Source organism: Chitinophaga sp., assembly GCF_039596155.1.
GTDB lineage: Bacteria > Bacteroidota > Bacteroidia > Chitinophagales > Chitinophagaceae > Chitinophaga.
In genome coordinates this window covers 1-109,756 of sequence record NZ_JBCNKF010000030.1, presented here as the reverse complement: position 1 = coordinate 109,756, position 109,756 = coordinate 1, and the positions used below count along the sequence as shown (strand labels likewise).

The window sequence follows — 109,756 nt, the reverse complement described above, 5'->3', positions numbered from 1 at the left end:
ATTTAATGCGAAAATCAAAGCGTTTAGAAATGCGATGAGAGGAGTAAGAGATGTAGAATTTTTCCTGTTTAGGTTATCCAAAATTTATGCTTGACAGGATCAATCCCCCAAGAATTCAACTTGATCCCTCATTTCCGTTATCGAACACTTATTTAAAATTCACCACTTTATAAATCAATGAATTCCAACAATTCCCAAAATAAAAAAAGGCGAAGAATCACTTTAACCGTGATTTTTCGCCTAATGTGCGGAAGAGGAGATTCAATCGAACTCCCTTTTTTTATTTCCATGATTTGATAATCAGTAGATTATGTATTGTAAATTTATTTAAATAGGTGCAAAACGACCCCTTGCCGACCCCTGCTAGTCCTCAGCAGGAACCTCCTCATAGGGAGTATATGATTCATTTTCCTTCTTTTCTGCTCCCTTATGAAAACCATAAAAGTAACTGCCTACAGCTGATACAATTGCAGGTACGATTACCTTAAGTATCTCTAAGGCCATCTGTTCCTTATTGAGACATATAGTAACTCCCAGTAGAATTAGAAAGCATACGGTAATAGCGCCCCAGAAAATGTACTGCGTTTGAACTCGTTTATAACTGTTTTTCTCAGTTTGTTCACGATCAATGCTTTGATATTTCATTGATTCTTTGGCAAGCTCATGGCTTTGCTCCAACTGTTTTTCCTGTAGTCTTAATTGATGGACCTGGAATTCGAGTTGCTTGCCTTGGTTTTCCAAGAACTGTTTGATTAAGCCCTCGTCCATGGGTTGCGCATCTTGCTGCTGAGGCGGGGAAGAGTGTGGTAGTCGACGGTTTTTTGACATTACAAGGGAGAGCGTTTTTTACGATTACCTTGACGAGTCCAAACCCGGGTTTCCCAATTTTAGGTGGGATAAACTTAGCTGTAGATATTTCTGCCCTGTGCTTTGTGTAAAAGCTCAGGAAGGCACGGGGAGTTAAATATCTCACATTTGTGTCCTGAATAATCATACAGTTATTGTTTAGAGTTGTAGCAACAAAGGTAATACCAATTTAGTGATTTTTTTGTTAATTATCCAAACTTGTCAATTAAAGCTATTGACACATAATATGTTGTTATGTAAACATTTATGTTGTATCTGTAATTAACGCTTTCATTAATTATTTGTTTGGTTATAAGGATGTTCTAAATGACAAACCATTGCCCGGTAAACCAACAGGCAAGCCCGGTGCTAAGGACGGAAAGAAAGGGTGTGATATGAACTAAATATCAATTTGAATATATAACAGTATTAGGTCCTGTTTTTTCTGAGAATTTAATCATTTCTTCAAAAACATCTCTTAGCTCGTACATCTTTGAAGTGTATTTGACGTTAACATAGTTCTGCTCAGTTTTAAAATATCCCATTTGCATGCCAATAGAAGGAAGGACCATTCCAGTAATGGTAGCTGTGCTGTCTTTTACCGCAACTCTCATAATATAATTCACGTGCTTTATGGGTCTTCTCTCAGTAGTCATGAATAAAAGTTCAGAATCTTTCTTGTCAATTGAATATCCGAAATCAATCAACGTTTTTCCAAGCATATTGAATAGCTCATTACCAGCATTGTTATATTTGAGGATTATTTTTTCAGCCCCCTTAAATGGCTCTGTTGCCGTCTTGCGCTCATCTTTTTTATTATGTTTCCTGCCTAATGCTGATAATAATCCATCATCATCCTGCGCCAACGCAATCATAGGAATAAGGGTCAGTGCTAACAATAGTAAACGTTTCATCGTGGTAAGGTTTGTATTAAGTTAATTGGTTATAATTCACATGTTTGTGTGATCGTTGTCGCAACGCATATATACTGCGTAAACTCCTATGTCCTTTGTGGTACTTGCTGCCTATATCTAGTTACTCCAATTCGAGATTGTTATGAAGAAGAAAAAAAAGAAGACCATTAAAGGTCATCCAGATCGTCCAGCACTAGATTGGTACTTCGCTTTATTGCCTCCAGTGCCTTCTCAAAACTTATCCCCTCATCCTTAGCCTTCAGCCTGGCAACTTCATGCAACAAAACTTTTATTATAGCCCGTTCCCTGTTCAGCTTATCGCCTGCAGGAGCGGGCTTTTCAATCAGTTCGTTTTTAAATACTTCTTTTAGCTTCAATATATGCTCCTCCGTCACCTTACCGCTATTACCGGTCAGGGTGGCAAAATAATCGCTATTGTACCCAAGCAGAGGTGCTATATCTATGTTTTTATGAGTCTTCCCTTCCTCCTTTCTCTTTGCTTTTATGGTTTTAACTAATAAACGGTATTCCTCTTTAAGGTTCATTTAACAGGAGTTGTAATAATTGAAGTTTTTCTAAAACTTAGAAAAATATAATTTTTTAATTAAAAACTTAGAAAAATCTAAGTATGTTTGCATTAACAAATCAATTAACGCAATGATGAACGCAAATATAGTTAATAATCCGGCTGTCAGGATGATCCTGCTTGAATCAGGGGAAAAATCCGGTTTGCGTCGGAAGATCACCGGGCGCGGCAAGTTAAAAGCCGCTGTAGAAAAGACAGGGTTGGCTGAAGGAACCATCAAAAGGGCAATCATGGGATTCCCTGTAAAGGAACCAACAGCTATCAAACTTCGCAACTACCTCAACTCGCAGCCATGTACGTCTCCTTCAAACGCGGTGAGCAACCGGTAAAGCCGAAAAAGCCCACACGTAAGGAGCAGGTACAGGAAATGGCAAATCACCTTATAAAGAAGTGGAGATACCTCGACAGACAGGCGGCACTTAAAAAACATTCTCAAACCACTAACACTAACACCAAATGACTATCAATTTTTTCGAAACAGAATTATCTTTTCAGAAAGGCAATCCCATTAAAGTTTGCCCTGTTGTATCTGAATTTCCTGAGGGGTTTTCTTCATGGGGATTCTTCCCTGATGCAGATGGAAACGGGCATTATGACATTGGAATCCGTGTAAACATTGATGCCCCAAACGAGTATGTTGCCATTGATTGCTGTCATGAAATTAAACCAGAAAACTAACACCAAATGAAATTTAGAAAGAAACCTATCGAGATCGAAGCAATGCTGGTCACCTTCGAAAACATCTATGATGTGCAGGACTGGGCTAACAGCATAATGCCGGCAGACAAGCAGATCACCCTGTCCTTCTCAGATGATGAGGAATGGAGGGTAGACGGTCTGCTGATACCTACTAAGGAAGGGTTGATGCAGTGCTCTCTGGGAGACTACCTGATCAAGGAGCCATTCCCTACCGATGATCGCATGTTCTACCCATGCAAACCTGATATGTTTGACCTGACTTACGAACCTATAAACTAATAATACCATGAACCTCCAAAACTTCTACCAACACGAAACCTTTATCTGGTTTGCTGTATGTGTTCCGCTGATTGGATATGGCCTTTATAAGTTGATGCCTGGATTGATCCGAAACTTCATCAAGAGCTAACCATGTACGAACTCTGCTACGCTATTTGGATAGTTTACCTGAGCATAGCACTCCTTTCTTTAATCATTCAACTAATCTTTTATGAGCGTTACAACCAACGTCGCCGGTTACCGGCTGACAATAACATCTCATTGCCTACTCGGAACGATTGAGCGGTATATGGTGAATATTGAACTGGGGAAGAAGGAAGCTCATGGCATCATCACGGTAAGCAGTGACGGGAAGTATTACCTGTTGGATATCACATTCGATGTACCTACAGGATTGCAATCAATGTATCACTTCTGTAAGGGGTTGATTGCTTTAGGAGAGGATGTGCTGATCGAAGCAGTAAAGTACTACTGCGAGAATTTATACGCCGAATAAAAAAGGCCGGCATTCGCAGTGCCGACCGAAGAATTAATAACTAAAAACTTCACTACTAAATTATGAAAAATTACACACTCCCCGAAGGTAAAGTACTTGTGCTGCGCTCCTGCAAGCCAGACATGACTTCACGCAATGATTTTAAATGGCCTGAATCAGGTCCGGTTACCTGTCCTGACTGGAAGGATAATGCTGAATGCGGCTATGGACTGCATGGCTGGTTATGGGCAGACGGTGATTATGAACTTAAGTATAAGGACCATGACGCCAAGTGGCTGGTTGTAGAGGTGAATGCATCCGATGTGAGGCAGTTAAGTGGCAAGGTAAAGTTCCCTGCGGGAGAGGTGATCTTTACCGGTGCATTCAAGCCAGCATATGACCTGGTTAAAAAATGGTTTTGGATTCGTCATGCGGAAGAGTTGAAGACCATGGTAGTTGACGATCCAAATGCAACAATGAGTAATGAGAACGAGGTGAGCGTAACAACTACAAAAAACAAGTCTCACGCTTCAGCATCCGGTGACTCTGGTCACGCTTCAGCATCCGGTGACTATGGTCACGCTTCAGCATCCGGTGACTATGGTCACGCTTCAGCATCCGGTGACTATGGTCACGCTTCAGCATCCGGTACCGCTGGTCACGCTTCAGCATCCGGTTACTATGGTCACGCTTCAGCATCCGGTTACTATGGTCACGCTTCAGCATCCGGTACCGCTGGTCACGCTTCAGCATCCGGTGACTCTGGTCACGCTTCAGCATCCGGTAACTATGGTCACGCTTCAGCATCCGGTGACTATGGTCACGCTTCAGCATCCGGTTACTCTGGTCACGCTTCAGCATCCGGTAACTCTGGTCACGCTTCAGCATCCGGTAACTCTGGTCACGCTTCGGCATCCGGTGACTATGGTCACGCTTCAGCATCCGGTGACTCTGGTCACGCTTCAGCATCCGGTTACTATGGTCACGCTTCAGCATCCGGTTACTCTGGTCACGCTTCAGCATCCGGTTACTCTGGTCACGCTTCAGCATCCGGTTACTCTGGTCACGCTTCAGCATCCGGTGACTATGGTCACGCTTCAGCATCCGGTGACTATGGTCACGCTTCAGCATCCGGTACCGCTGGTCACGCTTCAGCATCCGGTTACTATGGTCACGCTGTTGTACTTGGACTCGTCGGGAAAGCGAAATGTGGTGTGAACGGTGCCCTTATCCTTACATATTATGACAAGGTCGCAAACCGACGCAGGCACGTGGTAGGATATGCTGGTGAGAACGGCATTGAGGCAGGTAAGTGGTATTGCCTGAACGATAAAAACGAATTCGAAGAGACTACAGTTGCGTAGTAACGTTTCATAGGGGTTATGTTAGTGTAATACGCCGGGGCTGCTCTCGGTTCCGGCTTTTAAATTAAGTATTTATGAAGGGTATTGTTAAGGTTATTGTTAATGGAAAAGAGGCCACTCTTCGTTACGATAATCCTGGTGATAGAAGACATAAAACTACGCTTTTACTTAACAGGCTTCAATCAACATTATTCAGTGATATCATCATTTGTTACATACCAAATTATGTTCATGACTACAAGGAAGCAGACAAAGGCGGGTATAGCCGGTGGAAGGCTAGTCAGGTATTCCTCCGGATCTACTATGAGATGCGAGATAAGGTCAGTAAAGACAAAAAGTGCCCTAAAAAGCGAGCTACTGTCAATAGCAGGACTGGTCGTTTTTATCTGTATGGTCTTGATAATGATTTGGCTGTTTAAACACATCAATTTATGAAAAGCATTTTTCACAATCCTGATAATCAGCAGATCAACTTTCTTGACAAGCGGTATTACACGAAAGATAATGTAAACTATTATCCATCTGTAACAACCGTATTGGAAGCACTGCCAAAAGGATGGGCGTTAGAGCAATGGAAGAAAGATCTCGGCCATAACGCTGACCTGGTATTGGAACGCGCAGCGAAGGAGGGATCAAATGTACATGATGCCATTGAGTCATATCTGGGAGGTGCTGAGGTACGCTGGCAGGATGAGAAGACAGGCAACTCTTACAACCTGACTGAATGGACATCTATTCTCCGCTTCGTTGATTTCTGGGAGACATATCAGCCTGAGTTGATTGCAAATGAAATGAATATCATTTCTGACACCTACAGGCTCGGAGGCACCATTGATATTGTCTGCCGGATTGCTGGCCAGTTGTGGTTGATAGACGCCAAAACAAGCAACTCTATTTATGACAGCATGGAGTTGCAGTTATCTGCTTACGCTACGATGTGGAATGAGGTCGCTCCTGAGAAAATTGAGCGTACTGGTATTCTTCACCTGAAGGCGCAAACAAGGGGCGCTGATAAGACAGGTAAGAAAATACAGGGTTTAGGGTGGCAATTAAAAGAGTTTGACCGTCACTACTCACAGGCATGGCAATCATTTCAGCTACTACGAGGGGTTTGGGATGAATGCAATCCAGACTACAAGCCTGCTAATCTCACCCTGCCAGACCGGGTAAAATTAAAACGCACTGCATAGCTATTATTTAATCTTCTAATATTTATAACATGGGTTTAGTTCAAAAAGCGCAAAAGACATTTCTTACTATCAATGGTAATGGTAAAATCGCGCAACGCCTCAAACAGCCTGTTGATGGCTGTATTACCCGTCAGATAAAAGAAGGGAAAACTATTTACGAAAATCAGTTTGACGGCATCGAAGGCCGAATTACCAACCTTTACTTCAACACTCATGAAGAGTACGGCCGGTTTTTCAATGTCGTTATCGACAATGAGTATGTGCTGCAACTCAATGCAGGTAACAGGTACTACTATTCTTTTGTATTTGCACTGCCAAATGTTGATTTCAGTAAGCCTGTTAAACTCACACCTTGGAGAAAGGAGGTTGAAGGTAAAGCAAAGATGTCTCTTTACGTGAATCAGGGAGGGGACAAATCAATTGAGTGGTTCTTCACCAGAGAGAATAACCATGGCATGCCAGACATGGTTAAAATCAAAGTAAAGGGCAAGGAGACGTGGGACGACTCAGCACGTCAGGAGTGGCTGGAAAAGTATCTGCAGGAGAATATCTTCCCTGCTCTCGTTAATGCTGGCGCATCCACAGTAGATACTGGCATAGAGGCGGCAGCGGATGATAAAGATGGACTACCGTTCTAACAATAAAAAGATCTGTAATGCAGCTTCGCGATTACCAATTACAGTTATCAGCACAAGGCCGTGACATATTGTTGCAGCACGGCCTTGTGTACTACAGCATGGAGGTAAGGACCGGGAAAAGTCTTACGGCCTTACATACCGCCAGCCTGCTACCTGCTATAAAAGATGTCCTGTTCGTGACAAAGAAGAAGGCTATTCAAAGTATCTGTGATGACTATGACAAGCTTGCACCGACTTATATGATCGATGTGATAAACTTTGAGGTGCTGCATCAGGTGCGAAAAGAATACCAGGTTATTATTATCGACGAGGCTCATACGTGTGGCGCCTTCCCCTCTGTACCTGAGAGAGTAAAGCAGTTGAAGGAACTCTGCCGCGGTAAATATGTGATCTTTTTGTCCGGTACCCCAACGCCAGAAAGCTATAGCCAGTTGTTCCACCAGTTGAGCATCAGCGATCGTGGGCCATGGAAAGACCACAAGACATTCTATGCATGGGCAAAGGCTGGTTATGTGACTGTGAAGAAGCGCTATGTGTACAACAGGGAGTTCAACGATTATAGTAATGCCAATGTGGAGCAGATCAGGCAGGATACAAGTCATCTGTTCGTATCATACTCACAGGAGCAGGCCGGTTTTGAGCAATTCGTCCAGGAAGAAGTTATCAGGGTGAAGATGTCTGATGCTACCTATAAGCTGGCAGAGAGAATAATTAAGGACAAGGTTTATATAGGTCGGTCCGGTGAGCAGGTGATCGCAGATACGGCTGTTAAGGTTATGCAGAAGTGCCACCAAATTTACTCAGGCACAGTTAAGCTGGAAGGTGGCGAAGCTATCACATTTGATGATACCAAAGTTAAATGTATCCAGCAGCGTTTTGCCGGGCAGAAGATTGCCATCTTCTACAAGTTCATCGCTGAGGGCATGATGCTTAAGCTGGCATTTGCTGGTAAATGGACTGATAGTCCGGAGGAGTTTAATGCGAGCGATGACCTGGTATTTATCAGCCAGGTGGTAAGCGGCAGGGAAGGCGTTAATCTAAGTACTGCTGATGCACTGGTGATGTTCAATATTGACTTTAGTGCGGTAAGCTACTGGCAGGTGCGGGCACGTATGCAGGCGAAGGACAGGCAGAAAGAAGCCATCGTTTACTGGTTATTCGCTGAAGGCGGCATTGAAGAAAAAATCTACAACGTGGTTTATGAAAAAAGAGACTACACGCTCAGCTACTTCAAAAAGGATTTCGGAATCCAAGGTACAATCGGACATAATAAAGTGGCTGAAGAAAAACGGGTGGTTCGTATTGAAGATAATACAACTATCAGCAAACGGGTATCCTGACATCTACACCTATAAAGCCGGGCGGACCATCTGGTTTGAGTGTAAGCGCCCGGGAGAAGAGTCTGACCCGTTACAGGTAGTAAGGCAGCAGGAATTGAGGGCGGTGGGGATGGAAGCATACGAAGTAGATAACCTTGACAAAGTAAAGAGTATATGTCTGAATTATTAAAAGCAGCAGCAAAATACAAGCAACTCGGAATATCCAGTATTGCCACAGATGCCAATAAACGCAGCGTTTTATCCTGGAAGAAGTTTCAGGAAGCGTTACCAGAAGATGCGGATCTGAACGAAATGTTTTCCAATAAGAAAACAGAAGGTATTGCCGTCATCTGTGGTGCTGTATCTGGCAGCCTGGAAGTGATTGATGTCGATTGTAAGTATGATCTCACCGGCTCTTTGTTTGAAGACTTCATGCAGCTGATTGTTGATGATTGCCCGGAGATCGCTGGTAAGCTGGTAATTGCTACCACCAAAGGCGGCGGGTATCATATCTACTACCGATGCGAAACCATTGCCGGAAACCTGAAGTTGGCCAGGAGGGAGACTACTGCGGAAGAGAGAGTAGACAACCCTCATGAGAAGGTAAAGGTGCTGATCGAAACGAGAGGGGAAGGTGGATATGTTATTGCCAGTCCTACTCCTGGTTACAAGTTTACTTCTGGCAATCCTACCACGATCCCAGCCATCTCCCCTGAGCAAAGAGAAGCCATCTTTGAGATAGCCCGCTCTTTTAATCAATACATTGAGCAGATAACTCACGCTCCCCATTATGTCGAGCAGAGGGCATATAGCAAAAGCCCCTTTCAGGACTTCAATGAACGCGGTGATATCATTGGCTTACTGCAAAAGCATGGATGGATAATAGTAGGCCAGAAGGGAGCAAAGACCATCTTCAAGCGTCCGGGCAATACCACATCAAGAACCAGCGGAGACTGGAACAGCGATCTTGGATTTTTCTCTGTATTCACCACTTCCAGCCAATTCGAACCAATGAAGGGCTATAGGCCGGCTGCAGTATATGCAATGCTGGAATGTAATAATGACTTCAAGGAGGCGGCTAAAAAGCTGATTGCCGAAGGGTTTGGTGAGCCTTATAAGAAGGTCAGCAAAGACGTTAAGAAGTTTATCCGGAAGGCCAAGGAGGACGGACTGGAGGGGGAGCAGTTACAGGCTAAGGTGTCGTCTAAGTTTAACCTTAGCCTGGATGATGCACGTACCAGTATTGCAGCCATGGACAGAGAGGAAGATGCAGAGGATAAGGAGTTTTGGCACTGGAACATGGAAGATGAGAAGTTGTCTATCATTTACACCAGATTCGTAAGGTTCCTTCAGGATAATGGATTCGGCCTATATTTCTACGACAAATCCTCTCCTATATTCAAGGTGGTACATAACGACTGTGGCCGGCTGGAAGAGGCAACTACCGAGCGCATAAAGAAGTTTACTCAGGAGTATGTTACCGGTTACGACCTGCGCGGGGTAGAGTTTACACAGGAACAGTTGCTGGAGATGATCTATAAGAATAATAACCTTTTTAGTGATGCCCTGTTTGAGTTCCTGCAGCCTGTAAATCTTGACTTCCTGCGTGATAGTAAGGACACCTGCTATTTCCCTTTCAGGAATGGCGTCATAGAGATAAATAAGGAAGGCTTTCAGCTGCGCACTTATGGCCAGGTGAATAAGGTGATCTGGCGTAATGACATTATAAACTTCAATGTAGACATCGATCTGTCTGACGACTTCGATTGCGAATACTCTGACTTCATCGGAAAGATCTGTAACAACGATGCCAACAGGATACTATCATGCTGCTCCATCATTGGATACATGCTGCATAAATATAAACACCCGGCAAAGGCATTTGCTGTCATCCTGGGGGAAGAGACAGAGGACGAGGCGAAAGGAGGTGGTACTGGTAAGGGCATATTTGTGAAGGCGCTGGAGAAAATGCTGAATGTGGAGACTATTGACGGTAAGAACTTTAAGCCGGATAAGTCGTTTGCCTACCAGCGCGTGAAGCTGGAAACGAAGTTGATCGTTATCCAGGATGCAGAGAAGTCCTTCGACTTCAAGAAGTTCTACTCCATCATCACTGAAGGGTTGACCATCGAGAAGAAGAACAAAGACGAGCTGTACATCTCCTATGCAGACAGCCCGAAGATAATGGTCACCACAAACTACACTATATCTGATGATGGGAATCACGCCAAGCGCCGTCAGAAGGTGGTGGAGTTTTCCAACTACTTCAGCCCGAACAATACCCCGCTGGATGAATACGGGCACCTGTTGTTTGAGGATTGGGAAGCGGACGAATGGAACCGCTTTTACAACTTCATGTTTTATTGTGTCCGCCTGTATCTGAAGCAGGGCATCATCGACCTTCAGCAGGGCGATAATTATCGGCGCAAGAAGATTAAGGTACAATTCGGAGAGGAGTTTATGGATTGGTTTGAAGAGTACTCTGGGAATGGGTGCGCTCAGTGGAAGGAGGTGACATCTATGTACTCTGAGTTTCTAGGAGTGAATGGTTTTGAACGAAAGGACTATAGTCAGAAGCGATTTAAGAAGGGGTTGCAGACTGCTGCGGAGAACTTTGGGTATACACTGGAGACGAAGAAGAATAGCCAGAACGCAGGAAAGTATGAATCTCGCTTACTCAAACCAGCCTAAATACCATATTCTATACCACAATACCACATTTTTTACCCATTTCTACTTTACTACCCCCCTATAAAAAATCGCGAAAAAGCAGGAGGGGGTTGTTTTGAAAAATGATATGGTATATATGGTATCTGAGCCACAGTATTGAGTTTGATATGGTATGTGGATATGGTATTAACTGGTATATATGGTACATGAAATAATTAGGTTAAAATGATATAATCATGGACTTACTCATCCGATTCACAGATCAGTCACCCAACTACACGTACGGGGTTGAGTTCGGGAGGATACTGGCAAAGATGGAATGTGGTATCCCTGTCATTTCAAATGCAGGATTCCCCGTTCGAGAAGAGAATAGGCAGGTATTGATTGATGCATGTACGGCCTACGGATACATACCTGCATTTCAAGAGTGCCAATGTGATGGCTGGCTGGAGTTCACAGCAACAAAATCAGAGGTAGCAAATTAAAACCACGCCGGCTCTGGTCACCGGTACAACATGACATACGAAGAACGTTTACAGCATTATGCGCAGATGCATGCTAATGATTTCAACGCTGCCGGTTATAGATTATACGCCGGGGCGATGCCAGAAACAAGGAATCCAACAGATGGTGATATGATGAGTCAAGCAGAAGTAACGATTGCCGCCGTGGCTGAAGGGATACGGAATTTTAACAAAATGCATATCCCTGACTATATGGAAGAAGGAGAACCTATTCCTGATTCATGTATAGAAGAGTATTTAATCGAAAACGGCTACGTGCCTAAACCTTAAATTATTAAATCATGGAATGGATAAAAGTTGAAAGTAGTGTTAATTGGAAGCGGATAAATTACTATATATCATATCTTTTGCTTCATGATGATGGTAGTATGAGTATAGGTTACCCATATGAGCACGAACATGTTGAAGGTGCTGGGTTAATGCTAGAGGGAATTGGACATCCCAAAATGTCAGTTACTCACTACATGGAGCTTCCTGCTTATCCTGATGGAGTTGATTTTATTTAAAAATTTAAACCGGCAACCGGGCCGTTATCGCGGAAAAGGAGGGGGGAAGATGATTAGGACAAAGGCAATTCTTAAAGCATTGTATTTCGGCATAATGCCATACTGGGTATATGAAGATGTGAGACACTATGATTGTTCATACTGGCAACACTTGGCGATAAATATTCAGTATGCCTGGCGCTGGGTTACATATTCTGAATACGAATCAGACAGACAATTTGAATTAAAAACAAATAACAACGGCAAGGAGGCCGGGAGTATGAAAGTTAAATTCATATTAGCATGGTATGACCTGTGGGTAGGCTGTTACTGGGATAAAAAACGGAAGTGGCTTTACATACTTCCACTGCCATGCATCGGTATAATTTTACAGTTTAAACAAGTTCATTGGGTAGATGATAATTACGGATGAACCATTTAAAGGTAAATCCTTGTTATTTCTGAAAAATTATTGTATATCTTTGTATCGGCTCCCGACTCTCTCCACCTGACTTTAAGCCGACTTAATCTCACTACTTTATGATCAAAGGAATTAACGTGACCGATAAGAACGGTCAGATCAACGTGGGCATTAACGTCAACGACTTCATTAACTCTTTAAAGGAATTGCCTGAGCGGAATGGTTGGGTAAATATATTACTCACCCCTCTTAAAAAGCAACATCCTAAGGGTTATACTCATCACATCAGGCCAGAAACGAAAAAGCCTATATGAGCCAGGAATTAAGAGATGCGCATGGTAGATTTTTACAGGGCAATCAGTTCAGCCGGAAGACACCGGAGGAAATGGATATCCTTGTGGAAAACTATTGTGCGCATCGTGCGTTAGGCCTTGACAAGGAATCATTCACGGAATGCGATTACCGGACCATTGAGAAAAACGCTACGGATTTGCAGACTGAAAAAATCCGGGAGGCCAATGCTAAGGGATGGGCGGTCTGGGAGAATATCCTACGTCTGGTTACACTGGGGCAGAATGTTAGGCTACCTGATGGAACGACGATTATTGCAGCTGACTGTAATCCTACACTTCTCATATTCACCATTAAGAGTAAGATGCGATCAGTATATGGGGAAAAGGTGGAACAGGCCATTAAGGTAGAAGAGCCAGATACTATAGACTATTCAAAACTGAGTGATGGAGCTTTACAGGAAATCATCAATGCCAGTGGTAAGGGCTGACCCTTATAAGGCTCTGGGGGAAGCGTGCAGGCGGCGATTTTATCGCTTCTTCATTGAATTCTGGGAGACAATTGAGGCCGTTGATCTTATACCTAATTGGCACATTGAATATATATGTGATCAGCTGCAGGAGATCTATGAAATATGGGAAAAAGGTCAGTCGCAGGATGATTGCCTTATCAACGTCCCCCCAGGTTCAAGTAAGAGCACTATGATAACTCAGTTATATCCTGCGTGGTTATGGGTTAGAAACAGGTCAGTTCGGATAATCAGCAGTAGCTATGCTGGCGACCTGGCCACTGCTCATGCTGTTAAGTCAAGAGACTGCCTGAAGTCAGATAAATTTAAGAAGTGCTTCCCTGATCATATCGAATTTAAGGACGATACTGATGGGAAAACACACTACAAGAATACTGAAAAAGGTGAACGTTTTGTAACCAGTGTAGGGGGAAGGGTAACCGGTATGCACGGTGATTTTATCATTATTGATGATCCAATAAATCCAGAAGAAGCGGCTAGTGAGGCGGAGTTGAAGAAAGCATCCCGTTTTGTTGGGCGTACCCTTTCCACCAGGAAGACGAATAAGAAGCGGTCCGTTACTATCATGGTTATGCAGCGTCTGCATGAGTCAGACCCTGCAGGAGAATGGCTAGCAAAGAAGAAGCTAAGACATATCTGTCTGCCTGGTGAATTAAGCAGTAATGTAAAGCCGGTAGAGCTAAAGGAGAAGTACATAGACGGTCTTATGGATATAAACCGTTTAGATCATACGGCTCTCAGTAAATTGAAGATTGATTTGGGTAGCTATGGTTATGCTGGACAGATACAACAGACACCAGCTCCTGAGGGTGGCGGAATCTGGCAAAAGTGGTTTATACCGATCAACGATGCTGTATTCCCTGAACCCGAGCAAATGCGGGACTATGGAACTGACTGGGATACAGCCTACACAGATAAGCAGAAGAATGACGCCAGCGCCTATTGCACATCTGGCAAGATTGGCCCCAGGATATTCATAGATAAACTGGGATTTGGTAGAATGGAATTCCCTGCATTGATCAGGTACATGAAGTTACGGCCAGCTCCTCACTATGTAGAGGCTAAAGCCAGTGGTAAGAGTGTGGCGCAGGTATTTAATGACAATGGGATACCTGCTATTGAGGTGCAGGTAGTAGGTGGTGATAAGGTTGCCCGTACTAAGATGGCAACACCACCTGTAGAGGCTGGGCTTGTATGCATTCGCAGGAGTTTATTGGACACGCTTTACAATGATTCAGAACAGGGGCTATTGTTCTTTCCGAATGGTAAGCATGATGATTTAAACGATGCTGTAGTTCAGGCAATACAAAGACATTCTCAACCACAAAAGGAGTGGTGGTAATATATAACAGATCGGCTTCCGACTATAAGCCATGACTTAAGCCGGTGCAAAATGCACCGAATGAATTTATTTAACCGATTGAAATACGCTGTTACCGGCCGGCTACCATACGGTAATCAAGGCATAGCCAACATTGGCGGGCAGCTTATAAATAACTTCCAGAATACAAGGGACTACGTACAGAATGGGTATTCAGGCAATGCTGTTGTCTACAGTATCATATCTTTCGCGGCCCGTAAGTTCGCCACTGTACCAGTTTATCTATATCAGGTACAGGACGAGGCCAGTTTTAAGCGGTATAAGGCGCTTTTGGGATCCGGCCAGCCAACTACAAAGGCAGCAATTGCAGAGGCCCTGAAGGTCCGGAAAAAGGCCTTAAAGGCAGTAGAGAGTCATCCACTCATTGATTTGTTGAAACGACCCAACCCCACCCAGGGGGGCGCTGCTTTCCTTGAAAATCTTTATGGATTTAAACTGATCACTGGTGCTGGCACTGCATGGGCGAACCGTGGCGGGCAAGAAGACGGCGAACCGTTGGAACTTTGGTGCCTTCCCAGTCAGGATATTACTATTAAGTGTCAGCGTCCAGATTTCCTTGTGCCCGTTGGCTATGTACTCAATGATGGCTATATAGCTAACCTACGTAAAGAAGATGTGCTTTACTGGAAGTACTGGAACCCCAACTGGTCCACTAACGGGGCTCACCTTTATGGCCTTGCTCCATTAAAGGCTGGTGCTATGGTGGCAAATGAAAGGGCAAAGGCCGACCGGACCAGTGCCACTATGATGCAGAATCAGGGTAGTAAAGGTGTCCTGTTTGGAAAAGGGGACAAAGGCATGAGCACTGAGCAGCGCGATAAACTACAGGACCGAATAGACGAAGAGGTGAATGGTGGAAAGAACGCAGGCAGGGTTGCGTTGGCAAATACTGACCTTGGATATATAGATCTTGGCAGGTCGTCAAGTGATCTCGGCTTAGAATCTGCTAAGAGATTAAGTAAAGAGGATTTGTGTAATGTGTTTGGTGTCCCTTTGGTTATACTGGATCCATCCAATAGCACATTGGCAAACCTCGAATCAAGCATGAAGTCTTTTGTCACCAATAAGATCATCCCTGAATGGTGTGGGTTACGTGATGACTTGAATGCATGGCTTATTCCAATGTATAAATCATCTGGCAAGTTATGGCTGGAGCCTGACTTCTCTGCATTACCAGAGATGCAGGAGGATCTGGAAAAGCAGGTGAACGCTCTATCTAAGTTGTGGCAGCTGACACCCAATCAGGTATTGGATCACCTTGGGTGGGAGACGAATAAGAACGACGAAAATATGAACAAGGTATACATCCCTGCCAGTATGATCCCACTTGACCAGCTGAATGCCATGGGGCAGGATATCAGTACCGACGTGGCAAAATTGACCGAAACTGGATTTATTGACTATAAATAACTTCATATGACATGGTTGTATTTCGTTAATTTCTTTTTTCTACAGTGGTTCTTTATCAGATTAACCAAAGAAATAGACGACAAAGGTGTTATACTTAGATGGGGGATTCATGGTTTTATTGTTCCCTTATCTGGTTGGCGGAGTAATTTTATTTACTGGGGTAAATGGTTTATATGGCTATGACAGACGCAGAAGCATGGCACCAGTTTAAGATATTCCAGCAGACCCATGAGACAAGGTATGCAAAGAAGTGGTACCAGTTAATTAGGAAGCAGGCTAAGGTTGTTGCAGATCATTTATTGCAGCATGGAGCTGATAAGACAGTGCTCATGATAAATCTGCTTATCCGCGAAGATGATACCTCTAAGCTACTACGTAGTCTGTACCGTAACGTAGGGTCTGCCTGGGCGCAGATTGAGTCAGGAAATATTGAACAGTATACAAAGTCATGGAACCAGCCGGTTAGAATGAAGTTCTTCGGCTTTGACAGCGTATGGGAAGGACTTTTGGATATATTCTTTGCTGCTAAAGGGGGTGAGAAAATTACCAGCATTACAGACACCACCAGGCGCTGGCTGATATCGTTGATCCAACGAGGCAGAGAGCAGGAGCTTGGGCCGGAACAAATAGCCCGGTCAATGACCAGTGATAAGGCAATACCACTTGCCCGTGCAAGGGTAATTTCCCGCACTGAGACGGTAGCGGCTGCAAATTTCGGGGGTGTCACAGCAGCTAGGCAGAGTAAGTTGAAGATGAACAAGCGCTGGGTGAATGCACGGGATAGTCGGGTAAGGGAATTACATAGAGATGGTGGAAGCGGAGTAGGAGGTGAAGTTGTGCCACTGGATCAGCCATTCAGTAATGGGTTAATGCACCCTGGCGATCCAAACGGATCAGCAAAACAAGTAATTCAGTGTCGTTGTGTTGCCAGTATGCGACCTGTAAGAGATGAAAATGGAATGCCGGTTCTTAATTAAGTGATTAATATAATCGTTAATGCTATGACACTTGATGACATTATTAAAAAGGCTATCCCTATTGCAAAGGATGAGTGTAAGATAAGGAAGGCTATGAAAGAAAACTTAAGACTTGAAGTGAAGAAAGACCTTATAGCCTTGATCACTGCTAACTTTGAGCCTAAGAAAAAAGCAGAATAATTATTTGGCGAATAGAAATAATTGCTACTTTTGTATCGTATGGCAGAAAAGCGCAGACTTACACCGCGCGACGAGAAAGCCAGAATCGACTTACCACCTGACTTATCTGACAAATCACTTCGCAAAGAGAAAATAACGACTAACGCACCTGTACCAACACAGGGAAAGATAAGCCATGCGCATTTACCTGCAGCGCATGAAAAAGATAATCCAGTACAAAACGATTAAAGACGGTCTGAAAGATCTCGATACGACATCTCGTACCGTTAAAATTGCTATTGCCAGTTTTGGTGATAAGAATCTGGACCGGGATAAAGATATCCTATTAAGCACTGCCGTTACTAAAACTATCAAAGAACGCGGCCCCCAAGGGACGAATGAAATATGGCATCTTGCCGACCACTGGTATGACCTGAATCATGCGTTATCTAAATTCTCCGAACTCTATGTTGAAGGAGAATACCTAATAGGTGTTTCAACAATCTCTAAAACTACCATGGGGAACAACGTGCTTGAATTGTATGGCGATGGTCATATCAATCAGCATTCTATTGGATTTTCAGTGTTAGTCGAAGAGTATCACAAAGAGGGGGAATACAATCTGCTGAAGGAGATCGCCCTGTGGGAAGGCTCTTCAGTACTATGGGGGGCAAACCCTAACACTCCTACTATGGGGGTGCAAAAATCAATGAACAAGGAAGAGGCATTTGGCATGCTCAATCGTCTGACCAAAAGCTTGCGTAACGGTACCTATACCGACGATATGTTCTCCTTGTTCGAACTACAATGCAAACAATTACAGCAATATATCAACGACCTCGAAGAAAAATCCACTGCGCCGGCACAGACCACGCAGCCGGATACGAAAGCATTTGATTACTCCGCTGTTTTGTCTGGAATCAAATCTATTTCACAAATCGTAAAAAACTAATTGCTATATGTTCAGAAGGTTATATGCCATGAACTTCTTTTACCGTGATCCAAAGGCTGAAGGAGCCGGTGGAGCCGAAGCTGTCACCAAATCTTTAGGTGAGCTTAAAACAGTCATTGAGGAAGGGCAGAAGAAAACCGGCACCGAAATCAAAGGAGTTCAGGACGCAGTAACAGAGGTGAAGACTTCTGTTGAATCTGTGAAGACAGAAGTTCAGGTAATCAAAGACGAACAAGATCGCCAGCGTGATGCACTCAAGGAAATGAAGGCAGCAAAAGGTCGTCAGGGTGGCGATCCAGAAAGAAAAAGTTTTGCCACCGTGCTGAAAGACGCTATGACAGAGCATACCGATGATCTGGAAAAAATGGCTCGTGGTGATAAGGGCCGCGCAAAATCTCTCACCATCGAATTGAAGGCTGTAGGTGATATTACCACTGGTAATGTAACTGGTGGCACTGCCTGGGGGCAGATTATCCGTCCTGGTATCATAGAACAACCTAAACGCAAGGTTCACGTTCGCCAATTGGTTCCGACCGGTACCATCGGAGCGGGGACTGAGTTTGTGTTCATGAGGGACAACGGCGGAGAAGGCGCACCAGCACCTGCGGCTGAAGGTGACCTGAAATCACAGCTGGATCTGGATCTGGTAGAAGACTCTGTGAAGATTGAAACAATCGCGGCATGGTGTGGCATTACCCGCAAGGCGATGAATAACATCCCTGGTATGATCTCCTTCATGCAATCCCGCCTGCCAGAATTGCTGTTACGTGAAGAAGACCGGCAATTTCTTACCGGAAACGGTGTATCTCCTAATTTGAAAGGTATCCTCACTGATGGCAACTACACCGCTGCTGACACTTCTGCTACTGTTCTGGTAGAACAGATCATTGACTCCATTGCACAGCTGGAAGACGAGGAAGAAAGGGAAGCAGATGGCATCCTGATTCGTCCTCGGGAGTATTACAGCTTCTTCAAACAGAAGGCTACCGGATCCGGTGAGTACGACCTGCCTAAGAATGTCACATTCGTTAACGGCGTACTGTACATCAGCGGAATCCCTGTTTATGCATCTACTGCAATGAACAAGGACTTTGCAGGTAACCAGATGAATAAGTTCATCGTAGGCGACTGGACAATGGGCGCACAACTGCTCTTCCAGGAAGACATGCGTATCGAGATCAGCGAGCATGATGTCGATAACTTCCGCCGCAACAAATACACCATTCGTATTGAAGAAACCGTCGCCCTCCCTGTGTATGGCGATAACTACTTCATTGCTGGTGATGTTGCTGCTGAACCTGCATAATCCATATCCTTCATTAGGGGCGGCCAGTAACCGCCCTGCATTCAACCTTTCTTCAGATGAAAAATTTACTCTTCATACTGGCCTTTATGATCGGCCTATCTTTTACTGCATCTGCTCAGACGGACCTGCTGTCTCAGTACAGTAAGACAATTGATACGGTGACTAACACTGGCACCAAGTATCTGACCATTCCTACACCTTACAATGTCTCTTACAAGACATGGGAGGTTGCAGTGAGTTACACCAAGATCAGTGGAACAGTCGGAGGTACCGCTACTGTTGAATACAGTATCGACGGCTCAAACTTTTACAGCCTTAAGCGGGACAGTGTTTACACTGCTACAGATGTAGCCGGCCAGACACTTGGATGGCGAATTGTTGATCCTGGTGCTAAATATATACGAGTGAAAGCTACCGGCACGGGTACCATGTCAGCGCAGATCAAGGCGAAAGTATACGGGAGACAATAAAACACTTCCTTATGAAAGTGACTGTAATAAAGCGGTTTCGTGATCGACTAAGCGATGACGTAAGGGAAAGAGGGCAAATACTGGAATTGAATGAAGACAGAGCAACTGAATTATCCAATAAGGGGTTTGTAAGCGTTTTGTCTGATGCTCAAAATCCGGTAGCTAATCCTCCAGTGCAAACCACTAAACCAGAAAAGTCTTCCAAGAAGAAAAAGTAAGTAATGCTACGGACAAGGACAAAGGATATTACCGTATTGACTGATGTTGCCAGCGAACCTGTAACACTTCAGGAGGCCAAAGACTTCCTGAAGGTTAGTTACAGTGACGATGACGATATTATTACTGGTATGATCACAGCGGCCAGGCAATTGCTGGAAAAGCAGCTGAATATATCCTTTGCTCCTAAATCATTACAAGCAACATTCTCCTTGGGAGATTGCTCAGAGTACGTTATCCCATACGGTCCTGTTACTGAGGTAACAGAGGTGAAGTTCAGGTATGAATGGGACGATACCATGAATATTACCACAACAAAATACACTGTTGAAGGGCAAACATTCAGAGGCCAGGAAGGATATTATACGATCAAATACGATGCTGGTTATGCTAACTGTCCTGATGCAATCAGGCAGGGGATATTGAAACAAGTAGCCTGGATGTATGAGAATCGTGGTGATTCTACCGGTGCAGGGCAGGTCAATCCTGATGTGCTTTATATGTTATCAGGGTACAATCAAAACTCCTGGATATGATAGGGCAGATGCGACAAAAGATCACGATTCAATCACCGGTTAGCACAGCTGTAGGTGGTGGCGGAGTTGAAACTACGTATACTGAAGTTCTAACTGACTGGGTAGAGGCAAGACCTCTGTCATCTTCCCGGGAGTTATCGGAGTATCAAACTGTCATTAAGAATGGATACAGGTTTACGATCAGATACCGTAATGGATTTACACCTGACAAAAGCATGCTGATTGTTTACAAGGGGAAAAATTATACCGTAAACAGCATAGAACAGGTTGAAGAAAGACAAAAATACTGGCGAATTGTAGGTGTAGAAAAGTCATAGCTATGGCAGATGGTTTTAGAGTCAATCTTCAAGGCATGAGGGAACTAAGGGGCCTGATAAATGAACTGAGATCAGTTATGCCACAGGCTAAGGCGTTGACAGAAGCTGCAGCATATGATATTAACGATGACGCTATCAGTAACATCCAGTCGAATGGCAGTATAGATCTCGGCGCCGGCGGTGGACTGTTATCTCATCAGTTTGTGAAGGTCCTGAACCCATACACATTTGAAGTGGGTAACTCGGCTAAATGGGCACCTTTTGTAGAGTGGGGTACAGGTAAGCAAGTAAAAGTGCCTGCAGAACTTCAATCATACGCCAATCAGTTCAAAGGTCCGTATCCGGGCACATGGGACGAATTTGAGGAGAATATAGAGGCTTGGTTGGGTAGACACGGCATTGACAAGAGTAAAAAGTACATGTTGATGAATGCCATATTAGAACGGGGCCTAAAAGCTAAGCCATTTCTCTGGCCGGCATACCAGAAAAATAAAGCGAAACTGATCGCTCAGATTAAATCACTACTGAGATAATGAAAGATCCATCATATGCAATACGAGATGCTTATTACCTATTACTAAATGGTAATCTGACCCATAAGGGTAATCCTGTGCCAGTGTATGATGCGTCAGCTGCAAGATATGCAATAGCACCTTATGTCATCCTTGGAGAGCAGACGATGGTGCAGAGGGAGAACAAATGTGATTTTAACAGCGAGTGCAGCATTATTCTGATTGTGGTTACTGCTTTTCCTGCAGGCGATCCCGGAAACAAGAAATACGCTGATGATATCGCCAATCAAGTGACGAGTATCATAATGCAGGCACCAAAAACAAACAACATTGACTTATCTCCCGACTTTATCTGCCAGAACACCCGATTGGATGGTTCAAACAGCAGCACAAGCCAGGACGAAACATATAAGTACGTAGAAAAAGCAATCCGTTTTACTCATATCATAAAAGAGCTATAAAATGGCAGAAAGGAATATAGTGGGCACATACGCCCTTTCCATTAAATCCGGGGCAACATTTGTCTTGCTTGTCTGTGAGACAGACGACACTTTTGATCGTAGCAGGGATAGCATCGATGCTGCATCAAAATGCGATCCCGGTAAAAAGGTGCCCAACCCAACCATTACATATGAAGTGACTGGATCCGCTCAGGTCTTATTGAGTGACGGTGAGGGCTTCACTACAAAAGCATCCGAAGCAGAAGTAGATGCCCTGTTCCGTAATATGACGGTGTTTGACTGGAAACTCGGTCCCCTCTCAGGTAATCCAGTTCCAGGTGATGTGACATACTCTGGTTCTGGCTTCTTCTCAAAACTTAGCACGTCATACCCTACCGCGGAGGTGGCAAAATTTGATTTTACCATCACTGGTACAGGAAGCTACACCCAAACCATAGAACCTGAAGCATGAGCAGCGGAATAATTGAATTGGAATTAGGCGGGAAGGCGCGTACACTCCGCTTCAATAACTGGCAGAAGGAAGCCTTGGGTAAGATTGTAGGCACTGATCCATTGGAAGCAGGTCAGCTGATCTCGTCTAAACTTAATGAAAGCCCCTTACTGGTTGTATGTGATCTGGTGTACACTGGCCTTATTGGCAATTACCGGGTGCAGATGAAGGACCTGGATTTTACCCGGCAGGATGTAGCGGAGTGGATAGGTGATGCAGATAACGCCATACTGGGTAAGGTGTTTGATGCATGGCTGGATGCTTCAGGCTTGAGACAAATCTTGCCAGAGCAGCCAGATACAGAAGATTCCAAAAAAAAACGAGTTGGGAGGAAGTTAAAGACTTCGCGATAGGAGAGATGGGGTTGTTGCCTGATCAGTTTTATGCAATGACGTGGACTGATTATTCCCGGGCAGCACAGGGATACTGGCTACGCAATGCCAGGTATATGGAGGGTGTACGGCGAGGCGCATATTTTACTGTGTTGATGAATTCGGACCCGAAAAAGGCAAAGCAGGTAAAGGAAAATTCCCTGTTCCGTATAGCCACTGATCCTGTAGTCCATCGTCAGCCTCTCCAACCATTATCTAAAGAGGAATACGACGCTATTATAAAACGATATAAACTTAATTAGCATGGCGGATAATGTCGGTTTAAGTCTTGTGCTTCAGGCAAATGTGCAGCAGTTCAATGCTGCCATAAATGCCATGGAAGCGGGCAGCAACCGGGCTAATAACACCATGCAAAATCTTTCCAGTACTGCTAATTCATTCACTGGTAGTATAAGGAACGTCCCCTCTGTTGCTGCAGCTGCAAGTGCTGGTGTTAACCGGCTGGGTTCAGCAGCTGGCGGTGGACAGGGCGCCCTTTCAAGATTGTTCTCTGCTGCTCAACAGGCCATCTCTTCACTGGGAGGTGTAGGGTCTGCCGCACAAGCTGCAGGACGCCAGATGGCCCAATCTGCAAGTGGTGCAAATTCTTTTTCCGGAGCCATTGATAAGGTAGGCGGATTGATAGCGGGTGTGTTCGCTGTTGATAAGCTACTTGATTTCGGCAAAGAGGTGTTGGACGTTACTAAAAAGTACCAGGCATTTCAGGCGGTACTGACCAATACACAAGGATCCTTTCAGGCAGAGAAGTCTTTTGAACTCATTCAGGAGTATGCCAGCAAGACTCCATATCAGGTAGATGAGATCACCGGTGCATTTATCAAATTGGTAAACCGTGGGTTCACGCCTACTAAGACACAGCTTACCCAGATAGGTGACCTTGCAGCGAGCCAGGGTAAATCTTTTGACCAGCTTACTGAGGCGATTCTTGATGCACAGACAGGAGAGTTCGAACGTCTGAAGGAATTCGGCATCAAGGCCAGCCAATCTAACGACAAAGTTACTTTATCATTCCGCGATCAGACGGTTTCTGTTGAGAAGAACAGTAAGGCTGTGCGTGATGCTGTTTTATCTTTCGGGTCATTGGAGGGTGTAGCCAACTCCACGGCCGCGGTGTCTGAAACACTGGGAGGCCAAATAAGCAATCTTGGTGATAGCTGGGATCACTTCCTTAATGTTATCGGCACACGGACTGCACCGGCTCTGGCAAAGGCATTGGAACACCTGTCAAACTTTGTTACCAAGGCAGACGAGCTATTGAGCGGCGTGGAGGCAAAAACATTGGAGCAGAAGGTTAAGGAGAACGAAAATGTAAAAAACACCTTAGATAATTTTGCAAAACTCACTGCACAACAACGGCAGGAGGTATTAAATAGCCTGGAAAGATCAGCAGACCAACAGGCAACTACGATTGTTAAAGAGCTTGACCCAAGGCTGGCACGTAAAAAGGAGCTGGAGCAGTTGTTGAAAGACTCCTTTGCCGGAGATAAGGCCGCTACAGAGGAACTGGCACGAATAAATGCAGCTTTACCATCCCTGTTAAAAACAAGAGCGGCATATGATGCAAATCAGGAACTGATAAAGCTACTCAGATCACAGGATGCATCCCTAAAAAAGGCATTGCCAGATGTGGGCACCTCTTTTGGGAAAAGTGCTGAGAAGAACGGCAAAACCGTTGCCGATGTAATGAAGGCATTGAGCGCTGATTTGGCGACAATCAATGCACAGAACAGCCAGTTTGGCCTGGCACCTGATGCTTTCAAGTCTGATCAGGTAAAGGCATATCAGAAAGCCTTTGAGGATTTGATAAAGCTGGGATTAAAGCCTACGTCTCCTGAGATACAGAAAATAGCAAAGCAGATTACCTCACTGGATGATAGTATTCTGGGTGGTAAAGCTATTGGCACAAAGGTACTTCAGAACCTCGGCAAATCTGTTCAGACTACTACTGTGAAGACGCTTACAACGGATGAGCTTTATAAGCTGCTTGGTATTCCCAATGAGAGCCAGCTACAACTGGATGTAAAGATTAAGCCGAAAATAATATTTGAAAAGTCTCCTGAGCTGAATAAATCATTTGAGGATGCGCAGAAGGAGTTTAATGATAAATCAGCAAAGTTTGCCAAAGGAATAACCGATGAATCAGCAAAAACTCTCCAGGATATTGTTAATGCATTACTGCAAGATGCGGCACTCAGTACAATTGAAGGCTTAGGGGCTTCAATTGGAGAAGCACTTGTTGTTGGTGGCAATCTGATTCAAAACGCAATGAGGAGTTTTGCGTCAGTACTGGGAGGATTCTTCCAAAATCTAGGCAAGCAATTAATCATATACGCTGGAGTCCTAAAAGGATTAGAGATCGCCATTAGCAATCTTAATCCTACTGCAGCAGCTATCGCAGGTGTAGCCGCCTTCGTCGCAGGCGGCGCACTAAAAGCCTATGCATCTAAGATCCCATCCTTCGCTACAGGCGGTATCGTAACAGAACCTACCCTTGCCATGATCGGTGATAACCCTGGTCGTAAAGAAGCTGTGATCCCGTCTGAATTATGGCCCTATCTCGGAGGTGGTAATAATGTTACTGTTGGTGGCGAGTTTATTCTTCAGGGTAACAATCTTGTAGCGGTCGTTAAACGTGCAAGCCGTGAGGAGGGGCGTGTCAGATAATGGCATACGAGGTAGTGAAATATCAGATCTCCTTCCAGGATGAGCACTATGCAACACCTGCAAACTGGCGAATAGATATCCGTCCGTTTGGTGGCGTATTACCCGCAGAACCTATTGTTCTGACGCCTGCTGGTGCTCCTTTGGTATTGGAATATACCAATAGCGACGAGAGTAAACGCAGCTGGATAGTAGGTCGTAAGGCTACCATCAAGTATGTGTACACCGGGGGTGAGAATATCCCGTTGCCTACTGAGTTTTTTGATACCGATGAACGTTATCACCGGGTAGAAATATTCAAAAATGACGTGCTGGACGGTGTATATTTCATCAAACCGGATTCCGGGCAGTATGATTTCCGGTTCCCTCCGTTCGAGGTAACTCTGACAGCTGTTGATGGCCTTGCTTTTGGCAAGACCGTAAACTTCAATATGTACCAGGACGGACAATTGAAGTACGACCGCGTAACGCTATATGAAGCCATCGTGCAACGAGGTTTATATCAGACCATAGATAGTACTGTTCCGGTGAATGTCATCAATTCCCTGTACCCTTCAAATATTGAGGCTGCTCAGAAGCTATTACTCGGCAGCTATGTGCATACTGATATGTTCTATGACTTCGTGAAAGGGCCTATCAGTACATATGACATGCTGGAGTACTTCTGCATCAATTTCTATTCCCGGGTATTTATAGCAAACAATCAGGTATGGATTGTCCGGTCCTCTGACCTATACCAGGACGAGGTAGGTATTGATCAATACGTGGACAGCGCTGTTAACGCGATAACAGTTCCCAGCTTTATAAATGTTCTCGGTCCGGGAGTGGGATTGTTCGACGGTGTACCTGTTGACTTCAATGGAAATATTCGCCTGGTTCCAGCTGTGAAGAAAGCTACGTTTAAGGTGGAGTATAAATCGATCAACCGGCTGGTAAATTTTACATGGCTTGGATGGACTGGTACCGACTTCCCCGGATGGACACGCTTCGGCAATCCTCCCATTGATCGCGTAGGCACCGCAACCATTGACGACCCTTACAGGTTAGTGGTTTATAGAGATCCTGTAAACCCCAGTACTATTGAATATTTATATCAAAGTGTGGATTCTATCATGGGTAAACATGACCTATTGGAGTTCAGCTTCAAGTATAAGTTTAATGGTACGACCAATCTTACTGTATCCATAATGGCCGACGACCCTACTATAACAGGGTTCTTCCGACTGGATTCATCCGGTAGTTGGGTGTATGACTTCGGTTCCGATCCAACATATATACAGATCCAACGGTCAGGGAAGAAGCGTGATGGCTCCTTCAGCATTAAAGCAAATCCGCTATCTGCGACAAAAGAGAGCAGCCATTTCCCTAATGCGATGAGAATTCGCATATCAATCTATCTGCCTACTGGGCAGTACAACCCCGCCGGTCCAGACTATAACCCACTATTAGGCCCCCCGGAAGACGGTGTCGCTAATCCTAATGTGGAATTCTGGCCTATGAAAATTGGGGTTATCTCTACCGGCGCTACTGGTAGGGATCTTACAATAACAAATAATGCAAACTATTCACTGGAACAGGACGAAACATCTTTCCAGTTCATTGATACCGGTGAAGTAGGGCTATCAAATACATTATTTGTGTCTGCCGGCGTACCTGCGGCAACCTGGAATAGTGCTAAGGCAGGCGTTACCGCGCGTGATATCGAGGAACATATGGCCCGTGCCAACGTGGACCAATACGCTAAGAGTATAACCACGTTCGAAAGTAGCGTGTACAGTAATACCATTCAGATGTACAATGTATTCAAGGTAGACACGATACCAGGCAAACGATATATGATGCTCTCTGACTCATACAAGGTTAAAAAATGCATTCATAATGTTTTACTGGAAGAGGTGCTGCCGGAGGGCGGTGCATCAGTGACATACGTCGAAACAGATATTGAGAACGACAACTAAACAAGATGATATTAGGGCAGGATCTTATAATCAGCATAAATACTGATCAGAATAATCTGATCCCGGTGTGTCATTCAAAGACATGCTCGTTATCCCGTGACAGGGATATGCTGACTATTACCAATCCTACCACAGCAGATGAATCCTATATCCCGTCTACCAAAAGAGGGACTATCTCAGGTGATGGGTTAATGATCTACCAGGACGTTATCAATGGTGTCTCTGTGTTGGAATGGCTTGAATCTGGCGCCTTAGTGGCGTTCAAGTTCAGTACGTCTTTATCTGGCGGGTTGATTTACTCCGGCAGCATGTATATCGATCACTGGGAGATATCAGGTGAGATATCAGACATGGTTACATACTCCTTTACAGCAAAGATCAACGGAGCGCTCAAAATTGAGAAGAATGATTTTGTTAAGACGGTTTATCTATCCGATCTGTTTGGGGTACGGCTTGCCGGTTGCCCGAATCCATACCCTGTTGCGGTATTGTGGTATGACGGCTCTTTGATCGGTCTGGCTAATAATCCGGATGATGTTGTTTCACAATTCAACGGTTATGCACCTAATCTATATTACCGCCTGAGCAGCCCTGATAACAGCTGCAACTATACGATGAATATTGTATGGAATGCACCTGAGCAGCCCAACTGGGTACCGGCAGAAGCAGGAGGATTAACAGGACTTTGGACAGGGTCCGGCGACGGAGGTATTAGTCCTTCAGAGAATGGACAAGATTTAATAACACCAATTGAAGTAGAACCATGAGGCCAGATGTAACAGAAGTTGATCTCTATAGCGTCAGGGAATTACCTGATGCGGCGCCATTAACCCCTGATGGTGATTGGTATGGTGTTTTGTGTGATCCTGCCACGGGGTTGTCATATAGAGCCACTCAGGAGCTTATTGGCTCAATCATATCAAATTATCTGGGTAGTGGTGTAGTTATACCCGACCGGGTGTATAGGATTGGTGTCAGCCTGCCATCTGGTGTTACCGTGTCTGGCAATACAATCAATGACCCATACCTCGACGGAAAAGTGTTCGGCATACATCGTCGCGGCGTGGAGTTGATGGTGAAAGGAGTTGAGTGGCAAAACGATGTACCCGGTGGAGGTATTGAGTTGCTGCAGGAAGGAGATGAATTTATAGATGGTGATATTATCACGGCACAATTTCAACCACAAATCACACCGTATATCAGTACACCTGATGCTATTTCAAGGTACTCTAACGGAGTGCAGTTGATCTCAAATAACACAACACTTACCGCATCCACTTACAGGAAGCTGCTGGTAATCACGACAGGCTCCGAAATTATACTGGGATCAGACTATCCAGAGAATGTGCTATGTGCTATCCTGCAAAATAGTGTGGGTAATAAGCAGTCAACTATTACCGCTCCTACTGGACAGAGCATTGCCTTTAACGGAGGCGCGGTCCAGTCCATCTGGCTGGGTAAAAACGAGCGGATCGAACTGATACGTGCCGGCGCTACCTGGTATATCGTGAATGATTCAATGGGATATGATAGAGTGGGGCACATAGTACCTGGCCGACTTGCCGGGGCAAATCAGATCATCGCTCAGGGGCAAACTATTCTCAGGGCAGACTACCCCCGCTTAGTAGATTATTTGACCAGGTTAAATACTGCCTATGCAGGTACTGTGTTGAACGCAGCTGATTGGGCCAGCAATAAAACTCAATGGGGCTGGGGCGATGGCTCTACCACGATACAGGTACCAGATCTGCGTGGATATTTCCCCCGCTGGATTGATCTAGGGGCAAATGTAGATGTGGACAGGTACACTGCTGGCACGGGATCTAAGCCAGGGAGCAAGCAGGGCATGCAAATTCAAAGTCACAGCCATGCTGCAGGAGCCAACAGCAACCAAAAGTTTATTAAACGAGATTCCGTAAACCGTAACCAGGGTATTGGTGTAAACAACGTGTCCGGCAACAGCCGGGAATACCTGGAAGATACAACACAGACTACAGGGGGGAATGAAACACGACCTATCAACGCAGGCGAGTTGCCATTAATATATGTATAAGATGAAGAAGGTATTATTTATAGCGCTGATCTTGATATCAGCATTGGCAAAAGGGCAGATTTATCAGACTGATCCATCTTTCGGTAAAACTTTTAACAGGGCCAACGCCGAAAAGATCCTGACGATTCCTGGAGACACCATACTTGACGGATCAATCAATCCCTGCAGGCAGATAGCACGTAGGGGAGATACACTGTACATGTATAGCTGTGAATTGTCTCATTGGATTTCAATTCTGTCTACAAATAACACTGCCGTATCACTGGATTCAGCTGTTCGCTCAAACGACACTCTATATTTCAGGAGAACAAATGGAGGTGTTATTGCCGTCTCAATGAACGGTATTCAGAACCAATACGCCGGGCCGCAAAATGCGCGTGCCTGGATAGACGGACACCTTCGGGCAGATAGTGGAATAGTGGTGAAACGGAAATTTACCGGGCTGGGGGATAAGGTAGGTGTCAATGTTGAGGACAGTACTACCGGTGGGAATTTGGAGCTTGGAAATTCAACATTCATTTCAACTCAATTCATGCCTTATATAGCAGGAACCATCAGGTATGACAGCACAAACCTTGGACTCTCTTTCAATAGAGCCTTATACTTATTGGGCCGGTATTACGCAGTAGATACCACTGGCAGATCAAATAGTGATAAAAATTTTATCCTGTCTGCAGGCGGTGTGAACATTGCGTCAAGAAACTTGAATGATGCAACTAATGGTCGTATAAGCAAGCAAAGCAATCTATTCTCCGTCACGAAGACACTCAGCCCGACCGCTCTCAAATACTCAATGAGGATAGGAGGTGATGATAACACGCAGTTCGCTGGCAAACTGGCGGTTGGATATCCGTTCGCTTTTAATGATACCACGGCTGATGACTTAATGACTTATATGCAACGATTTAAGTCTGGACAGGCATTGAAAGTGAATGGACGTGCAACAGCATCAGCTGCAGTAGACACAAACGATCTGGTTATTAAACGCCAGCTTGATGACTGGCAGAATTTCCAAATCACTAGTCTTTTGTCTGAAGCGGCGGTACCCATTCAACCAAGTGACAGTGTTGTAACGGCCTTGGGTAAGCTGCAGGCGCAAATAAATAACGGAGGTGGCGCCTCCTTACAGTCTGCAACTGCTGCCGGAAATACTACTACTTTAAGTGCAAGCTTTGGTTCATCTATTGTTCCTTTCAAAAGCGTTCATGCATGGACCGGCATCGCATTTTCTGATAGTAGTTATTTAACTGGCAGCGGCGGTATAATTAAAGCATTCACTAAAACCAATTCCGCCGGCGCAGTTCAAACTGGTAGCCTTGCAGCTTCATCAACATACGCTATAACGCAGCCGGCAGCTGGTAGTGCTTACATTCAGAATCAATTGATGGTTGGCAATACAGTGCCGCTGCGTGGTGCGCATATTAATAACGGCGTGGCGCTGGATGACAGTAGTTATTTGCGAGGAAACAGCGGCCCCAATCCGTATACATCTTTCCTTACCAATTCAAATGCGGCACAGACTGTTAAAATGGGCGGTCTTGTTGTAGCGTCTTCTTTTGCTACTGTGCCCCCAACGAATGGTGCTTACATACAAGGTAATGTGGGGATTAATGTTACTGGATCTACCCGGCAATTGCACGTGAGCGGTACCACACGGTTGGACCTTGGTAGTGATGCCAAATGGGATATGGCTTATAGAGATAGCGCAACTGGGAATTTAGCTCGTTTGGCGGCTGGTACTACTGGACAGATTCTTCAATCCGGATTTGGAGGTAAGCCACAGTGGAGTAATGCATCAAGTGTTGCAATATTGAACCAAAACACATCCGCGCAGTCTGGAAATTTCTGGATTACAGGTACGGGAAGAGCAGACTCAATGTATGCGAGCACATTTAGGGGTAATGCTTTCCTAACAGGGAACGACAGCACGGGTCTTTTGTCCTCTTCAACAGGTATCGTACAGTTAAGGGCGTATAATAAAGCGCTTGCGGTTTTGGGATATAATGGTAAAAGCTATATGGGTATTAATACATTTAGCCCCAATAGTGCATTGCATATTATGGGATCCATGGCTATAACACCTCGGGGGTTTGACTCGTCTATAACATTTTCAGATCAGTATTACTCTGTGTATGCTAATAATGATACCAACATTGTATATACTCTGCCACTGGCAAGTACTTGTCCAGGTAGAATATATGAGATTAAGAAAACAAAGCTCAATAGCGCATTGGTTATAATATCACCGTTTGCCAGCACAGATAGTATCGACCATAGATGGAGGGATACATTATTTGCACCGGGTGAATCTGTGAGGTTACAAGCTTATGGAAATTATTGGCAGGTACTTTCACGAACCAATCGTAATCAAAATATATCTGCTGTGACATTTTCGCCTGTTGCTTCCACAAACGACATATTGGGGACTGGGTACAGCGTTAGTATAACGGGGGTAGCCAATCGAATGAACGTATCAATAACAACCGGTACCGGTATAACTTCCAGCGGGACAATAGGTAACTTAGTGATGAGTTTACCTTTTGCCAGTACTCCAGTTACTGTATATAGTGCATCAGACGTAAATACCATAGGCGCACCTGTGGGATTCAACGCAACTAGTTCTAACACTATAATTATCTTTTCAACCTCAACCTTATTATCACCTTCAAGAACTTACTCCTTTAATTTAATATCAACTTTATGATTAAGAGCTATATATCATATTGGACGGCCGCAAATAAAAGAAAGGATTGCGCTGATTTATTGGTTCGAAGTGATGGCAGTTATTTCGTCGCTCTCAGTCAATACGGACCTGTAGATACTGATTCAAGCTCAGGACAAACAATGTATACCGTTTCAACAAACGGAGGGGTAACCTGGTCAGCACCTGCAGTATTTCAGGTAACATTGTCAGGCGCAATCAATACGGTGAGTCCAATGTTTTTTACCTATCCGGATGGAAGTGGCATAGGTTGCGTTTTTTATTCCAAGAAAACAGCAACTACCTCAATCGAACACTACGTAAAGAAGTCAACAGATGGTGGTGTTACATGGGGCGCAGCAACACTTATCTTATCAGGCACAGCATATTTCGGTCAGCTCAACGCTACTGCTCGTGTTTACTCAGGACGAATCATGTACCCTGTGTGGTGGGCAAATGACTATGCCGCATACCAGGCGGGAACGGAAGACTTAAAAGTATTCGTCTATTACAGTGATGATAATGGGGCAACGTGGTCCAGATCAGCAGATATATATTTACATAATATAAATCTCACTGAGGCATCATTGGTGCAGATGGGCAACGGACAGCTTATAATGACAATCAGGTGTAATCAGGGTGTACAGTATTTTGCATACTCTTCAGATAACGGCTCTACATGGTCCGGGGCTGGAGCATCTACTTTAATAAGTCCCGATGCACCTGCCCTATTGTTTTGGGGTAACAATGCATTACATGCCATTCACAATTACCAATCTGCAGTATTATTCAGGAACAGGGGATACCGTACTCCATTGGTGATCAGCAGGTCAACTGACTATGGTGCGACGTGGAATAAGTTGTTGGATATCGAGAGTAGTAGTACACATGAATTCAGTTACCCTTCGGTCGTAATTGATGGAAGTAATAATCTGCTTCTAACTTACTACGATAGAGTTCTCATTCCCGACAATAACAATCAAACTCAATCTCTGAAGTTCTGCAAAATTGCAGCTTCTGAATGGATAATTTAAAACTTAGTATTATGTCAGAAAATACAGAAACAAAGTTTGGTTTCGACCAACTCAATACCAGAACCCCTTTGTGGGCCAAACGCACATTTTACATTGTATCAGTATTAACTACTGTTGCAGTATTTATCGTATCCGGTGATCCTGCGATTAAGCCTGATACTGCAGTTAGAATAATGCTTTATTTAAAAGGACTGGACATGCTGACGCTAGCCTTATCAAAAATGTTCGGGCTTCAAACTAAAGATGAACAGTCATGACACCGGAACAAAACATAGAACGGATGGAAGAGAACTTGGAAAGAGTTACAGAGGATCTGGGCGAGATGAAAGGCGAACTCGGGGAGATGAAAGGCGTGATGCATCAGATCAAAGAGGCAATCATGGGGAACCCTATGTCTGGTGATGGCGGCCTGGCTGGTAGAATCAAGAAACTGGAAGATCGTGTGTCGGAATATGATCGTATGAAATGGTGGATTATTGGCGTTGCGACATCTGCCGGGTTTAGTATCAGTTCGTTGATTGATAAGTTCTTAAACCATTGACAATGAGATATTCAATTTTTATACTGTTTTTTTTGCTTGTTATTGGCTGCCGGTCTCCTGAGAATATTGCAGCCCGTAAAGCAGCCAAAGATGCAGCGGCCAGGCAAAAGGAAATGGTGCAGCTGCAGAAGGTTCGGGAGGCACTACCATGTGTGCCAGTACAACCCTTGAAGCAAGGGATCACACAATACTTGCCTGGTGAAAAGATCCCCTGCAATGGCAGGGATAGTGTCAAATGCCCTGATCAAAAGGTTAGGGTTGATACTTTACAGGTTGAGGACCAAGCAGCACTGAAAGCTGTAAGGGATAGTCTTGCCGAGGCCAATTTAAAGTGTGATAAACTACTCGACAAATACACTGAAGAAGCAGCCAAGAACGATAAGTTACAGGCCAATCTTAAAGATGTAACATTCGACAAGAATGCTTGGAAGAAACGCGCCTGGTTGACATGGGTCGGTATCAGTCTGGTAGTTGGTGGTGGTATTTTTTCAAAGATTAAAGGATTTATATGAAGAACGCATATCCAGAAAAGCCAATGGTGCCATACCAAAAGACAACGGTTGAAATGGCAAAAGTGATCGCTGCAATAAAAAAATTACAGGCGCCTGTAGAAGTAAAGAGATCTACTTACATTGTCTTCCGTAACGAATCTGCAAACGGGAAGTCAGGAGTGAATAATAACTTCGGTGGCATCCAGGTTGACAGCACCCGGTGGCCGGCTAAATATGATCGCCTGATCACTGGTGTTGTATCTAAGACTGAGAATGGAACTGGGAATGTAAGATTGTTTGCGGCATTCGCCAGCCCAGAATCATTCCTTGAAATGCTGTCCGATCGGCTGAAAGATCGCGGTATTTATGTGGGTGGTGATACATACAGAGTTGTTAAGGCTCACGTGGATACCCCTGCGGAACTTGCATTGATCTATAAACGCGAGTGGGTTACCGGCGATAAGGATGCTATTCTCACAGAGGCAGAGCAGAAGAATTTCGTATCTATGTACAACCAGGCAGAGGCGCTGTTCAAATAAATAACTACAATTCAGATTTTGGTTGATATGATAAAAAGATGAGTGTATACCCAGCTTTTTATTGTTTATATCTCCCTACTGCCTTCAATAGCCCCGCGTTCAATAAGTACGCCCAAATCTCTTAGATAGATCTCGGTCTCTGAGGGAGACTTATGCCGCAGCAATACCATTATTTGAAGGATTGTCTTTCCCGCCATCGCTAAATGGATCGCCCTGGTGTGTTTAAAAGAATAAAGCGTATATCTATCTTCCAGTCCAACCTGATCTCTATATGGCCTGAAAATTCGCGAATAGTGATTTGCAGACGCAGGGGTAGGACCAGGCTTGCCACAATTGCCGAATATATGCCAGTCTGCCGGTAGCTTGTCATAGCCCTGAGCAATGAAATGAGCTTTTAATATCGGGTCAAGTGGTATGTAGTCGTCCCGCCTGGACTTTGCATCTTCCGCCTCTATTTTAATGAGATTACGATCATATATAACCCAGCCTGCTTTTAAAGCAATCATCTCTGATTTCGCCCTGATACACGCATAGTAACTCGTTAATATCAATCCCTCCATATACCGATCCTTCGCATTTCGAACCGCAGAGAGAATCAGGGATAATTGCTGATCATCATATGCGGCATGCTTACGGGCAAGTGTGTCGCGTGTTGGGGCACCTTGGATTGGGTTCTTCTCAATTATCCCGTGGATATTCAATGATAAAAGATTAAGGAAGGCGTGCAGTGAAGTCAGATAATTATTGTAGGTTTTACCTACCCATCCTCTTTTGAGTTCGCTATCACGCAGGAACGACAGCAGCAGGTCGGCAGTAAGATCCCGGGCCTTTGTAAGAAGCAGATTACGTTCGTTCATCCATTCCAGCAACAGTCCGATGTTATCTTTATACCTGGTTATCGTGGCCTTTGATTTTTTCTCCTGCTTTTTTTGATCAATGAAGAATTTATATGCCTGCACTACTGTATAGTTATGTCGCAACGACACAGAATTCATTAACGCCTGTTGAGCAGCTTCCTGCTGTTGCTGTTCTTCTATCAATAACTCTTCCTCGCCATAAGGTGAGTAGCCGGCAGCAAGCGCCAGGTTAACAGCATCACGTAGCATGATGGCATAGGCAATCTTTTCGTTACCCGACTTCCTGTTAATGTCTTCGTAAACCCGAAATGGTTCTTTTCTAAAAGTAAAAGGGTTGGTATACCTGTAGATGACATACCATTTGCTTACACTTAGGTCGAGTGAGCTGGGATAAATTACCGCTGGGGAATAGTTTACACTAGTCATTTTCAAAAATTTATGTTTTTTTGAATTGACCCCCGAACGGCCCCCGTTACTTCTGTGAAACAACGAAACCCGCTCTGGGAGCGGGTTAGTTAGTGTAATGTGCGGAAGAGGAGATTCGAACTCCCAAGCCCTTTCAGGCACTACCACCTCAAAGTAGCGCGTCTACCAATTTCGCCACCTCCGCATCTTTGAAGGAGTGCAAATATATAATCTTTTTAAAAACCAACAAATTTAATTGCAAATTTTTCTGCTTCCCCCACCCATTTATTTCCTCAACCAAATCCTAAACGTCGTCCCTTTCCCAATCTCCGAAGACTTTACCATCAATCTCCCCTTATGATACTCATCAATAATCCGCTTGGCCAACGACAGCCCTAACCCCCAACCCCGTTTCTTTGTACTAAACCCCGGCTTAAACACCTTCTCGAAATTTGCCTTCGGAATCCCTTTCCCCGTATCAGTAATATCAATAATAATATGCGCCGGATGGCTCTCAATGAAAATATCAATACTACCCTTCCCCTCCATCGCATCCAACGCATTCTTCAATAAATTCTCGATCACCCAGTCAAACAACGAAGGCGAAATCATCGCCGGCATCTCATGCTCCTGCGTATGCATCGTAAATACCACCTTCTGTGGCGCCCTCTTTTTAATATACTGCATCATACTGCTCACCTGCTGAATCACATCCCGCTCTTCCAGCTGCGGTACACTACCAATCTTCGAGAATCGCTCCGTGATCAGTTTCAACCTGTCTACATCCTTCGTCAGTTCTGCCGCCATCAGTTCATTGCCTTCCGTTTCCTTGAGCAACTCAATCCACGCTTCAATAGATGATAGGGGAGTGCCCAGCTGGTGCGCCGTCTCTTTGGCCATCCCGACCCATACCAGGTTCTGGACTGCACGGTTGGAAGATGACAAGGCGATCAGCATGATACTTACAAACAACGCCACCACCATTAATTGTATATATGGATAGTAACGAACCTGTTTGAGAATAAGGGAGTCACCATAATAAATATAATTGTAAAGATTATTCCGGGTATCGATCTCCATGATAAATGGCCGGTGTTGCTTCCGGAAGGTAGTCAACTCATCTTCAATGTATTGTGGATTATGTGCCATCCGTACTGTATCCAGGTTACGGGAGTCGATAATATGCCCTTCCCGGTCTGTGATGATCACAGGAATAGTGGTATTGTTAGTGATGATCTCTACTGCAAGGTTGAGATTCGCTTCGTCGGGAGCCTGTAATAGCTCTTTGTTAGCCGCCACCCAGGTCGCCACTTTGCGGGTTTCTTCGTCTTCGATCTTGCGGGCCAGGCTGCTTACATACCAGATTGTCCCCACTATAATGAGTACTGCCGCACTAACCAGCAGGAATTTCCAGCCTATGAACTGTTTGAACATATGAGGATCGAATTTAAGCAATAAGCACAAAATGCTCCTTACACACTTCCGTATTTTTCGCATATTTGCAACGCTAAATATATTACTCACGTATAATACTGAATCTATTGTCTGGAACACCATCGGTAGCAGTTGTCATCCTGAATTGGAACGGGCGTAAGTTTCTGGAAGATTTTCTGCCTTCCGTATGTAGGTCTACCTATGAGAACCTGCAGTTGTACGTGGCAGACAATGCTTCCACGGATGATAGCGTGGCTTTTGTACGCGAGCATTTCCCCGCGGTGAAAATTATTCAGAATAGCACCAATAACGGGTTTGCCGGGGGATATAATGAAGCCTTGCAACATGTGCAGGCAGATATTTATGTATTGCTGAATCAGGACGTAGAGGTAGTACCTGACTGGATTGAGCCTGTCGTCGCATTAATGAAAAGGGATCACCATATTGCAGCCTGTCAGCCAAAGCTGAGGGCTTATTACAATAAGCCGGAATTTGAGTATGCCGGTGCTGCAGGCGGATGGATGGATATTCTGGGGTATACCTTTTGCCGGGGACGTATCCTCTATACAACCGAAAGGGATGAAGGTCAGTATGATGATGAGCAGGATATTTTCTGGGCTACCGGTGCGGCATTATTTATCCGGTCTTCCTGTTTTCATGAGGTAGGCGGGTTTGACGCAGACTTCTTTGCACACATGGAAGAGGTAGATCTGTGCTGGCGATTGAAAAGAGCGGGTTACAGGATCTGTTATTGCCCCGAATCCATTGTTTACCATGTAGGAGGGGGCAGTCTGCCACAGGGGAACCCAAGGAAAGTATACCTGAATTTCCGGAATAACCTGATGATGTTGTGGAAGAACCTGCATCCCCAGGACAGATGGATAGTACTCTTCCAACGTTTCTTCCTGGATGTACTGGCCGGCGTGAAGAGCCTGGTGGCTGGAAAACCCAAAGACATGAAAGCCATCTATAAAGCCTATATCGATTACAGGCGCTGGCGCAGAAAGTATAAAGGTGAGAAACATGCCTTGCCCCGGAAGAAGTTGCTGGATATGACAGGAGTGTTTCACGGCATCATGATCTGGCGGTATTATTTCCTGAACAGGAAGACTTTCAGAACTTTGGAAAAAGAGTAAAGGAATTGTAAAAATTTACTTTGATTTTCATTTGACATGATGTAAGTTTGCAATGCGAAATACATAGATATGGAAAATAATACTGTTGAAAACAAGAATGACTTTACCAATAACTGGGTGTCGTCTTCCAGATTTTTATTTTATATAAGCATTTTCTGCTTTTTATCTTTTGTGCTGGGAGGTTGCTACCAATTGTATAAACACCGTTATCCTGGTAAGCCTGAGGTAAATGTTCCAGAAAACACGCTTTATAATCCTAAATACAAATAAGGATTTTATCATATTAAAAGAGCCTTTCGGTGATGCCGGAAGGCTCTTTTCGTTTTAGCTTAAAACAATAAAAAAACCGCATTTGCCATAGACGAATGCGGTTTTTTATTAAAGAGCCTGGTGAAAATAAAAAAGCCTGATAAGTTATCTTATCAGGCTTTTTTCTCTGAGCGGAAGACCGGGCTCGAACCGGCCACCCCGACCTTGGCAAGGTCGTGCTCTACCAAATGAGCTACTTCCGCTTGTGTATGTAAGAACTTTTTTCCCGTTTTCGCCTCACTGTGGTTGCGATTGGGATTGCAAATGTACAATTTGTTTTTAATCTGCCAAATATTTTTTTAAATTATTTCTTTAATTCACTCGGCGCTATCCCAAATTTCTTCCTGCATGCCGAGCTGAAATGCTGTGGAGACGAGTATCCCAGCTCATAAGCAATTCCCATCTTCTAATAAACTTCTGGCAATGCCTAAACGATAATCCGCCAGGTATCCAAACACCGTCATATTGAACACTTCCTTAAACTTCTTCTTTAATTTAAATTCATTTATCCCAACGATCCGGGACAACTCCGACAAACTCGGAGGCATTTTCATATTATCGATCAGGTACAGTAACCAGGTCACTGTTGTACATGTATTGTTTTACAAATGCAGGTTCCGTAAGCAGTGGCCAGACCCTTTCCGATGTTGCTGCCAATGTAAGCGTATTTGAGATGATCTTTTCCATATAAACAAATGTAGTATCACCCCGTCCATGACATGTATATTTAACGGAGTATGAATACTTATATAAAAAGGATAAAAATAGTTGTACAATTGACAGTTAATTTTTCTATCTTAGCCATCGTTCCACGTCTTCGCAATTAAGCTAATGAAAACTATATGAAAAAAAATCTCACTTTCCTGGTGCTTTTAGTGGTCATGCACGTTGCAAAAGCACAAACTACTGCCAGCCTGACGGTATCTGGTAAATCAGATCACCAGATCAGCCGCCACATCTACGGTCACTTCTCCGAGCACCTCGGCCATTGTATTTATGATGGTTTCTGGGTAGACTCCTCCCTGAACGTACCGAAAAAAGATCGTATCCGCCTCGATGTCGTGGATGCACTCAAAAAGATCCATATCCCGAACCTACGCTGGCCCGGTGGCTGCTTTGCAGATGAATACCACTGGCGGGATGGTATCGGTAAAAGATCTGATCGCCCTAAAATGGTAAATACCAACTGGGGCGGTGTTACTGAAGACAACTCTTTCGGTACCCATGAATTCATGGAACTTTGCGAACTGCTGCACACAGAACCTTATATCTCTGCAAACGTGGGTAGCGGAACCGTAGAAGAAATGTCTAAATGGGTGGAATACTTCAACTTTGACGGCGTAAGCCCTATGAGTAAACTCCGTGCTGAAAACGGTCACCCTGCTCCCTGGAAAGTGGGCTTCTGGGGCGTCGGTAACGAAAGCTGGGGATGCGGTGGTAATATGACCCCCGAGTTCTATGCGAACCAGTTCCGTCGCTATGCAACCTATGCGCGCGATTATCCGGGCGCAAGACTGAAGAAAATGGCCAGCGGTGCCAGCGACTTTGACTACCACTGGACGGAAGTATGTATGAGAGATATTCCGCTGCATATGATGTGGGGACTGTCTTTGCACTATTATACCCTGCCGGGCGACTGGGGCCACAAAGGTTCTGCTACTAACTTCGACGAAAAAGAATACTTCACCACCATGCGGAAATGCCTGCTCATGGACACACTCGTGACCAAGCACTCCGCTGTAATGGATAAATATGATCCTAAAAAGAGCGTTGCCCTCGCGGTGGATGAATGGGGCATCTGGACTGATGTAGAACCAGGTACGAACCCTGGCTTCCTGTATCAGCAAAACAGCCTCAGAGATGCACTGATCGCAGCTTCTACACTCAATATCTTTAACAACCACAGCGACCGTGTCAGACTGGCAAACCTGGCGCAGACTGTCAACGTATTACAGGCCCTTATCCTGACAGATAAAGAGAAGATACTGCTTACACCAACATACTACGTTTTTGACCTGTTCCAGGTACACATGGATGCAGCTTACCTGCCTATCCAGCTGAATAGCCCATCCTACACCTCCGGCAATGAAAGTATCCCTGCTGTGAATGCATCTGCTTCCAAAGATTCTACCGGTGCAGTGCATATCTCTTTCGTAAACCTGGATCCTTCTAAAAAGATCACTGTGAAAGCGAACCTGCAGGACGTACAATGGAAGAATGTTACCGGTCAGGTACTGACATCAGGTAAATTCACCGACATCAATACCTTCGAAAAGCCTGACAAAGTGAAAATCACAAATTTCAGCGGCGCGAAGAAACAAGGAAATGACCTGGTCGTAGAATTGCCAGCTACTTCTGTAGTGGTAGTGACCTTAAAATAATTGCAGTTCTTTAACAATCTGATGCCCCGGAGTACTGCTCCGGGGCATTATTATTGCAGCAGTATTTGCTTCAAAAACAAATGCTTATGAAGATATTGTTAGTAACCACAACCCACCATCAGCCAGGTAATACAGGCCTATGGCTTGATACACTGGCAGCCCCTTACTATGCATTTATCGAAGCCGGAGCCGATGTTCAGGTCGCTTCGCCAAAAGGTGGCAGGGTTACCTTAGATCCAACTGCAGAGCAGCATCACCAGTTACTCGCAGATCAGGACGCCATCTATTGGCTGGAAAACTCACTGAAGTTATCCGAAGTGAGTGCGGAAAATTACGATTCCATCTTTATTGCAGGTGGGAGAGGAGCCATGTGGGACCTGGTTGACAATAAGGAGCTGAATGCTTTATTACAGGATTTTAACAAGGCGCATAAACCCATTGCAGCCATTGCCCACGGCGTGGCAGGATTATGTTGTTCGAAAGATAAGAGCGGCATGAGTTTACTGGCAGGCAGGAATGTCACAGCTATTTCCAATGAAGAAGAAAAAGGAGAAGTACCTTTCCCTTTGGAAACCAGATTAAAAGAAATAGGTGCCGTGTTTTATAAAGGAGATAAAGTCGTGAGTGATGACAATATTATCACCGGCCGGAATGCTGCTGCTGCCGTAGAAACCGCAGAAGCAGTGATTGAACAGCTGGAAAATAACTACTATGTACATTTCAGGATATAACTAAAATTTACATCCTTCGAATTTTAAAAAATAAGAGCGCCTGTGTTTTACAGGCGCTCTTATTTTTTAAAACACATACACTTCATCACAACATAAAGATGGACGCTTCGCAGGAGGTGCCCCACGCCACCCCGGTACCGCAGCCTGACATTGCCCTGTCACCCTCACATACCTCGCCTGCACACCAGACAAGCCGAACTTAAATGTATTGATACTGGTCGTGTAATCCTCGTCCGCAATTGATGGCGTTTTCTGCGTACCCGCAGCTGTAAAATGCACACCATCTACAGACGTCTCTACAGTGATCGTTGCCGGGTTAAAAATATAATGCCTTGGGTCATTCAGGAAATTCATCTGTACTGTATTTACTGTCTTCTGAGCCCCGAGATCAATGGTTGCCACCAGGTCCCTGCCATATATATACAACCAGTTAATACTAAAATCCTTTGTTCCTGAGAGCCCATCCGTCAGGGTCCGTTCCCGCTTTGCCGGATATTCATCTGAAGGGGGATTGACCAATGTCACCTTCGCATTATACGCCAGACTGTTCACCCACTTCTGCGAAAAAATAGCCTCCCATTCCTGTTGATAAGCATCCGGTGATGCGCCCCCTTCTGATAGCTCCTTCACGCCTGCTACCTTGCACTGGGCCACAAACTTCTTCACCCTTTCCGGCCAGCGCGGATTCACCTCGAATCCATTTCCGGCCGCCTGTAAATATCCATACTTATCTGCTCCAAAGAAACGGGATTGCTGCAATACACAATATTCCAGCCCCAGTCTTGTATTATACACCCTTGTGAGGGCTTCTCCTTCTGCGGCTGCTTCCGCCTTATCCAGTATGGTTGAATATTTATCAATGGCCTCCGGCGATAAATAGTTTTTCGCACTCGCCACAGGATTACCATATATGTCCAGCTGACCCTTCGCCGCTGTTAAGGCATTCACATAATCCAGCACGGCCCCACCTGCTTTCCCATAATATCCGTTGAAAAAGTCTTTCGTAACAGCCGCCGCATCCACCGAAGGATCCCATAGTAACTTCGCCTGCAAATAAGCATTATACGCATCCATATCTCCATAAGTATCTCCACTTCCCTGTGAAAATACCCCACGTACTTTATGCGCCGTCATATATTGTAAATTGGGCTGTAAATTATTGTAGTCAGGAAACGGCGCAAGATAATTTGTAAACTGTGTTGTATAATCCCACACAAAAAGATTATCCGTCAGGGCTCCCCAGCTTTCCAGGTTCTTCCTGAATTCCGCCGCCGAAGGAATCGTGCTCAGCGGCTCTTGTCTGTAGGCATCAATACTACTCAGCATTATATAAACATTCGAAGCCGGTTTCGTCTTCAAAGGTGCCTTTGCGGTATATAAATAGGCCAATGTTGTAAAATGCTGATCAGGGAATTTTGCAGCTACCCTGTTGATAAACCGGATCAACGTACCTGATGCACTCCCTTCTTCCTTATTCACCTTACTACATGCATCGCAGGTACAGAATCCGCCACCATCTTCTGCTGCAATAGACCAATACAGGGCATCCGGATTATCTGCGATGGCCTTACGCAGATAGTCAACCGTTACATTAAAAACCCCCTCATTGCTCAGGCACAGCTGTGTAGCCTGCCGTTTTCCATCTACCAGTGCATAATACTCCGGATGCGCAGCGAAATAAGTCTTAGGTGGCACAATCTTAAAGAATGAATGCCCCCATACTCCCCACAGATCCTCAAACCGGTGTAACTTATGCCATTCCAGGTATTCATTCTCAAATGCAGCAGGGTAATAAGTTTCCCGGTACACCAATGCCGGTTCCTGCTTATCCATCAATTGCTGCGGTACACTTATTGCTTTCGTAGCCGGTATCCAGGCAGGTCCTGCCGCATACTTACGGGCACCAAAATATTTCTCAATCAATGTATACACACCATATACCACACCCTTCCCCGTTCCTCCTTTGATATATACATCGCGCGTATCTGCGGCAATCAAAAATCCTTCTCCTTTCAATTTTCCATAAGCAGCACTATGCTCGGTATTTCCCACAAAAATTGCCGCCTGATTTTTTTGATACCCATTTTCTTTGATCAGCGGCAATGTTACCCCCGCAATGCGCTTCACATAATCCTGCAATACCGCCCCTGCATGCGCCTCATTCTTTGTAGCTTCCACAGGTAACACGATCACATGCTTCCTCAGGTCTATCGGGGAAACCGCAGACTGACATGATAACAGGGTCAATACTAATAACAGTGAGTGCATCATTCTGAACATGAAAATTTAAAATTAGACTGAAAAAAAACTCCCTCCTTATCAGGGAGGGAGTCAGTATATTTAAAACTTACGCTGCAAAGTTATATAAAGATCATATTGGTTCTGGAAGTCTGTATCATTGATCTTCTGGTTGATCCAGGTTCCGTATACTCCCACTGACGTCCGGTACTTAAATGTTTTCAGGTAACCGGCTCCTACACTCCTTGTCAATAATCCCGCCAGTTTTGGGAACTGTACTAACCGGCTCCTGTCATCCGGCGAAGTACCCAGCCCCGCTACAAACATGATATAATCCTGGCTGTGGTTCATATAATACCTGCTCGTGAGGTTAAAGGACGTATAGAAGTTAGGTGAGTCGCTAATAAAGTAAGCCCTGAAGTTTACCCAGAAATCTTTCCAGGTTTTGGCTACCGAAGCCACCCCTGAAATACTGTTCACAGTGTCGGCCTTGAGGTAACGCACGCCCAGCTCTCCTTCTATATTATGCTTAAAGGTTTTAAACAGGGAATAGGCCACTCTGAACTGGGGAAACACAATACCATTTGAGTAGTTAACCAGACCATAAGAATACATCTTAGGGGTATGGTTATAGTAGATCTCCGCTTCTCCCATCAGCCCGGTGCCCTGGGTACGGCCTGCGTAGTTCAGCCGGGCTGCCCATGAGCCACGTGGAATATAATGACGGTATTCCAGCGTAGCGATGCTGTACTTCGTAGATGTGTAATCATAATTGGTATTCAGATAGTACATACCAAACTGATTCTTCAGCGTCTTGCTTTTCAGGTACTCCGCATAATCCTGGTTGGCCGGCGTGTTTTTTAATACCACTACAGAATCTGCTGCTGCCGCTGCAGCTACATATTCCTTCCTGCTCTCCAGTGTAACCGCACGTTTCTGAATAAAGGCCTCATTATTTGGATAATAACGGATGCCCTCATTGGCATAGGCCAGTGCACTATCATATTGTTGCTTGCCATTCAGCAGGTTAATGCTATATAACAACCCCATTGAATCACGTCTGTTTACCGCCAGTACCTGTTTGAATACGGCAAGTGCACTATCCGGCTGGTTGTTCCGCTGGTAAGTAGTACCCTGTGCCAGCAGCCCTTCTGTATACGCATTCCGGTATTTTACCGTGAACGGGTACCGCTGCATCAGTTGGTAAGTAATGTCATTTGCTGCTGCATACCTGTTTACACTTGTCAATACACCGGCTTTCTTCAGTAAGAGGTCTTTATTGTCAGGATAATATTTTAATCCCTGGTCAGCATATAGCAATGCACTATCTGGCTGTCCCACGGCCGTTTCCATATTGATCAGGTAGTTGATAGCATCCAGGTTGTTGGGCTGCTCTGCCAGTACCCGTCTGAATTGCGCTGCTGCCATATCATATTCTTCGGACTGCATCAGTATTCTGCCGGCGGTAAGACGTAAGTCTACGAGATTTGCCTGGTAACGTTCATCTCCCGGGTTACGTTCCAGCAGTTGTGAAGCAATGGCTGCGGCTTCATCATATTGACCCATTCCGGCCAGTACACTGCTTTTTTTGATCAGGAAACGGGTATTGTCAGGATATATTGCAAGTGCTTTGTCTAATACCTGCAGTGCACGTACATTATCTTTCTGAATGATGTATGTATTCGCTGTCATGTCCAGCGCTGCGGTATCTTTCGGATCAGCCTGCAAGGCCTTAGTGAATTCAGACAAGGCCAGGTCATACTGCTGCTGGGATAAATAATCCCGGCCACTAGCTATTTTCAGGGCCGTATACCTGCTTCTCAGGTCCGCATTACCAGGATTACCCTGACGCAGTTTTTCTGCCAGCGCAGCTGCTTCAGTAAATTTCCTGTCGCTTTCCAGTACATCCATTTTCAAACCGAGCAGGCGCTGGTCATTCGGACTACTCTTCAATCCACGGTTAATCCATGCCAGCGCTTCACGATAAGCCCCGCGTGACATGCTTAAACCAATCACTTTATCCAGTGCTTCACGGTTGCCGGGATTTTTCTCCAATACGCCTTCATATAACAGGTAAGGATCAGTGTTGGCATACCACGCAGCCGCTTCCATACGCAAGGGAGTTTCCATACTGCGAGCCTTCCCATCGTTGGGGAACCTTTTCAGGATTAATTGCAAATATGCCAATGCTCCTGCATAATCATGGGTATCCTGCAGCAGTCCCAGCTTACGCATCATCAGGTCATAAGAACCCGGATTCGATGCCAGTTCTGCATTGATCTGTTCCATGGCACTGGTATAGCTGCCACTGCGGATGTACATGTTGGTAATCGCCTCTTTTGCTTCTCTGTTATTAGGATCTACCAGCAGTGCTTTTTCATAGTTTTGCTGTGCCAGCAGCTGGTTCCCTCTTACCTGGTAGTAGCGGCCTGCCAGCATATAGTGACCGGTATAGGCACGGGTTACGACGGTATCTCCGGAGTATTTCTCCAGTAAAGAGTTGGCATAAATCCCTCCCTGGAAAAAGTTTTCACTGGCATCCAGGATACCCAGCTTCTTCAGCATCAGGTCACGGTCTGCCGGAAAGTGATATAAACCTTCATCTACATAACATGCTGCTTCTTCATATTTCTTAGCGCCCAGTTCAATATTGACCGCGTACAGGTAGGCATCCTTGTACAGCGGATCTTTAGCCAGTACCGCTTTTATATGTTTACGTGCTGCTGCAGTCTGCCCGGTAAGCATATAGAGCCTGCCTAATAGTAATTCCTGGTCTGTAAATTCAGGCCTTTTGGCCAGCGCCGCCTTTGAAAGCTCTATAGCCTTTGCATAGTGCTGCGCCTTTGTTTCTTTCACCGCCTCGTTATAGAGGTCATCTGCATCCGGCCCTTTCCTGAATAACTGTGCTTCTGCCTGTAAGGACAGGCATATCAGGGTACCTGATAGTATATATTTAAAAAAAGACATCATCTTACGTGTTTGCAGGTTTTTTCTTACCAAATCCCTGACGCTGCATATTCCCCCAGGTATGTTTCTTCCCTGTGAGGAAGTTGAAATAACCTCGCAGGGCAAAGAATACGATGAGCGGATGGTATACGAAAGGTTCAATAAAAGCCATCAGCGCCAGCCCCAATACTTCTCGCCAGGTACGGTAGTACTGATAGGTCATATGATCCCACAGGATGGCCAGTGTGGTGATCATAACCGAATAGAAGTATACGAATGCCAGCAGGATCAATGCAAATTGCCAGTTGATCTGATTGGTAATAATGAGGTAGATATAATAAATGATCCCTGTAAATTCGATGATAGGGGCAAGGAATTCGAAGAACAGGTTATAAGGCAATACAACTAATCCCAATTGTTTGTAGCGGGGATTGAAGATCACTTTTCTGTGTATGGTAATGATTTCCGCCAGACCACGACCCCAGCGGGTACGCTGACGGCTGAACACTTTCATGTTCGGCGGACCTTCTGTCCAGCACTGTGTAGTGGGAATATACCGGATGGCATACTTCAGGTTATTGTCCATCATGTAAGTACACATACGTGTCACGATGTCCATATCTTCTGCAAATGATTTACTATCGTAACCACCTGCTTTGATCGCGATCTCTTTGTCGAACAATCCCAGGCCTCCGGATACATTCGGCACACAGTTGATTACACTCCACCCCATTTTACCCAATACATACGCACGCAGGTACTCCATTTCCTGGAAGCGTGGCAACCACTTTTCCGGGGGGCGGACACGGGTGATCACCCCTTCGTCAATCTCACAGCTATTGGCAATACGCAGGGTAGCACCAGTTGCAATCACACGGATACTGTCTTCCTTTACATGTACGTAGCCGCACTCAGGACAAGGTTCACCGATCTCTTTGATCTTATGGTGTTCTTCATCCATAAATGGTTTGATCATACGCAGCAGGGTATCCTTTTCAATGATACAATCCACGTCAGTACAAAGGAAGTAATTGTAAGCGGCCGCATTGATCCCTGCATTGGAGGCATCTGCCTTACTTTTACCATTGACCTTGTCGATCACGACCAGTTTATCGTAAGCGGTATTGGTCGATTTGAACAGGCGCTTTACCGGTTTACAGTTAATGCGTGCATTATAGGCGAAGTCTATTTCCACCAGCTCAAATTCCTGGATCAGTTTCTCTAATGTATCATCCGTACTTCCATCGTTCACAATGATCACTTCGAAAGTGGGGTAGTTCAGTGTAAGTAGCGAACGTACGTTCTGGATGATGGTCACCGCCTCGTTGAAGGCTGGGGCAATAATAGAAATACCCGGTGCCAGCGGAGACTGCAGCATTTTATTGTAATCGACATAACTGTTCTTGCGCTGAAACTTCCGGATCCCTCTCAGGGAAAGCATTGCCAGCAGCGCATACATGAACAGCATGGTGCAACCATAAATGAACACAAAGCCTTCGTAAAAATTCCTTATCAGTTCCACAGGCGTATTTATTTAGCTGCAGCTGCAGTAGCAGCTGGTTTAGGTGTTTGTTGAAATCCACGTCGCTGCATGTTCCCCCAGGTACTTTTCTTTCCTGTCAGGAAGTACCAATACCCACGCAGGGCAAAAACGACGATCAATGGATGGTAAAGGAAGAATTCCATGAACGGGGTTGTACATAAAAAAGCCACTTCCTTCCAGGTTTTGTAATACTTAAACGACAACTGATCCCAGAGAATAGCGATCGTGGTGATCATCACTGAATAGGTATATACAAACAGGAGTAAGATCAGCGCTGTCGGCCAGTTGATGAGCCCGAAAATGGTCATCACTATGTAATAGATGATACCGGTGAACTCAATGATGGGTGCCAGCAGCTCAAAAAAGAAATTGTATGGGAATATAATCATTCCCATTCTGCCATACCTGGGGTTGAAGAACATACCGAAGTGGGCATACATCAGCTGTGCAAGCCCTCTGGCCCAGCGGGTACGCTGGCGGTTGAAGATCTTGACAGTTACGGGTGCCTCTGTCCAGCAAAGCGTTTTGGGTATATAGCGAATCGCGTAGTCGATCTTATTGTCGTGTGAATAGCGGCACATACGTGTCATCAGTTCCATATCTTCCCCAAAGGAGCTATGGTCATATCCACCACTGCGTATCGCGATCTCTTTATCAAAAAGCCCCAATCCCCCGGATACGTTTGGTACACAGTTGAGCAGGGTCCAACCCATTTTCCCCAACACGAAGGCACGGATATATTCCACTTCCTGAAAGCGGGGAAGTATTTGGCGGGGAGGACGCATACGGGTCATTACACCCTGGTCGAATTCGCAGGAGTTGGCAATACGCAGGGTAGCGCCGGTGGCAATAACACGTTTCTTTTCTTCCTGCATCACCGGTTTGATCAGTTCCAGCAGGGTATTTTTATCGAGAATACAATCCACGTCTGTACATACAAAGTGAGGGTAGGCTGCAGCATTGATACCAGCATTCACAGCATCTGCCTTGCTTTTACCATTCACTTTGTCTATCACCATCAGTTTGGCGTAGGCAGGATTAGATGACTTATAGATTTTACGTATTGGTTTTGTCTGGATCTTCGCATTGTAGGCAAAGTCAACCGCCACCAGTTGAAACTCTTCGATCATTTGCTCAAGACTGTTGTCAGTACTACCGTCATTGATAATAATGATCTCATACCGCGGATAGTTGAGCGTGAGCAGGGACCGTACATTGAATATAATAGTGAGACCTTCATTGAAGGCAGGGGCCAGTACGGTAATACCGGGGGCCAACGGAGAGCTGAGCAATGTATTCAGTTGATCTGCATTATCCCTTTTGGCATACGCACGTACGGATATCATAGAGAAGATGGCCAGCAAGGCATATGTCACCAGCAGTATCGTTCCATAAATGAAAACACCATTCTCATAAATTCGCCCTAAGGTTTCCCATATATTATCCATTCACAACTAGAATTTTATTAAAGGGTTCATGCTATGTTTCAGGATCAGCTTGTTTTCTGAAGTAGCAGTATCAATCAGTTCCTGGATCAGGCCTTTGGCCGCCCATTTGTTATTAATAAGGGATTTGGCAGCATGTTTACGAACTTCGAAATCTGTAGCGTGCAGAAATTCCTGGCGGAGAAAGTCAACATATTTCCCACTGCTGATTCTGCCCAGCGCTTTCAGAATTTCCAGGCGGCAGTTCAGCGGTTGGCTGTTGTACATATGTACCAGCTTTTCCTCCACATCTTCAACTTTCATTTTACCAAGACAGTTAATAGCGTCGGCACGTACGTAGTGATCTTTTGTATCCAGCAGCCTGATAACGGCAGGCACAGCACTTAACTGGTTGTAGTGCACCACCAGCTTCAGACAGAAAGATACAATCGATTTATTGGAAGAGTAAGTGATCCATTGTGCGAAGTTAGGAATGGCGATGTGCTCGGTGGTAGAGATAATCTTGAACAACTCTACCTGGTCCCAGAGGAGCAGGGGCTCAGTCACCACGTCGAAGAACTTGAATGGTTCATTCTTACTTAGTTTGATATAAGCATGACGGGCAGCGGCACGAAGTTCCCGGTTATTGCTATTGGTAAGCGGAAGAATGGTAACGTCTGCAATAGACATGTTCATGTTACTCATCTCTGCCAGTGCCTGTACCTTTCTTTCCCATTTACGGGATTTCATCTTTTTCAGGGAATCCTTATCCAGTTCCAGTTGAATGTAGAGGTTACGCAGTTGTTCACCCATTGATCCTCTTACATTATTTCTATAATGAATAAGACGATCGATGAGTGCCTGGCGAGCCCACTTCTTTTCAAACACGGGTTGCTGAAAACTCTCGAGAGGAAGCTGTACCTGGTCGGCAGGCACATCACTAGCCAGTTCTTCGTTGAGAAAAATATGCTCCATGAGCTGTTCGTCAATAATCGGGTGTAGTTTTTTCAACCTTTCTGACTGGCGGTAAGCTTTGTACCTGCCCACCAATATCGAGAAATACGCGAGGAACGTGCACACGATGGCAACAACAATAAAAATACCAGCTATCTGTATACTCAGGGGAGCATACCTGAACTCGTAAAAGCTAAATTCCATAAGGATTGGTCAAATTGATCGTCGGTCACATAGAATACGCAGGCGGGTCCTACCGGTTGTACTGCATCAGGAGCCTTTTAACCCTGATCAGTAATTCACCTGGTATCACCGGCTTTTTCAGAAAATCGTCAGCTCCCAGTTTGAAGCCTTCAAGAATCATATCCTCATTCCCTGCATTAGAAACAATTATAACAGGAATTGGTTTACCTTCTTTGCGGTTTTTTACTTTACTAAGAATTTCGAAGCCATTGGCGTATGGCATCATAATATCAGTAATAATAAGATCAAAAGCATAGTTGGTATCATCCAGTTTCTGGAAGGCCTCTTTGCCATTGGTTACATGTTCGATAGTGTATTCTTCTTTGTGCAGGATCCTCTCTACAATCTTTGGCATCACTTCATCATCTTCAATAAGCAGAATTTTACTACTCATATATTGGCTTTTATTTTTGAAGAATGGTGGTACGGGATGTACAACCTAAGTTTTTTTGTGTGTGATTTAAATTGTTCACGGTTGCTATTGCAGTGTAGTCGATTTTGCATAGTCTACTAATGGCTTATCCATATATACTCAAAACCGCCCGGAAAGGTTTTCACCTTTTTGCAAATGATTCGTTAATTTTTTTACATTATAATTTATTTAAAATTATTTTTTGCAGTAAATGTTTTGTTTACGATTTTCAGTGCACCAATTCGGCTGTAAATTACTACCAACAAAGGAATAAAAGCCATATTACGGAGATTAATATACGTATTTACAGTAGAGCTTCGCTGTTATATCATTATTAAATCAACACCAACAGGTCACCAAAAGGGCACTTGTATATCCCCGGGATATTGAGGTGCCCTTTTGGTGACCTTGTAGTGACCGTTTAGTACCCTTATAATAACGAATCCCTTATATTTGTTCACTATGAAGAACTCCTTAAAAACTCGCCTCTATCTCGGATTTACTATTGCGATACTGATGGTAATCGGCGGAGGTGTCTTTACTTACATCACATTCAAAAACCAACGCTTCCAGTCGGACTGGGTAGAACATTCCTACGAAGTGATTACCCTGGCACAGCGTATCAATAGAAATGTGTACGAAATTGAGTCAGCCAGTACCGCCTACAGAAGTACACATGTTTCTAAATACCTTGATTCTTACTATGAAATACATCCAAAAATATTGCCACTTTTCTATGACCTTCGCAAGATGGTAAGTGACAATCCTAAACAAATCCGGCGATGCATTACGGTGGAAAAGGATTTGATTGGATTGTTAACTTTTTGGGAAGGTTTGGTGTCAAGGCATGACTCCAATTATGTGTTTTCCCATATACAGGAAATCACAAAAGATGAGCGGGTGATGCTGGAGAAAGTGCATACTGAACTCACAAATATTATTGTAGATGAACGGCTGCTGCTCACAGAAAGAAATGGTGCCAATGGCGAGTCTGTTGCCAAAGCATCCATTGCCCTCATTCTGAATACCAGCTTTATCATTCTTGTTGCCCTCATCCTGATGACCATTTCTTTCAGGGAATTCAGCATCCGCCAAAAAGCCCAAAAGGAACTCCAGGTAAAACTCCGGGAAACAGAAACCCTCAACGCCAAAGCCGTTGCGCATAACTGGCTCCTGACCGGCATGAGCATCGTTAATGAAAGCCTGCAGGGAGACGCTGCTATTGACGCCCTCGCTTACAAAAACCTGCAGGCCCTGGTCAGGTATCTTGAATTGCCTGCCGGCGCCTTTTACCGATATGATGAAGAAGCGAAATTACTGATACTCTGTGCCGGCAAAGGACTACCTGCTACTATCCAAAAATCTTACGCGCTGCATGAAGGTATCACCGGAGAAGCCGCTTCCCAGAAAGAACTCACAATTGTGAATGATATTCCGGCCAACTACTGGCGGCTGGAATCTGCCACCGGCAGCAATACCCCGGGTACAGTTGCATGTCTGCCCCTGTGGCATGATAACGAGCTGGTAGGACTGATAGAACTTGTGTCATTCGCCCCATTGCCGGATAGAGCCTTAGAATTGCTCCGCAATACAGCACATGCTATCGCTGTTGCTGTCAACGCTGCCGGTGCCCGCAAAAAGGTAATGGAACTCCTCAACAGGGTGCAGGAACAGAAAGAGATCCTCGAAACACAGCAGGAAGAACTCCGTCAATCCAATGAAGAACTGACCCGCCAGTCCGAAATACTCCAGGCTTCAGAAGAAGAACTGCGGGTACAGGAAGAAGAGCTGCGCCAGGTGAACGATGAAATGAGCGTGCAGAACAAAGCACTCGAAATGGCCCGGGAGGAGCTATCCAGGAAAGCAGCGGAACTGGAACAAAGCAGTACCTATAAGTCGGAGTTCCTGGCAAATATGTCGCACGAATTACGTACACCCCTTAATAGTGTATTGATCCTGGCCCGCCTGCTGGAAGAGAATAAGGAACAGAACCTGAATGCCAAACAGATGGAATACGCAGGCATCATTCACAAATCCGGCTCCGATCTGCTAAAACTCATTAATGATATCCTGGATCTGTCGAAGATTGAAGCCGGTAAAGTGGAAATGAACATAGAACCGGTTGCTGTGAAAAATATCAACAATGACCTGGAACAACTCTTCCACGTAGTCGCAGAAGAAAAGCAGATTAACTTCATTACTAATATTGATGCTACGGTTCCTGCCCACATCCAAACGGATGGTCAACGACTGGAACAGGTGATCAAGAACCTGCTCTCCAACGCGTTTAAGTTCACGCCTAAAGCAGGTACGATCGAACTGGCGTGGACCCTGCAGGCAGACGGGTTACACATATCCGTTTCTGATACAGGTACAGGTATTCCCGCCGATAAACAGCAACTGATCTTCGAGGCTTTCCGTCAGGCAGATGGCTCAACCAGTCGTAAATATGGGGGTACCGGCCTGGGACTTAGCATCAGCAAAGAACTGATGAAGCGACTGGGTGGCGAGATCAGGCTGGTGAGCGCAGAAGGACAGGGCAGTACCTTTACTATTGTAATGCCTACCGGCACAGGTACCACTCAGGCGCCCAAAAGATTACCGGATACGGTCGCCCGGCCCGAGGCCCCTGTTACTGTGAAAGAGGTAGTAGCACCTGAAGAACAACTGGTAGACGACGATCGTAATACATTGGGTAAGCAGGACAAGCTGATCCTCATCGTAGAGGATGATCCCAGCTTTGCCGCTATCCTACGGGACTTCGCCAGGCAGAAAGGATTTAAAACGATCGTAGCCCTGAATGGAAATGATGGCCTATTCCTCGCCCGCAAGTTCCTGCCAGCGGCTATCATCCTGGATATGAACCTGCCACTGATAGACGGCAATAGCATCCTTAAAATCCTGAAAAACAACGAAGAACTTAAGCATATACTCGTACACGTTGTATCCGCAGGCGAGATCTCGCTGCAGGTCCGTGGCAAAGTAGAGGGCTATACACAAAAGCCATTGCAGGTCACAGATCTGGAAACCGTTTTCAACGATATCAGCTCACAGCTGGAAGCCCGGCTTAAAAAGGTCATGGTCATTTCCGACGGGTTATTATTGCATCATCCTTTCCTTCAGTCACTCAGTGACGAGCGCCAGCTGCAGACCCAGTATCACCTGGTGAAAACACTGCCTGAAGCGGCCATGGAGCTACAATCTTATCAATACGATGGGATTGTACTTGACGCCGGTACCGACATTTCAGAAAGTATTGCCAGGCTGAACCAACTTAAGTTGATCAGCGCTGCAAGAGACCTGCCGGTGATCGTATATCTCGATCACGACATCTCAGAAGCCGATGAGCTGGCACTGAAAAAGAATGCTGCAGCAATAGTTCGCAATTCCACCTTTTCCGGCGACCGCCTGATGGACGAACTGGAACTCTTTCTCTACAAACTGAACGAGACTACGGCACAGCAACCTGCGGACCGTGCACCTAAGATGGAAAAGAACCTCGAAGGGAAAAAAGTGTTGCTGGCCGATGATGATATGCGGAATGTATTCTCCCTGAGTGCACTGCTGGCAGGACATGGTATGGATGTGGTGACGGCGGCAGATGGAAAGGAAGCACTTGAAAGACTCGAAGAAAATCCTGATATTCGTTTAGTACTGATGGACATTATGATGCCCGAAATGGATGGCTATGAAGCCATACGCCGGATCAGGGCCAATGCCCGCTATCAGCAACTGCCGGTCATTGCACTGACTGCAAAGGCCATGGCGGGGGACAGGGAGAAATGTATTGCCGCCGGCGCTTCGGATTATATAGCGAAGCCCATCGACAGCAGTAAACTTTTATCGCTTATGCATGTTTGGATGGTATAACCTTGTATTGTTTCTATGAAGGAAGACATATCTAATGCAGATTTCTTTGATATCATTAATATTATAAAGCTGCAATACGGATATGATTTCACCGGTTATGCGCAGGCGTCCCTGAAGCGTCGTATTGTTCGTTTTATGAGCTATACCGGACTGACTACCGTATTTGAACTGAAGTATCAGCTGGTAAATGATACAGATTTTTTTAACCGGCTGGTGCAGTACATTACAGTGAATGTGACGGAAATGTTCCGTGATCCCTTGTTTTATCAAACGCTGCGGACACAGGTACTTCCCAAGCTGGCGGCGTATCCTAATATTAAGATATGGCATGCCGGTTGTTCTACCGGTGAAGAGGTGTTTTCTATGGCAATCCTGTTGCACGAAGCAGGGCTGCTGGGAAGAACCAAGATATATGCGACTGACCTCAACCCTATGAACCTTGAAAAGGCAAACATGGGCATCTTACCACTGGATAATATGAAAGACTATGTGTATAATTACATTCAGTCGGGAGGGTTAGGCGATTTTTCTAATTACTATACAGCCAGGTACGACAATGTACTGATCAAAAAAGAACTTCGTAAGCACATCACGTTTTTTCAGCACAACCTGGTGACAGATACTGTTTTTAACGAGTTCCAACTCATTTGTTGCAGGAATGTATTTATATATTTCAACAGGGAATTGCAGAACCACGTATTGCAATTATTCTACGACAGCCTGTCCCCACGCGGCTATTTGGCCATGGGTATCAAAGAAACGATGCGGTTCGCCGGCATCCAGGAAAAATTTGAAACAATACATCCGGCCCACAAGATTTACCGACGAAAGGGATAAGCCGGATGTTGTAAATTTATGAAGAACAAAAAGTACGATATCATCACAATCGGAGGATCCGCCGGTAGTATTGCTGTATTAACCAGCATTCTCGATGCACTGCCAGACTATCTGCAGACGCCGGTTGTTATCATATTGCACCGGCTCCGTAATGTGCAAAGTGAGATGGGCCGGCTGCTCTCCGCCAAAAGAAGAATTATTGAGCCTGAAGATAAAGAAGCTGTGAAGCCCCGCAACATATACCTGGCCCCCCAGAATTATCACCTGATGCTGGAAGCAGATAAGACTTTTATGCTGGATTATTCAGAACTTGTCAATTACAGCCGGCCTTCCATCGACATGACCTTTAGCTGTGTGGCAGATGTATATGGGAGCAGAGCGTTGGCCATTCTGTTGAGTGGAGCCAATAAAGATGGCGCAGCAGGCATGCAGGATATCATCGCTGCCGGCGGTACAGGGATTGTACAGGATCCTGCTACGGCTGCCTTCGAAGCGATGCCGCTGGCAGCCCTTGAAATGTGCAAAGGGATTCACGTACTGTCAGTTGAAGATATAATAAAATTTATAATTAATGAACCATGATGAAGGTTTTATTCGTATATATAAATAAGATTAGCCGTTAAAAGATAGCCCATGAGAATGACTAAAAAATTTACCATCCTGTTGGTAGATGATAGAATGGAGAATTTATTATCACTGGAACAAATGCTACTGGCTGATAATAGGACCTTTTTACTGGCTGCATCGGGCAATGAGGCGTTGAAGCAGGTATTAAAGCATGACGATATCGGGTTGATCATGCTGGATGTACAGATGCCGGATATGGACGGTTTTGAAGTGGCCCGCCTGCTCAAAGCCAACCCGAAGACAAGGAACATTTCTATCATTTTTGTGACAGCCATTAATAAGGACGAATACTATGTGCTGAAAGGATTTGAAAAGGGAGCGGTCGATTACCTGTCCAAACCACTGGATATCAATGTGACCCGTGCCAAGGTAGACGTATTCGAACAATTATATTTTTATCAGGATGAACTGAAGCAGACACTGAAGGAGAAAGAGCAGATCAATGACCAGCTGGAGCGCTTTATGCAGGTAGTAGCACATGATCTGAAAACACCGCTCTCGGGTATTACAGGCTTGCTGATGCTGATGCAGGAAGAAGATACGATCAGAGAATCCCCTATGCTGAAGGAGTATATGGACATGTCTGTGAATGCCGCCACACAAATGGCAGACATGATCACAGCTATTCTTGACTACAGCAAAGAACATCAGTTCTCCAACAAGACAGAAGATGTACATGTGAACGAAATGCTCGAGCAGTTAATTAAACTGTTGTTCCCTCCGGCACATGTACATATTCAGGTGCAGGAAAATCTGCCCGTGCTGCATACCAGCAGGCAGAAATTGCAGCAGGTATTCCAGAACTTACTGAGTAACGCGATTAAGTATAATGATAAAGCGGTAGCAGAGATCAGTGTGGGAGGAACACCCAATGGTGAATTTTATGATTTTTATGTCAGAGACAACGGTCCTGGCATCGAGGACAAGGACAATGAAAGGATCTTTAGATTGTTTGAAAAGGTAGACCAGGATGATGATAAGGGGACAGGGATAGGACTTAATATCCTCAAATTACTGGTGGAAACGCAAGGGGGCAAAGTGTGGGTGGAATCCCGGTTGGGAGAGGGGAGCTGTTTCTACTTCCAGTGGCGAAGATAAACTGTCATGTATATGAGAACCTATGGCCAAAGGGCAGGTGTATACCTGCTCATGCTGGTAATTGCCCAGCTACCGTCGATGGCGCAAAAGAAAGCCGTCACTAATCTGAACATTGTATTTATTGGAAACAGTATTACACATGGAGCCACATTAAAAGAACCGGAAAAAGAGGCGCCGCCGGCGAGGGCCGCAGAGTGGCTGCAAACGCAGGAAGGAGTACGTAAAGTGAATTTTTCCAACCAGGGTGTAAGCGGTTATACCACAGTAGATTTTCTGCCAGCTACCGGCAAAGCATTTAAAAAAATAGCCGCCGCCGCTGAAGTCTATAAGGCAGAGAAAGATGCATTGTTAGTATTTTCTATTGATCTGGGTACAAACGATAGTGCCGTAGAAGGGCCCAACGGGGCACCTGTTTCTCCCGAAAACTATAAAAAGAATTTAAAGGCCATTATAGACCAGTTGCTGGCCGATTTTCCTGATAGCAGGGTGGTTGTACACCAGCCCATCTGGTATAGCCCCAATACCTACAACGGCGCCATCTATTTACAACGCGGTCTGGACAGGCTGCAGACCTATTTCCCTGAAATTAATGACCTGGTAAAGGAATATGGAAGAACGAAGCCCGGACAGGTCATTGTGGGCGATAAGCAGGGTTTTGGGTATTTTAAGCAACATGCAGCGGCTGAACTGCAGGCAGAAGAAGGCTGGCAGGGTGTGTTTTACCTGCATCCCAACAAAATCGGGGCTGAAAGCCTTGGAAAGCTCTGGGGGAAAGGGATTTATAAGCTGTTAAAATAGTCATTCTGCGGGGTTTTGTTGTACAAAACCCCGCTCTTAATAAAGAGTTAAGCCCCTGCCATTATGGAATCCACCCGTTTTTTATTAGATTAGCATTGTTATTGATCCTCTGAATGGAAAAATGTGTATACCAATGATTTATGTGAAAGATACCGGAGCACCGACCGGACTACCTAAAGAAAACGAAATTTTGCACACCGGCTCGGGTGGCGCATTTGAAGAAGCAGAACGTCCGCTGGACGAATCAGAAAGAGAAATGAGCGATGAGCAATTGGATGAGCGGCTGGAAAATACCCCTGAAAAAACCAGATCCCAAAGACCTTCCTATTAAAGTTACGGACAAAAAAAACCGGCACTAAAGGACTAAAGTACCGGTATTTCATTTTGCATTGTTCGTAAACGAAGGTGACAGCACCTTTTTCAAGGCACCATATGAATATTTTATATTACGCTGTGGTAATCTGGAAAAGCATTGTGCATTGTTGTAGTCTGGTGTCTTTCGTTTTGCTTATAAAGCCGCGACATGTATACTAATTAGATTGGAACAATAAGAACCCAACGTTTTCTGTAGGTCGTTAGCCCCCAGATCTTTATGATTCGCATGACACATAATGTATCCACTTTATACTAATCTGCCGGCCCGGCTGTTGTATACGTTTACTTTATAAAAGCGGGGCAAAACTACTAAACACATCGCTGTTTTTAGAAAATAAACTTTGAACACGGCTGTTAATGATTTGCAAAAGTTACAGGGAAAAGTGTTTATTATAACGTTATACAGTTGTAAGTGCTTGTCTGATAATTCTTTCGGCAAGGCTGCCGATTTCAAAGAATAATGCAGAAATTTTTTGACACTGAGTATATATACGTTAAAAATCCCCGGTCGGTTTTACGTTATTCACTATTTCCATTCCGAATTTCCTGGGGAGAACAGGCATAATGTTTCCTGAATTCCCGGTTGAAACTAGACACATTACTATATCCAACTTCTTCCGCAATATCGGAAATTTTACTATCAGATTGTTGTAAAAGCTGAAATGCCTTTTGCATTCTTTGCTCTAATAACCAGTTTATCAGAGAAAGATGTTTGTATTTTTTGAAATCCTGTTTCAACTTTGATTCACTTATATAGTGAGAATGAGCCAGTTGTGAAATGCTAACTGGCTTGTTCAGATTGAGCAACAGGTATTCGCTGATGCTGGCTATGACTTGCTCGTGGCGATTGGTTGACATGGGATTCGTGTTCAATGGTCTAGGGTATCTCCTAATTTAAGTAAAATTTTTCTTGTCCCCCACCATAAAAAATATATTTATAAAAAATGCATATCTTGTCGCCTCGTGTTCATTACCTGAGATCCTATGCCAAACCATAGACGTGAATTCCTGAAAAATATAGCCGGTACAGTGGTTGCCTTTACGATTCTTCCCCGGCATGTATTGGGGCGGGGGCACCTGGCGCCCAGCGACCAGCTCACCAAAGGTGTGATTGGCACCGGTATAGCCGGCCGCCAGCACCTGAACGATGCCGGTACCCGCGTGACCGCTATCTGTGATGTGGACAGGAATAAACTGGGGCAGGCAGCCGCATTGCTGGATAATAAAGTCAAAACTTTCGACGATTATCGCCACCTGCTCCTGCAAAAGGATATTGATATTGTACATATTGCCACACCACCACACTGGCATAGTCTCATGGCTACCGAAGCCGCCGCCGCAGGCAAAGACATCTGGTGCGAAACCCCGATGACCCACACCATTGCCGAAGGCCGCGAGGTGATCAATGCCGTGCAGACCTATGGTCGTATTTTCAGACTCAATATGAACCACCGGCTGGAAGGTAACTTCTACGGTACCCATGTACCTGTTAAAAAATTGAAGAAACTGACCGCCAGCGGGCTGCTGGGATGGCCACTTACCATCACCCTGGGCCCTCAGACCGGCTTCGGCTGGCCGTTTCAGGAGATGGGACTGGCGAAACTCCCCGCCCAACCTGTGCCTGCTACATTGAACTATGATCGCTGGCTCGGACCAGCCCCTTATAAACCTTATCATATTGACAGAATCCAGCACTTCCAGGCCTATTGGGATTATGGCGGTGGCGTGCTGGGAGAAACCGGACAACAATACCTTGACCCGGTACAGTTCCTGCTGGATAAAGATGAAACCAGCCCTACAGAAGTCACTGTAGAAGCACCCTTGCAACATCCTGACGTAGTCGGTACCTGGAAAAAGATCACCTTTACCTATCAGGATGGCTGCAAGATCATCCTGGATGCAGAAGGGAACGATGCAAATGCGCCGTTCATTTCCGGACCTAACGGCAAACTGTTTCCCGATTTCAAGTCAGATCTGCCAGACCTGGAAAAGCAACTGGCCAACTACCCCGATCCGCCACTGGCCGTCACAGATTTTGTGAAAGCCGTGAAAGAAAGACAAACGTTCGTGACAAACGAGGAAAACGGACACCGCTCCTGTACCCTGGTCAACATCGGTAAGATTGCTCTTCAACTGGGCCGTTCCCTCCAGTTTGATCCTGAAAAACAAAATTTTCTCTTCGATGAGGGTGCAAACAGGTTGCTGAATCAGCCCCTGCGCACCACCTGGAAATAACTGTGTACCATGAGGCGTTCGAAACTGCTTATATTATTTATCTTCTACACCTTTATCCTTATAAAAGGGCAGGCGCAACCTTCTTCCTATGCAAGCAGGATCGCTATGATCCTGCAGCAGATGCCTTCACCTAATGACAGTTTGAAAAACATCTCCATGAAGCAGCTTGAGAAGCTGGGAGAACCCGGACTGACGGCATTGGCAATGATGACGGAAACAGGGAATCTGAACGTGCAATATGCCCTCCACGCTTATACAGGGTATGTTACTGCCGCTTTGCAGGATTCGGCCCGTAAAACGGCTGTAAAGGCATATTGTAAGGCACTGAAACTGGTGAAGACGATCCCTGCAAAAACCTTTCTTATCAATCAGCTGCAGCTGTGTGGGAACGATGTCGCGGCTGTAACGATCGGCCCTTATCTTGTACAGGAACAACTGTGCGATGCAGCCGCAAGAGCCCTGATCCAGATAGGCGGCCCCGTTGCTAAACCAACACTGGTATATGCTTTATCAAAGGCAAAAGGCAACTGCAGAATAGCACTGATCAATGCGATCGGAGAGCTGCGTTATCTGAGCGGGCTGGATGCAGTTACCGCATTAGCCAATACAAAAGACCTGCGTCAGCGGAGAGCTGCATTGATGGCAATCGCCAGTCTTGGTAATGAGAGCAGTGATTCATTGCTGCATGCAGCAGCTGCTAAAGCAGGGTATGTATACGATAGCTCAGATGCTACGGCAGCGTATATATTATTTGCACAACGTATGGCAGAGAACTGGCCGCAGGAACCCGCACGGGTAATTGCCGCCCGGTTGCTGAAAGAATGCAGGTCACATGCACAGTTGCCGGCAAGAATCGCCGCGATGCAGATTATGGTTACCGTCCGCTTCAGCGACGCCAACAGGATATTGGGTGATGCCGCTGCTGATGCAGATCCGGCCTTCAGGGCCGCCGCATTGCGACTGGCCGCCAGGAATATGAATGCTGCTAATACCAGTTACTGGATAGACCGTGTGCCCAGGGAAAAAGGTGCCGTAAAAGCAGGTATGCTATTGTTGCTTGGAGAAAGCCGGCAGCGCGCCACCACAAGGGTGATACAGGCGGCCCTGGAAGATAGTGACAGGGTCGTGAAGACGGCAGCGATCAAAGCCGCTGGTATGCTCGGGAATACAACCATGATCGCTTCTCTCGTATATGAAATGAACAAAGCAGACAGTAGTACGATCTTTTTAATCAGGGATGTATTGCTCACAATGCGGAGTAAAATGGTCGCTTCTACTGCCGGCATCTCTCTGCAAAATAAACCTCCGCTAATGCAGATCGCATTATTGCAGGTACTGGCAGAACGCAAGGCGGAAGAGATGAAATCGAGAGTGATCAGCTTAACGGAAAGTACAAACCCGGCCGTAAGAAAAGAAGCAGAGAAAACGCTGAAAGTATTGGAGGACTCCTGATTCCGTAAATATGGCATCGTATTTGAAGATAAGGATATATGTTCCTTATTTCTGTAATTAATCAATACATGCTTATTTATGAAAACTAAATTATTGCTTGCTGTGCTGGTACTGGCCCTCGGCTCTCTTGTATCCGGTTGTAAAAAGGAGTATATCACCCAGGAATTAATTCCTAATACAACAATTCAAACGTCTGTTGCCACCAACAACTGGACTTATGATTCCAATACAAAAACTTATTTCGCCCAGATCAATATGCCTGAAATTACCGATGGTACTAACCAGACAGATGGTGTGCTGGTATACATCTCCGGCGATGGCACTACCTGGGAAGCTTTACCGGATGTATATAACGGAACCACCATTATCTACACTTACAAACCAGGTGTGCTGTATCTTGAAATCCAGGGATCTGATGGGTCTACTGTAAACCCTCCGGGTAACCTGTATGTGAAGATCGTATTAGTCGCTTCAGCAAGTTGATAAATAAAACGAATTTCAGCAGCCCCCTCCATCGAGGGGGCTTTTTTATTTTCCTGTTCTGATACGTAATTCTCCTTTTGTAGTTTATATTTGACCTAACTAATCAGCATCATTTTGATTTTGAAATTCCAACGTATATTTTTGTCCGAACAGTGAACACGGCAATATTGCCTTCTAAACTTTCATGCATAATTATGGTCCGGAAACTACTGAATGTGACAGGTCTCTTACTGGCACCCTTTTTACAATTGATGGCGCAAAGCCAATATGAACTTAACAGTGGTTGGGAATGTGCGAATGTCTCTGACGTCACTGTAAAGGGCGAAGCACTGTCAACTCCCACCTATGGGCTCAAAGGCTGGCTGCCAGCCACTGTGCCAGGTACTGTTTTAACGACATTACTGAACAACAAGCTCGTTCCAGATCCCTTCTATGGAATGAATAATGAGCGTATACCTGATATCTATACCACAGGGCGCGATCATTATACCTATTGGTTTGTGAAAGACTTTTCAGAAGCAACACCGGCTGCTGATGGCCAGGTATGGTTGCACTTCAGGGGAGTGAACGACGGTTGTGATATTTACCTGAATGGTCATCGCCTGAATGCGACTACGCATTACGGTACTTATATCCGCCATTCTTACAACATTACTTCCTTCCTGGCCAGGGATGGCAGGAACCGCCTGGCTGTAATCGTCTATCCTCCTGTAAACGTAGGTAATCCTAATGGTGGTCAGGGTGGTGATGGCGTGATCGCCAAAAATGTAGGCCCTCAGTATACCGCTGGATGGGACTGGATTCAACCGATGCGTGACCGTAATACCGGTATCTGGGATAAGGTGACTATCGAAAAAACCGGTGCCGTAAATATCAGCAACCCACATGTGGTCACCAACGTACCTGGTCCGAGATGGCCGGAAGGTAAGCAGGCACCTGCTACTATCAGGGTGAGTGCAGAACTCGAAAATGCAACAGCTAAGAGCATTGCAGGTACCCTGCGTTATACTATAGGAGGTGTAACAGTGAGCAGCAAAGTAACGCTGGCACCCAAAGCACACACCGAAGTACAACTGCCTGACCTGGAACTGAAAGATCCTAAACTCTGGTGGCCTGCTGGTTATGGTCCGCAGCACCTGTACCAGAGTAAAGTTGAATTTGTAGAGAACAACAAAGTAGACGATACAGAAGAAATTACGGTAGGTGTACGCGAAATCCGTACCTTCTGGAACACACATACCAGGAGCCGCGAGCTGTCAGTAAACGGTCAGAACATCTTTATCAAAGGCGGTAACTGGATCACTTCCGATGCCATGTTCCGGTTCACAAAAGAACGTTACGATGCTGAAGTCCGTTTCCACCGTGATATGAACCTGAACCTGATCCGTATCTGGGGAGGTAGTCTTACCGAACGGCCTGAGTTCTTCCAGGCTTGTGATAAATATGGTATGCTGGTATTCCAGGACTTCTGGATGAGTGGCGACTGTAACGGTCGCTGGGTAGACCCCATGAAGAAGGAAGACCAGTGGACCCGCAGGCAATATCCTGATGATCACCGCCTGTGGATCAACTCTGCTGCAGACCAGGTGAAACTGCTGCGTAACCATGCCTCCCTGGCATTCTGGTGCGGTGGTAATGAAATCACACCTCCGGGAGACATCTTCGATGTACTGGCGGATAGCATTATGCCTAAACTGGATGGCACCCGTTACTTCTTCCATTATTCCAATACCGATAGTATGTCTTACAACATGCTCGGTGGCAATGGTGATGGCCCTTACAACTGGCAGCCACTGAATGTATTCTGGAACGAAAGAACCTGGCCGTTCAACTCCGAAGTGGGTTCTGTTGGCGTAGGTGACCTGGAATCCCTGGAGCGCTTTATTCCAAAAGAAAACCTGGTAAGTCCTGAAAATAAACCAGGTGGTGTAGATTCAGTATGGGATTACCATAAATATATTCCTTACTTCAATTCCCTGGATCCATATGGTAAACCGAAAGATATCAGGGACTGGACCAATAAGGCTCAACTGGTCAACTATGACCAGTACCGCGGTCTGATGGAAGGTTTCAGTTCTCACATGTGGGACTGGTACACAGGTGTGATCATCTGGAAAACACAGAACCCATGGACTGCATTACGCGGACAGCACTACGACTACTACCTGGATCCCAATGCATGTTTGTATGGAAACAGAACCGGAGCTACACCCGTACATGGGATGGTAAATCCGATCGATGGTACCGTGTTCATTGTCAATAATACTTTCAGCTATTATCACGATATCATGCTGCAATTGAAGGCGTATGATATGAAAGGTCATGACACACTGATCACACAGGTATTCGCAGAAATTGGTCCATCCAATGTACAGAAGATCATGAGCATCAAATCATTCCTGGACAAGGTGGGTGAGAAAGAAGGCGTGTTCCTGTCTGTTCGTCTGCTCAAAGCCGACAAGACGTTGATGGACGATAACCTGTATTGGTTCCCTGATGCAAAAGGTAACTATTCCGGTTTACAGAAAATGGAACAGGCAAAACCACAGATCACAGCAGTGAGAAACGGGAATGATATCCAGGTGAAGATCAGTAATCCTGGAAATGGTCCGCTGGCATTCTTTAACAGGGTATCACTGGTGGATGCACAGACTAAGAAGAGAATACTGCCTGTGTTTTATAATGATAACTACGTGTCTGTAGTACCCGGCGAAGAGAAAGTAGTGACTATCAGCGGCGATGTGATTGGCAAGAGTGGTAAGGCACAGGTAACTGTGAGCGGCTGGAACCTGGCAGAACAGGTAATAGACATTAAATAATCCTTGAACAACAGCAAAAAAAATTGCCTTTACCGTTTGGTAAAGGCAATTTTTTTTGAAATTTATCCACAAAGCTGACCTCATTACCTCCTTTTCGATGTACCCCTGATGCTCCCGGAAAACCGCCATTTTTCATCGAAAATGTTAAAATGTCCACTTAATTTTCATTTTTTTAAAAAAAATTACATATATAATATACCCCCTCCAATCCATTGATTCTGATAGAATTTTAATCTTTTTAACACTTATAAATCCCTATCCGTTCATATATTATTAATATTAAAAAATACTAATAACTAAAGTATTTACTATATTTATTTCCGATTTACATCCTTTTATCGAATATGATGCCAAAGCAACGATGGTTGTTCTTGCTGGAAGAGCTATGTGCGGTAGTAAGAATTGGAAAAATTTAGTAGATACTGAAGCGATTGGTTACATATAAACGGCAGTAAAGCATATAATATTATTTCGTATTGATGAATATTTGGCAATGCAGTATAAATCTATATTTATCGTATTAATCTTAGGATGGATCAGCGCACTTATTGGATGTGGCAAAGGCGGTGCCGCCTGCGATACAGGCCTTAAGCCGAAAATCAAAAGCAATGGTCCCATTGGTAACAATGAAGTACTTGCCCTCACCAGTAGCGGTGTAAGTGCAGTTCAATCCTATGCCTGGACTGGCCCTAATGGTTACACATCTACTGAGCAGTCTCCTAAAATAACAAACCCTGCCAGGGGTAGATATGTGTATTCATTGACTGTGACTACCACAGGTGGCTGTACCTACAGCGGCGTTTCGGATACTATCACAGTAACTGGTCCTACAAATGCCTGTGGGCTGGATAGTAATCAGGCCAGACTGCAAGGTGTGGTAGACCTATCTTTTAATAAGGTGATAGGTAATACCGGTAGCAGTGATTATATGGTCACCGCTACTAACGGTAACGCTACTATTACTATCGAGTTCCCGGGCAATCAGCCGCCTGCAGAAGGGATTTACTCTATTCAGAAGTCCAGCTCCGCGCTGCCTTCAGGATATTGCAGACTGACTGCCAAGGCGATCACTACCGCTCCATGGACGACAGATACCAACTCTGGTTCTGTATACGTTTCTATCGATAATAATGTGACCACGATTAGTTTCTGTACGGTGAAGTTCAACTCTACCGAATATAACGGAGATGTGAGCGGTGCAGCACGTATTATCTGGAAGCCTTAAGCGCTCCCTGTTCAAAGCTTGTCATAATCGAATCTATAGCCAGAAAGTTCCGGGCATAATCTCCAGCGCGACTGGTGATGTGTCCGGAATCTTCATTTATAGCCTGGAGCAATCCCTCGTACAGTGCCTGCTGATTCTCTGCCTGCACCACTATTCCCAGTTGATGCTTATTTACCAGCTCATACAGACTGGTCCCTTCATTGGCTGTAATCAGCGCCAGCCCCTCTACTGCCAGGATCGTAGTCAGCTTGCTGGGCATGACCAGGTCTGCAGCATTGGCTTTCTGGATTACCAGGTGAATATCAGCCATGTTCAGGAACCGGTTGAAGTGCGAGGATGGTTGAGTAGGATAAAAGATCACATTTTGCAGGGACATGGCCTGTGCCTTGCTTTCCAGGGAGGCTTTATAAGGACCAGCTCCACAGATCAGGAACTTGAGCCGGTCGTTCTCCTGCATGGCCAGGGCTACCTCCAGGATCGATTCTAACCCTTGTTTCTCTCCAATCGCACCTGCATATAGTATCACTTTATCTTCTGCATGAAAGCCAAAATCTGCTTTCAGCTGTTGCCTTCCATCCATAGGGAAGAAGTGATTAACGGCTACCCAATTAGGGAAAAAGAAAATTTCCTTACCCGATTTTGCGGCGATCTTTCTCATCATACCTTCCGAGATACTGCTCACCAGGTCTGCCTTGCGCAGGATAAACTGCTCCATCCTGAACAATGTATTGAGCAGCCACCGGGAACGGATCATCTGTAAATCACGGGCAGCCTCTATTTGCATATCCTGTATGTGATAGAGCAGCCGTGCCCCCCGTATCCACTTGTATAACAGGCCAAGGAAGCCCAGGTGGAAAGGAGGGACGACCACCATGACCACATCGAATTTTGTAGTGAACAACAATGTGAGTAGCCGGAAAAAAGCGGCCATGAAAAAAGTGACATCCATCAGTATGCGCTTCATGCCCGAAGGTACTGCCGGTATATATTGAGGACACCGGTAGATGGTCAGTCCGGGGTACTTTTCCTTTTTATACCAGCGCCCCGCATGTGCATAGGGTGGCTGTATTTTCCAGTAAGGGTAGTAAGGATAGGTGGTAATAACGGTACAGTCGTAGCCTTTATCAGCCAGCCATTGCATCATTTCTCCGTTGTATTTTCCGATTCCCGTCGGCTCAGGACTATAGTTGCCTGAAATCAGCAATAATCTTTCAGACATAATTCTTAATAAGCGTTCTTATCTCCTTTTACCATGTTCACCAATGTCTGGAATATGATCTGGCAATCCAGCCAGAAGCTATAATTTTCAATATACCAGATGTCGTAGTCTACTCTTTTCTGCATTTGCCCTGATTGACTGGTTTCACCTCTGCAACCATTCACCTGTGCCCATCCTGTGATACCTGGTTTTACCATCTGCCGGCGCATATAGTGTTGCACCGTTTCCCGTGATTCTATATGCAGGGGAGTGGCATGCGGACGTGGCCCTACGAATGACATATTGCCCATCAGCACATTGAAAAACTGAGGCAATTCGTCCAGATTTGTTTTACGCAGAAAACGCCCGATAGCCGTGACACGGCTATCATTACGGGTAGCCTGCAGGAACCTGCCGTTTGCATCTACTTCGCTTGTTTGTACGATCATAGAGCGGAACTTATAACAGGTAATCTTTTTATTCTTCAGCCCCCACCGCTCCTGTTTGAATAACACCGGTCCTTTGGAGGTCAGTTTGATCAGCACAGCGATCAGCAGGAACAGCCAGCTGAATGCCGTGAAAAGAACGAGCGTAAACACAATATCGAATGCCCGCTTCATACGTTGTAATCCCGGGTCATCCAGGGGAAAAGAGCGGATGTTCACCAGCGGGAAAGACCCCAGCAGGTTCATACTCACAGTAGGGGAACAATATTGATGTACGTTTGGAATGATCTTAACACTTTTGGCTGCGCGTTCACTCGCCACGATGATGCTTTCTGTCTGGTCCCTGGCATATTCCGGCAATGCGACTATTACATCATCTACTTCGTTTGATTCAAGTATATTGGTGAGTTCTGAGATGTTGCCCAGGTAATGACCATGCAGTTGTGTTTGTGCCTGGTCGCCTACAAAGCCCACACAGTTATAACCAAAGTGGCCGTTCTTAGTGATGGTATGATAGAAGTTAATGCCGGTTTCGCCGGTGCCCACGATCAGTACATTTTTAGCCCGGTGGCGATGAGAACGGAGTTTTAACAGCGTTTTCTTTACCGCATATCTTGTAAATAATGCCCCTGCAAAAATGTAGGCGGAATATAAGAGGGTAAAAGTGCGGGGATAACTGTATGTTTTAAATAAGTAAAAGAACAGGAAGGTGAGTACACATGCCTGTAACAGCACATTCTTTAATACGGCTACAAATTCAAATGAAAAGGAATTGACCTTGTCATATTCATCATACAACCGAAGTGATGCACCAAGTATGATCCAGGTACTGATGCTGATGCCAAGCAGTACTCCGTCCATATTGGTAAAGATCATTTCACCTTTGGTGCTGATGTAATAGCGGGTTAGGACAAAGGCTGCCCCCAGGATAGTAAAATCAATGAATTGCCGCACATATTGAACAGCATAATTTCGATTCTTCATAGCAATAAGATTTCTGTAGGCACTGGCTGCCGTATATCAATTTCCGTTTGGCGGTAATGTTAGTTGTTAACTCTTTCAGGGTTGGGTAGGCTATGAAGGATCGGAGTGGTGACTTGGGGACCTGGTTGCTAATTATTACAAAACTGCTGTGCTTTTTGTTCTTCCTCCGTCAAAAAAGTAATCAGATCAGGCTGCTGTTTTTCGTTTATACAACAGGTCCATTTGTAGTATCTGTAAGGCATCCGTTTGGCAGAAGCCGACAGGTGCTATAAATTCAAATCCAAGTTCTTTCACGAAGTTATGCATCTCATCAAAAAGAGGTTCTCCTTCATACATGGGTACAAACGAAGTTTCGAACAGCAGATAATCTATTTTGCTCAGGCTTGCTGCGGCTCCTTTCAGTACTTCTTTTTCAAAACCCTGTACATCCAGTTTTAGTAACACAGGTGCTTCAAAAGTGATGTTGCTGATCAGGTCATCCATTCTTTTTACCGGTACTTTGATCTGGCGTTCAGCTGCCGTTTGCGGGAAGAACTGCTGCTGTATACTGGATACGTGCAGGGCAGAACTGGCATGTGAATAATCGTTCTGGAAAAACTCCAGGAAGCCACTGGTGCTACCCAATGCAAAGTTGTACGTACTGATGCCATTTGCTTTGCCGATGTTCTGCTGTAAAGTGCGAAATACATCCGGCACCGGTTCAAAGGAGTGAATACCTGCCCGGGGATAAAAGTAGCGGGCAGAAAGCGCAAACTGACCCTGGTTCGCTCCTACGTCGATGATTGTTTTTATCTCCGGAATGTAGTGTTTACAGTTATGCAGGATCGTAGTGGAGGCGATGGATCCGCCTTTTTTCCACAGGGCACTGATCCCTCTTCCGGATTGTAAAAATACTTTGGCCGCATCGGCAATTTTGAAAATGAAATTCATAGTGAAAATTTTTTGTTCCAGCAATGTTTGTAAAAAGCGATTGTTTCCTGAATGCTTTTGTTCCATGTAAATAGTTGTGAGCGGGCATATCCAGCCTGAATGATGCTGTCTCTGAATGTTGCATCTTCAAGTAATTGAATTTTTTCCGCAAAGGCAGCAGGAGAGGGGTTATTCACCAGCAGGCCTGCCGTGCCTGTCACTTCCGGAATGGAGGTCGTACAGGTAGCTACTACCGGACAACCTGCCCTCATGGCTTCACCAGGAGGAAATCCAAAGCCTTCGTAAGAGGATGGATATAGCAGGCACCAGGCATAATTATACAGGATGTTTAACTCCATTGAGCTTACATTCCTGATGATATGGTACCTGCCGGGAATCGCCTGCTCCAGAGCTTCTATTTCTTTGGATTGCCAGGGCTCACCACCTGCTATCACCAGCTGATAAGGAGCGGGTAATAATTGCAGCGTAGCAACTGCCTGTCCGAAGTTTTTGTAATGACTACGTACACCGATATACAAAATATAAGGCGATGCAGGTAGCCGATAGTCCGGAAGTTGCTGTTTGTCCAGCGGGTAAAAGCAATCAGCGATACCGTGATGAATCACCCTGACTTTTTCAGGGTTTGTTTTAGGGTAGAAATACAATAGCTCTTTACGGGTACTTTCTGAGATACAGATAATGCCGTCTGCATGGCGTATGCCATAAGCCTTCTGCTGGATGTTGGCCAGTCCGCGGGGGAAACGGGTAGCCATCCTTCGCTCATGTGCAAAGTCATGTAAGGTGAGAATATTGACGATATCCTTTTGCGGAGATACCCTTAGGTATCCGCCATGAAACACTGCATGGGAAGGCAATGTGTAACGTAGTGGCAGATAACGCAGGTATTTCGGCGGGATCCAGCTTTCACGGATGCAGGGATAAGGGCTGTAGTCGAGTTGCTGTTCAAAGAGATTTTCAGAATGTGGGTCTGCATTCAGAAAGTTGAGTGACAGGTCTGCCCCGCAGAGCCCTTTGAGGAGCTCATACCAGTACATGGACACACCACCGGCCCTTTGAATAGTAAACACAATATTGTCTAAGTAAAGCTGCATGAATAGTAATAGTTAAATCCACATATGTAACATGATCGGGTTGCCAGACAGATAGTCGATACCCTTGATCCGGTAGTTGTATTCCGGTACGACTCCTTTGATCATCTCAATCAGTTTCCGATAATCCTGTCCCTTGTGATAGGTAGTAATGGCAATCTTCGGTTTACTGATCCGGATGGTTTCCAGTGCGCCCCGGATCATATTTTCCTCAAATCCTTCTATGTCCGCTTTCAGGTAATTGATGCGGATACCTTTGTCAGCAAAGAGACTGTCGATCGTAACAATATTGATCTTTTCAGCATGACCATTGCTGTTTGTTTCCTGTATAGATGCATCAATGATAGTGTCTGCAGAGGATGTACCGATAAATGCTTCCTTACAGCTATCACCGGCCGCATATGGCAGGATAGTGACCTTTTGTTTGTTCTGGAATAACCGGCCCAGCGAATCGATGAAGACTGACAGTGGTTCCATGGCGTAGATATGACTGGCAGTATGCTGATGACGGAATGAGAAGAAACCTTCTGCGCTACCGCAGTCTACAATGATGTCGCCAGGGGCTACCGCCGTTTCCGGTATTTCATAATAATGCCAGTGTTGCGGCCTGGACTCCGCCAGTACCATTGCCAGGCTATAGTAGGGTGCTGACCTGGGATAGAGGAACAGCTCATCATAGCCATTGATGCGATAGTAACTATACTTATCATCGCTACGTACCAGGGAGGCATTTTCTGCAGCTACCTTGTACATAGATGGAGAAAACATGTGGAACATCATTTCACTCCACGATGTCCGCTGGCGTGCCTTATTGAGATAATACCACAAAATGCCAAACCGCTTGCGGTAGCCCCATATTATTTTGTTAATAACCTGCATATGATTCTTTTAATTTGACAGCTACCGGTTCCGGTTCATTTACAGCGACAGATTCAGATGTGCTGAGCAGCGCCGTGATCACCAGCAGCAGATCGATCTGACTGAAGAATAAACAGACCCATGCATATCCCAGGTAACTCCCCTGAAAGGAGGTAATACCCGGTTGTGCCTGTGTGAATACTGAAAAGATGATAATGAGTGCGATAAGACCAAATTCAGCTGCCAGATAAAACCAGCGCATGTTCAGGTTGTGCGAACCATTCCCTGCCACATGGTCGTCGTAGTTGAGCTGCCCGTAGAAATATTCAGAAGGGATGAATGTACTGTTGCCCGGCCCATATCCGGTGATCAACAGGTAAGGTTCATGCCGCAGAAAGTCTACAACCGGCAACTCCATATCCCTTTGCAAAGGCATGCCCCAAACCACGTTGTCCTTTTGATAAATGTCGTAGTTATCATACCTGTTTACAGAACGTTTGAAAATAATGTCATATACCGGGTCTCCCTGGTTCTTCATATACAATTTGAAGAAGTATTCCTTACTGGCGGAGATAATGGCAAAAAGGCCTATTACAATGCCAAGTGTGGCCAATACTTTAATCCTTACAGATTGGATCCTGCCTATCATGAGAAAAATGATACCACCCGCCAGCAAATTGATATAGAAGGTTTGTGAAATAGTGAGCACGCCAAACAGGAAGCTCAGAAAGGCATACACATACTGCCTGTCCTTCAGGAACAGCGGGATGCATAATGAAAGGAAGGCACTATAGATTTTAGGTTCCGAAAAGGAGGCCTGCAGGCGCATACTAAACAGGGAGCCTGACTGCTCCAGCATATACCTGCGCTGTAAACCCAGTATTTCCCCGGCTTCAATACTCTTTAATCCCAGCTGTGAAATGATCTGTAGCAGGCATAGCACCATAGATACTTTCGCGATCTTTTTCATCAGGGCATAAAAACGATCCAGCGACATCTCATTTTTCTCCTGCAATATTTTGTTGCCCAGCGCAAACAGGGGCAGGTATGTTTTAAAATAGAAATAGAATGGACGTGTATAAAACGACATCATTTTACCGGGCGGATAATAGAACGGGTTCTTAAACAGCTGTATGACAAAGAACACGGCCAGACTTGACAGCAGGGGTAATACGAGCAGCAGCAGGTACCGTCGTCTGATACGTAACTTACCGGTAAACAGCATATGAAATTGTTCCAGCATAAAGACCATGCTGATAAAGAACGTGGCCGTCAGCGTAGGGCCTATCAAAATCATGTTGTACGCTTCTGTAGCAAATGCATACAGGATCGTTTCCAGTGCACTGATCCGACCCTTGTAGTAGTTATAGAGCAATCCTCCTGCAAATAGTACCGGCACTGATTCTCTGAAGTATTCGATAAACCGGTTCTGACTCGTCAGGTATTCCGTAATAATATCCATACAAAACTGGTTGACTGGTTTACGATAAAAGCTGGTAAAGTTTGCTGAGGATAGGATTCGTTTTTACGATCTTCTTCAGCTTCTTTACCAATACCGAACTATTGTACAATGTGTCTGCGGTGAACTGATCGGCAGTTGTATCGCAGGACAGGACTGATGGATGGGTAATAGCAGGCAGTGTGCCATAGCGTATCTTTCTGAACCAGGGAGGTGTCTGGTGGGTATGGGTGGCATCTTTTCCGTAGCCAATATTTCTGACCAGGCTACAATTGGGGGTGATACACGCCCCGTGGTTGAACCATACACTGAAGAACCATTGGATGTCCCATGTATCTACTTCTTTATTGTAAATACGTTGCAATTCATCCCGGAGCATATTATTGAGTCCTTCCCGGGAGCGATCTGCATATTTGTTCATCGTAAAGTCATATTGTTCCCAGGCCCTTCTCCAACTGGCCCATCCCCATATATGTGCATAGCGCGACATATAGTAGGAGCCGTCGCCCCTTGTGTGTTCCATCTGGAAATTGCTGCCGTTGATATGATAGATATTGTCGTCGTCTTTAAAGCGATCCAGCATACTGGCACAGAATGAAAAAAAGGTTGGATCAGGCACGCAGTCATCTTCCAGTATAATACCGTCTTCTTCCTGGTAAAAGAACCAGTTGATGGCGCTGCTCACAGCTTTGCCACAGCCCAGGTTTTCATCCCTGAGCAATGTGCGTACATCACATGGCCAGTCAATTGCTTCGAGTACTGCTTTCCTGGTTTCTTCACACAGTTCCTTTTCCCCGGATTTGTGTGCTCTCGGGCCATCAGCTGCAATGTATAGCCTGGAAGGCTGTTGTGCTCTGATAGTATCAAATACGATCATCGCCTGAAGGGGGCGGTTAAACACCAGGAATAATATTGGTTTGTCAAAGCTCATTTGTAAGTAAGGTTATTTGTCAGCGTTTGCCAGCCTGATAAGCTATTTTACCAATGTATGTTTTCAGTTCAGCAAGTACTTCCCTGCTATCAGTGAAAGCCTGGATCGGGTTCGGCATTCTACTCACCAGTGTAATTCCTCTTTTGTTCCTGTCCAGTATCAGCAGCGCGGTCAGTACTACTATCTGCGATATGACAATGGCGATGGCTGATCCGACGCCTGCATATACCGGTATCAGCACGATATTGAGTGCAATGTTCACAATCACACCCATGAATGTGGCATACATATTCGTTTTGTAATTTCCTTCCACTACCTGGTATTGAGTAATCACCACAGATACAAACACGGGTACGTTCGCCCATATATGAATAGACAGGATCAGGGCCGAAGCCGGGTACTGTGCTCCATACAGTTTGTAAATGATGGCTTTTGCTGCAAACGACATGAAGACTGCGATGCCTGTGCTGAACCAGAAACTAAGCCGGATCAGCTTCTCCAGCGAGTGCCAGTAGTCTTCGATATCTGTTTTACGTTTGTTGATCAATCCCGGAAGTATAGCGGTAGCGATCACCACCGGAATGGTATAATACAATTCAGAGATCCTGCTGGCAGCTGCATACTCACCCAGTTTGGCAGAGCCAACGATCGTATCCAGCAATAACTGGTCAGTCTTCATGTATATCAGGACCAGCACAGCGGTCAATAACAGGGGCCAGCCTTTGGCAAAGAGCAGGGCGGCTTCTTTCATGTCAAAGAAGTTCGTCATCCCGATTTTATTATGCCGCAGGTAGCGTGCAAGAATGATGGAATAGGTAAGAAAAAGTTCCCAGAAGCTAAGTTGTACAAATGTTCCCAGCGGGGCACCCAGGTGAATGGCATACAGTTTTATGCCACAGAAGAGTACGAAAACGCCCGCTTTGGGAATGATGGTCATCTGAACATTGTTCTGCGACTGGTAAAAGTAGTCAAAGACATCGCCCGCCTGCAGGATGATATTCATCCCTGTAAACAGGGTGCAATAGAGGTATGGCTGTTGATTACCTTTCAGCAGCCATACCATTCCCATACATGTCAGAAAGCAGCATACACCTGCTATGAGCCGCATAGCCAGGGCGGTGGATACGATCTGATAACGTTTGTCAGGGTTGTAAACCATCTCTTTTACAGCTAGTTTATCCAGTCCCAGTATAGCAATACCACCCGCTATCGCGGTGATGGCAATTGCATAATTCCAGATGCCGAAATCCTTCGGACCGATGTGCCGGGCAATCTGTGCCATCGTCACCACACCGATCAGTAATCTGGCTACCTTGTCCAGCATTAACCAGCTGCTATTTTTAAATACTTTATGCAAACCGTTGTCTCATTTGTCTTATCAATAATTTGAACCAGTTCGGCCTCATCTTATTCTCAGCGTAGGAGTATTGATAGTAATACTGGTAAGTATGTACTGTATTCTGTGCAATGCCATTGAAGATGACACCTGTCTTTTTGAAATAACCATCTTTCAGGATGTCGAGCACACTGGCCATTTTGCCCTTTAACGTATACTTGTATCTCGCTACAAAGAGGGTGCAGTCTACGTATTGTGCCAGGCTCTTGGCATCCGCCACTACCCCTATTGGTGCGGTATCGATAACGATGTAATCAAACTTCTCTTTGAGTGAACTGATCAGGGAGGCCATGCGCTTACTTTCGATCATCTCAATAGGATTCGGTGGAATCGGGCCGGCACTTACGATGCTCAGGTTTTCGACACCCGGTACTTTTTTGATAATCTCTTCCGGTGTTTTACTGTCGATGATATAGTTGGTAACGCCTGTCTGGTGATCCAGGCCGAAGAACTTCGAGAGTTTTGGTTTACGAAGGTCCAGTTCAAGCAACACTACTTTTTTGTTATTGGCGGTAAGTGCTCTACCCAGGTGAGCGGTGATGAAGGTTTTACCTTCACCGGAAATACTGGAGGTGATCTGGATAATGTTTGGAATGTTCGGATCCGTCATCAGGAAGCGCAGGTTGGTCCTGAGACTGAAAATTTGTTCCTGTAATACAGAGCGGTGTTGCATAAGATCTTCCGGATTTTCCTTGAATTCGAAAATTTCAGCAATGACCGGGGCAGGGGTAAACTGCTCAATGTCTTTCTTACTGAGTACCTTATTGTTCAGGAAATATTTTGCATATACATAACCTGTAGTGAGCAGCAGACCTGCAGCGATGAACGAAACAAACACCATTGTTTTTTTGGGTGTAATGGGCCTGGTAGGAATGAAAGCAGGTGCAATCACTTTATTGTCAGTTACATTACTGGCATATGATACCGCCGCTTCTTCTTTCTTCTTCAGCAGGTGCAGGTAGAGGTTTTCTTTTACCGTTTGCTGCCGTTTAATGTTGATGTATTCACGTTCGTAAGCTGGAATATTAGCGATTTTGGCGTTGATCTGGTTCACTTTGTCCTGCATTTTATGCTGGGCCACGCCTGCATTCCTTTTATATCCGGAAATGTATTCCCTGATAGTGTTCTTTGCATCACTGATTTGTTTATCCAGGTTTTGCACGATAATACTGGAAGGCTGTAAAGAAAGGGAGAGCCTGTTCTTTTCTTTCAGCAGTTCTTCATACCTGTTGATCATAGCAGTGAGTGTCTGGTCAACATTGCCCATAAGTGGCGCAAAGGGATAGTCCGCTCCCGGGTTGTTGATGTAGTCGTCTACCTGGTCGAAAACAGAGAGTTGCATATTGGCTTCGTTCAGTTTCAGGTCGGCGTCTTTTACCTGATCCAGCGCGAGTTTCGCACTACCTTCAATGTCAGTGATACCACGGGTCACTTTAAATCTTTCTTCTTCTTTTTCCAGGAAGCCCAATTCATCTTTCAGGGAGTCAATTCTTCCATTCAGAAATTGGATGGTTTTGAGTGCGACCCTGTTTTTGTCGTCCAAAGTATATTCATTGTAGGTGTCCATCAGGGAATTCAGGAATGCGGCTGCCCTGGTAGGAATCGGATCTTCATTGGTCACCACGATTACAGTAGCATCTTTATTGACAAGCGCCGTATTGATATCATCAATTTTTTCGTAAGCAAATTGCTCAATGGAATCTATTTTAATTCTGTAGGTACTACCAGCTCCCGGCAGCTCCTGCGGGTTGAAATTGATGGTCATGATTTCTTTGCCGAGCGAAAACGGTACACCGGGTTTGGCATAGAACACAGAATCCGGCTCGTTTTTCCGCACGTTGGTAATTTTCATGGAAGCTTGTGCCACCGCCACATCCAGGGTGTAATTGCCCGTTTTGGAACTGTCGCTGACAAAGTGCAGCTTCAGGGGAAGCACGTCGTATAGTTCCTGTGTACGGATGTTACCTTTATGGAAATAGCGGATATTAAACTGGTTTTCACGTACTACTTTCTCTACCAGGATGGGTGACTTGATCAACTCCATTTCATTCTCAATATTCTTACCGCTGTTGAAAATGGAGAGAGACTTCATGATATCTGATTCCTCACCGTTACCTTTCTTTTCATCTTTCAGGTATAGTTTGGAACTCGACATATAGTTAGGCCTGGCATATCGGAGGTAGATAAATGCGCCAGCCACGGAGACTGCCGCAATGAACAGGTAAAGTGGCCAGTGATAGAATACCTTTTTGAAAAGGTCCGTCAGGTCGATGGCCATTGCATTATTATTGGTTATATCTTTATTCTGGTTCATTAGATGATGGATCATTTATTAACTGTAACAATAATTAACGTGGTGATGAGTGAAAACGCGCTGATGACGGCTGGTAACAAGGCGACGAACTTCGAGGTGCCAAATGTTTTATTAGGACCGGGCTTTACATAAATCACATCATTATTACTTAGATAGTAGTAGGGAGAGGACAGCAGTTTACTATCGTTCAGGTTGAGTGATACGTATTGTTTTTCTCCGTTCACTTCTCTGATCAGCATGACATCATCCCTTATAGCCGAGGTATTGAGGTCACCTGCCATACTCAATGCATCGAGAACAGAAATTCTTTCAGCAGGTACTTTGAATGATCCGGGGCGGGCTACATCGCCCAATACCGACACCCGGAAATTAGAGATGCGCGTGGATACGTAGGCATTCCGGACACTTTTTTCCAGCTCCTGTGCCACAAGGGTATTAATTTCAGAAGTTGTTTTATCTTTCACTAATACATTGCCCACCATGGGAAGGGAGATGTACCCTGCACTGTCAACGAGATAACCGGGTTCCATACCCATTCCTCCTGTACCGGGCGCTGCCCCCGCAGTGGTTTGTGGATTAAAAATGAGAGACACATCTTTGTCCAGCGTAGTGATGGTAATTTGTATAACATCACCTGGTTGTACTCTTAACTGTTTGTATTGATTCGTATTGTTTGCCCCGCTTGCTTTCACAACGTCATTGAAATAGGTGATCTTTTTGGTATTGACACAACTTGCTAAAACAGAGATTAAGAATAACAGTGTAATGGATTTAATCTTCATAGATCTTTGATTATAGTTCGGCATTTATAAGTATTGGAAATTCAGATTGCAGGATTTGGGACAGCCTGTGTTTTGGCTGATTTGCCGAGCATTTTCTTCCTGATGAACTCCTGTATGGGATATTCAAAGGAATAATGCAGGCCGATACTTAATATCAGCAGAACGAAAAAGAAACCAATGAAGACAAAAGGAGAGTGAAAGAAGGATCTGCTTATGCCGAATACATTGGTAATAACAACAGCGGCTACCATGAGTGGGTAGTGGAGCAGGTAGATACTGTAGCTGGAATGACCGAGTACGATCGCCCATTTTGCTTTCAGACTACCGAAGCGCGTTTCCAGGAGCGCAAGGGTAAGGATGCTGAGCGGGGAAGTGAATAGCCTGAAAAAGGAGTTTCTGCCAAGGTTAAATACCTTTTCCATCTGGTCCGCTTTCCCGGGTAGGTATTTAGCAGTGAGTGCCATAAATTCATACCTGATAAAAGAAAGGTAGAATTCACTGATGCTTACTATCCACAAGAGGGCCGTGACAGCAAATATGACATTGCAAATGGTGTTGAAACGAGGGTGATTGGCAATCCAATGGTACAGGTAATAGATAAGACCGCCTATAAAAAAGGAAAAGATACCTTGTCCTATCATAGGATGAACGACCTGGATCGCAATGCCGGCAAACACGATGGCAAACAAAACAACTTTGTTGCGGTGCAGACGCATAATAGCCACGATAAAGAACAGGATATACAGGAAGGATTCGACAGATACGGACCAGGCTGGCGCGTTAAAGCCACTCTGCGCCGGTGTCGGATCAAAGCACCAGCTTTGGATCAGCAACAGGTTCAGTAAAAAGTGCTTTCCGTCATTATTTACGCTGGCGAAGGAGTGACCTGTCTGGCTGATGAAGATGTACTGTAGTATGCCAATTAATAACAAAGTGAAAAGGTGAACAGGATAAATACGGGTAAACCGCAGTGTGAAAAATTTTCTGACTGATATCCTTCTTTCGGCAATCTTATCTGCGTACAGCCAAAAGAAAACAAACCCGGACAGGAGGAAGAACATATCTACCACAAAGGCGGCATGCGTATAAAACAGACCCAGGTAATTGAAAAAGGGCATAGACCTTTCAGTCGCAGCAGTAGGCATTACGAGATCGTTCTGGAAATAGAAAAACTTCCAATGGATGGTAACAACAATGAGGGAACCGATTCCTCTGAACGCATCAAGGCCAAAGAAATACTTTAGATCGGAATTTTTGGAGTGCATTGAATGTTATTTTGGAGATAAAATACCCCTGTGCTGTAATTAGCATTACAACCTATTAGGAGTTACAATAGCAAAGTGACTATTGATTATAACATTCTCAGACAGCTGCAAATTAAAGTAAAAATATCAATCCGGAAAATTGAGGATAAAAAAATAGTAGGGGAAAATCAGACTGGTTAGACACTTTAAAAAAAATATGAATAAAGGGATTTTTTAATTGTAAAGACGGGTATAATTTAAAGGGTTATATAAAAATAGGAGGTTGCTATCGATAGCAACCTCCTGAAACCGGAACTATTTTTTTGCTTCGAGTGCAACAGCGTTGTTGAACCGCCCTTCACTTTCCACAAGTTTAAACATGTCGTCTTCACTATCATTAAATGTGGCAGGGCGTACATACGAGAAGCCTGCGCGATACAATTCGTTAGACAGTGAAAGTGTGTCCCACATAAACAAGTGGTCACTATTGCCATATGTATTTTGCAATAGTCCTTTGATTCCCCTGCGACGATGTGTTTTACCCAGCCTGGTTTTTTGCAGGAACTTTGCATTTGCTTCCTGGTCATGATTGGTGAGGTCTTCCACATATTCGCGGGCAGCTTTTTCGAGATCAGGTACCACACAGCGAAAAATGCCGCCGGGTTTTAAGATCTTGTAAGTATTGCGTACAGCGATCAGAAAATCTTCGTAAGTAAGGTGTTCAAGAACGTGGGAGCAATAGACACCATCCGCAGAGTTTTCAGAGATACCGGGCAACCCTCTGATAATGTCACCTTGTAGCACATTGTCCGGGAAGGCGATGTGCATGCGTTGCTTGAGAAGACTGCCGATAAGGGGGAGTTGCTGTAAACGGAGTGTAGGGGATGCATCAAAGTTCTTCCATCCCTGGGGCGATGACATACCACAGCCATACTGTACATATAATTTACTCATGATTAGATGGGTTTAAGAAGAGAGGAATTTCCAGGCTATTGTGTCTTAATACGGTTATACAGCAATATAATGAAAAAAAACTGATTGTGAAATACACCGGATCCGACCCCTCCATTCAAAATATTATATATAATAAATAAAATTATTTATTACCTTCGGCTAAATTCTTTCAACCTGCGCAGAAAAACTGCGCACATGTAGTGACATCTTTGTATCGTTAGATATTTGGTCCTGGTCAATTGTAACTTACTTCCACTCGAAAGCAGTTACAAAATTCCGGACCTTTCTTTTTAATACAATATGAATGGAACAGCTAAAAGCATTGTTGAAAATAGCCTTACGCCAACAGGCCCTATATATACCCAAATTAAAACGTCCTTTTACACACACACCTGTAGATGAAGCAGTCATTTCCTTTGTCGCAGAATTAGTCAATCTTGGATACCAGGTATCAGAAGAGCTGATGTATGCTGTCAGGAAACTGAACGTTGACGACAGGGAACTGGCGCTTGACTATATCAGTGAAGCGAAAGGGCTTGAGAAAGGTTGGACACCATTGATCAGGGATTGGCAAACGCCGGTAAACGTAAAAACAGAAGATTATATAATGACTTTCTTTGCCAGCTTCTTTAAGAATGGCGATGCTGTCACTTTACCATGTGGTCACTATATACCTGAAGGAACATTCCCGCTGGAGCGCTATAATGGTTGTCCTTACTGCGCGCAGCCATTCCGGTTCGAAAAACTCACATTAAAGAACCAGGGGAGTAAAAGAACTGTCTTACAGTGCTGGACACTGGAGGATGTGCACAGCTATTATCGTAACCTGCTGCTGTCCGCAACACCGCTCGATGCCACACAAGCCGACAGCCTGAAAACCCTCATGTCACTCTTCCCTTTACCGGATGTAAAACCAGCTATGAAAGAAACTTTGATGCTGGTAATTGATATCCTGCTGGAAAGAGGTGATAAAGAAAAAGCAGGGCAGCTGCTGACTTCTCCTAACGAAATATTACGGTACTTATGGTATAAACATACCGGCTTTGCACAAATCTTCGCGCCAAAGACGATCATTCAGCGCCGTGGTAAAAACTACCAACACGTGAGACAGGGATCGTCTGCCGCAGCCGTTGAACGTATTTATACCAAAGCATCGCTGGCGCTGTATTATAGTCGTCAGACAGGTCGCATGGTGGCCGAATGGTTGAATGCTATGGAAGCACCGGTAGACAAGTTGTGCGAAGAGATGCATCCTAAAAGAGGTATGTGGGTAAGGTTTATCAGGGCCCTGCGTTTATCTGAATGCAGCCGGCGCCCGGGATTTGAAAAACTGCGTGAACTGCTGGATGTATTTTACAATGAACGATACGAAGTGTATAACGGCCAGGTGCAGCATTTCCGCCTGCGCAAAGATGCCGGTGCTACGCTGAAGTTATTGCAGCAAAGACCAGGTTTATTTGCCCGTTCCCTGTTTGCAAACATGCTGTGGTTCGGACACGAAATAGTATTGGATGCATTTGCGGAAACTATCAGTAAAGTGCCGGCAAGACTGGTGTTTACCCTGAATATGTATGCGGAAGATTATTTTAATAAGCAGCATTATCGTACCGTAAAACCACTGGGTGGCGTGGCGAAAATGATCGCGCCCAATAAGCTTTTACAGTTATTCAGCAATGAAGAACTGCAACAGATGAAGGAAGGTGTGCAGGAGCTGACCCTGAAACTGATAAAAAGCCGGTTTGCAGCAGTCGCTAATGCGAATAAAACCATTTACATTGATCCGATGTTATTCAAAATGCCTTTATCTATTGGCGACCGTAGTGATACCGTTCAGGATCTGCCAGTAGCACTGCAGGGCACACGTTTCCCTGTAGAAGGAGAGACCGTTCGCCTGTTCATGCAATGGGGGACAGGCTTGCCTGCACAACACCTGGATATGGATCTGAGTTGTATGATCACCTACGATGTATTGGTAGATCACTGTAGTTTCAGCAATATGTATCCCAAAGGGTGTAAACACAGCGGAGACGTCATTAATATACCTGATCAGGTGGGTACTGCCGAATACATTGATATCGATCTCGCTGTGCTTTCCAGAGAAGGCGCACGATATGTAACCTTTGTATGCAATGCTTACAGCAACGGCAGTATGTCTCCCAACATGGTAATCGGCTGGATGAATGCTGCCAATGAAATGAATGTTACCAGTGAAGGTGTTGCCTACGATCCATCTTGTGTGCAACACCAGGTACGGATTGGTAAAGGCCTGACAAAAGGATTGGTATTCGGTGTGCTGGAAATTGCAACCCGCGAGATCATCTGGCTGGAAATGCCTTTCCAGGGGCAGGTAGTAGGGCAAATGAATTTCAATATGGTGCAGACCCTGCTGCGTAAGCTGGACAGCAAGCTGAGCGTGGGAAATATGCTCCGGATGAAAGCGGCTGCACAACAGCTGGAAGAAGTTGCACACCCATCAATGGCAGATGAAGCCTATACTGCAGTATGGGCAAGAGATGCTGCCGCAGTTACACAGTTGTTCATCGACTAATCAATAAAAAAGAAAAAGGGCAGCGGTAGTGGCTGCCCTTTTCATTTAAACTATCATGGCATTATTTCATGCCATCGGATTTGGCCTTTTTCATTTTATCTTTCATCATTACTTTACCACTCATATCAATCATCTGTCCATCTTTCAGCATCCACGTTTTACCATCTTTGTTTTTAACAGTACCGTCTGCCATTACCATTGTACCATCGCTCATAGTCATAGTCTGCGTCATTTCTGATTTCTGCCCTCCTTTCATTACCCACATTTTCCCGCCTTTCATGGCTACACAATCTTTCATCTTATGCATGCCATTATGATGATGCATGGCTGAATCAGTAGTGGGGGCTTGTGCAAATGTAGCACTGGCTGTCATTAACAGCAGAGAGGCAGACAAAATAAGTAGCTTTTTCATTGTTGAATTTTTTGAGATTACAGGTTTAAATCACAGCTATCTCAGCTGTATGTGTATTAAGGTTTTCTATAGATAATATAACAGCTATAGTGCCAAAAAGTTTTTTTTAACTGCGCAATAAGCTTGCGCACATTGGTTTGAATATTTGTATCATCAATTCAATTATACTAAATTGATTCATGTATGAACAAGATTAACGGAGCTGATTTAATAGCAGCAGGTTTTAAACCCGGTAAAATATTAGGTGAAGCGCTCGCAGTAACAGTGGCGCAATTAAATGATATGGACCATGCAAGCCTTATTGCATTGATGGTTGACCTGCGATCAAAACCGGAAATGTATCTGGACCATCCGGTGCTGGAAGACCTGGCTACGAAAATGATAGAAGAAGCAAACGCACCCGTTGATACGACGATTCCACTGAATGATAAGGCTGCTGATTATAAGGTCTATGGCGAAGCCGCGATTGATCCGGGAGCCATCAGACAGATGGATTATGCAATGAGACTGCCTGTTACAGTTGGCGGTGCGTTAATGCCCGATGCTCACCAGGGGTACGGACTGCCAATTGGTGGTGTGCTAGCTGCCAGGAATGCCGTGATCCCTTATGGAGTAGGGGTAGATATCGGATGTAGAATGGCACTGTCCATTTATGATCTCCCATATTCAGTAATGGACGAAGGTAAACTGAAAAAGATACTTGTAGACGAAACGAGATTCGGTGCAGGAAATGGTTTCCAGGGGAAGGATCGTGCAGATCACGCTGTACTGGACAACGAGGCATTTAATATGACGCCTTTTGTGAAACAACTGAAAGATAAGGCATGGTCACAATTGGGTTCTTCCGGTGGTGGTAACCACTTCGTGGAATTTGGGGTGATTGAATTTGCGCAGAGAGACGAGGCTTTGAATATCAATGCGGGTAAATACCTGGCGCTGTTATCGCACTCCGGATCACGTGGTTTTGGTGCAACTATAGCCGGTTACTATACAAGACTGGCAAAAGACCTGTGCAAACTGCCCAAAGAGGCCGCAAACCTCGCATGGCTGGATATGAGTACGGCAGAAGGCCAGGAATACTGGATGGCGATGAATCTGGCCGGTGATTATGCCGCAGCATGTCACCAGGTCATACACCGTAAAGTAGCTGCATTAGTCGGTGGTCAGCTGATCGCAACTGTGGAGAACCACCATAACTTTGCATGGAAGGAGCAATTGAATGGTGAAGAGGTGATCGTGCATAGAAAGGGTGCTACGCCGGCGGGTAAAGGTGTGATGGGTATCATCCCCGGTTCTATGGCAGCACCTGGATTCCTGGTGCGTGGTAAAGGGCAGGAAGCGGCTATTAACTCTGCATCTCATGGTGCAGGTAGACAATTAAGCCGTACAAGAGCGGAAAAGGAGATTTCGAAAGTGGATATGGCCGCAGTGCTGGCCGCAAATAACGTGACATTGATAGGTGCCGGTCTGGATGAAGCGCCAATGGCGTATAAAGATATACATGCAGTGATGGCTGCACAGGCAACACTGGTAGATGTAGTGGCGAAGTTCTCTCCGAGAATTGTGAGAATGGCTGATGATGGAAGCAGAGAAGATTAAATAAGAAACGGGTCCGTATCTTACCTGATACGGACCCGTTTTATCTTATAAGACTATCAGACGGTTATTTATTTTTTTGAAATATTTAGCTGTTGAAGTTATTATAATCTCTTACCAGTGAGTCGTAATCGCTATCCAGTGACTCCAGGTCATAACTTTCGAAATGCCCTTTTTCAGCTGCATCCCGCATACGTTTTCTCGCATTCAGCAGCAACTTGTGAAAATCATCATAGAAAGTGTTAAAGCTATGATCTTCGTTTGCTTTCTTCGCGTTGTCAATGTTGATCTGCGCATGTTCAGCCTGTGCTTTTTCCAGCAAATCGTACTGGGCTTTTGCCTTTGCTTCAATGCCAGCATATTTTTCTTCGCTACCTAACAGGTCGATAAAAGAACGGACGCTGGCCATATCTTTTTTCATCGCGATGATGTAATCTTTCAGCGGACTATCTTTCAGGATGATTTGTTCACTTTCGTCGGCTACTACTTCCACCTTCCTGATAATGGCGCTTTTCAGGGTGTATAATTCAGCGATCTGGTTACGCAGGGTATCGATGATCAGGTATCCTTTTGCTCCCTTATCATCTTTGTAATCTTCTGCTGTGATGTACTCGTGCATACGATTGTTTGTCGCCTTCATCGTTTCAAACAGCCCCTTATACTTAGCAATGCTGTCCTTAAAGAATTGTTGGTCTTTTGAACTCAGTTCTTTTACAGGTTCATCAATTTTCACTTTCTGATTCCATTTCTGGAACTCAGGCGAAGAGAATGGCCTGTTGATTGTAATAAAACGGAATTTGTCATTTGGATGCTTTAAAGCTTCTTCCAGCTTAGTCGTATTATTAGCAACATCCTCCAAGTAGCTGTTATGTTTGTTCGACATATCAACGATCAGATTCGTATACTCAATAATGTGACTGGCTTTTTCAGCGGAGTTTTCGCTGTATTCAGTAGCACCAGGTTTCTTGCCGCTGGTATTGTTACAGGAAATGCTACCTACGAACATAGCAATGACAAGGGATGAACAGATGAATGTCCTCATTTACGGGTATTTTTGGTTAAACAATTTCAATAAAGTACTGGTAGTTAATGCGGTATATTGTCCTCTTTCACAAACAGTGATGCAAATATATATATAATATTTTATTGTCAGAAGGTTTGCGCGCTTTTAGAAATTTCCACCGGATGCCGGCCAGTAAATCATTTGCGGGGAATCCCCCGTTTTTTCAACTTTACACCTACAAAAAATGGCTATTTACCTCATTCCTTCACAGGGTATGGCTAAAATTGCCAAATTGCATAATATCCGTTACGGCCTGGGGATCAGGATTTTCGGCAATACAGTTATATAGCCAATTAATTATTACCAGCTGATCCTGGTCATGTATTGCAAGCGGAAGTATGTATTATATTTGCCCCCTGTCGGGTTATTTTAATGGAGCTGGTATAATGAAAGCAATAGCAATAGATGATGAAATAGCTGCACTTCAGGTGATCGAAACATATTGTAGTTACACAGATCTTATCAGCCTCGAGCAGGTTTTTACCAGTACGACAGCTGCAATGAAGTATCTGGAGGAGCATGTGATAGATGTATTGTTTATAGCTATCAGCATGCCACAAGTATCAGGATTGGATTTTTATAAATCATTGCCCCGCAAAATGATTGTTGTGTTTACGACAGCCTGCAGCGAATATGCGATCGAAGGATTCAATGTCCGGGCAGCAGATTTTCTCTTAAAACCATTTCAGTATGACCGTTTCCTGCAGGCTGTAGACAAGTCAGCCATGCAGTTAGCGATATTGCAGCAAACAGGGATACTTTAGTTTTTTTATGAACATGAACTTAACGAAGGAATTATTCTTCCTTCTGCCGGTTATAGCTATCGTCGCGTCGATAGTGTTATATAAATCAAGAAAGAAAAGGAGCACTTTTATCGTTTCGGACACACAGGCGCCGGCACCTCAGGTGATTCAAAAGAGTACCTCCTCAACCGGTATTTTATTGGAATACAAACATCATAGCCGTTTGCCGGCACCCGAACAATCATCCGCCGGTACCCTTTACAAGATAGAAGAAATGTACCAGCATGACTTTGAACAATGGGAATCTCCGTTTATCAGGGTGCCCTTCAGCAAGAACTGATTTTGTCCTCACACTACGATAATAATATGGTTTTTCGTGCAGGCGCAACTCGTCGATATTAACGAATTGTGACCTGATTTTAACCGCATTTTCTTCCTGTTTCTTTTATGATATAAATTGTCTTTTTTACAATTATTAATTCCTATATTGCTTACCTCTACCCATGTAAGGAAAGTCAACATTATGAATAAAAAAGACCTGCTGCTCCTATTGGCAGCATTCATCATTGGCGGTACAGCCGCTGCGCAGTCACCACTACGCAGGCATCTCAATTTTGATTCAAACTGGAAATTTTCTCTCGGCCACGCCGGCAATGCTGAAAGGGATTTCAACTACGGTGTAGAAACTTCCTTTTCAAAATCAGGATATGCAGCCAACACCTGTATCGATCCTGAATTCAATGATAACTCCTGGCAGAACATTCAGCTCCCGCACGACTGGGTCGTTTCCCTGCCATTTCAATATACCAAAAAAGGTGACCTCGAAGCACACGGTTATAAACCTGTCGGTGGCCTCTATCCGGAAAACAGCATTGGCTGGTATCGCAAAACCTTTGATGTAGCCAGAGCCGATTCCGGCAATCGCTTCGTTATCCAGCTCGATGGCGTATACCGCGATAGCAAAGTATGGGTAAATGGCTACTATATAGGCGGTAACTTCAGTGGTTATACCGGCACCTCCTACGATATCACGGATGTCTTACGTTTTGATAAACCAAATGTACTCGTGGTTCGCGCTGACGCTACGCAAAACGAAGGCTGGTTCTACGAAGGGGCTGGTATCTATCGTCACGTGTGGCTCAATATTTTCAACAACCTGCATATTGCTACTGATGGTGGGGTATTCGTTCACACTGCTCAAAAAGGGAAAGACGCTGCGGTCACTATCGAAACAACCGTAAAGAATGATAACATTGCTCCGGCAAATGCAACCGTATACACAGTCATCACCAGCAGGGAAGGCAAGGTCCTGGCGCAAAGTAAACCACAGCCATTACCCCTCGCCACCTATGAAAGCAAAAAGCTCTCACAGGTACTCACTTTATCTCAGCCAGAACTTTGGTCACTGGAAAACCCTTACCTCTATCGGGCGGTTGCCATTGTGCAATCAAATGGTAAAACCATCGATAGCGTAAAGGTACGTTTTGGTGTACGCACTATCGTAATGGACAAAGACAAGGGTTTCTTCCTCAATGGTAAAAACATCAAAGTGCAAGGTGTATGCTGCCACCAGGACCATGCTGGCGTAGGTGTTGCATTACCTGACTATGTACAATACTACAGGATCGCCCTCCTCAAAGAAATGGGTACCAATGCCTATCGTACCAGCCATAACCCACCTACTCCAGAGTTGCTGGATGCCTGCGATAGTCTGGGTATGATCGTCATGGACGAAACCAGGTTGCTGAACAGCGGTGCCGAATACGAAGCGCAATTGCGCCAGCTGATAATCAGAGACAGAAATCATCCAAGCATCTTCATCTGGTCCATTGGGAACGAAGAATTCCATACACAGCGCACAAACATCGGCACACGCATCGCACAGCACAACCTGATCGTACAGCAGGAATTGGATCCGTCCCGCACCAGCACTTATGCTGCGAATATGCCAAATGTTTACCAGGGCGTAAACCAGGTCATTCCGGTACGCGGTTTCAACTATAACCTCGGTGGTGCCGATGGCTATCACAAAGATCATCCGGAACAACCCGTGATCGGAACAGAAGTAGCCAGTACCGTAACCACCCGTGGCATTTATATAAAGGATACAATCAATGCCTATGTGCCGGACTATGACAGTACCTACCCTTCATGGGCCTCTACTGCTGAGATGTGGTGGAAAATGGCAGCTGCACGTCCCTGGTTCATGGGCGGCTTCGCCTGGACAGGTTTCGACTATCGGGGTGAACCTACGCCATACAGCTGGCCAAATATCAACTCTCACTTCGGTATTATGGATATGTGTGGCTTCCCCAAAAATGTTTACTACTACTATCAATCCTGGTGGACTGACAAAGATGTACTAAACATTGCACCTCACTGGAACTGGCCGGGGAAAGAAGGGCAACCCATCCTGGTATGGATCAATACCAATGCAGACAATGTAGAACTCTTCCTGAATGGCAAAAGCCTGGGGAAAAAAGATATGCCGGTAAATGGACACCTCCGCTGGACGGTGAACTATGAACCCGGTACCCTCGAAGCGGTAGCTTATAAGAAAGGAAAAAAGATCACCAGCAAGGTAGAAACCACCGGCGCTCCCACCCGGATTGTATTAACCCCCTCTAAGACAACTTTGCAGGCAGATGGAGAAGATGCTGTAGTCGTTAATGTGAGTGCAGTGGATGATAAGGGCAGAACAGTGCCCGTAGCCGGCGATATGATCCACTTCTCACTGGATGGTCATGCAGAAATTATTGGTGTAGGTAATGGCGATCCAAGCAGCCATGAGCCTGACCAATGCTTACCAGGTGCATGGCAGCGCAGCCTCTTTAACGGACATGCTCAGTTGATCATCAAAGCAGGAAACAAACCCGGAGCAGTGGTGCTAAAAGCTACAGGAAATGGATTGGAGCCAGCTACTGTTACGTTTTAATCTGTAATTTTTAAACCCTCAAATTCTACAAAATGGAAAGAAAACCCCGGTTGCTAGTAGCAATCAGCCTCGTTATGCTCCTAATGGCTGCCTGTAAGAAATCAGCAGACCTACCCGATATTAAATCAGATACCGTTGCCAGCAGCAGTAGCGCCGCTGCTGTCACTGGCAACGTGACTTACACCCTGGTAAGATCCAGTAATCCTACATCTACAGAGCAGGCAGCATACACCCTCATTACGGCCGCTATGGATAGCGCCGTGTGGTACATGAATCATTATACCACGTTCACAAAGGCCCTGACAGTGACCTATGTGCCTTCTGTAGCTACCGCCGATGGTAATATCAATGGAAGTATTCGTTTTGGTTCAAATACCTATTATATGAACCTGGCCACGGCACTGCATGAAATTGCACATACCGTGGGTGTCGGTACTTCCAGCGCATGGTGGAATACCCTCATCGTAAACGGCATTTACACAGGTACCAATGCAACTCAAATACTGCGTACAATTACCGGTGACTCAACGGCGGTTATACATGGAGACAGCCAGCACTTCTGGCCATATGGTTTTAACTATCCTTCAGAAGTGGCTTCTGTATATGATTATATGTATCATTGCCAGATACTGGAGGGAATGAAGATGGATGGTTTATAAAAAAAAAGCCATGACGCAGAGGCGAAACGGCTATTACTTAAACCTACAACTGTTAAAACTGCAATTTTCATTGCGCAGCAAAGGTAGAAGGTAATAGCGCATTCTGCGCGACCAATAAATCGGAATACATGACCAATTTTTCCTGCCTCGCCGGCTACAGGGAAAATTGGTCTTTTTTTATGCCTTTTTGGAATTGATGCGATGTCCCAGGCTTCCTACTTTTGTATGGAATTAATGACAAATCGCGCAAGTATATGAATCAACAGAATTGGATCATCGACCCTGATCATTCAGGCGTCCAGTTTAAAATCAAGCACCTCGTCATATCGAATGTAACCGGTGCCTTCAACAATTTCAATGGTGGTGCTACTTTCTCCGACCCGCACCACATAGACAATGCAGAGGTACATTTCTCACTGGATGTACATAGCATAGATACCAATCAGGAACAGAGAGACGCACACTTAAAGTCCGCCGACTTCTTCGACGCAGCACACTTTCCACAAATTACTTTTCAATCCGCTTACTTCAGGAAAATGAAGGGAGACAAATACAACCTGGCAGGTACCCTGACCATGAAAGGGATTAGTCGCCCTATTGAGCTCGAAGCAGAATATGGTGGCGTGGCTGTTGATATGCACGGTAAGAAGAAAATGGGTTTTGAAGTGAGAGGAAATATCAGCAGGTGGGAATTTGGCCTGACATATAATGCAGTGCTGGAAGCAGGCGGATTACTGCTGGGAGAGGATGTGCAACTGGAAGCTAATATACAGCTGGTAGAAGCGTGATCAGTGAATTCATCAATTGATGGAATGCATAATAAAGACGCCGGATTTATAGAAAGCAATTCAAATCTATAGATCCTCCAAATAGGAAGAATTTAAGATTGATACAATAAATATTAGACAAAGATTAAAACGAAAGAAGATGAAAAAGAGAGTAATGAAAGGACTTGTAACATTAGGTTTATTTTTAACAGTAGCAGTAGGTGTTAAGGCACAGAGCAAGGATGAGAAGGTTACAACAGACAGACCCGCATTTCTATTAAGCGTAGGCCCCGAAGCCGGTATCCCGGTAGGTAATCTCAAAGATCATTACAACTGGACCCTCGGTGGGTCTGTACAGGCAGATTATGCGTTGGTACAACGTACACTGTACGTTAACCTGAATGCAGGTTATACCAACATATTTGCCGACAATACCCCCGGCCTCGATGATCTGCAGTTAATCCCGGTAAAATTAGGTTTGAAGTATTACCCGTTCAGCAATAACAATGTATACGTACAGGGACAGGCGGGTGTGAGCTTCATCACCAATAGTACCGGTTTGTACAACGATAAGTCAGCTGCTTTCGTGTACACCCCGCAGATAGGTTACCTGATCCCGCTGGGTAAGGGAAATTACCTGGATGCAGCCGTGAAATTTGATGGCAACTCCAAATTTGTCGACGGTGGTACTTCCAATAATGTAATAGGTGTCAGAGTAGCATACGCATTTAAGCTTTAGTTTGTATGAGGGTTTATGGTTAAGTTAAAATAGTCGTCCGTAGCATGTCGGGCGACTATTTCATTTAAGTAATATGCTATTTTAAAGACCCTTTTTATGGTGTTGATACCTTCTTATAAGCAGACGGATTCTCATCTGCAAACTTCTTAAAGAACCTGCTGAAGTGAGAGCTGGTATCAAAGTTCAGCTGATCAGAAATTTCCTTTACACTCAGCGATGAAGTAGTGAGCAATAACCTCGCTTCCAGAAATACCCGCGCATGAATAATATGCAATGCATTCTTCCCTGTCTCCTGTTTAACTACTTCACTCAAATGCTTGGCAGATACATGTAACAGATCTGCATACTCCTGTACCGTTCTTTTAGTAAGAAAATGTTCTTCTACAAGATCCCTGAAGTTCATAAACAACGTATACTGCCTGGTCAGTTGATAATGCGTACGGCGATCGACACATTTTTCAAAAGTCCTGTTCACCTCGAAAAGTAATTCAACCAGTTGTAACCTGATCAACTGAAGAAAGAAGGGATGCTCTTCCTTATACTCGCGGTCTATTTTCTCATACAGGGTTTTGATCTTTTGAAAGTTTTGGTCTGAAAGACTATAGATAGGAGGGCATTCGGGGTGAAGATCCATTAACGGGTCGAGCACACTTTGCTTGATGAAGATATCTGCTATAAATTCTTTTTTAAACATGACCATGTACAACAACAGGTCCTCGGAAGCATTTTCGAAAGAGTTGATATAGCGTGGCGAGACAATATGCAGCGACTGCGGTGTCACCTGAAAAGTGAAGGGGCCTACCGTTTTGGTACAGTTACCCCTGATACAAAGGATCAGAGCGTAATGGTCTGTTTTAATAGGGGCTCCGTTTTTTACACTGCCTTCATTACTCAGTATAGCGAAGTTGTCAGGGTGCAGGAGCTCATCATATTTATCCATTCCAAAACTTTGCGCGACCTTTTTGTCCAGAGACAGGTAATATTTTATGGTAGATGGTATGTCCAGTATTGGCGTATTCATAATTAAGGGAGTAAAATTACGCTAAATCTTCTAATGGATTTCCCGGTTATTTACCATAAACTGCAACGCTTTTGCCTCAGGCAAAAGCGTTGCAGTTTATATAGCAGCGTTTGATTATTGGGATAGCTTCTCTTTCAAAAGGACCAGTCTGTCATAAAAACCTTCAAAAACTGGTACGCCCTGTCTCAATTTAATAATCTGCAGATGGCTATGTACAAAAGCCTTTACATCGGTAATAACGGTGCTATGGAACAACTCTATAGAATCTGGTAAGGACGCTGTTTTATAGAACTCTTCCAGCTCCTGAATCTCTTTGTCGGCATATTTCATGGCGCAAAGATGGCGATTTTATTTTTTTCCCGGCACTGATAACCTGAATGTCGCCCATGTGGCATCCTCAGGTACCTGGGCCTCCCCACGGCCACCCCCCATACCACCGCGACCTCCACCCAGGCCGATGCCCATACCCATTCCCATACCGCCACCCATGCTGCCCATGCCCATTCCACCACCAAAGGACACCCTGGGGGCGCCACCACCGCGGCGCTGCCCCTGTCCCTCGCCCGGCACACCTCGCTTACCGGGCAACTGGTTGACAACAATCCCCACACTGAAATTCTTTTTGAGGGCTTTTTCCGACAGCCCGTTGGCCAATACCCTGCTTAATGGTACCGCCACCTCATACACCAGGGCCCCACTGTCCGACATTGGGTTCAGGCCAATGGTGATGCCGGCCATCTTATCCGTCAGCTTATGCTGCCCGTTATCCATGTTCAGAAACCCATCTGTATTATAAACGGTAGGCACATTGATGCCATCCATATTCCTTTCAGGGTATACCAGGGCCATTTTTTTCTTCTGTTTACCCTTAGGATCGAAATAAACTGTCATCCCCGCCTTCATGATCCGGTGTCTCATTGCAGGATCTGCCGTCATGATACAGACGTAAATATTCCGGTTGTCGTTGGTGATGTCGTAAGACAGTGTATATTGACTGTTGGTGTAGCGCAATGGCATGGACCATTCAGCCGCACTGCCGTCAGGTATAACAGTAACAACAGGGCTGGAAGCAGGTGGCTCCTGTGGAGCTATATTCCTGGTACAACTAGTGCCCATTGCCAGCATCAGGGAGCAGTAGCCGATAGCATGTGAAAATTTCATATTACTTTAGATCCGTTTTTCATCTTTTAGGTTTAATAACCCCTACATATTACGTAAGTAATTGATAATTAAGTGTTAAAAAATATTTTTCATACCAGGCAACCTTTACATGACAGGTTCCGTATTATAATGGTATAGATTAAATACAGACGGCTACTCATTTGGAACAACTTAAGACCATAATAGAAGGGTGTATGCATGCACAGCCCAGGTGCCAGCGGCTGCTGTACGAACGCTATTATGCATATGCCCTGAAAATTGTGTTCAGGTATATATACAGGTATGAGAAAGCGACCGAAGTGGTGAACGACGGGTTTGTAAAGATATTCAACCGGTTTGACAGGTTTACCTGTGAAGAAGGAGAAAATCTGGAAAAGATGCTCCTGGGATGGATGCGCAAAATCATGGTAAACACGGCTATTGATGAACTGCGGCGGAAAAACATGATCCCGGAAATAGGGGGTATTCCGGAATATGTATGGGAGCAGCCCGATATGGGACAATCGGCAGAACAAAAGTTATATTACAAAGAACTGATCATCCTGATCAAAGAATTACCACCTTCCTATCAGGTTGTATTCAATATGTATGTAATAGATGGGTTTTCTCATCAGGAAATTGCAGACAAGCTGAATATCAGTTTAGGCACTTCTAAATCAAATCTGTCTAAAGCAAGAGAACATTTAAGGAAAAAATTAAATAACGGCATACAGGAATTTGATATATGCAGCTTTTAGATGACGATATGGACGAATTATTCCGCAATGCGGCGTCGCAATATCCCTTAAAAACGGATGGTGCGGACTGGGATGCGCTCAGTAGCCGGTTGCAGTCTGCTGCGCCACAGGGATCTGTGGCAGCAGGCGCGCGGAGTAATAAGTGGGTAGGGCTGGGGGTATCCATCCTGTTGACTGTACTTTTTTTTATTACTTACGCGCCACCGCTGGAAACCGGTAACTTGCCGCGTACTGGAAAAGAAATAGCAAAAACAACGACGACCGGAACAGACATTCATACAAGTACTCACCCAAACACAGGGACAGGTACGAACCCGCATACTGGTTCAAACAACAGCGCCATCAATCAGACAAATACAATTACAAACACTGTTTCAAATACAACAAACCGTACATATACTGCTAAGAATAATAAAAGCAATAACATATCAACAGCATTTTCCGGAATAAATGCAGATACGTTAAATTATTCTAAAGCAACAATTTTAAACAATAAGCAAACATCCACCTTCGTTAATGGCGTTAGAACAAATGAAAAACCAGATAATTCTCTTGCAGCGGTAAAAACAATACTCCCTGCAGACAGTGCAACAATGCCAGGTATTAATATGCCAGTGAACAATATTTCTTTGCCAACAATGAATGTAGAGTTGTCCGCCACGAAGAAACAGGCACCTGCCAAAGTACAAAAAGGGCTTTACTTCGGTATCATCGCCAGTCCTGATATCAGTACGGTGAAAATGCAACGGGTAAACAAGGTAGGCTATGGCGCCGGTATCATTCTCGGTTACCGTATTTCCCGCAGCTTCGCTGTGGAAACCGGCCTGCTCTATGATCATAAAAACTATTATTCTGAAGGTAACTATTTTAACAAGTCAAAGATTCCAGCCATTCAAAACTGGCAAATTCTCGACGTAGAAGGGTATTGTAATATGTATGAGATACCAGTGAACGTTCGATACTTTATCAGGAACGGTGAAAAAACCAGTTGGTACGCCAACGCAGGCCTATCGTCCTACCTGATGAAAAAAGAAGACTATTCATATGAATACAAAATGTATTCGGGTGATGTGAACACTGCCTCATGGGCTTATAAAAATGCAACTAAGAACTGGTTTTCTATTATACACGTGGGAGTAGGATTGGAGCACAACCTCGGCGCAATAGGTAAGCTTCGTGTAGAACCATATTTGAAAATACCTGCCAAAGGTCTCGGTATCGGAGACCTGCCTATCACCAGTATGGGCATCAACATTGGCATAACGAAATCTATCCGTTAATCGTGTAGGCTTCCAACTTTAAAATCAATTTGTATGACGCGAAAAAAGACAATCCTTTTCGCAGCGGTATTCCTTTGCCTGGTGGCAGGAGGAACAGGCTACTACTTGTACAACAAACCAAGAACAACCGCCGCTGAAGCACACACCGACGACAGTGTGACCGCCAGAGAACTGTATGGTACCTATGCCAAAGACGAAAAAACTGCTGGCAAACTGTACGAAAACAAAGTATTGGAAGTAACTGGTACTGTCATGAACGTGGAACAGAACGGGAAGGAAGTATCCGTGCTATTGTCTGCCGGGGAAGCCGATCCCGGTGGTGTAAACTGTAGCCTGGCTGAAACCACAGATCCACTGCCTAAAAGCGGTGAAACCATTCGCGTAAAAGGTAAGTGCACCGGCTTCCTTATGGACGTAAGCCTGGTAGACGCAACCATTCTCAATACTAAGTAAAACGACCATCCTCACAACTCACTAAAATTACAAATTATGAAACGTGTATTCTTCTTTCTGTCAGCAATCGCAATCGTATACTGCCTGACCATGGTAACATCGTGCTCCAAAGACAATGAAAAAGACCTGACTTCAGGTACCGATACAACAGGCACCGGTGGTGGCACTACCTGTGATACTGTCAATATGAAATATGCTGCCAACGTACAACCTATTCTTTCTGCTAATTGTTATAGCTGTCATGGTAATGGTAGCGCCAGCGGCGGCATCTCTTTAGATTCTTATGCGAAAGTGGTGACACAGGTAAACAATGGTAACCTGATCGGTACCATCACGCATGCAAGTGGTTATCCGGCTATGCCTCAGGGCGGTGCCAAACTATCTGATTGCAATATCAACACAATCAAAGACTGGATCGCCCGCGGCGCTCAGAATAACTAAAACAGGAACATATGAAATCAATATATGCATTAGCGCTGGCAGGCTTTTTATACCTGCCAGCCAAAGCGCAAACTTATATGACGCGCAATGGAAAGGTGAACTTCTATTCCAAAACACCGCTGGAAGATATCAAAGCGGAAAACAGGCAGGTAGTAGCTGCCTTTGATCTGGGTAAGAAAACCGTGGCCATGACCCTGTTGCAAAAGAACTTCCTGTTCGAAAAGCAACTGATGCAGGACCATTACAACGAGAACTATGTGGAAAGCGACAAGTTCCCCAAAGCACAGTTCACCGGTACTATCAACGGCAATGTAGGCACCACACCCGGTACTTACAAAGTACAGATCAGTGGCAACCTTACCCTGCATGGGGTTACCAAACCAGTCAGTGCACCTGCAGAATTTGAAGTGGCAGACGGAAAAGTAACAGGTAAAGCTGACTTCAAAGTCAAACCTTCCGATTTCGATATTAAAATCCCTTCGCTGGTAAAAGATAAAATTGCTTCAGAAATTTCAGTACAGGTAGTTGCTGCCTGCACTGCGTTATCAAAATAATGGATATGCAAAGAAGAATCATTCAAACCTTATTTTTATTACTCGTTTGCAGCCGTATGATGGCGCAGGACAGCAGTCTGATGAAAATGATGGACGACGCCGTTTCCGAATCACAAAAAGGGCAGGTTGTAACCGGTACCTTCAAGGCGACACAGATTGTAAACCTGCCTACCGTTGAATCTCCAGGTAAGAAAAGCCTGCAATTCATGATCATGCACCGTTTCGGAAAGCTAAACGGCGGGGCTTATGAGTTCTTCGGACTGGATAACGCCTCCATTCGTTTTGCATTGGATTATGGTATCACTGACCGCTTCTCTGTAGGATTAGGGCGCAGTTCTGTAGACAAAACCTTCGATGGTTCCCTGAAGTATAAACTGCTGCAGCAAAAAGAAGCAGGTATGCCGATTTCTGTGAGCCTGTATGGTGTGATCACTAACTATACGCAGCGCTATACCGATAAGCCTTACCTCGATGCAGGCTATCGTACTGCATATACTTCGCAGGTAATCATCGCAAAGAAGTTTTCTCCTGCTTTCTCTTTTGAAGTCGTGCCATCCTGGATTCACTATAACCTGACGCCAACGCCCGAAGATAAAAATGATCTCTTCGCGGTATCTGCAGGTGGCCGTTTGAAATTCACCAAAAGAATGAGCATCAATGCTGAGTACAACTACCTATTACGTAATCAGGTAGTAAGTACCAAAATTTATGATGCTATCTCAGGTGGTATTGATATTGAAACCGGAGGTCACGTATTCCAGCTGGTATTTACCAATGCTGCAGGAATGGTAGGGCCGTATTATCTGGCAAAAACGAATGGTAGCTGGGGCAAAGGTGATATTTACTTTGGCTTCAATATCACAAGGAATTTCAATTTCAAAAAGTAATTTTTCTGCTGAGAAACCTACAATTATATCGTTGCCTGCCGAAGCAGGCAACGATATAATTACAAATTATCCTCTCGTCCACACCGTCGTTCTGCCAAACATGGAAACGCCGACATAGCCCCTGATTTCAAGTTTATCACCTTTTAATTTCATCGTACAACTATACGTCTTTCCACTCTTGGGATCATAGATCTTGCCTCCATTCCATTCACCATCATCATAAGTGAAGTTAGTCAGCAATACAAGGCCCAACAAAGGGCGACTTCTCAGTTTAGGATCACTGTTCTTTACATCCGTCCGGTCTTTACGGGGTGTCTTCCCATCGGCCTCCATCAGGTCACGGCCCCATACCAGCTTACCGAAATACTTATCGCCGGTTTTATAGATCTCAATACGGCCGTCTTTTTCTTCGCTCAGCCAGTTACCAAGTATTTTGTCCTGTGCCAGTAATACCTGTGTCGAAAATAGCAATGTGATTAGTAAGAATGCGATCCTTTTCATGTGATAACTTTTTTAATAAGCGCCTGTCAGTATGCGCAGGTCAGAATAGGCGATCCTATAGTTGAGCTTAGCACCCAGGAGGTCTGCCTGCGCCTTGGCCAGCATTGATTTAGTATTTAACAGATCAGCTTCAATATTCAGGCCAGCATCTTTTTTATCCTGCTGAATTTTTAACTCATCCTGCCGGTAATTTACAGCTTTTTGTGCGACCGCAATCAGGGCAAGGGCCTGGTTAATCCGCCTTTTTGCTTTGGCTATATCATGGTTCACAGTTTCCTGTGTATTGGCTACATATTCAGCAGATTGCTGCAGCTGGAAGTTCCGCTGATGCAATACCTGCCTGTTGGAGAAAATATCCTGTATATTCCACTTAAATGATGCGCCTACAAATGGATTATTGCTGGGATATAGCACATTCCCTGTCTGGTAGGTATAACCAGCCATCACACCAAAGTCAGGCAGGTAGCTGCGTTGCGTAGCTTTAATCGCCTGTTCGGTTTTTACTTTAGTCAGGTTAGCCAACCGGATATCCACATTATTTTCACCTGAAATGCTGTCACTGACCGGTTGTACAGTATCATCAACTTCGGCCAGTACCACACTGTCTGCTGTGATGCCAGTCAACTGCTGCAGATCTGCCATATAATCATCCGCCTGGATCTGTAACTTCAACAGGTTTTGTTCTTCATCTGCTACATTTGCCTGCAAACCGGCCTTGCTGGCATCGACGGTTTTACCCGCCAGTAATGCACTCTCCACATCGAATTGCTTCATCTTTGCCAGTTGCAGATTGGCATTTGCCGTGATCTGTTGTTGCTGGTTGATCAGCAAACCATAATATAGTTTTTCAACCGCCTGCCTGATCTGCATTGCTGCTTTCCGGCTTTCCTGTTCGGCAATCAATACATCGGTTTTCGTCACCTCCATACCAGCCTTTATTTTCCCCAGCTGGGTAATGGGTTGGTAGACGGTCACACCCGCGTTGAAGTTATTGTGTTTACCCAGTTCAAAAGAAGCATCTTTATTCGGCAACCCGATATTAGTACCGCCTAACGGGAGGGTTCCAAAATAACCCGCCGGAATATTCAATGCACCCAGGTTCTGGTTATATTGATAGGCGGAACTTACAGTGACAGCAGGATATTGCCTGACAGCATCTTCCTGCAGTTTTGCCTTTTTTTCTGACTGCTGCAGTTGCTTGATGTGCAGTGACCTGTTATGTTGCAAAGCAAGATCAATGGCCTGCTGCAGATCCAGCGGCATCGGTTGTTGTGCGCGCAGCAATGGCGTCGTAAGCAGGAATATAATGAGTGTGAGAAGGTTGCTACTTTTCATCGGGAGTCGGTTTGATCCATACGATATATAATACGGGTACAGTAAGCAATGCTACGATCATGGACCATACTACACCCACGGCAATTACACTGGCCAGCGGACTCCACATCGGAGAGCCTGAAATGATCATGGGCAATACCCCGATCGCTGCTGCCATCGCTGTAAGGAAGATGGGTCTGAGCCTGCGCTTGCCAGATTCAATGGCGGCTGTTCGTATGTCCATACCATGCTTCAGCAGCTCGTTGGTGTGGTCTACAAGGATAATGGCATTCCTGACCACGATCCCTGACAAACTGATCAGACCTACAAATGCTGTAAACCCAAAATTGTTATGCGTAATATATAACCCTGCCATTGCGCCAAATAAACTGAGCGGAATGGTGAGCATAATAATGGTTGCTTCTTTCAGGTTGCGGAACTGGAAAAGCAATATGAAGAAGATGGCAACAAGACTGATGGCCAATACCACCATCATCTGGCTAAACGTCTCTTTCTTATTCGCATCTTCGCCACCATACACGATCTGGTAGCCGGGGGGCAGTGTGAGTTGGCTGATAGCCGGCCGGATGGCTTTCAGCAGGTCTGCCGGCAATACGTTGTCCGCTGTTTCACTCAGCACTGTCAGGGTACGTACACCATTACGATGCATAATCTTACCCGTCTGCCATTCAGGAGTAAGGGAAGCTATCTGGCGCAGGGGCACGCTGGCACCTGTAACCGGAGATTCCAGGTACATGTTCTCCAGGTCGCTAAAGCTGCGACGGCTTTTTTCATCCAGTCTCAATACAATGTCAATCGGGTTGTTGCCTTCATACATTGTAGATACAGGGTAACCACTAAAACCTGTATAAACTGATTGTGCAATGCTGGCTGTCGCGAAGCCCAGCCTGTTGGCTTCATCTTTTAGCTGGATGCCTACGCCATAATAGTCTTCCCTGAAATCACTTCTTACAAGATAACTGCCTTTCGTATGCTGAACGATCTGCTGCACTTCTGCACCGATCTGTTTCAACCTGTTGATGTCATCTCCTATAATGCGCACCTCTACCGGAGACTTGAGCACAGAGCCCTGTTGCATCAGTTTTACCTGTGGCAACCCCTCCGGTACAGCAGCAGCCACCTTTTGCTCCAGTTCCATGGAGAGTGCATTGGTAGTTGCTTCTGTAGTGGTGTTGACTAATATTTGTCCATAGTTACTCACGGGCACTTCCGGTGAATAATTGTAGTAAAAGCGTGGAGCGCTCGTACCTGAGAAGGTAGCATACGATGTAACACGGGGGTCGTTTTTAATCAATGCTGCCAGCCTGTGTACTGCTTCATCTGTTTTTTCCAGCCGGGTACCGGTAGGCATCCATAATTCTATCACAAACTGGTTTCTTTCTGCGGCAGGAAAGAACTTCTGCCTGATACCCTTGGTATAGAGTAAACCCGCCAGTGGTATCGTGAGCAGGCTACCCAGTATCACCGTCTTCGGATGCACTACACACCAGTCCAGTGCCTTGTTATATGCCTGCTGCATCCTGTCCAGCAGCGACTTCTTTTTCTTTGTTTGTGCCGGATTGTGCAGCCCTTTCCTGATAAAAGTAAAGCACAGTAAGGGGGTTAATACCATCGCTACGATAAAGGAAGAACCCAGGGCCACAGCCACAGTAATCGGCAATGCCACAATGAATTCACCAACTGCACCGGAGATCAATACCATCGGCATAAAGGAAGCGATGATCGTTACAGTAGCTGCCAGTACAGGGACCACCAGGTCTGTCGCACTCTTCCACGCTGCTGTCCACCGGTCTTTTCCTTCATCCAGCAGCTCTACATAATTGTCTGCAATGACGATGGCATCATCGACCACCATACCCAGTACCACGATGAGTGCTGCCAGTGATACCTGGTGCAGCTCAATACCAAAGAGGTGCATAATGGCAAATGTAACAGCAATCGTCATCGGAATAGCCATAGCTGCTACTGCTGCAATGCGTAATGGCAGCAACAGGATCACTACGATCACAACTGATATAATAGCAAGGAAGAACTCCCTGATAAAATGAGATACGTTTTCATTTACCAGTGAAGGTTGATTCACGATGGTAGTGATATGTACATTGGATGGTAATAGCCTGGATACTTCATCCAGTTTCTGCTGTACCGCTTCACCAAACTTTACAATGTTATTTCCTTCCAGCATCTGCACGGTCAGCATCATCGCTTTGTGACCATTCACCGTGATCAGGGAGGTCGGGTCTGCATAAGTACGGTTGATGGCAGCTACATCACCCAGACGCACGGTGGCACCTGTTCGGGTCGTACCTACAATCTGGTTGGCAATCTGGTTCTCTGTATTATAGTAACCTGTAGTATACAATGGCGCTTTGCTGACATCCGTTTTTACATCCCCGGTTGCCATAATCGTATTCTGTGATTGCAATACCCGGGTTACCTGTGTCACGTTAATCCCATATTGTGCCAGCTTTTCAGAGTTGGAGGTCACAGTGATCTGTTCTTTCTGTTCTCCGATACGTTTGATCTTGGAAGCGGCTTTGATCGTACGGATGGCATCTTCCATTTTCTGGGCATAATCTTTCAGCTGGGTGTAAGTGGCGGAATCACTTTCAATACCAATTACCAGGGCCTCGGTATCACCGAAGTCAGAATTTACAACAGGCCCGCGTACACCCTGGGGGAAGTCGATAGACTTACCCACCAGTAACTGGTGGCGCAGTTTACTCCAGAATACATCGGGGGTTTTGACTTTTTCACCCAGTTCCACATTCACGATGACCATACCATCCTGAGAGGTGGAGTACGTTTTATCTTTTCTTACTTCTTCAAACTGAAACAGGTATTGTTCCAGTTTCTTCGTTACCTGGTCTTCCACCTGTGCAGCATTTGCACCGGGAAAGTAAGCGATCACCAGCCCCTGTCTGATCGTTATTTTAGGATCTTCCCTTCTGGGCATGGTGAGCAGTGAGTTCACGCCTACTGCAAATACGAGCAGTAGCACGGACAACGTCACCTGTTTATATTTTAAAGCAGATTGTACAAGATTCATGATCAGGATCATTTAGAGAGAGAAACAACAGCACCGTCATTGAGTTTTTGCTGACCACCGGTCACGACCTGTTCCCCGGCGTTCAGGCCGGAAGTGATCTCCATCAGGTTGCCGCTGAGCTGACCGATGCTTACTTTTCTTTTGAAGGCCTGATGACGCTGACCGTCTACTACGTATACGTATGTTTGTCCGTCAATGTCATGCATCACTGCTTCCACGGGTATAGCAAGTATGTTGCTGGCAGTACCGGAAGCCAGTTTGATCTCGGCGATCATACCGGGTCTGATCAGCAGATGAGGGTTATCCAATGTAATTTTTACGGTGAAGGCTCTCGCAGCAGCATCGGCAGCAGCACCTACTTCTGTCACCTTCCCCTGGAAGGTTTCGTTTACAGCGCTCACCAGCACAGCAGCTTCCTGTCCCAGTTTTACATTATTCAGTTCACTCTCCGGTATGTATGCGTTCACTTTTACAGTGCGGATGTCAGATACAGTGAAGAGAGGCATCCCTGCACTGGTGATCTCGCCGGCTTCAGCACTCTTTTTCAGTAGCACCCCACTGATAGGACTAAAGAGTTTTGTGTCGGAAAGGTTCTTGGCTTGCAGTTTTTGCTGTGCCCTTGCCTGGGAGAGCGTATTGGTGATCTTGCTAAAGTCACTCTCACTGATACTCTTGCGGTCGTACATGATCTTCAGGCGGTTATATTCATCCTGTGCCTGGTTAGTGCTGGCATCTGCCATTTCTTTCGCAATAGCGTAGTTCTGTGGATCCAGGCTGGCCAGCAGCTGTCCGCTTTGAATGGTTTGCCCTTCGTCGGCAGCGATGTAATTGATCTTCCCGGCTACCATAAAGCCGAGATGTACAGTCTTACTACCTTCTATATTCCCGCTGATGTTGATGGAATGGTTGGCGGTGGTGGTTTGAACGTTTTGAGTGATCACCGGGATGGCGGTATCCTGGGGAGAGGAGGGCTTGCCTCCTGTGTGACAACTAACGGTAAAGATGGCTATGGCAGCGAGCCAGCAGGTACATTTCTGTAACATAAGCACTACGTTGATTATATGGCAAAATTTCAATAAGATTTCCTGGTAATTTTTAATCTATATTAAAAAACATGCCGATAGAGGAATTGTTGTGCTTATTTCTGACTCCTGATCACACTCAGCCTTTGCTGGGTGATGCCGATGTAAGAAGCAATATGACCCAAAGGTGCTCTCAAAAGTATATCAGGGTGCTTGTCCAGCATGGTTTTATACCGCTCCTGTGCTGATTGAAACTGTGTCATATACAACCTTTCCGACAATTTTTTCATGACGTCAATCAGGAGTACCCGCATTAGTTTTTCCAGTTGATTATACTTGTTGATATAAATTTCAAGATCATGGTAATAAATCCAGCGGAGAGTAGAAGTCTCTAACAGTTCAAGGCCAAGGAGCGAGGGGGAATTGTAAAAGACGCTCTCAATAGAAAGACTAAACGAATTCTCTGTAAAGAAGAAGTGGGTAATGTCTTTATCGTCTTTGATATAGTAGCTGCGTACAAAGCCCGATTCAATGAAGTAAACCTTTTTCGACAAGGTATCAGGCAGGAAAAGTTTATGGTGTTTAGGCAAGGTCTCGCAGGTGAAAGCCAATTCCAGCTCGGTACAAATGTTGGCAGGTAGATCAAATTCCTGGCGGAGAAAACCTAGTAATTCCATGCTGCAATTTACCAAAAAATTGCAGAACAATCGGGTCCAAATCTTTCACAAACAATAACTTTTATACTAAAACTGCTGCCGGGTTTTCAGGCTGGAAGCCTGCTTTAATTCATACTCCAATAAATTAATATTATTGTTTATTCATATTGTATAATTGTATCAAATAATATATCTTTGTTTTGAGAACTGTGTATTTAGAAAGGGGATGCTATCCCATCGTCCCGCTTATTTCCCGTAAAGTTATGCCTCGACCTGCATGGAGTACATTGTGGTCTCTTATATTCTTACTTTTCGTGCAAGAAGCATACCCACAGCAAGGTTATATCTACTTACACGTGAATAGCCAGGATGATGCGGCTTCGCCCGATTTCCATTTCACCATAGATGGAACAACGACCTTCATTCTCAACGATCTCCCTGCTTTTTCAGATCCTATCAGTGACATCGGTGCAGGTGTAAGGGGAGAATTATGGGCAGCTACCAGCACCAATGTATACCGTCGTCCTTCAGGCAGCAGTCAGTGGTCCAACACAGGTTTTCAGGCCGTTGCCATCGATGGGGCAGGCCCTGGCCAGTTTGTGAGTGTGGATGCCACGGGTACCGCATGGTTCTATGACGGTACCTCGCTCTATATCATCTACCGTCCATCTTTTCATGCAAACATTGCCGTGACTGATATCGCTTATGGTGGAGGGCGTATTGCCATCACCCGGGCAGATGGCAGTATGCTGACGAATATCAGTACTGCTGCCCCTTATGGTGATAGCTGGGCACAATTGCTGGGCGGTGCCTCCGGTGCGACCCGTTTGGATATCCAGCCCTATACCGGCACAGTGGTATATCTCGCCAATGGCGTATTCACTGTTCCTTTTACCGGGGGGATCCCGGTTAATATCAGCACAACGACTACTTATACGGATATAGCGATCGATGGTACAGGTATGATCTATGCCAACGGCGCCTGGTACAATGGCAGTAACTGGAGTACAGATGCTACTGCCCGACCCGATCTGAGCCGTACCACGGCTTTTGATGGGGCAGTATGGAGCAGCAACAGTACTGCTATTTACAGCCGCACAGCTACCAGCTGGCTGGATGCAGAAAGGATCCGCACCACACAGCGGGATAACAGTGTGATCATTCCCGTCACTGCGGGAACCTATCAGCTCACCGCTTCCGCTGTGTGTGGATGGAAGCTGAGTGGATATACTATCTATGACCCGGATGCATCGACAACTACCGTCGATGCAATTTCAGTATCTGCCGGAGAAGTGGTACATATTGTGGCCAACGAAGATAAGGCACCTGTTACCCCGATCACCATTACAGGAGATAGTATACTTTGTGCCAATAACAGGTTATCGCTCACCGCGTCAATAGCCGGTGGTACCTGGAGCAGTAATGATACAACAATTGCCGTGATAGACGGCAGTGGCACGGTGAATGGTATTTCCGGAGGCACTGCTGCTGTCAGGTATGAATTGAATACCAGTGGTTGTATAAATGCTGCCGTCAAAAAAGTCTATGTGAGTCCATCCCCTGCTTTCACGCTGACAGCGACCAATGTAACCTGCAATGCCCTGAAAGACGGAACCATTAAAGTTGCTACCACCAGTGCCGGCAATCAATTTGCTCTCAATGGAGGAACGTGGCAGACCGATTCCGTGTTCAGAGGTTTAAGCCCCGGTTCTTACAGTGTCACCGTCAAAGGACTGAATGGTTGTATATCAAATGCACAGACAGTGATCATTACGGAGCCCGACGTGATTGGCATTACCGTATCGCAGATCTCTGTAGGTTGTCCCGGAGATGCTACCGGCAGCCTTACGGCTGTAGCTACGGGTGGTATTGCCCCTTATACACTGACATGGAGTACAGGGTCAAACGCCAGCACTATCGGCCGTTTACCCGAAGGCACCTATAGCATCACCGTAAAAGATGCCAATGCCTGTGCAGCATCTATCAGGGTAAGACTCGTATCCGTGATCTCCCTGTTCATCATCAATGCACCTGTAAAACAGGTAGGTGGCCAGATTGTGATTACAGGCAGTACGTTACCCAATGCAGCTGTGGTGATCAGGTTCCCCGACGGCAGCAGTACGAATACCCACGCTGATGATTATGGTAAATTCAGTACCATATCCGCCGGTCCGCAACCTAACGGAAGCGTCTATGTTACTGTTACAGATGCCACTACAAGGGCTACCTGTACCCGTTTTGTAGATTTCAATGATGCTCCTACAGCAGATGTGAGCATTGTCAAGACACTGGAAACGGTTGACAATATCGGGATCGGAGATGAAATTTCTTTCCTGCTCACCGTGTACAATAAGGGATTGGACAATGCCACTTCGCTGATCATTACCGACGATTTTCCCAGTAACCTGGCAGCGGCTACAGAACTGACACCCTCTACGGGTTATGCCACCTATAATGCAGCAGTGAACGAAGTGGTGTGGAATATCGATACGCTACGTGTATTGAAATCAGCTACCTTATCTTTTAAGGCACGTGTGTCGGCTGCTGGTGTGATTAAAAATACAGCCTACGTTTCGGCCAACGAAACTGATCCTGATAATTCAAATAATTCAAGCACTGTGACCACACCGGCCATTAGTGCGACTTTTTTTATTCCCAATGTCATTACGCCTAACGGTGACGGAAAGAATGACCAGTTCGTGGTAAAAGGACTGGACCTCTATCCGGGCTCACGGCTGGAAATCTATAACCGATGGGGGAACCAGGTATACCGGAGTGATAATTACGGTAACAACTGGAAAGGAGAGGGGTTGAGTGCCGGTGTTTATTATTATGTGCTTAAGATCAACATGGCTGGAGGACCGCAGTTATACAAAGGTTATGTTGAGTTGATTACGAGATAAGCAAAATGATTAAAAGAATTTTTACCATATCATTTTTCATCCTGTACTTCCTGCGTGCGCATGCACAACAGGAAGTACAGTTCAGTCAGTA

105 protein-coding genes and 2 tRNA genes are annotated in these 109,756 nt (G+C 45.1%); 69 read left to right on the top strand and 38 right to left on the bottom strand.

Annotated features, from left to right (window positions below):
- Nucleotides 1-363: 363 nt before the first annotated feature.
- The 3 genes from ABDW33_RS24800 to ABDW33_RS24790 all read right to left on the bottom strand — a co-directional run bounded on the left by ABDW33_RS24800 (nt 364) and on the right by ABDW33_RS24790 (nt 2,305).
- The gene (locus tag ABDW33_RS24800; protein ID WP_343692795.1) at nt 364-828 is read right to left on the bottom strand and encodes a hypothetical protein; all 465 of its coding nucleotides are present in this window, start codon (nt 826-828) and stop codon (nt 364-366) included.
- A gap of 425 nt (nt 829-1,253) precedes the next feature.
- On the bottom strand, nt 1,254-1,760 hold the full coding sequence (locus ABDW33_RS24795) for a hypothetical protein (protein WP_343692794.1): 507 nt from the start codon (nt 1,758-1,760) through the stop codon (nt 1,254-1,256).
- A 167-nt stretch (nt 1,761-1,927) separates the two neighbouring features.
- Entirely contained in the window at nt 1,928-2,305 is a 378-nt protein-coding gene (locus ABDW33_RS24790; RefSeq protein WP_343692793.1) for a hypothetical protein, read from the bottom strand.
- Between the two features lie 112 nt (nt 2,306-2,417).
- Between ABDW33_RS24790 and ABDW33_RS24785 the strand changes: the two genes are divergently transcribed.
- The 40 genes from ABDW33_RS24785 (at nt 2,418) to ABDW33_RS24590 (ending at nt 34,787) form a co-directional block, all read left to right on the top strand.
- Nucleotides 2,418-2,675, top strand: a complete 258-nt coding sequence (locus ABDW33_RS24785) for a hypothetical protein (protein ID WP_343692792.1) — start codon at nt 2,418-2,420, stop codon at nt 2,673-2,675.
- A 127-nt stretch (nt 2,676-2,802) separates the two neighbouring features.
- The gene (locus ABDW33_RS24780; RefSeq protein WP_343692791.1) at nt 2,803-3,024 is read left to right on the top strand and encodes a hypothetical protein; all 222 of its coding nucleotides are present in this window, start codon (nt 2,803-2,805) and stop codon (nt 3,022-3,024) included.
- A gap of 6 nt (nt 3,025-3,030) precedes the next feature.
- On the top strand, nt 3,031-3,324 hold the full coding sequence (locus ABDW33_RS24775) for a hypothetical protein (protein ID WP_343692790.1): 294 nt from the start codon (nt 3,031-3,033) through the stop codon (nt 3,322-3,324).
- Between the two features lie 211 nt (nt 3,325-3,535).
- Nucleotides 3,536-3,820 (top strand): hypothetical protein, encoded by a 285-nt coding sequence (locus tag ABDW33_RS24770; protein ID WP_343692789.1) that lies wholly within the window; start codon nt 3,536-3,538, stop codon nt 3,818-3,820.
- Between the two features lie 62 nt (nt 3,821-3,882).
- On the top strand, nt 3,883-5,163 hold the full coding sequence (locus ABDW33_RS24765; protein ID WP_343692788.1) for a hypothetical protein: 1,281 nt from the start codon (nt 3,883-3,885) through the stop codon (nt 5,161-5,163).
- A 74-nt stretch (nt 5,164-5,237) separates the two neighbouring features.
- Nucleotides 5,238-5,582: a hypothetical protein gene (locus ABDW33_RS24760; RefSeq protein ID WP_343692787.1), complete on the top strand. Its 345-nt coding sequence runs from the start codon at nt 5,238-5,240 to the stop codon at nt 5,580-5,582.
- Nucleotides 5,583-5,594: 12 nt separating this feature from the next.
- Nucleotides 5,595-6,353, top strand: coding sequence for a PD-(D/E)XK nuclease family protein (locus ABDW33_RS24755; protein WP_343692786.1), 759 nt, complete (start codon nt 5,595-5,597; stop codon nt 6,351-6,353).
- A 29-nt stretch (nt 6,354-6,382) separates the two neighbouring features.
- Nucleotides 6,383-6,991 (top strand): hypothetical protein, encoded by a 609-nt coding sequence (locus ABDW33_RS24750; RefSeq protein WP_343692785.1) that lies wholly within the window; start codon nt 6,383-6,385, stop codon nt 6,989-6,991.
- A gap of 17 nt (nt 6,992-7,008) precedes the next feature.
- Complete coding sequence (locus ABDW33_RS24745) at nt 7,009-8,331, top strand: SNF2-related protein (protein ID WP_343692784.1); 1,323 nt, start codon at nt 7,009-7,011, stop codon at nt 8,329-8,331.
- On the top strand, nt 8,294-8,500 hold the full coding sequence (locus ABDW33_RS24740) for a hypothetical protein (protein ID WP_343692783.1): 207 nt from the start codon (nt 8,294-8,296) through the stop codon (nt 8,498-8,500). The genes ABDW33_RS24745 and ABDW33_RS24740 overlap by 38 nt, the downstream gene beginning before the upstream one ends.
- Nucleotides 8,485-11,001, top strand: coding sequence for a bifunctional DNA primase/polymerase (locus ABDW33_RS24735; protein ID WP_343692782.1), 2,517 nt, complete (start codon nt 8,485-8,487; stop codon nt 10,999-11,001). Before ABDW33_RS24740 ends, ABDW33_RS24735 begins: the two co-directional genes overlap by 16 nt.
- A 215-nt stretch (nt 11,002-11,216) precedes the next feature.
- Entirely contained in the window at nt 11,217-11,465 is a 249-nt protein-coding gene (locus ABDW33_RS24730) for a hypothetical protein (protein ID WP_343692781.1), read from the top strand.
- Between the two features lie 30 nt (nt 11,466-11,495).
- The gene (locus ABDW33_RS24725; protein ID WP_343692780.1) at nt 11,496-11,774 is read left to right on the top strand and encodes a hypothetical protein; all 279 of its coding nucleotides are present in this window, start codon (nt 11,496-11,498) and stop codon (nt 11,772-11,774) included.
- Nucleotides 11,775-11,785: 11 nt separating this feature from the next.
- Nucleotides 11,786-12,010 (top strand): hypothetical protein, encoded by a 225-nt coding sequence (locus ABDW33_RS24720; protein ID WP_343692779.1) that lies wholly within the window; start codon nt 11,786-11,788, stop codon nt 12,008-12,010.
- Between the two features lie 519 nt (nt 12,011-12,529).
- On the top strand, nt 12,530-12,724 hold the full coding sequence (locus ABDW33_RS24715) for a hypothetical protein (RefSeq protein ID WP_343692778.1): 195 nt from the start codon (nt 12,530-12,532) through the stop codon (nt 12,722-12,724).
- On the top strand, nt 12,721-13,191 hold the full coding sequence (locus ABDW33_RS24710) for a hypothetical protein (RefSeq protein ID WP_343692777.1): 471 nt from the start codon (nt 12,721-12,723) through the stop codon (nt 13,189-13,191). Before ABDW33_RS24715 ends, ABDW33_RS24710 begins: the two co-directional genes overlap by 4 nt.
- A gap of 211 nt (nt 13,192-13,402) precedes the next feature.
- Entirely contained in the window at nt 13,403-14,572 is a 1,170-nt protein-coding gene (locus ABDW33_RS24705; protein WP_343692776.1) for a hypothetical protein, read from the top strand.
- A gap of 60 nt (nt 14,573-14,632) precedes the next feature.
- Entirely contained in the window at nt 14,633-16,021 is a 1,389-nt protein-coding gene (locus ABDW33_RS24700) for a phage portal protein (protein WP_343692775.1), read from the top strand.
- A gap of 173 nt (nt 16,022-16,194) precedes the next feature.
- Nucleotides 16,195-16,998 carry a phage minor head protein gene (locus tag ABDW33_RS24695; RefSeq protein ID WP_343692774.1) on the top strand — a complete coding sequence of 268 codons (804 nt, stop codon included), beginning with the start codon at nt 16,195-16,197 and terminating at the stop codon, nt 16,996-16,998.
- Nucleotides 16,999-17,022: 24 nt separating this feature from the next.
- Nucleotides 17,023-17,178 (top strand): hypothetical protein, encoded by a 156-nt coding sequence (locus ABDW33_RS24690; RefSeq protein ID WP_343692773.1) that lies wholly within the window; start codon nt 17,023-17,025, stop codon nt 17,176-17,178.
- Nucleotides 17,179-17,374: 196 nt separating this feature from the next.
- On the top strand, nt 17,375-18,109 hold the full coding sequence (locus tag ABDW33_RS24685; RefSeq protein ID WP_343692772.1) for an HK97 family phage prohead protease: 735 nt from the start codon (nt 17,375-17,377) through the stop codon (nt 18,107-18,109).
- A 7-nt stretch (nt 18,110-18,116) separates the two neighbouring features.
- A complete protein-coding gene (locus ABDW33_RS24680; protein WP_343692771.1) occupies nt 18,117-19,415 on the top strand; it encodes a phage major capsid protein in 1,299 nt (432 codons plus the stop codon).
- 56 nt (nt 19,416-19,471) lie between these two features.
- Nucleotides 19,472-19,885: a hypothetical protein gene (locus ABDW33_RS24675; RefSeq protein ID WP_343692770.1), complete on the top strand. Its 414-nt coding sequence runs from the start codon at nt 19,472-19,474 to the stop codon at nt 19,883-19,885.
- A gap of 11 nt (nt 19,886-19,896) precedes the next feature.
- On the top strand, nt 19,897-20,103 hold the full coding sequence (locus tag ABDW33_RS24670) for a hypothetical protein (protein ID WP_343692769.1): 207 nt from the start codon (nt 19,897-19,899) through the stop codon (nt 20,101-20,103).
- A gap of 3 nt (nt 20,104-20,106) precedes the next feature.
- Complete coding sequence (locus ABDW33_RS24665; protein WP_343692768.1) at nt 20,107-20,637, top strand: head-tail connector protein; 531 nt, start codon at nt 20,107-20,109, stop codon at nt 20,635-20,637.
- Nucleotides 20,634-20,954: a phage head closure protein gene (locus ABDW33_RS24660; protein ID WP_343692767.1), complete on the top strand. Its 321-nt coding sequence runs from the start codon at nt 20,634-20,636 to the stop codon at nt 20,952-20,954. Before ABDW33_RS24665 ends, ABDW33_RS24660 begins: the two co-directional genes overlap by 4 nt.
- A gap of 35 nt (nt 20,955-20,989) precedes the next feature.
- Nucleotides 20,990-21,487, top strand: a complete 498-nt coding sequence (locus ABDW33_RS24655) for a hypothetical protein (protein ID WP_343692766.1) — start codon at nt 20,990-20,992, stop codon at nt 21,485-21,487.
- On the top strand, nt 21,487-21,927 hold the full coding sequence (locus tag ABDW33_RS24650) for a hypothetical protein (RefSeq protein ID WP_343692765.1): 441 nt from the start codon (nt 21,487-21,489) through the stop codon (nt 21,925-21,927). The genes ABDW33_RS24655 and ABDW33_RS24650 overlap by 1 nt, the downstream gene beginning before the upstream one ends.
- Nucleotide 21,928: 1 nt before the next feature.
- Nucleotides 21,929-22,378: a hypothetical protein gene (locus ABDW33_RS24645; protein ID WP_343692764.1), complete on the top strand. Its 450-nt coding sequence runs from the start codon at nt 21,929-21,931 to the stop codon at nt 22,376-22,378.
- Complete coding sequence (locus ABDW33_RS24640; RefSeq protein ID WP_343692763.1) at nt 22,375-22,770, top strand: hypothetical protein; 396 nt, start codon at nt 22,375-22,377, stop codon at nt 22,768-22,770. Before ABDW33_RS24645 ends, ABDW33_RS24640 begins: the two co-directional genes overlap by 4 nt.
- Nucleotides 22,771-23,052: 282 nt before the next feature.
- Nucleotides 23,053-25,473: a hypothetical protein gene (locus ABDW33_RS24635; protein ID WP_343692762.1), complete on the top strand. Its 2,421-nt coding sequence runs from the start codon at nt 23,053-23,055 to the stop codon at nt 25,471-25,473.
- Nucleotides 25,473-27,428, top strand: a complete 1,956-nt coding sequence (locus ABDW33_RS24630) for a hypothetical protein (RefSeq protein WP_343692761.1) — start codon at nt 25,473-25,475, stop codon at nt 27,426-27,428. The genes ABDW33_RS24635 and ABDW33_RS24630 overlap by 1 nt, the downstream gene beginning before the upstream one ends.
- Before the next feature lie 5 nt (nt 27,429-27,433).
- On the top strand, nt 27,434-28,195 hold the full coding sequence (locus tag ABDW33_RS24625) for a phage tail tube protein (protein WP_343692760.1): 762 nt from the start codon (nt 27,434-27,436) through the stop codon (nt 28,193-28,195).
- Nucleotides 28,192-29,481: a hypothetical protein gene (locus ABDW33_RS24620; protein ID WP_343692759.1), complete on the top strand. Its 1,290-nt coding sequence runs from the start codon at nt 28,192-28,194 to the stop codon at nt 29,479-29,481. The genes ABDW33_RS24625 and ABDW33_RS24620 overlap by 4 nt, the downstream gene beginning before the upstream one ends.
- 1 nt (nt 29,482) lies before the next feature.
- Nucleotides 29,483-32,185, top strand: a complete 2,703-nt coding sequence (locus tag ABDW33_RS24615; RefSeq protein WP_343692758.1) for a hypothetical protein — start codon at nt 29,483-29,485, stop codon at nt 32,183-32,185.
- Nucleotides 32,182-33,216, top strand: coding sequence for a sialidase family protein (locus tag ABDW33_RS24610; protein ID WP_343692757.1), 1,035 nt, complete (start codon nt 32,182-32,184; stop codon nt 33,214-33,216). Before ABDW33_RS24615 ends, ABDW33_RS24610 begins: the two co-directional genes overlap by 4 nt.
- 11 nt (nt 33,217-33,227) lie before the next feature.
- Nucleotides 33,228-33,473, top strand: a complete 246-nt coding sequence (locus ABDW33_RS24605) for a hypothetical protein (protein ID WP_343692756.1) — start codon at nt 33,228-33,230, stop codon at nt 33,471-33,473.
- Nucleotides 33,474-33,496: 23 nt separating this feature from the next.
- Nucleotides 33,497-33,757: a hypothetical protein gene (locus ABDW33_RS24600; RefSeq protein WP_343692755.1), complete on the top strand. Its 261-nt coding sequence runs from the start codon at nt 33,497-33,499 to the stop codon at nt 33,755-33,757.
- 2 nt (nt 33,758-33,759) lie between these two features.
- Entirely contained in the window at nt 33,760-34,269 is a 510-nt protein-coding gene (locus ABDW33_RS24595; protein WP_343692754.1) for a hypothetical protein, read from the top strand.
- A complete protein-coding gene (locus ABDW33_RS24590; protein ID WP_343692753.1) occupies nt 34,266-34,787 on the top strand; it encodes a hypothetical protein in 522 nt (173 codons plus the stop codon). Before ABDW33_RS24595 ends, ABDW33_RS24590 begins: the two co-directional genes overlap by 4 nt.
- Nucleotides 34,788-34,852: 65 nt before the next feature.
- Here the strand turns inward: ABDW33_RS24590 and ABDW33_RS24585 are convergent, their stop codons facing one another.
- The 3 genes from ABDW33_RS24585 to ABDW33_RS24575 all read right to left on the bottom strand — a co-directional run bounded on the left by ABDW33_RS24585 (nt 34,853) and on the right by ABDW33_RS24575 (nt 37,483).
- Nucleotides 34,853-36,070 carry a tyrosine-type recombinase/integrase gene (locus tag ABDW33_RS24585; protein WP_343692752.1) on the bottom strand — a complete coding sequence of 406 codons (1,218 nt, stop codon included), beginning with the start codon at nt 36,068-36,070 and terminating at the stop codon, nt 34,853-34,855.
- A 100-nt stretch (nt 36,071-36,170) separates the two neighbouring features.
- Nucleotides 36,171-36,254 (bottom strand) — tRNA-Leu (locus ABDW33_RS24580).
- A gap of 80 nt (nt 36,255-36,334) precedes the next feature.
- The gene (locus ABDW33_RS24575; RefSeq protein ID WP_343692751.1) at nt 36,335-37,483 is read right to left on the bottom strand and encodes an ATP-binding protein; all 1,149 of its coding nucleotides are present in this window, start codon (nt 37,481-37,483) and stop codon (nt 36,335-36,337) included.
- Nucleotides 37,484-37,590: 107 nt separating this feature from the next.
- On the opposite strand from ABDW33_RS24575, the gene ABDW33_RS24570 reads away from it, so the two are divergent.
- Nucleotides 37,591-38,619, top strand: a complete 1,029-nt coding sequence (locus ABDW33_RS24570) for a glycosyltransferase family 2 protein (protein ID WP_343692750.1) — start codon at nt 37,591-37,593, stop codon at nt 38,617-38,619.
- Between the two features lie 439 nt (nt 38,620-39,058).
- Here the strand turns inward: ABDW33_RS24570 and ABDW33_RS24565 are convergent.
- The 3 genes from ABDW33_RS24565 to ABDW33_RS24555 form a co-directional block, all read right to left on the bottom strand.
- Nucleotides 39,059-39,131, bottom strand: a tRNA-Gly gene (locus tag ABDW33_RS24565).
- A 183-nt stretch (nt 39,132-39,314) separates the two neighbouring features.
- A complete protein-coding gene (locus ABDW33_RS24560) occupies nt 39,315-39,512 on the bottom strand; it encodes a hypothetical protein (protein WP_343692749.1) in 198 nt (65 codons plus the stop codon).
- Nucleotides 39,484-39,615, bottom strand: a complete 132-nt coding sequence (locus tag ABDW33_RS24555; protein WP_343692748.1) for a hypothetical protein — start codon at nt 39,613-39,615, stop codon at nt 39,484-39,486. Before ABDW33_RS24555 ends, ABDW33_RS24560 begins: the two co-directional genes overlap by 29 nt.
- 155 nt (nt 39,616-39,770) lie before the next feature.
- Between ABDW33_RS24555 and ABDW33_RS24550 the strand changes: the two genes are divergently transcribed.
- Together ABDW33_RS24550 and ABDW33_RS24545 are read left to right on the top strand one after the other, a co-directional pair.
- A complete protein-coding gene (locus ABDW33_RS24550; RefSeq protein ID WP_343692747.1) occupies nt 39,771-41,309 on the top strand; it encodes an alpha-L-arabinofuranosidase C-terminal domain-containing protein in 1,539 nt (512 codons plus the stop codon).
- 86 nt (nt 41,310-41,395) lie between these two features.
- Entirely contained in the window at nt 41,396-42,040 is a 645-nt protein-coding gene (locus ABDW33_RS24545; RefSeq protein ID WP_343692746.1) for a type 1 glutamine amidotransferase domain-containing protein, read from the top strand.
- Nucleotides 42,041-42,106: 66 nt separating this feature from the next.
- Here ABDW33_RS24545 and ABDW33_RS24540 read toward each other — a convergent pair whose 3' ends face one another.
- The 6 genes from ABDW33_RS24540 to ABDW33_RS24515 all read right to left on the bottom strand — a co-directional run bounded on the left by ABDW33_RS24540 (nt 42,107) and on the right by ABDW33_RS24515 (nt 51,782).
- The gene (locus tag ABDW33_RS24540) at nt 42,107-44,311 is read right to left on the bottom strand and encodes a DUF4838 domain-containing protein (protein WP_343692745.1); all 2,205 of its coding nucleotides are present in this window, start codon (nt 44,309-44,311) and stop codon (nt 42,107-42,109) included.
- A gap of 69 nt (nt 44,312-44,380) precedes the next feature.
- A complete protein-coding gene (locus ABDW33_RS24535) occupies nt 44,381-47,248 on the bottom strand; it encodes a tetratricopeptide repeat protein (RefSeq protein WP_343692744.1) in 2,868 nt (955 codons plus the stop codon).
- 1 nt (nt 47,249) lies between these two features.
- Nucleotides 47,250-48,746 carry a glycosyltransferase gene (locus tag ABDW33_RS24530; protein WP_343692743.1) on the bottom strand — a complete coding sequence of 499 codons (1,497 nt, stop codon included), beginning with the start codon at nt 48,744-48,746 and terminating at the stop codon, nt 47,250-47,252.
- Nucleotides 48,747-48,754: 8 nt separating this feature from the next.
- The gene (locus ABDW33_RS24525) at nt 48,755-50,215 is read right to left on the bottom strand and encodes a glycosyltransferase (RefSeq protein ID WP_343692742.1); all 1,461 of its coding nucleotides are present in this window, start codon (nt 50,213-50,215) and stop codon (nt 48,755-48,757) included.
- Nucleotides 50,216-50,221: 6 nt separating this feature from the next.
- Nucleotides 50,222-51,349 carry a HEAT repeat domain-containing protein gene (locus ABDW33_RS24520; RefSeq protein WP_343692741.1) on the bottom strand — a complete coding sequence of 376 codons (1,128 nt, stop codon included), beginning with the start codon at nt 51,347-51,349 and terminating at the stop codon, nt 50,222-50,224.
- Nucleotides 51,350-51,398: 49 nt separating this feature from the next.
- Nucleotides 51,399-51,782, bottom strand: a complete 384-nt coding sequence (locus ABDW33_RS24515; protein ID WP_343692740.1) for a response regulator transcription factor — start codon at nt 51,780-51,782, stop codon at nt 51,399-51,401.
- A gap of 480 nt (nt 51,783-52,262) precedes the next feature.
- Between ABDW33_RS24515 and ABDW33_RS24510 the strand changes: the two genes are divergently transcribed.
- From ABDW33_RS24510 to ABDW33_RS24485, 6 genes are all read left to right on the top strand, one after another.
- Nucleotides 52,263-55,670, top strand: a complete 3,408-nt coding sequence (locus ABDW33_RS24510) for a response regulator (protein ID WP_343692739.1) — start codon at nt 52,263-52,265, stop codon at nt 55,668-55,670.
- Between the two features lie 15 nt (nt 55,671-55,685).
- A complete protein-coding gene (locus ABDW33_RS24505) occupies nt 55,686-56,507 on the top strand; it encodes a protein-glutamate O-methyltransferase CheR (RefSeq protein WP_343692738.1) in 822 nt (273 codons plus the stop codon).
- Nucleotides 56,508-56,525: 18 nt separating this feature from the next.
- The gene (locus tag ABDW33_RS24500) at nt 56,526-57,089 is read left to right on the top strand and encodes a chemotaxis protein CheB (protein WP_343692737.1); all 564 of its coding nucleotides are present in this window, start codon (nt 56,526-56,528) and stop codon (nt 57,087-57,089) included.
- 51 nt (nt 57,090-57,140) lie between these two features.
- Entirely contained in the window at nt 57,141-58,232 is a 1,092-nt protein-coding gene (locus ABDW33_RS24495; protein ID WP_343692736.1) for a hybrid sensor histidine kinase/response regulator, read from the top strand.
- A gap of 12 nt (nt 58,233-58,244) precedes the next feature.
- Nucleotides 58,245-59,030 (top strand): GDSL-type esterase/lipase family protein, encoded by a 786-nt coding sequence (locus ABDW33_RS24490; protein WP_343692735.1) that lies wholly within the window; start codon nt 58,245-58,247, stop codon nt 59,028-59,030.
- A gap of 133 nt (nt 59,031-59,163) precedes the next feature.
- Nucleotides 59,164-59,361: a hypothetical protein gene (locus ABDW33_RS24485; protein ID WP_343692734.1), complete on the top strand. Its 198-nt coding sequence runs from the start codon at nt 59,164-59,166 to the stop codon at nt 59,359-59,361.
- A 563-nt stretch (nt 59,362-59,924) separates the two neighbouring features.
- Here ABDW33_RS24485 and ABDW33_RS24480 read toward each other — a convergent pair.
- Nucleotides 59,925-60,263 carry an AraC family transcriptional regulator gene (locus tag ABDW33_RS24480; RefSeq protein ID WP_343692733.1) on the bottom strand — a complete coding sequence of 113 codons (339 nt, stop codon included), beginning with the start codon at nt 60,261-60,263 and terminating at the stop codon, nt 59,925-59,927.
- Between the two features lie 126 nt (nt 60,264-60,389).
- Here ABDW33_RS24480 and ABDW33_RS24475 point away from each other — a divergent pair, with 126 nt between their 5' ends.
- The 5 genes from ABDW33_RS24475 (at nt 60,390) to ABDW33_RS24455 (ending at nt 67,619) form a co-directional block, all read left to right on the top strand.
- Entirely contained in the window at nt 60,390-61,640 is a 1,251-nt protein-coding gene (locus ABDW33_RS24475; protein WP_343692732.1) for a Gfo/Idh/MocA family oxidoreductase, read from the top strand.
- 9 nt (nt 61,641-61,649) lie between these two features.
- A complete protein-coding gene (locus ABDW33_RS24470; RefSeq protein WP_343692731.1) occupies nt 61,650-63,092 on the top strand; it encodes a HEAT repeat domain-containing protein in 1,443 nt (480 codons plus the stop codon).
- A 78-nt stretch (nt 63,093-63,170) separates the two neighbouring features.
- Nucleotides 63,171-63,575: a hypothetical protein gene (locus ABDW33_RS24465; protein WP_343692730.1), complete on the top strand. Its 405-nt coding sequence runs from the start codon at nt 63,171-63,173 to the stop codon at nt 63,573-63,575.
- Nucleotides 63,576-63,769: 194 nt separating this feature from the next.
- A complete protein-coding gene (locus tag ABDW33_RS24460; protein WP_343692729.1) occupies nt 63,770-66,394 on the top strand; it encodes a glycoside hydrolase family 2 TIM barrel-domain containing protein in 2,625 nt (874 codons plus the stop codon).
- 493 nt (nt 66,395-66,887) lie between these two features.
- Complete coding sequence (locus tag ABDW33_RS24455; RefSeq protein WP_343692728.1) at nt 66,888-67,619, top strand: hypothetical protein; 732 nt, start codon at nt 66,888-66,890, stop codon at nt 67,617-67,619.
- Here the strand turns inward: ABDW33_RS24455 and ABDW33_RS24450 are convergent.
- The 12 genes from ABDW33_RS24450 to ABDW33_RS24395 all read right to left on the bottom strand — a co-directional run bounded on the left by ABDW33_RS24450 (nt 67,603) and on the right by ABDW33_RS24395 (nt 82,203).
- Nucleotides 67,603-68,838, bottom strand: coding sequence for a WcaI family glycosyltransferase (locus ABDW33_RS24450; RefSeq protein WP_343692727.1), 1,236 nt, complete (start codon nt 68,836-68,838; stop codon nt 67,603-67,605). The two genes, ABDW33_RS24455 and ABDW33_RS24450, sit on opposite strands and share 17 nt — an antisense overlap.
- A 5-nt stretch (nt 68,839-68,843) precedes the next feature.
- A complete protein-coding gene (locus tag ABDW33_RS24445; protein ID WP_343692726.1) occupies nt 68,844-70,247 on the bottom strand; it encodes an undecaprenyl-phosphate glucose phosphotransferase in 1,404 nt (467 codons plus the stop codon).
- Between the two features lie 186 nt (nt 70,248-70,433).
- The gene (locus tag ABDW33_RS24440) at nt 70,434-71,177 is read right to left on the bottom strand and encodes an FkbM family methyltransferase (protein ID WP_343692725.1); all 744 of its coding nucleotides are present in this window, start codon (nt 71,175-71,177) and stop codon (nt 70,434-70,436) included.
- A complete protein-coding gene (locus ABDW33_RS24435; RefSeq protein WP_343692724.1) occupies nt 71,174-72,268 on the bottom strand; it encodes a glycosyltransferase family 1 protein in 1,095 nt (364 codons plus the stop codon). The genes ABDW33_RS24440 and ABDW33_RS24435 overlap by 4 nt, the downstream gene beginning before the upstream one ends.
- 12 nt (nt 72,269-72,280) lie before the next feature.
- Nucleotides 72,281-73,144, bottom strand: coding sequence for an FkbM family methyltransferase (locus ABDW33_RS24430; RefSeq protein WP_343692723.1), 864 nt, complete (start codon nt 73,142-73,144; stop codon nt 72,281-72,283).
- Complete coding sequence (locus ABDW33_RS24425) at nt 73,131-74,585, bottom strand: hypothetical protein (protein ID WP_343692722.1); 1,455 nt, start codon at nt 74,583-74,585, stop codon at nt 73,131-73,133. Before ABDW33_RS24425 ends, ABDW33_RS24430 begins: the two co-directional genes overlap by 14 nt.
- 19 nt (nt 74,586-74,604) lie before the next feature.
- On the bottom strand, nt 74,605-75,513 hold the full coding sequence (locus ABDW33_RS24420; RefSeq protein ID WP_343692721.1) for a glycosyltransferase family 2 protein: 909 nt from the start codon (nt 75,511-75,513) through the stop codon (nt 74,605-74,607).
- Nucleotides 75,514-75,532: 19 nt separating this feature from the next.
- The gene (locus ABDW33_RS24415) at nt 75,533-76,870 is read right to left on the bottom strand and encodes a flippase (protein WP_343692720.1); all 1,338 of its coding nucleotides are present in this window, start codon (nt 76,868-76,870) and stop codon (nt 75,533-75,535) included.
- Nucleotides 76,863-79,223: a polysaccharide biosynthesis tyrosine autokinase gene (locus ABDW33_RS24410; protein ID WP_343692719.1), complete on the bottom strand. Its 2,361-nt coding sequence runs from the start codon at nt 79,221-79,223 to the stop codon at nt 76,863-76,865. The genes ABDW33_RS24415 and ABDW33_RS24410 overlap by 8 nt, the downstream gene beginning before the upstream one ends.
- 11 nt (nt 79,224-79,234) lie before the next feature.
- Nucleotides 79,235-80,005, bottom strand: a complete 771-nt coding sequence (locus ABDW33_RS24405) for a polysaccharide biosynthesis/export family protein (protein WP_343692718.1) — start codon at nt 80,003-80,005, stop codon at nt 79,235-79,237.
- A 41-nt stretch (nt 80,006-80,046) separates the two neighbouring features.
- Nucleotides 80,047-81,270, bottom strand: coding sequence for an acyltransferase (locus tag ABDW33_RS24400; protein ID WP_343692717.1), 1,224 nt, complete (start codon nt 81,268-81,270; stop codon nt 80,047-80,049).
- A gap of 294 nt (nt 81,271-81,564) precedes the next feature.
- Nucleotides 81,565-82,203: a methyltransferase domain-containing protein gene (locus ABDW33_RS24395; protein WP_343692716.1), complete on the bottom strand. Its 639-nt coding sequence runs from the start codon at nt 82,201-82,203 to the stop codon at nt 81,565-81,567.
- Between the two features lie 304 nt (nt 82,204-82,507).
- Here ABDW33_RS24395 and ABDW33_RS24390 point away from each other — a divergent pair, with 304 nt between their 5' ends.
- Nucleotides 82,508-84,751, top strand: coding sequence for a hypothetical protein (locus ABDW33_RS24390; protein ID WP_343692715.1), 2,244 nt, complete (start codon nt 82,508-82,510; stop codon nt 84,749-84,751).
- A 61-nt stretch (nt 84,752-84,812) separates the two neighbouring features.
- Here ABDW33_RS24390 and ABDW33_RS24385 read toward each other — a convergent pair whose 3' ends face one another.
- Entirely contained in the window at nt 84,813-85,163 is a 351-nt protein-coding gene (locus ABDW33_RS24385; RefSeq protein WP_343692714.1) for a DUF6799 domain-containing protein, read from the bottom strand.
- 183 nt (nt 85,164-85,346) lie between these two features.
- On the opposite strand from ABDW33_RS24385, the gene ABDW33_RS24380 reads away from it, so the two are divergent.
- The gene (locus tag ABDW33_RS24380) at nt 85,347-86,762 is read left to right on the top strand and encodes an RtcB family protein (RefSeq protein ID WP_343692713.1); all 1,416 of its coding nucleotides are present in this window, start codon (nt 85,347-85,349) and stop codon (nt 86,760-86,762) included.
- Nucleotides 86,763-86,847: 85 nt separating this feature from the next.
- Here ABDW33_RS24380 and ABDW33_RS24375 read toward each other — a convergent pair whose 3' ends face one another.
- Nucleotides 86,848-87,801, bottom strand: a complete 954-nt coding sequence (locus ABDW33_RS24375) for a hypothetical protein (RefSeq protein ID WP_343692712.1) — start codon at nt 87,799-87,801, stop codon at nt 86,848-86,850.
- A gap of 407 nt (nt 87,802-88,208) precedes the next feature.
- On the opposite strand from ABDW33_RS24375, the gene ABDW33_RS24370 reads away from it, so the two are divergent.
- From ABDW33_RS24370 to ABDW33_RS24345, 6 genes are all read left to right on the top strand, one after another.
- The gene (locus ABDW33_RS24370; RefSeq protein WP_343692711.1) at nt 88,209-88,586 is read left to right on the top strand and encodes a response regulator; all 378 of its coding nucleotides are present in this window, start codon (nt 88,209-88,211) and stop codon (nt 88,584-88,586) included.
- Between the two features lie 7 nt (nt 88,587-88,593).
- Nucleotides 88,594-88,905, top strand: a complete 312-nt coding sequence (locus tag ABDW33_RS24365; protein WP_343692710.1) for a hypothetical protein — start codon at nt 88,594-88,596, stop codon at nt 88,903-88,905.
- Between the two features lie 183 nt (nt 88,906-89,088).
- Nucleotides 89,089-91,500 carry a beta-galactosidase GalA gene (galA, locus tag ABDW33_RS24360; RefSeq protein WP_343692709.1) on the top strand — a complete coding sequence of 804 codons (2,412 nt, stop codon included), beginning with the start codon at nt 89,089-89,091 and terminating at the stop codon, nt 91,498-91,500.
- A gap of 32 nt (nt 91,501-91,532) precedes the next feature.
- Complete coding sequence (locus ABDW33_RS24355; protein ID WP_343692708.1) at nt 91,533-92,159, top strand: hypothetical protein; 627 nt, start codon at nt 91,533-91,535, stop codon at nt 92,157-92,159.
- A gap of 254 nt (nt 92,160-92,413) precedes the next feature.
- The gene (locus ABDW33_RS24350; RefSeq protein ID WP_343692707.1) at nt 92,414-92,947 is read left to right on the top strand and encodes a YceI family protein; all 534 of its coding nucleotides are present in this window, start codon (nt 92,414-92,416) and stop codon (nt 92,945-92,947) included.
- A gap of 139 nt (nt 92,948-93,086) precedes the next feature.
- A complete protein-coding gene (locus ABDW33_RS24345) occupies nt 93,087-93,665 on the top strand; it encodes a hypothetical protein (protein ID WP_343692706.1) in 579 nt (192 codons plus the stop codon).
- A 94-nt stretch (nt 93,666-93,759) separates the two neighbouring features.
- Here the strand turns inward: ABDW33_RS24345 and ABDW33_RS24340 are convergent, their stop codons facing one another.
- The 3 genes from ABDW33_RS24340 to ABDW33_RS24330 all read right to left on the bottom strand — a co-directional run bounded on the left by ABDW33_RS24340 (nt 93,760) and on the right by ABDW33_RS24330 (nt 95,847).
- The gene (locus tag ABDW33_RS24340; protein ID WP_343692705.1) at nt 93,760-94,686 is read right to left on the bottom strand and encodes a helix-turn-helix domain-containing protein; all 927 of its coding nucleotides are present in this window, start codon (nt 94,684-94,686) and stop codon (nt 93,760-93,762) included.
- 114 nt (nt 94,687-94,800) lie between these two features.
- Nucleotides 94,801-95,016 carry a hypothetical protein gene (locus ABDW33_RS24335; RefSeq protein WP_343692704.1) on the bottom strand — a complete coding sequence of 72 codons (216 nt, stop codon included), beginning with the start codon at nt 95,014-95,016 and terminating at the stop codon, nt 94,801-94,803.
- 18 nt (nt 95,017-95,034) lie between these two features.
- Nucleotides 95,035-95,847 carry a hypothetical protein gene (locus tag ABDW33_RS24330; RefSeq protein ID WP_343692703.1) on the bottom strand — a complete coding sequence of 271 codons (813 nt, stop codon included), beginning with the start codon at nt 95,845-95,847 and terminating at the stop codon, nt 95,035-95,037.
- A 161-nt stretch (nt 95,848-96,008) separates the two neighbouring features.
- Here ABDW33_RS24330 and ABDW33_RS24325 point away from each other — a divergent pair, with 161 nt between their 5' ends.
- From ABDW33_RS24325 to ABDW33_RS24300, 6 genes are read left to right on the top strand one after another with little or no spacing between them, the layout of a single operon-like run.
- Nucleotides 96,009-96,584 carry a sigma-70 family RNA polymerase sigma factor gene (locus ABDW33_RS24325; protein ID WP_343692702.1) on the top strand — a complete coding sequence of 192 codons (576 nt, stop codon included), beginning with the start codon at nt 96,009-96,011 and terminating at the stop codon, nt 96,582-96,584.
- The gene (locus tag ABDW33_RS24320) at nt 96,572-97,864 is read left to right on the top strand and encodes a hypothetical protein (RefSeq protein WP_343692701.1); all 1,293 of its coding nucleotides are present in this window, start codon (nt 96,572-96,574) and stop codon (nt 97,862-97,864) included. The genes ABDW33_RS24325 and ABDW33_RS24320 overlap by 13 nt, the downstream gene beginning before the upstream one ends.
- 33 nt (nt 97,865-97,897) lie before the next feature.
- Nucleotides 97,898-98,317: a hypothetical protein gene (locus tag ABDW33_RS24315; RefSeq protein WP_343692700.1), complete on the top strand. Its 420-nt coding sequence runs from the start codon at nt 97,898-97,900 to the stop codon at nt 98,315-98,317.
- Between the two features lie 36 nt (nt 98,318-98,353).
- Nucleotides 98,354-98,758: a cytochrome c gene (locus tag ABDW33_RS24310; protein WP_343692699.1), complete on the top strand. Its 405-nt coding sequence runs from the start codon at nt 98,354-98,356 to the stop codon at nt 98,756-98,758.
- A gap of 11 nt (nt 98,759-98,769) precedes the next feature.
- Nucleotides 98,770-99,312, top strand: coding sequence for a YceI family protein (locus tag ABDW33_RS24305; RefSeq protein WP_343692698.1), 543 nt, complete (start codon nt 98,770-98,772; stop codon nt 99,310-99,312).
- 5 nt (nt 99,313-99,317) lie between these two features.
- Nucleotides 99,318-100,199, top strand: coding sequence for a DUF5777 family beta-barrel protein (locus ABDW33_RS24300; protein WP_343692697.1), 882 nt, complete (start codon nt 99,318-99,320; stop codon nt 100,197-100,199).
- Nucleotides 100,200-100,265: 66 nt separating this feature from the next.
- On the opposite strand, the gene ABDW33_RS24295 is transcribed toward ABDW33_RS24300, so the two are convergent.
- The 5 genes from ABDW33_RS24295 to ABDW33_RS24275 form a co-directional block, all read right to left on the bottom strand.
- Nucleotides 100,266-100,700 carry a DUF2147 domain-containing protein gene (locus tag ABDW33_RS24295; RefSeq protein ID WP_343692696.1) on the bottom strand — a complete coding sequence of 145 codons (435 nt, stop codon included), beginning with the start codon at nt 100,698-100,700 and terminating at the stop codon, nt 100,266-100,268.
- Between the two features lie 12 nt (nt 100,701-100,712).
- Entirely contained in the window at nt 100,713-102,035 is a 1,323-nt protein-coding gene (locus tag ABDW33_RS24290) for a TolC family protein (protein ID WP_343692695.1), read from the bottom strand.
- Nucleotides 102,025-105,084, bottom strand: coding sequence for an efflux RND transporter permease subunit (locus tag ABDW33_RS24285; RefSeq protein WP_343692694.1), 3,060 nt, complete (start codon nt 105,082-105,084; stop codon nt 102,025-102,027). Before ABDW33_RS24285 ends, ABDW33_RS24290 begins: the two co-directional genes overlap by 11 nt.
- A gap of 8 nt (nt 105,085-105,092) precedes the next feature.
- The gene (locus ABDW33_RS24280; RefSeq protein ID WP_343692693.1) at nt 105,093-106,127 is read right to left on the bottom strand and encodes an efflux RND transporter periplasmic adaptor subunit; all 1,035 of its coding nucleotides are present in this window, start codon (nt 106,125-106,127) and stop codon (nt 105,093-105,095) included.
- 95 nt (nt 106,128-106,222) lie between these two features.
- Nucleotides 106,223-106,783 carry a hypothetical protein gene (locus tag ABDW33_RS24275; protein WP_343692692.1) on the bottom strand — a complete coding sequence of 187 codons (561 nt, stop codon included), beginning with the start codon at nt 106,781-106,783 and terminating at the stop codon, nt 106,223-106,225.
- A 293-nt stretch (nt 106,784-107,076) separates the two neighbouring features.
- Between ABDW33_RS24275 and ABDW33_RS24270 the strand changes: the two genes are divergently transcribed.
- The gene (locus ABDW33_RS24270) at nt 107,077-109,665 is read left to right on the top strand and encodes a gliding motility-associated C-terminal domain-containing protein (protein WP_343692691.1); all 2,589 of its coding nucleotides are present in this window, start codon (nt 107,077-107,079) and stop codon (nt 109,663-109,665) included.
- The last annotated feature ends 91 nt before the right edge of the window (nt 109,666-109,756 follow it).

Coding starts and splice junctions, on each gene's coding strand:
- ABDW33_RS24800 (WP_343692795.1), bottom strand. CDS start 828: ATGTCAAAAAACCGTCGACTACCACACTCTTCCCCGCCTCAGCAGCAA.
- ABDW33_RS24795 (WP_343692794.1), bottom strand. CDS start 1,760: ATGAAACGTTTACTATTGTTAGCACTGACCCTTATTCCTATGATTGCG.
- ABDW33_RS24790 (WP_343692793.1), bottom strand. CDS start 2,305: ATGAACCTTAAAGAGGAATACCGTTTATTAGTTAAAACCATAAAAGCA.
- ABDW33_RS24785 (WP_343692792.1), top strand. CDS start 2,418: ATGATGAACGCAAATATAGTTAATAATCCGGCTGTCAGGATGATCCTG.
- ABDW33_RS24780 (WP_343692791.1), top strand. CDS start 2,803: ATGACTATCAATTTTTTCGAAACAGAATTATCTTTTCAGAAAGGCAAT.
- ABDW33_RS24775 (WP_343692790.1), top strand. CDS start 3,031: ATGAAATTTAGAAAGAAACCTATCGAGATCGAAGCAATGCTGGTCACC.
- ABDW33_RS24770 (WP_343692789.1), top strand. CDS start 3,536: ATGAGCGTTACAACCAACGTCGCCGGTTACCGGCTGACAATAACATCT.
- ABDW33_RS24765 (WP_343692788.1), top strand. CDS start 3,883: ATGAAAAATTACACACTCCCCGAAGGTAAAGTACTTGTGCTGCGCTCC.
- ABDW33_RS24760 (WP_343692787.1), top strand. CDS start 5,238: ATGAAGGGTATTGTTAAGGTTATTGTTAATGGAAAAGAGGCCACTCTT.
- ABDW33_RS24755 (WP_343692786.1), top strand. CDS start 5,595: ATGAAAAGCATTTTTCACAATCCTGATAATCAGCAGATCAACTTTCTT.
- ABDW33_RS24750 (WP_343692785.1), top strand. CDS start 6,383: ATGGGTTTAGTTCAAAAAGCGCAAAAGACATTTCTTACTATCAATGGT.
- ABDW33_RS24745 (WP_343692784.1), top strand. CDS start 7,009: ATGCAGCTTCGCGATTACCAATTACAGTTATCAGCACAAGGCCGTGAC.
- ABDW33_RS24735 (WP_343692782.1), top strand. CDS start 8,485: ATGTCTGAATTATTAAAAGCAGCAGCAAAATACAAGCAACTCGGAATA.
- ABDW33_RS24730 (WP_343692781.1), top strand. CDS start 11,217: ATGGACTTACTCATCCGATTCACAGATCAGTCACCCAACTACACGTAC.
- ABDW33_RS24725 (WP_343692780.1), top strand. CDS start 11,496: ATGACATACGAAGAACGTTTACAGCATTATGCGCAGATGCATGCTAAT.
- ABDW33_RS24720 (WP_343692779.1), top strand. CDS start 11,786: ATGGAATGGATAAAAGTTGAAAGTAGTGTTAATTGGAAGCGGATAAAT.
- ABDW33_RS24715 (WP_343692778.1), top strand. CDS start 12,530: ATGATCAAAGGAATTAACGTGACCGATAAGAACGGTCAGATCAACGTG.
- ABDW33_RS24710 (WP_343692777.1), top strand. CDS start 12,721: ATGAGCCAGGAATTAAGAGATGCGCATGGTAGATTTTTACAGGGCAAT.
- ABDW33_RS24705 (WP_343692776.1), top strand. CDS start 13,403: ATGATAACTCAGTTATATCCTGCGTGGTTATGGGTTAGAAACAGGTCA.
- ABDW33_RS24700 (WP_343692775.1), top strand. CDS start 14,633: ATGAATTTATTTAACCGATTGAAATACGCTGTTACCGGCCGGCTACCA.
- ABDW33_RS24695 (WP_343692774.1), top strand. CDS start 16,195: ATGGCTATGACAGACGCAGAAGCATGGCACCAGTTTAAGATATTCCAG.
- ABDW33_RS24690 (WP_343692773.1), top strand. CDS start 17,023: ATGACACTTGATGACATTATTAAAAAGGCTATCCCTATTGCAAAGGAT.
- ABDW33_RS24685 (WP_343692772.1), top strand. CDS start 17,375: ATGAAAAAGATAATCCAGTACAAAACGATTAAAGACGGTCTGAAAGAT.
- ABDW33_RS24680 (WP_343692771.1), top strand. CDS start 18,117: ATGTTCAGAAGGTTATATGCCATGAACTTCTTTTACCGTGATCCAAAG.
- ABDW33_RS24675 (WP_343692770.1), top strand. CDS start 19,472: ATGAAAAATTTACTCTTCATACTGGCCTTTATGATCGGCCTATCTTTT.
- ABDW33_RS24670 (WP_343692769.1), top strand. CDS start 19,897: ATGAAAGTGACTGTAATAAAGCGGTTTCGTGATCGACTAAGCGATGAC.
- ABDW33_RS24665 (WP_343692768.1), top strand. CDS start 20,107: ATGCTACGGACAAGGACAAAGGATATTACCGTATTGACTGATGTTGCC.
- ABDW33_RS24660 (WP_343692767.1), top strand. CDS start 20,634: ATGATAGGGCAGATGCGACAAAAGATCACGATTCAATCACCGGTTAGC.
- ABDW33_RS24655 (WP_343692766.1), top strand. CDS start 20,990: ATGAGGGAACTAAGGGGCCTGATAAATGAACTGAGATCAGTTATGCCA.
- ABDW33_RS24650 (WP_343692765.1), top strand. CDS start 21,487: ATGAAAGATCCATCATATGCAATACGAGATGCTTATTACCTATTACTA.
- ABDW33_RS24645 (WP_343692764.1), top strand. CDS start 21,929: ATGGCAGAAAGGAATATAGTGGGCACATACGCCCTTTCCATTAAATCC.
- ABDW33_RS24640 (WP_343692763.1), top strand. CDS start 22,375: ATGAGCAGCGGAATAATTGAATTGGAATTAGGCGGGAAGGCGCGTACA.
- ABDW33_RS24635 (WP_343692762.1), top strand. CDS start 23,053: ATGGCGGATAATGTCGGTTTAAGTCTTGTGCTTCAGGCAAATGTGCAG.
- ABDW33_RS24630 (WP_343692761.1), top strand. CDS start 25,473: ATGGCATACGAGGTAGTGAAATATCAGATCTCCTTCCAGGATGAGCAC.
- ABDW33_RS24625 (WP_343692760.1), top strand. CDS start 27,434: ATGATATTAGGGCAGGATCTTATAATCAGCATAAATACTGATCAGAAT.
- ABDW33_RS24620 (WP_343692759.1), top strand. CDS start 28,192: ATGAGGCCAGATGTAACAGAAGTTGATCTCTATAGCGTCAGGGAATTA.
- ABDW33_RS24615 (WP_343692758.1), top strand. CDS start 29,483: ATGAAGAAGGTATTATTTATAGCGCTGATCTTGATATCAGCATTGGCA.
- ABDW33_RS24610 (WP_343692757.1), top strand. CDS start 32,182: ATGATTAAGAGCTATATATCATATTGGACGGCCGCAAATAAAAGAAAG.
- ABDW33_RS24605 (WP_343692756.1), top strand. CDS start 33,228: ATGTCAGAAAATACAGAAACAAAGTTTGGTTTCGACCAACTCAATACC.
- ABDW33_RS24600 (WP_343692755.1), top strand. CDS start 33,497: ATGGAAGAGAACTTGGAAAGAGTTACAGAGGATCTGGGCGAGATGAAA.
- ABDW33_RS24595 (WP_343692754.1), top strand. CDS start 33,760: ATGAGATATTCAATTTTTATACTGTTTTTTTTGCTTGTTATTGGCTGC.
- ABDW33_RS24590 (WP_343692753.1), top strand. CDS start 34,266: ATGAAGAACGCATATCCAGAAAAGCCAATGGTGCCATACCAAAAGACA.
- ABDW33_RS24585 (WP_343692752.1), bottom strand. CDS start 36,070: ATGACTAGTGTAAACTATTCCCCAGCGGTAATTTATCCCAGCTCACTC.
- ABDW33_RS24575 (WP_343692751.1), bottom strand. CDS start 37,483: ATGTTCAAACAGTTCATAGGCTGGAAATTCCTGCTGGTTAGTGCGGCA.
- ABDW33_RS24555 (WP_343692748.1), bottom strand. CDS start 39,615: ATGGAAAAGATCATCTCAAATACGCTTACATTGGCAGCAACATCGGAA.
- ABDW33_RS24550 (WP_343692747.1), top strand. CDS start 39,771: ATGAAAAAAAATCTCACTTTCCTGGTGCTTTTAGTGGTCATGCACGTT.
- ABDW33_RS24545 (WP_343692746.1), top strand. CDS start 41,396: ATGAAGATATTGTTAGTAACCACAACCCACCATCAGCCAGGTAATACA.
- ABDW33_RS24540 (WP_343692745.1), bottom strand. CDS start 44,311: ATGATGCACTCACTGTTATTAGTATTGACCCTGTTATCATGTCAGTCT.
- ABDW33_RS24535 (WP_343692744.1), bottom strand. CDS start 47,248: ATGATGTCTTTTTTTAAATATATACTATCAGGTACCCTGATATGCCTG.
- ABDW33_RS24525 (WP_343692742.1), bottom strand. CDS start 50,215: ATGGATAATATATGGGAAACCTTAGGGCGAATTTATGAGAATGGTGTT.
- ABDW33_RS24520 (WP_343692741.1), bottom strand. CDS start 51,349: ATGGAATTTAGCTTTTACGAGTTCAGGTATGCTCCCCTGAGTATACAG.
- ABDW33_RS24515 (WP_343692740.1), bottom strand. CDS start 51,782: ATGAGTAGTAAAATTCTGCTTATTGAAGATGATGAAGTGATGCCAAAG.
- ABDW33_RS24510 (WP_343692739.1), top strand. CDS start 52,263: ATGAAGAACTCCTTAAAAACTCGCCTCTATCTCGGATTTACTATTGCG.
- ABDW33_RS24505 (WP_343692738.1), top strand. CDS start 55,686: ATGAAGGAAGACATATCTAATGCAGATTTCTTTGATATCATTAATATT.
- ABDW33_RS24500 (WP_343692737.1), top strand. CDS start 56,526: ATGAAGAACAAAAAGTACGATATCATCACAATCGGAGGATCCGCCGGT.
- ABDW33_RS24495 (WP_343692736.1), top strand. CDS start 57,141: ATGAGAATGACTAAAAAATTTACCATCCTGTTGGTAGATGATAGAATG.
- ABDW33_RS24490 (WP_343692735.1), top strand. CDS start 58,245: ATGAGAACCTATGGCCAAAGGGCAGGTGTATACCTGCTCATGCTGGTA.
- ABDW33_RS24485 (WP_343692734.1), top strand. CDS start 59,164: ATGATTTATGTGAAAGATACCGGAGCACCGACCGGACTACCTAAAGAA.
- ABDW33_RS24480 (WP_343692733.1), bottom strand. CDS start 60,263: ATGTCAACCAATCGCCACGAGCAAGTCATAGCCAGCATCAGCGAATAC.
- ABDW33_RS24475 (WP_343692732.1), top strand. CDS start 60,390: ATGCCAAACCATAGACGTGAATTCCTGAAAAATATAGCCGGTACAGTG.
- ABDW33_RS24470 (WP_343692731.1), top strand. CDS start 61,650: ATGAGGCGTTCGAAACTGCTTATATTATTTATCTTCTACACCTTTATC.
- ABDW33_RS24465 (WP_343692730.1), top strand. CDS start 63,171: ATGAAAACTAAATTATTGCTTGCTGTGCTGGTACTGGCCCTCGGCTCT.
- ABDW33_RS24460 (WP_343692729.1), top strand. CDS start 63,770: ATGGTCCGGAAACTACTGAATGTGACAGGTCTCTTACTGGCACCCTTT.
- ABDW33_RS24455 (WP_343692728.1), top strand. CDS start 66,888: ATGCAGTATAAATCTATATTTATCGTATTAATCTTAGGATGGATCAGC.
- ABDW33_RS24450 (WP_343692727.1), bottom strand. CDS start 68,838: ATGTCTGAAAGATTATTGCTGATTTCAGGCAACTATAGTCCTGAGCCG.
- ABDW33_RS24445 (WP_343692726.1), bottom strand. CDS start 70,247: ATGAAGAATCGAAATTATGCTGTTCAATATGTGCGGCAATTCATTGAT.
- ABDW33_RS24440 (WP_343692725.1), bottom strand. CDS start 71,177: ATGAATTTCATTTTCAAAATTGCCGATGCGGCCAAAGTATTTTTACAA.
- ABDW33_RS24435 (WP_343692724.1), bottom strand. CDS start 72,268: ATGCAGCTTTACTTAGACAATATTGTGTTTACTATTCAAAGGGCCGGT.
- ABDW33_RS24430 (WP_343692723.1), bottom strand. CDS start 73,144: ATGCAGGTTATTAACAAAATAATATGGGGCTACCGCAAGCGGTTTGGC.
- ABDW33_RS24425 (WP_343692722.1), bottom strand. CDS start 74,585: ATGGATATTATTACGGAATACCTGACGAGTCAGAACCGGTTTATCGAA.
- ABDW33_RS24420 (WP_343692721.1), bottom strand. CDS start 75,513: ATGAGCTTTGACAAACCAATATTATTCCTGGTGTTTAACCGCCCCCTT.
- ABDW33_RS24410 (WP_343692719.1), bottom strand. CDS start 79,223: ATGAACCAGAATAAAGATATAACCAATAATAATGCAATGGCCATCGAC.
- ABDW33_RS24405 (WP_343692718.1), bottom strand. CDS start 80,005: ATGAAGATTAAATCCATTACACTGTTATTCTTAATCTCTGTTTTAGCA.
- ABDW33_RS24400 (WP_343692717.1), bottom strand. CDS start 81,270: ATGCACTCCAAAAATTCCGATCTAAAGTATTTCTTTGGCCTTGATGCG.
- ABDW33_RS24395 (WP_343692716.1), bottom strand. CDS start 82,203: ATGAGTAAATTATATGTACAGTATGGCTGTGGTATGTCATCGCCCCAG.
- ABDW33_RS24390 (WP_343692715.1), top strand. CDS start 82,508: ATGGAACAGCTAAAAGCATTGTTGAAAATAGCCTTACGCCAACAGGCC.
- ABDW33_RS24385 (WP_343692714.1), bottom strand. CDS start 85,163: ATGAAAAAGCTACTTATTTTGTCTGCCTCTCTGCTGTTAATGACAGCC.
- ABDW33_RS24380 (WP_343692713.1), top strand. CDS start 85,347: ATGAACAAGATTAACGGAGCTGATTTAATAGCAGCAGGTTTTAAACCC.
- ABDW33_RS24375 (WP_343692712.1), bottom strand. CDS start 87,801: ATGAGGACATTCATCTGTTCATCCCTTGTCATTGCTATGTTCGTAGGT.
- ABDW33_RS24370 (WP_343692711.1), top strand. CDS start 88,209: ATGAAAGCAATAGCAATAGATGATGAAATAGCTGCACTTCAGGTGATC.
- ABDW33_RS24365 (WP_343692710.1), top strand. CDS start 88,594: ATGAACATGAACTTAACGAAGGAATTATTCTTCCTTCTGCCGGTTATA.
- galA (WP_343692709.1), top strand. CDS start 89,089: ATGAATAAAAAAGACCTGCTGCTCCTATTGGCAGCATTCATCATTGGC.
- ABDW33_RS24355 (WP_343692708.1), top strand. CDS start 91,533: ATGGAAAGAAAACCCCGGTTGCTAGTAGCAATCAGCCTCGTTATGCTC.
- ABDW33_RS24350 (WP_343692707.1), top strand. CDS start 92,414: ATGAATCAACAGAATTGGATCATCGACCCTGATCATTCAGGCGTCCAG.
- ABDW33_RS24345 (WP_343692706.1), top strand. CDS start 93,087: ATGAAAAAGAGAGTAATGAAAGGACTTGTAACATTAGGTTTATTTTTA.
- ABDW33_RS24340 (WP_343692705.1), bottom strand. CDS start 94,686: ATGAATACGCCAATACTGGACATACCATCTACCATAAAATATTACCTG.
- ABDW33_RS24335 (WP_343692704.1), bottom strand. CDS start 95,016: ATGAAATATGCCGACAAAGAGATTCAGGAGCTGGAAGAGTTCTATAAA.
- ABDW33_RS24330 (WP_343692703.1), bottom strand. CDS start 95,847: ATGAAATTTTCACATGCTATCGGCTACTGCTCCCTGATGCTGGCAATG.
- ABDW33_RS24320 (WP_343692701.1), top strand. CDS start 96,572: ATGCAGCTTTTAGATGACGATATGGACGAATTATTCCGCAATGCGGCG.
- ABDW33_RS24315 (WP_343692700.1), top strand. CDS start 97,898: ATGACGCGAAAAAAGACAATCCTTTTCGCAGCGGTATTCCTTTGCCTG.
- ABDW33_RS24310 (WP_343692699.1), top strand. CDS start 98,354: ATGAAACGTGTATTCTTCTTTCTGTCAGCAATCGCAATCGTATACTGC.
- ABDW33_RS24305 (WP_343692698.1), top strand. CDS start 98,770: ATGAAATCAATATATGCATTAGCGCTGGCAGGCTTTTTATACCTGCCA.
- ABDW33_RS24300 (WP_343692697.1), top strand. CDS start 99,318: ATGCAAAGAAGAATCATTCAAACCTTATTTTTATTACTCGTTTGCAGC.
- ABDW33_RS24295 (WP_343692696.1), bottom strand. CDS start 100,700: ATGAAAAGGATCGCATTCTTACTAATCACATTGCTATTTTCGACACAG.
- ABDW33_RS24290 (WP_343692695.1), bottom strand. CDS start 102,035: ATGAAAAGTAGCAACCTTCTCACACTCATTATATTCCTGCTTACGACG.
- ABDW33_RS24285 (WP_343692694.1), bottom strand. CDS start 105,084: ATGAATCTTGTACAATCTGCTTTAAAATATAAACAGGTGACGTTGTCC.
- ABDW33_RS24280 (WP_343692693.1), bottom strand. CDS start 106,127: ATGTTACAGAAATGTACCTGCTGGCTCGCTGCCATAGCCATCTTTACC.
- ABDW33_RS24275 (WP_343692692.1), bottom strand. CDS start 106,783: ATGGAATTACTAGGTTTTCTCCGCCAGGAATTTGATCTACCTGCCAAC.